General features: G+C 60.2%; 86 protein-coding genes and 16 pseudogenes (1 of these 102 running past the window's edge). 53 read left to right on the forward strand and 49 right to left on the reverse strand.

Going from position 1 to position 115,343, the window contains the following annotated elements:
* Positions 1 to 227: 227 nt before the first annotated feature.
* The 7 genes and pseudogenes from BZ163_RS25600 (at position 228) to BZ163_RS36565 (ending at position 9,631) form a co-directional block, all read left to right on the forward strand.
* Complete coding sequence (locus BZ163_RS25600; RefSeq protein ID WP_128873198.1) at positions 228 to 1,604, forward strand: cystathionine beta-synthase; 1,377 nt, start codon at positions 228 to 230, stop codon at positions 1,602 to 1,604.
* Positions 1,601 to 2,779, forward strand: a complete 1,179-nt coding sequence (locus tag BZ163_RS25605) for a cystathionine gamma-synthase (RefSeq protein ID WP_128873200.1) — start codon at positions 1,601 to 1,603, stop codon at positions 2,777 to 2,779. Before BZ163_RS25600 ends, BZ163_RS25605 begins: the two co-directional genes overlap by 4 nt.
* A 206-nt stretch (positions 2,780 to 2,985) precedes the next feature.
* Positions 2,986 to 4,029, forward strand: a complete 1,044-nt coding sequence (locus tag BZ163_RS25610; protein ID WP_128873201.1) for a TerC family protein — start codon at positions 2,986 to 2,988, stop codon at positions 4,027 to 4,029.
* A 212-nt stretch (positions 4,030 to 4,241) separates the two neighbouring features.
* Positions 4,242 to 5,540, forward strand: coding sequence for an exo-alpha-sialidase (locus BZ163_RS25615; protein WP_128873203.1), 1,299 nt, complete (start codon positions 4,242 to 4,244; stop codon positions 5,538 to 5,540).
* Positions 5,537 to 6,139, forward strand: coding sequence for a hypothetical protein (locus BZ163_RS25620; protein ID WP_128873205.1), 603 nt, complete (start codon positions 5,537 to 5,539; stop codon positions 6,137 to 6,139). The genes BZ163_RS25615 and BZ163_RS25620 overlap by 4 nt, the downstream gene beginning before the upstream one ends.
* 27 nt (positions 6,140 to 6,166) lie before the next feature.
* On the forward strand, positions 6,167 to 8,203 hold the full coding sequence (locus BZ163_RS25625) for an LTA synthase family protein (RefSeq protein WP_128873207.1): 2,037 nt from the start codon (positions 6,167 to 6,169) through the stop codon (positions 8,201 to 8,203).
* A 157-nt stretch (positions 8,204 to 8,360) separates the two neighbouring features.
* A pseudogene (locus BZ163_RS36565) lies at positions 8,361 to 9,631 on the forward strand (epoxide hydrolase family protein).
* A 384-nt stretch (positions 9,632 to 10,015) separates the two neighbouring features.
* On the opposite strand, the gene BZ163_RS25640 reads toward BZ163_RS36565, so the two are convergent.
* The 4 genes from BZ163_RS25640 to BZ163_RS25655 form a co-directional block, all read right to left on the reverse strand.
* Complete coding sequence (locus tag BZ163_RS25640; RefSeq protein ID WP_128873210.1) at positions 10,016 to 11,071, reverse strand: nitronate monooxygenase family protein; 1,056 nt, start codon at positions 11,069 to 11,071, stop codon at positions 10,016 to 10,018.
* Positions 11,072 to 11,123: 52 nt separating this feature from the next.
* Positions 11,124 to 11,513 carry a tautomerase family protein gene (locus BZ163_RS25645; protein ID WP_128873212.1) on the reverse strand — a complete coding sequence of 130 codons (390 nt, stop codon included), beginning with the start codon at positions 11,511 to 11,513 and terminating at the stop codon, positions 11,124 to 11,126.
* A gap of 113 nt (positions 11,514 to 11,626) precedes the next feature.
* Positions 11,627 to 13,144 (reverse strand): CoA-acylating methylmalonate-semialdehyde dehydrogenase, encoded by a 1,518-nt coding sequence (locus tag BZ163_RS25650; RefSeq protein WP_128873214.1) that lies wholly within the window; start codon positions 13,142 to 13,144, stop codon positions 11,627 to 11,629.
* Between the two features lie 435 nt (positions 13,145 to 13,579).
* A complete protein-coding gene (locus BZ163_RS25655) occupies positions 13,580 to 14,167 on the reverse strand; it encodes an MOSC domain-containing protein (protein ID WP_256579126.1) in 588 nt (195 codons plus the stop codon).
* A gap of 225 nt (positions 14,168 to 14,392) precedes the next feature.
* Between BZ163_RS25655 and BZ163_RS25660 the strand changes: the two genes are divergently transcribed.
* A complete protein-coding gene (locus BZ163_RS25660; protein ID WP_128873216.1) occupies positions 14,393 to 15,280 on the forward strand; it encodes a LysR family transcriptional regulator in 888 nt (295 codons plus the stop codon).
* A gap of 134 nt (positions 15,281 to 15,414) precedes the next feature.
* On the opposite strand, the gene BZ163_RS25665 is transcribed toward BZ163_RS25660, so the two are convergent.
* The 4 genes from BZ163_RS25665 to BZ163_RS25680 are packed head-to-tail and all read right to left on the reverse strand — an operon-like array spanning position 15,415 to position 18,965.
* Positions 15,415 to 16,368, reverse strand: a complete 954-nt coding sequence (locus BZ163_RS25665; protein ID WP_128873217.1) for a nitronate monooxygenase family protein — start codon at positions 16,366 to 16,368, stop codon at positions 15,415 to 15,417.
* A 3-nt stretch (positions 16,369 to 16,371) separates the two neighbouring features.
* Positions 16,372 to 16,926, reverse strand: coding sequence for a cytochrome b (locus BZ163_RS25670; RefSeq protein WP_128873218.1), 555 nt, complete (start codon positions 16,924 to 16,926; stop codon positions 16,372 to 16,374).
* 54 nt (positions 16,927 to 16,980) lie between these two features.
* Positions 16,981 to 18,654: a cation acetate symporter gene (locus BZ163_RS25675; protein WP_128873219.1), complete on the reverse strand. Its 1,674-nt coding sequence runs from the start codon at positions 18,652 to 18,654 to the stop codon at positions 16,981 to 16,983.
* Positions 18,651 to 18,965 (reverse strand): DUF485 domain-containing protein, encoded by a 315-nt coding sequence (locus BZ163_RS25680; RefSeq protein WP_128873220.1) that lies wholly within the window; start codon positions 18,963 to 18,965, stop codon positions 18,651 to 18,653. The genes BZ163_RS25675 and BZ163_RS25680 overlap by 4 nt, the downstream gene beginning before the upstream one ends.
* 272 nt (positions 18,966 to 19,237) lie before the next feature.
* Between BZ163_RS25680 and BZ163_RS25685 the strand changes: the two genes are divergently transcribed.
* Positions 19,238 to 20,134, forward strand: coding sequence for a LysR substrate-binding domain-containing protein (locus BZ163_RS25685; protein ID WP_128873221.1), 897 nt, complete (start codon positions 19,238 to 19,240; stop codon positions 20,132 to 20,134).
* A 5-nt stretch (positions 20,135 to 20,139) separates the two neighbouring features.
* Here the strand turns inward: BZ163_RS25685 and BZ163_RS25690 are convergent, their stop codons facing one another.
* The 3 genes from BZ163_RS25690 to BZ163_RS25700 form a co-directional block, all read right to left on the reverse strand.
* Positions 20,140 to 21,405, reverse strand: a complete 1,266-nt coding sequence (locus BZ163_RS25690) for an MFS transporter (RefSeq protein ID WP_128873222.1) — start codon at positions 21,403 to 21,405, stop codon at positions 20,140 to 20,142.
* A complete protein-coding gene (locus tag BZ163_RS25695; protein WP_128873223.1) occupies positions 21,395 to 22,603 on the reverse strand; it encodes a YbfB/YjiJ family MFS transporter in 1,209 nt (402 codons plus the stop codon). Before BZ163_RS25695 ends, BZ163_RS25690 begins: the two co-directional genes overlap by 11 nt.
* Before the next feature lie 132 nt (positions 22,604 to 22,735).
* Positions 22,736 to 23,251, reverse strand: a complete 516-nt coding sequence (locus BZ163_RS25700; protein ID WP_128873224.1) for a helix-turn-helix domain-containing protein — start codon at positions 23,249 to 23,251, stop codon at positions 22,736 to 22,738.
* 100 nt (positions 23,252 to 23,351) lie between these two features.
* On the opposite strand from BZ163_RS25700, the gene BZ163_RS25705 reads away from it, so the two are divergent.
* From BZ163_RS25705 to BZ163_RS25730, 7 genes and pseudogenes are all read left to right on the forward strand, one after another.
* Positions 23,352 to 23,981 (forward strand): isochorismatase family cysteine hydrolase, encoded by a 630-nt coding sequence (locus tag BZ163_RS25705; RefSeq protein WP_128873225.1) that lies wholly within the window; start codon positions 23,352 to 23,354, stop codon positions 23,979 to 23,981.
* 4 nt (positions 23,982 to 23,985) lie between these two features.
* Positions 23,986 to 25,554 (forward strand): annotated as a pseudogene (locus BZ163_RS25710) (aldehyde dehydrogenase (NADP(+))).
* Positions 25,505 to 26,395 (forward strand): M15 family metallopeptidase, encoded by an 891-nt coding sequence (locus BZ163_RS35970; RefSeq protein WP_256579127.1) that lies wholly within the window; start codon positions 25,505 to 25,507, stop codon positions 26,393 to 26,395. The pseudogene BZ163_RS25710 and the gene BZ163_RS35970 overlap by 50 nt, the downstream one beginning before the upstream one ends.
* Positions 26,367 to 27,242, forward strand: a complete 876-nt coding sequence (locus tag BZ163_RS35975) for a M15 family metallopeptidase (RefSeq protein ID WP_256579128.1) — start codon at positions 26,367 to 26,369, stop codon at positions 27,240 to 27,242. The genes BZ163_RS35970 and BZ163_RS35975 overlap by 29 nt, the downstream gene beginning before the upstream one ends.
* 165 nt (positions 27,243 to 27,407) lie before the next feature.
* Positions 27,408 to 27,860: an Ohr family peroxiredoxin gene (locus BZ163_RS25720; RefSeq protein WP_128873226.1), complete on the forward strand. Its 453-nt coding sequence runs from the start codon at positions 27,408 to 27,410 to the stop codon at positions 27,858 to 27,860.
* Positions 27,861 to 27,969: 109 nt separating this feature from the next.
* Positions 27,970 to 28,410 carry an Ohr family peroxiredoxin gene (locus BZ163_RS25725; RefSeq protein WP_128873227.1) on the forward strand — a complete coding sequence of 147 codons (441 nt, stop codon included), beginning with the start codon at positions 27,970 to 27,972 and terminating at the stop codon, positions 28,408 to 28,410.
* A 132-nt stretch (positions 28,411 to 28,542) separates the two neighbouring features.
* On the forward strand, positions 28,543 to 29,004 hold the full coding sequence (locus tag BZ163_RS25730) for a MarR family winged helix-turn-helix transcriptional regulator (protein WP_128873228.1): 462 nt from the start codon (positions 28,543 to 28,545) through the stop codon (positions 29,002 to 29,004).
* A 3-nt stretch (positions 29,005 to 29,007) separates the two neighbouring features.
* Here BZ163_RS25730 and BZ163_RS25735 read toward each other — a convergent pair whose 3' ends face one another.
* Both BZ163_RS25735 and BZ163_RS25740 read right to left on the reverse strand, forming a co-directional pair.
* Positions 29,008 to 29,952, reverse strand: coding sequence for an aldo/keto reductase (locus BZ163_RS25735; RefSeq protein WP_128873229.1), 945 nt, complete (start codon positions 29,950 to 29,952; stop codon positions 29,008 to 29,010).
* Positions 29,939 to 31,225, reverse strand: coding sequence for an NTP/NDP exchange transporter (locus BZ163_RS25740; protein ID WP_128873230.1), 1,287 nt, complete (start codon positions 31,223 to 31,225; stop codon positions 29,939 to 29,941). Before BZ163_RS25740 ends, BZ163_RS25735 begins: the two co-directional genes overlap by 14 nt.
* Positions 31,226 to 31,310: 85 nt before the next feature.
* Here BZ163_RS25740 and BZ163_RS25745 point away from each other — a divergent pair.
* From BZ163_RS25745 to BZ163_RS25780, 9 genes and pseudogenes are all read left to right on the forward strand, one after another.
* Positions 31,311 to 32,098 (forward strand): annotated as a pseudogene (locus BZ163_RS25745) (alpha/beta hydrolase).
* Positions 32,099 to 32,677: 579 nt separating this feature from the next.
* Entirely contained in the window at positions 32,678 to 33,808 is a 1,131-nt protein-coding gene (gene wecB, locus BZ163_RS25750) for a non-hydrolyzing UDP-N-acetylglucosamine 2-epimerase (protein WP_228761615.1), read from the forward strand.
* 68 nt (positions 33,809 to 33,876) lie between these two features.
* Complete coding sequence (locus tag BZ163_RS25755; RefSeq protein ID WP_128873232.1) at positions 33,877 to 36,090, forward strand: hypothetical protein; 2,214 nt, start codon at positions 33,877 to 33,879, stop codon at positions 36,088 to 36,090.
* A gap of 12 nt (positions 36,091 to 36,102) precedes the next feature.
* The gene (locus tag BZ163_RS25760; RefSeq protein ID WP_128873233.1) at positions 36,103 to 38,217 is read left to right on the forward strand and encodes a glycosyl transferase family protein; all 2,115 of its coding nucleotides are present in this window, start codon (positions 36,103 to 36,105) and stop codon (positions 38,215 to 38,217) included.
* Complete coding sequence (locus tag BZ163_RS36570) at positions 38,214 to 39,257, forward strand: hypothetical protein (protein ID WP_371916830.1); 1,044 nt, start codon at positions 38,214 to 38,216, stop codon at positions 39,255 to 39,257. The genes BZ163_RS25760 and BZ163_RS36570 overlap by 4 nt, the downstream gene beginning before the upstream one ends.
* A 50-nt stretch (positions 39,258 to 39,307) precedes the next feature.
* Positions 39,308 to 40,754: pseudogene (locus BZ163_RS36575) on the forward strand (bacteriophage N4 adsorption protein A); the annotation flags it as partial.
* 27 nt (positions 40,755 to 40,781) lie between these two features.
* Positions 40,782 to 41,417 carry an alginate O-acetyltransferase AlgF gene (locus BZ163_RS25770; protein ID WP_128873234.1) on the forward strand — a complete coding sequence of 212 codons (636 nt, stop codon included), beginning with the start codon at positions 40,782 to 40,784 and terminating at the stop codon, positions 41,415 to 41,417.
* Positions 41,414 to 42,403 carry a twin-arginine translocation pathway signal gene (locus BZ163_RS25775; protein ID WP_128873235.1) on the forward strand — a complete coding sequence of 330 codons (990 nt, stop codon included), beginning with the start codon at positions 41,414 to 41,416 and terminating at the stop codon, positions 42,401 to 42,403. Before BZ163_RS25770 ends, BZ163_RS25775 begins: the two co-directional genes overlap by 4 nt.
* Positions 42,400 to 43,262: pseudogene (locus tag BZ163_RS25780) on the forward strand (hypothetical protein). The gene BZ163_RS25775 and the pseudogene BZ163_RS25780 overlap by 4 nt, the downstream one beginning before the upstream one ends.
* 192 nt (positions 43,263 to 43,454) lie before the next feature.
* Here BZ163_RS25780 and BZ163_RS25785 read toward each other — a convergent pair.
* The 4 genes from BZ163_RS25785 to BZ163_RS25800 form a co-directional block, all read right to left on the reverse strand.
* Entirely contained in the window at positions 43,455 to 44,621 is a 1,167-nt protein-coding gene (locus tag BZ163_RS25785; protein WP_178110507.1) for a patatin-like phospholipase family protein, read from the reverse strand.
* A gap of 442 nt (positions 44,622 to 45,063) precedes the next feature.
* Positions 45,064 to 45,498, reverse strand: coding sequence for a cupin domain-containing protein (locus BZ163_RS25790; RefSeq protein WP_128873237.1), 435 nt, complete (start codon positions 45,496 to 45,498; stop codon positions 45,064 to 45,066).
* Between the two features lie 242 nt (positions 45,499 to 45,740).
* A complete protein-coding gene (locus tag BZ163_RS25795) occupies positions 45,741 to 46,157 on the reverse strand; it encodes an organic hydroperoxide resistance protein (RefSeq protein ID WP_128873238.1) in 417 nt (138 codons plus the stop codon).
* Positions 46,158 to 46,521: 364 nt separating this feature from the next.
* Positions 46,522 to 46,893, reverse strand: coding sequence for a hypothetical protein (locus BZ163_RS25800; RefSeq protein WP_128873239.1), 372 nt, complete (start codon positions 46,891 to 46,893; stop codon positions 46,522 to 46,524).
* A gap of 193 nt (positions 46,894 to 47,086) precedes the next feature.
* Here BZ163_RS25800 and BZ163_RS25805 point away from each other — a divergent pair.
* Positions 47,087 to 47,448 (forward strand): annotated as a pseudogene (locus BZ163_RS25805) (hypothetical protein).
* A gap of 439 nt (positions 47,449 to 47,887) precedes the next feature.
* Positions 47,888 to 48,190: a hypothetical protein gene (locus BZ163_RS25810; RefSeq protein WP_128873240.1), complete on the forward strand. Its 303-nt coding sequence runs from the start codon at positions 47,888 to 47,890 to the stop codon at positions 48,188 to 48,190.
* A gap of 240 nt (positions 48,191 to 48,430) precedes the next feature.
* Here BZ163_RS25810 and BZ163_RS25820 read toward each other — a convergent pair whose 3' ends face one another.
* Positions 48,431 to 49,327: a LysR family transcriptional regulator gene (locus BZ163_RS25820; RefSeq protein ID WP_128873242.1), complete on the reverse strand. Its 897-nt coding sequence runs from the start codon at positions 49,325 to 49,327 to the stop codon at positions 48,431 to 48,433.
* A gap of 91 nt (positions 49,328 to 49,418) precedes the next feature.
* Between BZ163_RS25820 and BZ163_RS25825 the strand changes: the two genes are divergently transcribed.
* The 7 genes and pseudogenes from BZ163_RS25825 (at position 49,419) to BZ163_RS25850 (ending at position 56,395) form a co-directional block, all read left to right on the forward strand.
* Positions 49,419 to 50,861 carry an aldehyde dehydrogenase family protein gene (locus BZ163_RS25825; RefSeq protein WP_128873243.1) on the forward strand — a complete coding sequence of 481 codons (1,443 nt, stop codon included), beginning with the start codon at positions 49,419 to 49,421 and terminating at the stop codon, positions 50,859 to 50,861.
* Positions 50,862 to 50,874: 13 nt separating this feature from the next.
* Positions 50,875 to 51,861 carry a dipeptidase gene (locus BZ163_RS25830; RefSeq protein WP_128873244.1) on the forward strand — a complete coding sequence of 329 codons (987 nt, stop codon included), beginning with the start codon at positions 50,875 to 50,877 and terminating at the stop codon, positions 51,859 to 51,861.
* Between the two features lie 103 nt (positions 51,862 to 51,964).
* The gene (locus tag BZ163_RS25835; protein WP_128873245.1) at positions 51,965 to 53,518 is read left to right on the forward strand and encodes a BCCT family transporter; all 1,554 of its coding nucleotides are present in this window, start codon (positions 51,965 to 51,967) and stop codon (positions 53,516 to 53,518) included.
* 26 nt (positions 53,519 to 53,544) lie between these two features.
* Positions 53,545 to 55,262 (forward strand): annotated as a pseudogene (locus BZ163_RS36580) (hypothetical protein).
* Between the two features lies 1 nt (position 55,263).
* Complete coding sequence (locus tag BZ163_RS35990) at positions 55,264 to 55,644, forward strand: DUF3726 domain-containing protein (RefSeq protein ID WP_256579132.1); 381 nt, start codon at positions 55,264 to 55,266, stop codon at positions 55,642 to 55,644.
* Positions 55,572 to 55,988 (forward strand): hypothetical protein, encoded by a 417-nt coding sequence (locus BZ163_RS35995; protein WP_256579133.1) that lies wholly within the window; start codon positions 55,572 to 55,574, stop codon positions 55,986 to 55,988. Before BZ163_RS35990 ends, BZ163_RS35995 begins: the two co-directional genes overlap by 73 nt.
* 32 nt (positions 55,989 to 56,020) lie before the next feature.
* Complete coding sequence (locus BZ163_RS25850; protein ID WP_128873246.1) at positions 56,021 to 56,395, forward strand: RidA family protein; 375 nt, start codon at positions 56,021 to 56,023, stop codon at positions 56,393 to 56,395.
* An 18-nt stretch (positions 56,396 to 56,413) separates the two neighbouring features.
* On the opposite strand, the gene BZ163_RS25855 is transcribed toward BZ163_RS25850, so the two are convergent.
* Both BZ163_RS25855 and BZ163_RS25860 read right to left on the reverse strand, forming a co-directional pair.
* Positions 56,414 to 57,046: a PQQ-binding-like beta-propeller repeat protein gene (locus BZ163_RS25855; protein ID WP_128873247.1), complete on the reverse strand. Its 633-nt coding sequence runs from the start codon at positions 57,044 to 57,046 to the stop codon at positions 56,414 to 56,416.
* Between the two features lie 36 nt (positions 57,047 to 57,082).
* Complete coding sequence (locus BZ163_RS25860; protein ID WP_128873297.1) at positions 57,083 to 58,303, reverse strand: helix-turn-helix domain-containing protein; 1,221 nt, start codon at positions 58,301 to 58,303, stop codon at positions 57,083 to 57,085.
* A gap of 614 nt (positions 58,304 to 58,917) precedes the next feature.
* Here BZ163_RS25860 and BZ163_RS25865 point away from each other — a divergent pair.
* From BZ163_RS25865 to BZ163_RS25875, 3 genes and pseudogenes are all read left to right on the forward strand, one after another.
* Positions 58,918 to 59,803 (forward strand): annotated as a pseudogene (locus tag BZ163_RS25865) (EamA family transporter).
* 462 nt (positions 59,804 to 60,265) lie between these two features.
* A pseudogene (gene katG / locus BZ163_RS25870) lies at positions 60,266 to 62,520 on the forward strand (catalase/peroxidase HPI).
* A gap of 339 nt (positions 62,521 to 62,859) precedes the next feature.
* Positions 62,860 to 63,561: an AbrB family transcriptional regulator gene (locus BZ163_RS25875; RefSeq protein WP_128873248.1), complete on the forward strand. Its 702-nt coding sequence runs from the start codon at positions 62,860 to 62,862 to the stop codon at positions 63,559 to 63,561.
* A gap of 445 nt (positions 63,562 to 64,006) precedes the next feature.
* On the opposite strand, the gene BZ163_RS25880 is transcribed toward BZ163_RS25875, so the two are convergent.
* The 6 genes from BZ163_RS25880 to BZ163_RS25905 all read right to left on the reverse strand — a co-directional run bounded on the left by BZ163_RS25880 (position 64,007) and on the right by BZ163_RS25905 (position 73,022).
* Entirely contained in the window at positions 64,007 to 64,318 is a 312-nt protein-coding gene (locus BZ163_RS25880; protein WP_168187405.1) for a DUF6124 family protein, read from the reverse strand.
* A gap of 524 nt (positions 64,319 to 64,842) precedes the next feature.
* Entirely contained in the window at positions 64,843 to 65,385 is a 543-nt protein-coding gene (locus BZ163_RS25885; protein WP_256579134.1) for a response regulator, read from the reverse strand.
* A gap of 11 nt (positions 65,386 to 65,396) precedes the next feature.
* Positions 65,397 to 69,572, reverse strand: coding sequence for a CHASE domain-containing protein (locus tag BZ163_RS25890; protein ID WP_371916831.1), 4,176 nt, complete (start codon positions 69,570 to 69,572; stop codon positions 65,397 to 65,399).
* 92 nt (positions 69,573 to 69,664) lie between these two features.
* Positions 69,665 to 70,789 carry a response regulator gene (locus BZ163_RS25895; protein WP_128873250.1) on the reverse strand — a complete coding sequence of 375 codons (1,125 nt, stop codon included), beginning with the start codon at positions 70,787 to 70,789 and terminating at the stop codon, positions 69,665 to 69,667.
* A 206-nt stretch (positions 70,790 to 70,995) separates the two neighbouring features.
* Complete coding sequence (locus BZ163_RS25900; protein WP_128873251.1) at positions 70,996 to 71,568, reverse strand: tyrosine-type recombinase/integrase; 573 nt, start codon at positions 71,566 to 71,568, stop codon at positions 70,996 to 70,998.
* Positions 71,569 to 71,711: 143 nt separating this feature from the next.
* Positions 71,712 to 73,022, reverse strand: coding sequence for a hypothetical protein (locus BZ163_RS25905; RefSeq protein ID WP_218190529.1), 1,311 nt, complete (start codon positions 73,020 to 73,022; stop codon positions 71,712 to 71,714).
* Positions 73,023 to 73,573: 551 nt separating this feature from the next.
* On the opposite strand from BZ163_RS25905, the pseudogene BZ163_RS25910 reads away from it, so the two are divergent.
* Both BZ163_RS25910 and BZ163_RS25915 read left to right on the forward strand, forming a co-directional pair.
* Positions 73,574 to 73,766: pseudogene (locus tag BZ163_RS25910) on the forward strand (transposase); the annotation flags it as partial.
* Positions 73,767 to 74,212: 446 nt separating this feature from the next.
* Positions 74,213 to 76,288, forward strand: coding sequence for a hypothetical protein (locus BZ163_RS25915; protein WP_128873252.1), 2,076 nt, complete (start codon positions 74,213 to 74,215; stop codon positions 76,286 to 76,288).
* A 327-nt stretch (positions 76,289 to 76,615) separates the two neighbouring features.
* Here BZ163_RS25915 and BZ163_RS25920 read toward each other — a convergent pair whose 3' ends face one another.
* Positions 76,616 to 77,197 (reverse strand): hypothetical protein, encoded by a 582-nt coding sequence (locus tag BZ163_RS25920; protein WP_128873253.1) that lies wholly within the window; start codon positions 77,195 to 77,197, stop codon positions 76,616 to 76,618.
* Positions 77,198 to 77,725: 528 nt separating this feature from the next.
* Between BZ163_RS25920 and BZ163_RS25925 the strand changes: the two genes are divergently transcribed.
* The 4 genes from BZ163_RS25925 to BZ163_RS25940 all read left to right on the forward strand — a co-directional run bounded on the left by BZ163_RS25925 (position 77,726) and on the right by BZ163_RS25940 (position 79,752).
* Positions 77,726 to 78,235: a hypothetical protein gene (locus tag BZ163_RS25925; protein ID WP_128873254.1), complete on the forward strand. Its 510-nt coding sequence runs from the start codon at positions 77,726 to 77,728 to the stop codon at positions 78,233 to 78,235.
* Between the two features lie 183 nt (positions 78,236 to 78,418).
* Entirely contained in the window at positions 78,419 to 79,216 is a 798-nt protein-coding gene (locus tag BZ163_RS25930) for a cold shock domain-containing protein (protein WP_128873255.1), read from the forward strand.
* The gene (locus BZ163_RS25935; RefSeq protein WP_128873256.1) at positions 79,206 to 79,490 is read left to right on the forward strand and encodes a hypothetical protein; all 285 of its coding nucleotides are present in this window, start codon (positions 79,206 to 79,208) and stop codon (positions 79,488 to 79,490) included. The genes BZ163_RS25930 and BZ163_RS25935 overlap by 11 nt, the downstream gene beginning before the upstream one ends.
* Positions 79,491 to 79,551: 61 nt before the next feature.
* The gene (locus BZ163_RS25940) at positions 79,552 to 79,752 is read left to right on the forward strand and encodes a hypothetical protein (RefSeq protein WP_128873257.1); all 201 of its coding nucleotides are present in this window, start codon (positions 79,552 to 79,554) and stop codon (positions 79,750 to 79,752) included.
* A gap of 578 nt (positions 79,753 to 80,330) precedes the next feature.
* Here BZ163_RS25940 and BZ163_RS25945 read toward each other — a convergent pair.
* Complete coding sequence (locus BZ163_RS25945) at positions 80,331 to 80,792, reverse strand: PDZ domain-containing protein (RefSeq protein ID WP_128873258.1); 462 nt, start codon at positions 80,790 to 80,792, stop codon at positions 80,331 to 80,333.
* 108 nt (positions 80,793 to 80,900) lie between these two features.
* Entirely contained in the window at positions 80,901 to 82,559 is a 1,659-nt protein-coding gene (gene mqo, locus BZ163_RS25950) for a malate dehydrogenase (quinone) (protein ID WP_128873259.1), read from the reverse strand.
* A gap of 383 nt (positions 82,560 to 82,942) precedes the next feature.
* On the opposite strand from mqo, the gene ilvD reads away from it, so the two are divergent.
* Positions 82,943 to 84,625, forward strand: a complete 1,683-nt coding sequence (gene ilvD / locus BZ163_RS25955) for a dihydroxy-acid dehydratase (RefSeq protein WP_128873260.1) — start codon at positions 82,943 to 82,945, stop codon at positions 84,623 to 84,625.
* Here the strand turns inward: ilvD and BZ163_RS25960 are convergent.
* The 4 genes and pseudogenes from BZ163_RS25960 to BZ163_RS25970 all read right to left on the reverse strand — a co-directional run bounded on the left by BZ163_RS25960 (position 84,622) and on the right by BZ163_RS25970 (position 88,898).
* A pseudogene (locus BZ163_RS25960) lies at positions 84,622 to 86,048 on the reverse strand (aldehyde dehydrogenase family protein). The gene ilvD and the pseudogene BZ163_RS25960 sit on opposite strands and share 4 nt — an antisense overlap.
* Positions 86,049 to 86,057: 9 nt before the next feature.
* Positions 86,058 to 87,369 (reverse strand): annotated as a pseudogene (locus tag BZ163_RS25965) (aminotransferase class III-fold pyridoxal phosphate-dependent enzyme).
* A 30-nt stretch (positions 87,370 to 87,399) separates the two neighbouring features.
* Positions 87,400 to 87,885: a hypothetical protein gene (locus tag BZ163_RS36000; protein ID WP_256579135.1), complete on the reverse strand. Its 486-nt coding sequence runs from the start codon at positions 87,883 to 87,885 to the stop codon at positions 87,400 to 87,402.
* The gene (locus tag BZ163_RS25970; RefSeq protein WP_256579136.1) at positions 87,810 to 88,898 is read right to left on the reverse strand and encodes a serine hydrolase; all 1,089 of its coding nucleotides are present in this window, start codon (positions 88,896 to 88,898) and stop codon (positions 87,810 to 87,812) included. The genes BZ163_RS36000 and BZ163_RS25970 overlap by 76 nt, the downstream gene beginning before the upstream one ends.
* Before the next feature lie 187 nt (positions 88,899 to 89,085).
* Here BZ163_RS25970 and BZ163_RS25975 point away from each other — a divergent pair, with 187 nt between their 5' ends.
* Positions 89,086 to 89,964: a GntR family transcriptional regulator gene (locus BZ163_RS25975; protein ID WP_128873261.1), complete on the forward strand. Its 879-nt coding sequence runs from the start codon at positions 89,086 to 89,088 to the stop codon at positions 89,962 to 89,964.
* A gap of 71 nt (positions 89,965 to 90,035) precedes the next feature.
* Here the strand turns inward: BZ163_RS25975 and BZ163_RS25980 are convergent, their stop codons facing one another.
* The 5 genes and pseudogenes from BZ163_RS25980 to BZ163_RS26000 form a co-directional block, all read right to left on the reverse strand.
* A complete protein-coding gene (locus BZ163_RS25980) occupies positions 90,036 to 91,322 on the reverse strand; it encodes an OprD family porin (RefSeq protein ID WP_128873262.1) in 1,287 nt (428 codons plus the stop codon).
* A gap of 116 nt (positions 91,323 to 91,438) precedes the next feature.
* Positions 91,439 to 93,074 (reverse strand): annotated as a pseudogene (locus BZ163_RS25985) (ABC transporter ATP-binding protein).
* Positions 93,071 to 93,946 carry an ABC transporter permease gene (locus BZ163_RS25990; protein ID WP_128873263.1) on the reverse strand — a complete coding sequence of 292 codons (876 nt, stop codon included), beginning with the start codon at positions 93,944 to 93,946 and terminating at the stop codon, positions 93,071 to 93,073. Before BZ163_RS25990 ends, BZ163_RS25985 begins: the two are co-directional and overlap by 4 nt.
* A complete protein-coding gene (locus BZ163_RS25995) occupies positions 93,943 to 94,884 on the reverse strand; it encodes an ABC transporter permease (protein ID WP_128873264.1) in 942 nt (313 codons plus the stop codon). The genes BZ163_RS25990 and BZ163_RS25995 overlap by 4 nt, the downstream gene beginning before the upstream one ends.
* 14 nt (positions 94,885 to 94,898) lie before the next feature.
* Entirely contained in the window at positions 94,899 to 96,479 is a 1,581-nt protein-coding gene (locus BZ163_RS26000; RefSeq protein WP_128873265.1) for an ABC transporter substrate-binding protein, read from the reverse strand.
* Positions 96,480 to 96,567: 88 nt separating this feature from the next.
* Between BZ163_RS26000 and BZ163_RS36585 the strand changes: the two genes are divergently transcribed.
* A complete protein-coding gene (locus BZ163_RS36585; RefSeq protein ID WP_371916832.1) occupies positions 96,568 to 97,050 on the forward strand; it encodes a hypothetical protein in 483 nt (160 codons plus the stop codon).
* A 15-nt stretch (positions 97,051 to 97,065) separates the two neighbouring features.
* On the opposite strand, the gene BZ163_RS36590 is transcribed toward BZ163_RS36585, so the two are convergent.
* The 7 genes and pseudogenes from BZ163_RS36590 to tcuA all read right to left on the reverse strand — a co-directional run bounded on the left by BZ163_RS36590 (position 97,066) and on the right by tcuA (position 104,641).
* Positions 97,066 to 97,725: a methyl-accepting chemotaxis protein gene (locus BZ163_RS36590; protein ID WP_371916833.1), complete on the reverse strand. Its 660-nt coding sequence runs from the start codon at positions 97,723 to 97,725 to the stop codon at positions 97,066 to 97,068.
* Positions 97,720 to 98,475 (reverse strand): annotated as a pseudogene (locus tag BZ163_RS36595) (MCP four helix bundle domain-containing protein); the annotation flags it as partial. The pseudogene BZ163_RS36595 and the gene BZ163_RS36590, both read right to left, overlap by 6 nt.
* A gap of 254 nt (positions 98,476 to 98,729) precedes the next feature.
* Positions 98,730 to 99,497 (reverse strand): DUF72 domain-containing protein, encoded by a 768-nt coding sequence (locus BZ163_RS26010; RefSeq protein ID WP_128873266.1) that lies wholly within the window; start codon positions 99,495 to 99,497, stop codon positions 98,730 to 98,732.
* On the reverse strand, positions 99,494 to 99,925 hold the full coding sequence (locus BZ163_RS26015; RefSeq protein WP_128873267.1) for a DNA methylase: 432 nt from the start codon (positions 99,923 to 99,925) through the stop codon (positions 99,494 to 99,496). The genes BZ163_RS26010 and BZ163_RS26015 overlap by 4 nt, the downstream gene beginning before the upstream one ends.
* Positions 99,926 to 100,380: 455 nt before the next feature.
* The gene (locus BZ163_RS26025) at positions 100,381 to 101,685 is read right to left on the reverse strand and encodes a CitMHS family transporter (protein ID WP_128873269.1); all 1,305 of its coding nucleotides are present in this window, start codon (positions 101,683 to 101,685) and stop codon (positions 100,381 to 100,383) included.
* A 352-nt stretch (positions 101,686 to 102,037) separates the two neighbouring features.
* Complete coding sequence (gene tcuB / locus BZ163_RS26030; protein ID WP_128873270.1) at positions 102,038 to 103,201, reverse strand: tricarballylate utilization 4Fe-4S protein TcuB; 1,164 nt, start codon at positions 103,199 to 103,201, stop codon at positions 102,038 to 102,040.
* Positions 103,188 to 104,641: pseudogene (gene tcuA, locus BZ163_RS26035) on the reverse strand (FAD-dependent tricarballylate dehydrogenase TcuA). Before tcuA ends, tcuB begins: the two are co-directional and overlap by 14 nt.
* 804 nt (positions 104,642 to 105,445) lie before the next feature.
* Here tcuA and msrA point away from each other — a divergent pair.
* The gene (msrA, locus tag BZ163_RS26045; protein ID WP_128873271.1) at positions 105,446 to 105,952 is read left to right on the forward strand and encodes a peptide-methionine (S)-S-oxide reductase MsrA; all 507 of its coding nucleotides are present in this window, start codon (positions 105,446 to 105,448) and stop codon (positions 105,950 to 105,952) included.
* 27 nt (positions 105,953 to 105,979) lie between these two features.
* Here msrA and BZ163_RS26050 read toward each other — a convergent pair whose 3' ends face one another.
* On the reverse strand, positions 105,980 to 106,978 hold the full coding sequence (locus BZ163_RS26050; RefSeq protein WP_128873272.1) for a bile acid:sodium symporter family protein: 999 nt from the start codon (positions 106,976 to 106,978) through the stop codon (positions 105,980 to 105,982).
* 356 nt (positions 106,979 to 107,334) lie between these two features.
* Between BZ163_RS26050 and BZ163_RS26055 the strand changes: the two genes are divergently transcribed.
* The 5 genes and pseudogenes from BZ163_RS26055 (at position 107,335) to phnE (ending at position 111,279) form a co-directional block, all read left to right on the forward strand.
* The gene (locus tag BZ163_RS26055; RefSeq protein WP_128873273.1) at positions 107,335 to 107,865 is read left to right on the forward strand and encodes a glyoxalase superfamily protein; all 531 of its coding nucleotides are present in this window, start codon (positions 107,335 to 107,337) and stop codon (positions 107,863 to 107,865) included.
* A 184-nt stretch (positions 107,866 to 108,049) separates the two neighbouring features.
* Positions 108,050 to 108,901, forward strand: a complete 852-nt coding sequence (locus BZ163_RS26060; RefSeq protein WP_128873274.1) for a putative selenate ABC transporter substrate-binding protein — start codon at positions 108,050 to 108,052, stop codon at positions 108,899 to 108,901.
* Positions 108,898 to 109,694, forward strand: a pseudogene (locus BZ163_RS26065) (phosphonate ABC transporter ATP-binding protein). Before BZ163_RS26060 ends, BZ163_RS26065 begins: the two are co-directional and overlap by 4 nt.
* Positions 109,688 to 110,515, forward strand: a complete 828-nt coding sequence (locus tag BZ163_RS26070; RefSeq protein WP_128873275.1) for an ABC transporter permease — start codon at positions 109,688 to 109,690, stop codon at positions 110,513 to 110,515. The pseudogene BZ163_RS26065 and the gene BZ163_RS26070 overlap by 7 nt, the downstream one beginning before the upstream one ends.
* Positions 110,512 to 111,279, forward strand: a complete 768-nt coding sequence (gene phnE, locus BZ163_RS26075; protein ID WP_128873276.1) for a phosphonate ABC transporter, permease protein PhnE — start codon at positions 110,512 to 110,514, stop codon at positions 111,277 to 111,279. Before BZ163_RS26070 ends, phnE begins: the two co-directional genes overlap by 4 nt.
* A gap of 16 nt (positions 111,280 to 111,295) precedes the next feature.
* Here the strand turns inward: phnE and BZ163_RS26080 are convergent, their stop codons facing one another.
* From BZ163_RS26080 to BZ163_RS26090, 3 genes are read right to left on the reverse strand one after another with little or no spacing between them, the layout of a single operon-like run.
* On the reverse strand, positions 111,296 to 112,804 hold the full coding sequence (locus BZ163_RS26080) for a tripartite tricarboxylate transporter permease (RefSeq protein ID WP_128873277.1): 1,509 nt from the start codon (positions 112,802 to 112,804) through the stop codon (positions 111,296 to 111,298).
* Between the two features lie 24 nt (positions 112,805 to 112,828).
* A complete protein-coding gene (locus tag BZ163_RS26085; protein WP_128873278.1) occupies positions 112,829 to 113,323 on the reverse strand; it encodes a tripartite tricarboxylate transporter TctB family protein in 495 nt (164 codons plus the stop codon).
* Positions 113,320 to 114,291, reverse strand: a complete 972-nt coding sequence (locus BZ163_RS26090; protein ID WP_128873279.1) for a tripartite tricarboxylate transporter substrate binding protein — start codon at positions 114,289 to 114,291, stop codon at positions 113,320 to 113,322. The genes BZ163_RS26085 and BZ163_RS26090 overlap by 4 nt, the downstream gene beginning before the upstream one ends.
* A 223-nt stretch (positions 114,292 to 114,514) precedes the next feature.
* Between BZ163_RS26090 and chrA the strand changes: the two genes are divergently transcribed.
* Positions 114,515 to 115,343 carry the 5' portion of a chromate efflux transporter gene (gene chrA / locus BZ163_RS26095; RefSeq protein ID WP_128873280.1) on the forward strand. The gene runs 368 nt beyond the window's last position, so 829 of the gene's 1,197 nt are visible here — the first part of the coding sequence; its start codon is at positions 114,515 to 114,517; its stop codon lies off the right edge, out of view.

Below are 115,343 nucleotides of genomic sequence, written 5' to 3' on the forward strand. Positions count from 1 at the left end.
GGCGAAGGCGTACTCACGGCCGCCTTCGCCAGCAAGCCGGCTCCTACAGGTGACTAACGGCAAGCTCCGTGATTTCAGCGAAGAGGTGACCAATTGGCCGTGCGCGGTTGCGAGTGGGGCAATCCCGGCCTATGTTCCAAACGACGCATTTGCTTGCGACCGGCGCGCGAGAACTCGCCGCGGGTTGCTGTCCCATCCAGTGCAGATTTTTGCAGCGAGGTGACAACATGCCGAACGACTCCCGCCCCGCCGTGCTCGAACTGATTGGCAATACGCCGTTAGTGCGTATCAGCCGCTTCGATACCGGCCCGTGCACCCTGTTTCTCAAGCTTGAATCACAAAACCCCGGCGGTTCGATCAAGGATCGCATCGGGCTGGCGATGATCGATGCCGCCGAACGCGATGGCCGTCTGCAACCGGGCGGCACCATAGTCGAAGCCACCGCCGGCAACACCGGCCTGGGCCTGGCCCTGGTCGGCCGCGCCAAGGGCTACCGGGTGGTGCTGGTGGTGCCGGACAAGATGTCCACCGAGAAGGTCCTGCACCTCAAGGCCATGGGGGCCGAAGTGCACATCACCCGCTCCGACGTCGGCAAGGGCCATCCCGAGTACTACCAGGACGTTGCCGCGCGGCTGGCGCAGGACATCCCCGATGCCTTCTTCGCCGATCAGTTCAACAACCCGGCCAACCCGCTGGCCCACGAGTGCAGCACCGCGCCGGAGATCTGGGCGCAGACCCAACATGATGTGGATGCCATCGTCGTCGGCGTCGGCTCCGCCGGCACACTGACCGGATTGACCCGATTCTTCAGCCGCGTGCAGCCGGACCTGGAGATGGTGCTGGCCGACCCGGTCGGCTCGGTCATGGCCGAGTACAGCCGCAGCGGCACCCTTGGCACGCCCGGCTCATGGGCGGTGGAAGGCATCGGTGAAGACTTCATTCCCTCGATTGCCGACCTGTCCAGTGTGCGCAAGGCCTATTCGATCAGCGACGAAGAAAGCTTCGATCACGCCCGCCAGTTGCTGCGCGCCGAAGGCATTCTCGGCGGCTCTTCGACCGGCACCCTGCTGGCCGCGGCGCTGCGTTACTGCCGCGAGCAAACCGAGCCGAAACGGGTGGTGAGCTTCGTCTGCGACACCGGCACCCGCTACCTGTCGAAGGTCTACAACGACCAGTGGATGAACGATCAGGGCCTGCTGCAGTACAAGCACTATGACGATCTGCGCGACCTGATCGCGCGGCGCTTCGAGGATGGCCGGGTGATCAGCGTCGGCCCGGACGACACCCTGCTCACCGCTTTCCAGCGCATGCGCCTGGCGGATGTGTCGCAACTGCCGGTGCTGGTGAACGGCCAACGGCTGGTCGGCGTGATCGACGAGTCCGACATCCTGTTCGGCATGCAGGAAGATCCCTCGCACTTTCGCATGAGCGTGGCCAGCGCGATGACGGACAAGGTGCAAACCCTGCCGCCCGGCGCCAGTCTGGCCCAGCTGCAAGCCGAGCTTGACCGCGGGCTGGTGGCGATCATCGCCGACGCGTCGGGCTTCCACGGCCTGATTACCCGGGTCGACCTGCTCAATCACTTACGGAGAGCCCTGACATGAGTCAACACGATGAACACGCTGCAACCCGCGCCTTCGCCACCCGCGTGATCCACGCCGGGCAGGTGCCGGACCCGACCACCGGGGCGCTGATGCCGCCGATCTACGCCAACTCCACCTACTTGCAACAAAGCCCCGGCGTACACAAGGGCTTCGACTACGGGCGCTCGCACAACCCGACGCGCTTTGCCCTGGAGCGCTGCGTCGCGAACCTTGAAGGCGGCAGCCAGGCCTTCGCCTTCGCCTCCGGGCTGGCGACGATTTCCACGGTGCTCGAATTGCTCGACACCGGCGCGCACATCGTCTCCGGCAACGATCTGTACGGCGGTACCTTCCGCCTGTTCGACAAGGTGCGCCGGCGCAGTGCCGGGCATCGTTTCAGCTTCGTCGACCTCTCGGACCTGGCGGCCTTCGAAGCGGCGCTGCAGGACGACACGCGCATGGTCATGGTCGAGACCCCGAGCAATCCCCTGCTGAGCCTCACTGACTTGTCGGCCATCGCGCGCATCTGCCGCGACCGCGACATCATCTGCGTGGCCGACAACACTTTTGCCAGCCCGTGGATCCAGCGCCCGCTGGAACTGGGCTTCGACATCGTGCTGCACTCGACCACCAAGTACCTGAACGGCCACTCCGACGTGATCGGCGGCATCGCCGTGGTCGGTCAGAACGCCGAACTGGCCGAGCGCCTGGGTTTCCTGCAGAACGCGGTGGGGGCTATCGCCGGGCCGTTCGATGCCTTTCTGACCCTGCGCGGGGTGAAAACCCTGGCACTGCGCATGGAGCGTCACTGCAGCAACGCACTGGAACTGGCGCAATGGCTGGAGCGGCAGCCCCAGGTGGCGCGGGTCTATTATCCGGGCCTGCCATCGCACCCGCAGCACGAACTGGCGCGGCAGCAGATGCGCGGTTTTGGCGGGATGATTTCCCTCGACCTGAACAGCGACCTGGCCGGTGCCCGGCGCTTCCTCGAAAGTGTGCAGATCTTTGCCTTGGCCGAAAGCCTGGGCGGCGTGGAAAGCCTGATCGAACACCCGGCGATCATGACCCACGCGACCATTCCTGCCGAGACCCGTGCGCAGCTGGGCATCGGCGATGCGCTGGTGCGTTTGTCGGTGGGGGTCGAGGATGTCGAAGACCTGCGGGCGGACCTGGCCCAGGCGCTGGCGCGGATTTGAGTACGACTGTCTGTTTGTCCATGACCATGAACCCGGGATGGGAATAGACGCCATGCAGGAGGCATGGCGTGCCATGACGGGCCAGTCGCCGAGGCCAACAACACTTCGAAAAAAACGAAGGGTCAGCAAAAAATAAACGATTTTTCCTGATGCAACCTGATCGATAGCATGAGCTGCACCTGCCTCGATCAGTCGGGAATAATCGCATGTCCCCCATGAACATCGGCGAACCCTGGATGTGGGCCAGCTTCATCGCCTTCATCGTCTGCATGCTGGCGCTGGACCTTTTCGTGTTCGGCGGACGCAAGGCGCATCGCGTGTCCGTCCGCGAGGCGTTGGCCTGGGTCATCGCCTGGAGCGGCCTGGCGCTGGCTTTCGCCGCCCTGCTCTGGTGGTACCTGAACGACACTTTTGGCGCGCAGGTCGCCCAGCGCAAGACCCTTGAATTCCTCACGGGCTACCTGATCGAGCAATCGCTGTCGATCGACAACATGTTCGTCTTCGTCATGATCTTCGGCTACTTCGCCGTGCCGCCGGAGTTACAGCGCCGAGTCCTGCTGTATGGCGTGCTGGGCGCCATCGTGATGCGCACCCTGATGATTTTCGCCGGGGTCTGGCTGGTGTCGCAATTCGCCTGGCTGCTGTATGTCTTCGGCGCGTTCCTGATGATCACCGGGGTCAAGATGCTGATCTTCGCCAACCAGCAGCCCGACCTGGCCAGGAACCCGTTACTGCGCTGGCTGCGACGTCATTTGCGCGTGACCGATGGCTTTCACGGCGAGCGGTTCTTCGTGCGGCTGGACGGCGTGCGCTGGGCGACGCCGATGTTTCTGGTGATGGTCCTGATCGAGGCCAGCGACCTGATATTCGCGGTCGACAGCATCCCGGCGATCCTCGCCATCACCACCGATCCCTTCATCGTGTTCACCTCCAACATCTTTGCGATCATGGGCTTGCGCGCCCTGTACTTCCTGCTCGCCGATATGGCGGAGCGCTTCCATCTGCTCAAATACGGGCTGGCGATCGTCCTGGTATTCATTGGCGGCAAGATGTTGCTCATGCCGTGGTTTCATGTGCCGATCCAATGGTCGCTGGGGCTGGTCGCCGGCATCATCCTGGCCTCGGTGCTGTTGAGCCTGTTGCGCAACGGGAAAAACCCCCAGGCGCTGGCGAAGATCAATGAACGAGATCCGGGAACGGCCAAAAGATGCAGCAACGGCAAGAAATGGACGAAACCCAGCGATGTTTAGTCTGCGCAAACGATGTTTCAGACTGACGGTCAAACACCGGTTAAACGCCGCAAACACTGGTCCTAGAAGGTGTCGCACGTACCGGTTTCGGCCGGAAAAAATCCTACAAATATTTGCTTACAATTCAACGGCTCGTTAAACACCGGGATGTCGACTACTAGTGATAGGTTACGGCGCTTGCCCGGGCCACGAGATGCTCTTCTGCCTTTATTATGCGCATCAAACTTCCCAATCTTCCCGCCTTCGGTGCCTACCTTGCCCTTGCCTGCCTGTTTGCGGGCGCATGGTTCACCCATCCGGCCCCCGTTCACTCTTCCTTTGCCCTGATGAAACCGGTCATGGCGGCGGCCGATAAAGTGGCCAAGCCCATCTATACCAGCCGGTTCGCCTCGTCCGGGCTGGTGGACTTCGTGCATTCCTCGGCGGTCACCGCCTTGCCTGACGGCAGCCTGATGGCGGTCTGGTTCGCCGGCAGTCGCGAAGGCGCCTCCGACGTGCAGGTGCGCTCCGCCCGCTTCGACGCCAACTCCGGTGAATGGGGTGCGGAACAGGTCCTGGCGACGCGTGACTCGACCCAGCAGGGCACCCGCAAATACATTCGCAAGCTGGGTAACCCGGTGGTCGCACTCGCGCCGGACAATCGCCTCTGGCTGTTCTACGTGTCTGTGTCCATGGGCGGCTGGGCCGGCAGTGCGGTCAATGTGATGGTCTCGGACGACTTTGGTCGGCAGTGGTCCGAACCGCGCCAATTGATCACTTCACCCTTCCTTAATATCAGCACCCTGGTCCGCTCGGCACCGGTGTTTCATGCCGACGGCTCGATCGGCCTGCCGGTCTATCACGAGTTTCTCGGCAAGTTTGCCGAGTACCTGTATTTGAGTGCAGACGGCGATGTGATCGATAAATACCGCATCAGCCACGGTAATAACTCCCTGCAACCCACGGTGGTTCCACTGGATGGGCAGCGCGGTGTGGCCTTGCTGCGCTACGCCGGCAACGTCCACCACCGGGTGCTGGCGACCCGCACTGAAGATGCCGGGCAAACCTGGAGCGAACCCTACCCGCTCGATCCATCGAATCCGAACTCCTCGTTGGCGGCGGTCGCGACCCCCGAACACGGGTTGCTGGTAGCGCTCAATGACCTGCAGGAGGGGCGCTTCAAGCTGAGCCTGTACGGTACCGACGCGGAGATGGACGATTGGCGCTCGCTTCGGGACCTGGACAAATCACCTGACCCCTTGGGTGCGCCGTTTTCACCCGAGGCCTACAAGGAAATCATCGGCCAGGAGTTTCGCGGTTCCAGTGGCGCGCTCCGCCAACCGCTGGAAGCCCAGTTCCTGAGCAACCTCGACACCCGTGTCTGCAAAAGCCAGGGCTGCGAATTCGAATATGAGTACCCCTACTTCATCCGCAGTCCCGACGGTCTGTATCACCTGGTGTATTCCTGGAACAACACCTTCATCAAACACGTGACTTTCAACGATGCCTGGCTGTCGGAGCGCGCCCCATGATCAACCTCTGGCAAGCCCATATCAGCTTCGCAATGATCCTCTTCCTGCTGTTGCCGTCTTTTGGCTTGAGCAAGGCCTGGCGCGTCGCGCTATTGCTCGCTTTGCTGGCTGTCAGCTTTATCCCGCTGGACGGCTTGACCCTGGCCGCGTACTTGCGCAGCCACATCGATGACCTTGCGGTCACGACCCTGGTGTTCATGGCCTGGGGTTGCTTGCGTCGAATGGACTTCCTGCCGCCCGCGCAGCACGGTCAAACCGGGGTATTGGTCCTCTTCGCGGTGATGGCCCTGGCGCTGTACCCGGCCACCCTGGGCTTGAGTGACCTGGACCCGTATCGGCTCGGCTTCAGCCCGCGCCCGATGCTGGTGTTCGTCGCCGTGCTGACGATGGCCCTGTTTTACCTGCGCAGCTATCTGGCCGTCGTGATGCTGGCCGGCGCGACCCTGGCGTTCATCGCCGGCATCAAGCCCTCGCACAATTATTGGGATTACCTGGTTGATCCGCTGCTGGGCCTGTATTGCTGCCTGGCACTGCTGGTGTTGGCCGTGCGCCGGACCTTTGGCTGGCTGAACTCGCTGCGCGGCTCAGTGCGAAACTAGATTCACGAATTTTTTAGGGGAACATGGATGGGTTGGCTGCAATCGAGACGTTTACATTACTGGCTGGGCGCAATAGCCATTGCGTTTGTGCTGTTTGCACTGCTGCGGGTGGTGTTCTTCTTCGGCTTTTCCGGCTTTGACGCCAACGCGTTGAGCGCTGAACCGGCCGTGCTGGAAACCCTGGGGATCGGCTTACGTTTCGACCTGCGCCTGGCCATCCTGGTGATGTTGCCAGTGGCGCTGCTGGCGTGGGTCCCGCGCTGGAACCTCACCACCAGCCGCCTGCTGCGCCGCATCGCACGGGTGTACCTGGCCGCGATCTTCAGCGTCATGCTGCTGATCTACATCGGCGATTTCGGCCATTACGCGTACCTGGGCGTCAGAATCAACGCCACCGTGCTGCGTTTTATCGAAGATGCGCAAATCTCCCGGGACATGGTCTGGCAGACCTACCCGGTGATCTGGATTTCACTGGGTTGGCTGGCGACCGTCGCCCTGGTGACCCTGGCTCTGGTGCGCCTGGAACGCGTGACCCTGGACCGCCCGCGCAAAGTCATTCACCCGCTCTCCGTCACCTGGGGCAGCGCGGTGATGGTGGTGGTGGTGTTGCTGGGCATTCTGGGCCGTGTCGAGAACATGAACCTGGAAAACCCGGTGCCGTTGCGCTGGAGCGACGCGTTCTTCTCGGGTAACAACCAGGTCGCCGCACTGGGCCTGAACCCGGTGATTTTCCTTTACGACACGGTCAAGGTCGGCCAGTCGCGCTACGACGAAGCGCAGGTGCGCCAACACTATCCCGTCATGGCCAAGTACCTGGGGGTCGCACAACCTGACCCGCAACGCCTTGATTTCGTCCGTCACCAGGCGCCGCAACCTTACAAAGTACCGGGCAACCGCCCACCGAACGTGATGTTCGTCATGCTCGAATCCCTGGGCACCAGCGCCGTCGGCGCCTATGGCAACCCGATCAATCCGACCCCGAACATCGATCGCCTGGCCACGCAGAGCTGGTTCTTCGAGCACTTCTACGTGCCGGTGACCGGGACCGCGAAAACCGTCTGGGCCAGCATCAGCGGAGTACCTGACGTCACTCGCCAGGAAACCGCGACCCGTAATCCGTTGATCACCAAACAGCACACCCTGATCAACGCCTTCACCGGTTACGAGAAGCTCTACACCATCGGCGGCAACTCCGGCTGGGCCAACATGAATGCCCTGATCCGACAGAGCATCGACGGCGTTCGCCTGTTCGAAGAGCGCGACTGGAAGTCCCCGGTGGTGGATGTCTGGGGCATTTCCGACCTCGACCTGTTCAAGGAAACCGACCAGATCCTGCAAGCGCTGCCCAAGGACAAACCGTTCTTCGCCTACGTGCAGACGGCCGGCAACCACCGCCCCTTCACCATTCCCAAGACCAATGACGGCTTCGAGGTCAAGCACCCTACCCTGGCCGAAGTCCAGGCTGCCGGATCGCGCAGTGTCGAACAGTACAACGCCGTGCGCCTGCTGGACTTCAACATCGGTCGCCTGATGGAAATCGCCAAGGCCGGCGGCTGGTACGACAACACCATTTTCGTGCTGTTTGGCGACCACAACACCCGCATCGCCCAGATCCCGTTCCTGGCCCCGGCCTACGAGCAACTGGGCCTGGAAAGCAACGCGGTGCCGATGATCATCCACGCACCGGGCCTGCTCGGCACGCGTAACGTCAAGGAAGCCGTGGGCCTGGTGGACTTGCTGCCCACCGTCGCCGGCATGGCCGGCCTCGAATTCCGCAACAGCGGCATGGGCCGCGACATCCAGCAACCTGCACCCGAGGGAGAGCGTGTGGTGCCGCTGGTATTGCGCGAAGGCACCTTCCCGTTGATTGCCGGCGTCACTCAGCACTATATGGTGCAGATGGAACACGACGGCAGCTCGCCGACGCTGCACGACCTGGCTTCGAAAACGCCGCTGGACAACGTGGCAGATAAAAACCCTGATGAGTTCAAGCGTCTGGTCGAGTTGACTCGGGGTATGCATGAGACTTCGCGGTTGATGCTGTACCAGAACGTGCGTGAGTGACTGAGAGTGGCGGCAGAACCCCGATGTGCGGTTCTGCCGATCCACTCCATCAAGCTAAAAAACGATGCGCCCTGTGCACGGGCTGAAAGACCCCTTCTTCACTGATGCTATGCTGATCACGAGTGAACTCATCCGCCCCTCAACCGAGGAAGTGAAGATGAAGCACCTGTTCGCGGTCGTTCTGGCTGTTCTTTCGCTGTCCATTTCGCCCCTCGCCAGTGCCGCGCCCACCGAGGACGCCAACGCCATCCGCCCTTTCCACGTCGCCATTGCGGAAAAGGACCTCACCGATCTGCGCGCCCGCCTCCTGGCGACCCGCTGGCCGGACAAGGAGACGGTTGCCGATCGCTCACAGGGGGCGCAGCTGGCGCAGTTGCAGGCGCTGGTTCGCTACTGGGGCACGGACTACGACTGGCGCAAGGCGGAGGCGCAGCTCAATGCGTTGCCGCAGTACATGACCACCCTCGACGGGGTCGATATCCATTTCATCTGGGTGCGCTCGCCCAGTCCGAACGCGCTGCCAATGATCATGACCCACGGTTGGCCAGGCTCGGTGTTCGAGTTCGTCGAGGTCGTCGGCCCACTGGCCGATCCAGCCACACATGGGGGCAATGCTGCCGATGCATTCGATCTGGTGATTCCGTCCATTCCGGGCTACGGCTTCTCTGGCAAGCCGGGTGGCACCGGTTGGGACCCGGACCACATCGCGCGGATCTGGGCGCAGCTGATGCAGCGCTGGGATACACCCACTACGTAGCCCAGGGGGGCGACTGGGGTGGCCCGATCACCAGCGCGATGGCGCGCCAGGCACCGGCGGGTTTGCGCGGCATTCATCTCAATCTGCCGGCGACGATTCCACCGGAAGCGGGCGCGGCTCTGGCTGTCGGCGGGCCGGCACCGGCGGGATTCTCCGAGGAAGAGCGCGCGACTTACGACGCCGTCGCCACTCTCGTCAAACAGGGCAACCTGGCCTACAGCACGATGATGGCGGCGCGGCCGCAGATGATGGGCTACGGCGCGACGGACTCGCCGGCCTTTCTCGCGGCGCTGATGCTGGTGCATCCAGGTTTTGCCAAATGGACGTACGGCGCCGACCCTCGGCAGTCGCCGACCAGGGATCAGGTGCTGGATGACATGACGTTGTACTGGCTGACGAACAGCGGCGCTTCGGCAGCGCGGCTCTACTGGGAGAACATGGGTCGCAGCCCGCTGTCTTCAAGCGCACAGAAGACCAGCGAGATCACGCTGCCGGTGGCCGTCACGGTGTTTCCGGATGACGTCTATTACCCGCCGGAAAGCTGGGCCAGGCGCGCCTATGGCCACCTGATCTACTTTAACCAGGCGAAAAAGGGTGGCCACTTCGCGGCATGGGAACAGCCGCAGTTGTTTACCGAGGAACTGCGCACGGCGTTCCGATCGTTGCGCTGAAGCGCGAGGTCGCCCGGAAATCGTCCTTGGACTGGGGGTGATGGATGTCAGTGAGCAGCCGGGTTCTGGGTTGAATCAGGCACATTGAGAAAGGCATTCCAGATCTCATAGGCATCGTGATGTCTCTTGGTCGCATCGTCCCACGCCGGCCCTGAAACGCATCTGGAGGAAACCAGCACCATCATGCCCATCGTGGCGGCGTCCAGTTCGATCAGTAGTGCGTGGGATTGGGTCCTGAAGTCTTCGACCGATATCATTGCGAGTGCCCCGGGCGGAAATCACCGCCATTGAAAAGCCATTGCTGATCGAACGGTCGAGTACGGCTGTCGCAGAAGATTCCGCCAACCCGACCGCCGGTACATGCAGCCCGCAGCTGAAAAGCCCTTATATCGAGTCAACTGTCATTTCCGCGGCCAGCAGTTTGACCAATGCCGCAGCCGGCATTTCACGGGCCAGTGGTGCCCCCTGCCCGGCCCACTGCACGGCAAAGTCGGTGTTGCCGCGGGCGCCGGCTGCCACGTTGAGCGCCTTGTTGGCGTCATAAGTGAACGGATAATCCGGCAGCGTGCCAGTCGCCTCCAGGCACGTGAAGTTGCGATTGACCATGCCCCGGGCGGGACGGCCGGAAATCACGCTGGTGACCTGGGTCTGGTGTGCTCGCGGACCTTTGAGGGCCTCACGATAAGCGCCGTTGGCGGAAGATTCCGGGCAGAGGATAAACGCTGTACCCAACTGTGCGGCACTGGCCCCCAGTTGCAGGACGGCCTTGATGCCTGCGCCGTCCATGATGCCCCCCGCCGCAATCACCGGCAGGCGGCATTCAGCGCTCAACATACGCACCAGCGCGAAAGTCCCCATTTCAGTGTCCTGCCCGGGCTCGAAGACCCCGCGATGCCCGCCGGCTTCGTAACCTTGAGCCACCAGGGCATGCACCCCGGCGTGCTCGGCCAACCGCGCTTCGGCCAGGTTGGTCACCGAACACAACAAGCGGATGCCAGCAGCCTTGAGGGCATCGATCGCCGGTTGCGGGGGCAAGCCAAAATGGAAGCTGACCACCGCCGGTTTTTCTTCCAACAGCATCTGCAGCATGTCGGGGTCTTCGACGAATGAGGTATAGATCTCACGCAGCGAGGCAGGCGCAACGGCGCCGAACTCGGCAAAAAAAGGAGTCAGGTCGTTCAGCCATTGAGAGGCCCGAACAGCGTCATGCACCGCAGGCTGGTGGCAAAACAGATTGACGTTGAAGGGCTTGTCCGTCAGCGCCGCCGTCTCTCGCAGCATGGCCCGCGCCTGTTCGACGCTGCTCGCACCGATGCCTATGGAACCCAGCGCACCGGCATTGGACACCGCAGCCGCCAGTCTTGGGGTGGAAACGCCAACCATGGGCGATTGAATGATCGCAAGTTCGATGTTCAACAGGGACAGCAGAGGATTGGACATGGCACCACCTGTAAGAAATGTGCGCGGTTGATCGCGAGCAGGCTGCGGGGGCCTAAAGCTCCCCGGTCAGGAATTGCGCCCTGCCACGGCCGAAGGACCAGTCCGCATCGGCGTTCTCCACCAGCGAAACGATCAGGTCGTCGGGCGACAGGTCACAGTCGGCTTGCAGCCTCTCGGCAAGCAACCGGTAGAACGTGGTTTTCTGTTGCTGTGGACGCGGTCGGGAAATCACCGTCAGCAAGACGACATTGGCCGAGCGCGTGTAGCCCAGTCCCGTGTCTTGCAGGACCAATTCCCCTGGACGATGTTGCGTGACGCATTGGTAGCGATCGCTGGCAGGCACTTCGAAAGCCTGAACCATGGCCTGATGGGCCACATCCAGCAGCGCCTTGAGTTGTTCGTCATTGCGACCCTGGATGATGTCGAACTTGAGCAGCGGCATCGCGATTCACCTTTGCGGAAAAAATCGGGAGCGAGAAATTCGCCCCCAGGGAAAAAGGATGGCGTGCAGCCCGTGCCTCCCGCCATCCAACCCGAAACTATAAAGAGCAATGCCTACTTGGCAGTCGGCATGGCAAATTCAGCACCTTTGGCAATGCTGTTCGGCCAGCGCTGCATGACTGATTTCTGCCTGGTGTAGAAGCGCACGCCCTCCTCGCCATAAGCGTGGGTGTCACCAAACAGCGAGCGTTTCCAGCCGCCGAAACCGTGCCACGCCATGGGTACCGGGATCGGCACGTTGATGCCGACCATGCCGACCTGGATCCGGCTGGCGAATTCACGCGCAATGTGGCCGTCGCGGGTATAGCAAGCGGTGCCATTGCCGAACTCGTGGGAGTTGACCAGATCGACCGCCTCGGCAAAGTCCTTCACCCGCATGCAGGCCAGCACCGGGCCAAAAATCTCTTCTTTATAGATCTTCATTTCGGCGGTGACATGGTCGAACACCGTGCCGCCGAGCCAGAAACCCTGCGCACAATCGGCACCGGCTTGCTGGCCGTCAAAGCCACGCCCATCGACCAGCAATTCGGCACCTTCGTTGATGCCTTGCTCGATGTAGCCGGTGATGCGTTGCAGCGCCGCGTGCGAGACGATCGGGCCCATTTCGGCCGCCAGGTTCATGCCCTCGAGCACCTTGAGGGTGCGGGTGCGCGCCACCAGTTTCGGCAGCACCTTATCGGCGACATCCCCGACGAACACCGCCACCGAGATCGCCATGCAACGTTCGCCGGCGGAACCGAAGGCCGCACCGATCAGCGCGTCGACCACCTGGTCGATGTCGGCGTCGGGCATCACCACCATGTGGTTCTTCGCCCCGCCCAATGCCTGCACGCGTTTGCCGTGGCGGGCGCCCGTCTCGTAGATGTGGTTGGCGATCGGTGTCGACCCGACAAAGCTCACGGCCTGGACGTCGGGGTGATCCAGCAGCGCATCCACCGCCTCCTTGTCGCCCTGTACCACGTTGAACACGCCGTCCGGCAGCCCGGCCTCCTTGAACAATTCGGCGATCAGCAGCGCGGGCGAAGGATCGATCGGGCTGGGCTTGAGCACAAAGGTGTTGCCGCAGGCGATGGCCACCGGGAACATCCACATCGGCACCATCACCGGGAAGTTGAACGGCGTGATGCCGGCCACCACGCCCAGCGGCTGGCGCATGGTCCAGTTATCGATATTGGTGGAGACCTGCTCGGTGTAGTCGCCCTTGAGCAGTTGCGGGATACCGCAGGCGAACTCGACGACCTCGATGCCCCGCGTCACTTCGCCCTGGGCATCGGTGAAGACTTTGCCGTGCTCGGCTGTGATCAGCCGCGCCAGGGTGTCGCGGTGCTCGTTGAGCAACGCCAGGAACTTGAACATGATGCGGGCGCGGCGCAGCGGCGGCAGCGCCGACCAGGCCGGGAAAGCAGCCGCGGCCGACTTCACCGCCGCGTCGACGTCATGGGCGTTGGCGAGCGTCACCTGGCCAATGACCGAACCGGTGGCGGGGTTGGTGACGTTCTGCGTGCGGATTGAAGTGCCTGGCGTTGCGCGGCCGTGAATGTAGTGGGCGATTGCTGCTGGCGGGTTGCTCATGGCGGGTGTCCCCTGGTGGTGGATAAGAACCATCTCTTGTTGTTGTCAGGAAAGCGGCAGGCGGTGTGCCTGTCAGGGCCAAAGTAGGTCAGCCGCCGAATCATGTAAAATGATGATTAATGATCTTATGGATCACAAATGATGAAACATCTTTCGCAACAGGCACGGCGGATGAGGCCGTAATGAGGCTTGCTCAGTGAGGATCGAGACGGTATCTACAGGTGATCGGGGCGCACACAAATCTGCGTCCGGCAACGACCCCTTGTAGGAGCAGGCTTGCCAGCGAAGGGGCCGGCACATTCACTATCATTGTTGCCTGTGACGCCGCCTTCGCTGGCAAGCCAGCTCCTACAAGTAATCGGGGTGTACACAAATCCCGGGGCTGACCAGGCCGGCTGTCAGGCCGCCAATGCGGACAAGCCGAATCGTCCTGGTTTAGCTCGCTCGGGGCTGTGCAGTAGTCTCGGTTCTGAGCAACTTTTGCAGCCACTGCGCCCGTTTGGATAAACGTTGCTTCCAGTCCTCGGCCAGGCCATGGGTTGCCGCCAGCGCCAGCAAGTCGTCGATCAAGGGCCGATGCGACAGCTGCACCTGCCAGAACTCGTCGATGGAAAAGCGCTCGGTGTGCCGATCCAGCAGTTCTATCCTGTCCCCCGCCTCGATGAATCCCGGCTGGATGACCCGGTAGTACCAACCGGTGATTCGCTCTTTGGCGACGTACATCGACATGTGCTCGGCGTCGAAGCGATGATTGATTTTCCAGCAAGGACTGCGCGGCTGAGAGACCTGCAGGACTGTACTGCCCATCTGGAACACGTCGCCGATATACACGTTTTGCTCAGAAAGCTGGCACGCTGAAATATTCTCACCAAGACTCCCGGGAATCAGCGCCGGGGCACTGTGCGCAAACGCCTGGGCCAATCGCTCATAGTTCTGCGCCGCATAGTGATGCACCGCCTTTTCCGGACCTCCGTGAACCCTGGTATCGCCGTGCTGGTCACCGACAATCCCGTTCAGCTCCACTCGAGCAGGGCCTGAAATTTTCCGTTTGAAGATGCCCGTCCGTTGCCCCTCGGGTTTTAGCACCCCCAGTCCGCCGGCAAAGACATGGTCAATGTGTGAAGTCGGTGTCATCGTCCCGCCACGCTTATCAGTGCTGTTTTGTTCACTTTACTAACCGCCGACAAAGCCAGTAAAATGATGGTTCGTGATGCAATCCATCACTTTTTATGATAGGTGACAATGATCATGGAAATGCGCCAGCTGAAGATTTTCTGCGCGGTGGCCGAGCTTGGCAGCTTCACCGCCGCCGCGGTCAACGTGAACACCGTGCAGTCCAATGTCACCATGCGGGTGAAGGAGCTGGAAGCCGAGCTCAATCGCGAGCTGTTCATCCGCAAGAAATCCGGAGTCGTACTGACGTCGGCGGGCGAAACCTTCCTCGGTTATGCGCGGCGTATCCTGCAACTCACCGAAGAGAGTCGCAGCGCCTTGATGGACACCGGCAGCCCGACCGGCCTGCTGCGGCTGGGATCGATGGAAACCACCGCCGCCATTCGATTGCCCCAGGTCCTGACCAAGTACCGCGAAAAATTCCCCGACGTGCAGCTGTCGCTCCTCACCGGTACCACGGTCGAGCTGATCAAGGCGATTGAAGCGCATCGCCTGGATGGCGCCTTCGTTGGCGGGTTCCACCAGAACTCGGCGCTGGCGCAGGAAGAGGTGTTCCAGGAAGAACTGGTGCTGGTCAGCAGCAGTCATTTCGAGTCACTGGCCGCGCTCATCGATAAAATGCCCCAGCAGACCGTGCTTGTGTTCCGCACGGGCTGCTTCTATCGCTCGACCCTGGAAAACTGGTTTTACCAGGTTGGGCTGGTGCCGAACCAGATCATGGAACTGGGCACGCTCGACGGGATCCTGTCTTGCGTTGCCGCGGGTATGGGCGTGACCTTGCTGCCCAAGGCCATCGCCGAGAATTGCAGTGTGCGCCACGGCATCCGCTGCCATACCTTGCCGCCCGAGTTTGCCAAGGTTTCAACGGTGTTCATTCGCAGGAACGACTCGATGCTTACCTCGGCGATGAGTGCGTTCGTCGGGATGGCGCAAGAGCAGATTGCCCGACCGGTGATTCTGTAAATCCGCGACCCAAGCGGTTCGGTGAACGCACGCGGTCCCTGTAGGAGCGAGCTTGCTCGCGAAGAACTCAATCGCGACGCGTTTATTCAGGTATCACGCGTTATCGTTAACGTCCATCGCGAGCAAGCTTGCTCCTACAGAACAACGTGGTTGGTCAGTGGCAGCCCCAACGCAAGCTCGGCCATGCGCTGCGCAGCAGGGACGACACTGTGGATTTTCCCCACGCCCTGACCCGCGTACAGCGACAGCTTGCGGGCCATGCGCGGCTTGTCGATCGCGCGGGCGCCGCCGCCGATGAAGCGCAGCAGGTTCCACTTGTCCCGATTGGGAATCACCCGGTGCGGCGTGCCATAGGTCCAGCCGAACGAATACCCCGTGCGGTATTCGGAGTCATCGGTAGTCGCCTCGACGATTTTCTGCTTGTACAGCGGGTGCGCATTCGACTCATCGGTGGCAATGAACGCGGTGCCCACCACAACCCCGGCCGCACCAAGCGACATCAGCGCCCGGACATCGTCGCGGGTGGTGATGCCGCCGGCCGCCAATACCGGACGCCCCTGGGCAACGGCAATGATGGAAGGCAACAACGGCATGATGCCGATCGTGCCGCGATTCAGGTGACCGCCACTCTCGCTGCCTTGCGCCACGATAATGTCAGCCCCCTGGGCGATGGCCTTTTTCGCCAGCGCTACCGAGCCCACTTGCACCATGACCACCAGCCCGGCGTCTTTCGCCCGGGGAATCATGTCGGCGGAATACGCTTCGGCATAAAACAGCGACAGCAGCCGCGGTTTTTCCTCAAGCACCATCTGAAATTGCGCTTCGAACACATCCGGGCCGCCAAACTGCGGCACCAGATTCACGCCAAAGGGCTGGTCGGTCAGGGCGCGGGTTTCCTGCAGCCATCGACGCAAGGCCAGCGGCGGCAGACGCAGCCCGCCAATGACACCCATCCCCCCGGCATTGGCGACTGCCGCCACCAGCGCCGGGCCGGAAATGGCCGCCATGCCGCCGAGAAAGATCGGGAACTTGACGCCACACAAACGAGTGATGGCATTACCGGCAAAATCGAATTTGACTTCGTTCATTGCTCACAACTCCACATGTTTGCCAAGCATCCGCTTGAGCGTGTTGTTCTTCAGGAGAAAGTGATTCTTGACTGCGCCGAAGAGATGCAGGGCCAGGCCGGCCAGGAACAACGAGGCGCCGATATCAAACAGCACGTCGACGACCTGTTTCAGCGCCTGGCTGGCTGGCAACAGCGCTGGAATCGCCAATCCCCAGGGCAGCGCCGTCACCTCCCCGGCCGCAGACCTCGACGCCCAGACCGCGATCGGCAGCAGCACCATCGCCAGGGCGAGCGCCACCGCCACGGAACGACTGATGATCACCTCTATGGGATTGGGGGTGCCCACGGGCAGCGGATGGTAAGCCGTGACCCTGGCCCAGAACCGATAGATCGATACCAGGAACAGCATCAGGCCGATCAGGTTTTGCAACCTGATGAACTCCATCCGCAGCGCCTGATCGGAGGCGTGGGCGATAAAACCCTGCAGGCAGAGGATCGACAGCAGCGAAAACGCGACGATCCAGTGCAGGACGACAGTGATGGGTGAGAATCTCAGGCCATTGTCTCGCAATTGCATGGCTGACTCCTTTTTCAGGACATGGAAAGGACTGCAGTACCCAAGGAGGCCGCTTTAATGGCTGACAGCCTGGGACGCGCCAAGCCCGGTTTGGGCACGGATCAGCTGATCATCGAAACGCGCTCGCTCAAGCGTTGCGGCGCTGCTGCGGTCGGTGATCGAACCCAGCCACGTGAACAGGAAGGCCACGTTCATCGAGATGATTGCCGGGTAGTCATAAGGGAAGATCGCGTCGGCGTGGCCCAGCACTTTGACCCACACCGCGGGCGAGAGAATGACCAGGCTGACGGCGCTGATCAGGCCGGCAACGCCACCGATCAACGCCCCTCGGGTGGTCAGCCCTTTCCAGTACATCGAAAGCACCAGTATCGGGAAGTTGACCGAGGCCGCCACGCCAAATGTCAGCGCCACCAGGAACGCGATGTTCTGGTCCTTGAACAAAATACCCAGCACCACCGCGACGATGCCGATGCCGACCGAAGCGATGCGCGACACCCGCCGCTCGTCCTTGGCATCGGCCCGGTTTTTCCTGAAGACCATCACATAGAGGTCATGGGAAATCGCCGAGGTACCGGCCATGGTCAGTCCGGACACCACCGCCAGGATCGTCGCAAACGCGACGGCGGAGATGAAGCCCAGGAGGAAGTCGCCACCCACGGCTTTGGCCAGGTGCATCACCGGCATGTTGCCGCCGCCAATGAGCTTGCCACCCACAATGCCGGACTCGTAGAAGGCCGGGTCCTGCCCGACGATCACGATCGCAGCCAGGCCCAGCACGCCAACGATCAGGTAGAAAAAGCCGATGAAACCAGTGGCGACGAACACCGACTTACGCGCCTGTTTGGCGTCCGCCACGGTAAAGAAGCGCATCAGGATATGCGGCAACCCCGCCGTGCCAAACACCAGGCCCAGTGCCAGTGAGATCAGCGACAGCGGGTCGGCCACCAGCTTGCTGGGCAGCAATATCCGCTCGCCGTCATGGTGCGCGGCCACCGCTTTTTCGAACAACAACTCGAAGGAAAAGCCGAACTTGCTCATCGCCAGAAACGCCAGCAAGGTGCCGCCCACCAGCAGCAGCCCGGCCTTGATGATCTGCACCCAGGTGGTGGCGACCATGCCGCCAAAGGTGACGTAGACCGCCATCAGCAGACCGACCGCAATCACCGCATAGTTGTAGGGCAGACCGAACAGCAATTGAATCAACTGCCCCGCCCCCACCATCTGCACCACCAGGTAAAAGCAGACCACGGTCAGTGAGCCGAAGGCGGTCAGGGTGCGGATGCGGTTTTGATCGAGGCGAAACGAGGCGATATCGGAGATGGTGATGCGCCCCAGATTCCGGATGCGCTCGGCAAACAGGAACAGCAGCAGGGGCCAGGCGACAAAGAAGCTGATCGAGTACAGCACGCCATCGAAGCCGTTGAAGAAAATCATGCTGGTGACACCCAGCAAAGCCGCGGCCGACATGTAGTCGCCGGCCAGTGCCAGGCCATTCTGGAAGCCGGTGATGCCGCCGCCGGCGGTGTAGAAATCCTCCATCGATTTGGTCTTGGACGCGGCCCACCAGGTAATGCCCAGGGTCGTCACCACAAAAATCAGAAACATTGAAATCGCGGTGATATTCAGTGGCTGTTTTTCGACGTGTTGCAACACGTCGGCGGCTGGGGCGCCAGTGGCGACCGCGCCCAGGAGTGCAGGAACAATGAGGTATTGAAATACAGGTTTCATGCGACTGCCCCCGCGCGGATTTCCGCGGTCAGTTCATCGAACTCGCCATTGGCACGCAGGATGTACACGCCGGTAAACAACCAGGCGCCGATAATGAACGCGACACCCAGCGGCCAACCGATAGTGATCATGCTCGTGGTGGAAAGCTTCGTCGCCAGAAGCTGGGGTGTAAACGCGGCAACGAGGATGAACGTGAAGTACGGCACAAGGGTTGCAGTGGTCAGACAAGCGACGAATCTTCGCTGCCGTGAGACCAAATCCTTGTACCGGGGATGGTTGCGAATTCTGGCTGATTCAGATGGATGATTCACGTTGACTCCGTGGTGCAGTGGGAAATTATTGTTGTTCCACAACCTCGGATTCGAAGACTCGATCCGCCACTGGCTGCGGTTTGTTTGCCTGATCAACCTATGCCTGGCAAAAGATCATGTAAAACGATGATTAATGATGCATATGATCTGTTTTGATGAACCTGACGCCCCTCGATTCGCCTTGATTGCTTGCCTTCATCGCCCTGGAAAACTAATCTCTCGAAAGCATCTTTTTGATGATTGGTTATTTGTTTTTGTGATAGGTGAAGTTGATGGATGTGACGGATCTCAAGGTGGTGGAGGCGGTGGCCCGCCATGGCAGCATGAACAAGGCGGCCAGCGAGCTGAATACCGTGCAGTCCAACGTGTCCGCGAGGATTCGTTCACTGGAAGTCGAGCTGGGTGTGGCGCTGTTTCAGCGCAGCGCCAGGGGCGTCCAGGTCACGCCCGCGGGACGCCGCCTGCTGCCCTTCGCCGCACGGCTTTCGAAGCTGTTGCTGGATGCATCCTGCGCCGCGCGCGACGATGGACAGCCCAACGGTGTGCTTGAGATCGGTACGCTTGAGACCACCCTGGCGCTGCGTCTGCCGCAGCTGATTGCACAATTTGCCAAGGCTTACCCCGAGGTCCGGCCGGTGGTTCGCACAGGCACCACCTGCAGCCTGATTCAAGCGGTCATCGACTCCAGGCTGGAAGGCGCGTTCGTCGCGGGCCCGGTCAACCATCCGCACCTGCACAGCGAACTGGCGTTCCGCGAAGAGCTGGTGCTGGTCACTTCCCCGGCGATTCACAGCCTGGAGGCTGTCGCTGGCATCGACACCTTGAAGACCGTGGTTTTTCGCGTCGGCTGCTCTTATCGCCAGCGCCTGGATGCCCTGCTGGCCAGCCTGGGTATCCAGGCCCCCGAACCGCTGGAATTTGGCTCGATCGACGCCATCATCGCCTGCGTGTCCGCCGGAGTCGGGGTCACGCTGTTGCCCCGGGGCGTGGTAGCGAACGCCGTGCGCGAGGGCTTGGTTGCCGCGCACGAGATTGCGCCAGAACTCGCCGCCGTGGAGACGGTGTTTGTCAGGCGCCTCGACGGTTATTGTTCCAGTGCGTTAAGCACGTTTCTGCAGAGCGTGCGCCTGGACGGTGCCACCGCTGCGCCAATGCCCCTGGCGTCCTAGCCCGATCAGGTGCTGCTGGCAGTGCCTAGGGTTTGCGCGATGAAGCGACGTTTCACCCAGGCGTTCATTCCGGCACACAGCACCAACAGCGCGCCGGTGACCAGGAATACCGCGTTCAACCCCACATGGGCACCGATCTGGCCACCGATCAGTGGCCCGATCACCTGCCCGGAAAACTGCGCCGATTGCAGATAGCCCAACACTTTGCCGGTGTTGTGCTCTTCGACCGAATGCCGTATCAGCCTGGCAATCGCCGGCAGCAGCCCGGCCAGGGTCATGCCCATGACCCCGCGCAGCACCGCCAACTGCCACCATTGCGTGACAAACGCCTGGGGCACCATGACGATGCCCGTCAACACCAGACAACCAACGATGACGTTCCAACTGCCGATGCGGTCGGCCAGCGCACCCAGCCTGGCTGCGGTCAGGATACTGCCCAGCGCCGAACAGGCCATCACTACGCCCGCCATCCGCGCCTGGTCATCGAAGGCCACACCCAAGTGGCCGATGTAGACGGTGATAATGGGCTCGATCGACATGTTGGCCAGGAGCACCATCATAGCGGTCATCAGCAGGGCGCCAATGATCGGCCAGTTGGACGTGGCGCCTTCGGGGCGGGTTCTGTTGATCCGTCGCCTGCCGTCCGAGACGCGATCGAAATCCTCCCGAATGAACAGGACGGTCGTCAGCGCTGCCAGGGCGATCATCCCTCCCCCCACGAAGAACGTGCCGCGGATCCCGACCAGCTCCGGCAGGAATCCGCCCACCAACGGCCCGATCAAGTTGCCGGACAAGGCGCCCGTGGACAGCACACCCAGGGCCCAACCGGCCTTTTCCCGTGGCACCTGCGACCCGATCATGACGATCGAGGCCGAGGCGTAGCCGCCGATGAGGCCGGCGATCAGGCGCAGTACCACCAGATCGGTCACAGTGCGGGCCAGGCCGATCATCGACATGACAATGGCCATGCCGATCGCCGCTCTGACCAGCATCGGCTTGCGGCCATAACGATCGGCCAGGCGTCCCCACATCGGTGCGGTAATCGCCGTGCCAAAAAAAGTTGCGCCGAATGCCACCGCCGACCATTGCACCACGTCAGCCTGGTGCGTGACGCCAAGTTGTTGGACGTAAAGCGGCAGGAACGGCAACAACATGCTCAGGCTGACCAGCGTGGTAAACGAGCCGAACACGCAAACCGTCAGGTTCCGCCGCCAATAGGGAAGATTTCGCTCGGCATAATTCCCAGGGAGAGGAGCACCGTTATTGGCCATCGGTTGCCCTGCCCACTGCTACATCGATGACAAAAGCCAGCAGCATCGCCGAAGTGCCAATGATGAACAGCACGCTGTAATTGCCCCCGCTGTAGGAGAACAGAAACGACAAGCCATAGGCCGCCACCGCCTGGAACAAGGCGAAACCGACCGTGGCCGTTTGCCAGGCCGAATGCTGTTGGGCGGGATGCCTGGCCAGTAGTTCGTGCACCCGACCCAACATCAGTGGCACGGTCCCGGTGACGAACGCGCCGACGACGACGCTGGAGATCATCAGCCAGACGCTGCCGAGGCCGAGGGCCGGTACGGCGACGCTGATGGCTTCGATGATGAAAGACACGCGCAAGGCGCGGCCGAAGCCGACCCGGTCGGCCGCTACGCCCGCCAGCAGTGGACCGACCGTGGCGCCGAGGCCAAACAGCACCCAGTACTGGGCGCCGACCTGCAGGCCCTGGCCCATGCCCCGGGCCACGAAATCCACCAGAAAAATCATGTGCGGCACCCAACCCGCTGCGTTGAGTGCGTATCGACATACAGCTGCCTTGAGGGTGCCGTTGGCCGCCGGTCGACGGTGCGGCGTGGGGGTGGCCGCCGGCGCGTGCGCCCTTGGCCATCCGCGCCAGGCAATGGCCGTCAACACCAGAGCAATCACCCCAAGGCCGAGCCAGGTTTGCCGCAACCCCTGTTCCAGCAACAGCGGGACCAGGGTGCCAGAGGCCGCGATGCCAACACCGACGCCCATGAAGATGATTCCGCCTGCCAGTCCACGCCGGGACGCCGGTACATGCGCCAGCACGGTCGGCGCGGCCAGCACCATCAGCGCACCGCCGGACGTTCCGGAAAGGAAGCGCCAGGCAAAGAACCACACGAAGGACACAGGCCAGGCACAGGCCAAAAACGCCAGGCTTGCCAGCAACATCATCGCCCTGAGGGTAAACACCGTGGATGTTTTCGCCGCCATGGAACGACCGAAAATCGCCCCGACCAGGTAGCCGGCCAGGTTGGCGGCCCCCAGGTAAGCGGCCTTGGAAGGCTCAAACCATTGCGCGCCGATAATGGCCGGCAGCAGCGGCGTATAGGCAAATCGCGCCAGGCCGATGCCCACCAGGCTGGCAGAAAAACCGGCCAGGATGCCCCAGCCCGCGGAGGCTGGCCGCAACGTGGGCGCGCTGGCGATCGATCGCTTCACACTGTTCATATCGGCCCTTCTTTTCTTCAGATGGGCAGACAGTACGCGCGACGCAGCAATCTTCAGAAGCGAATTAAAACGATCAGGGTTATCTCATCAAAAGATACCTGGACCGACCCGATCCCTCTGACAGCGGGACATTCAGACCGAATCCGAGCCACGATTGCCCTTGAAGGCTTCGCGCCGTGATTGTCGTTCGACGGCATAAGCTTCGCTGTGCTCGCTGATCAGCTCGCCACGGCGCAAAGGCTCGCCGCAGTGTTCGCACAGCGGCCCGAGGCCAGCAGGTTTGCCGCAGGTTTGATGGGTGTAGCGCACTGCCAGCCCCTCCTCCGGCAACTTGCACCAGGTTTCGCCCCAGGCGCGTAGCGCCAGGACTACCGAGTAGAAGGCCTCGCCTTTTGCGGTGAGGTGGTATTCGTAGCGCAGTGGCCGCTCGTTGTAAGGGCGCCGCGTGACGAGGCCGTCGGCCTCCATGTTTTTCAGGCGTGTGGCGACCATTTGCGGGGTGCCTGCGGTCTGCGCCTGGATCTCGTCGAAGCGATGACTGCCCATGAACAACTCGCGCAGGACCAGCACGGTCCAGCGGTCGCCCACGATGTCCTCGGCCCTCGAAATCGGGCACAAGGTCTGGGAAGTGCCTGGGTTTGCCGACATAAGGACTTGCCTCTTTCACAGTTACTATGATTATCATATTTACAACGTGCCACGGCAACTCCACGGCACAGGCCACCGAAAATCCCTGGAGAACATCGCCATGTCGAAACCCCTCTACCCCCTCGACAGAACCGCCTACCTGCTGGTCGATCCCTACAACGATTTCCTGTCGGAAGGCGGCAAGGTCTATCCGTTGATCGAGCCGATCGCCACGCAAGTCGGTCTGCTCGACAACCTGCGCGCCCTCGATCGAGCGGTCCGTGCCCTGGACATTCCGGTGGTCATCGTACCGCACCGCCGCTGGGAACAAGGCGACTACGAAGGCTGGGACCACCCGAGCCCGACCCAGTGCAAGGTCATGCACATGCACCACTTCGCACGCGGCGAATGGGGTGGCGACTGGCACCCCGATTTCGCGCCCAGGGACGGCGATATCGTGGTGAAGGAGCATTGGGGTTCCAGTGGTTTTGCCAACACCGACCTGGATTTTCGCCTCAAGCAAAAAGGCATCACCCACGTGATCATCGTGGGCCTGCTGGCCAATACCTGCATCGAGGCAACGGCACGTTATGCGTCCGAGCTCGGCTACCACGTCACCCTGGTACGTGATGCCACCGCTGCGTTCAAACCGGAAATGATGCAGGCCGCCCATGAGCTCAATGGCCCGACATTCGCCCATTCCATTGTGGCCACCGACGAACTCATCGCCGCCCTGGCACAGCAGGAGTGATCCGATGAAATTGACAGGAGCCCTGATTATCGGCGCCAACGATGTCCCGGCCACCGAGGGGACGATGAAAGCGCTCAATCCCGCCACCCACCAATTGATCAAGCCGGATTTCGCCTTGGGTGGCGTGGCCGAGGTTGACCAGGCTGCAACACTCGCCGACGAGGCCTTTGACTTTTACAGCCATACCTCTCTCGCCCGCCGTGCGACCTTCCTCGACAGCATCGCCGACAATCTCGACGCCGTTCGCCAGGAGCTTGCGGCGCGGGCCGCGCTGGAAACGGGTCTGCCCCGCCGCGCAGCTTGAGGCCGAGGCGGCAAAAGCCGCGACCCAGTTCCGCCAGTTCGCCGAGGTCGTGCGCCAGGGCCGCTTCCTGCAACTGGCCATCGATCCGCCGCAACCTGAGCGCCAGCCACGCCCGCGCATGGACCATCGACTGCAGAAGATCGCGATTGGCCCGGTGGCCGTGTTCGGTGCGAGCAACTTTCCCATTTCCTATTCGGTCGCCGGGGGCGATACCGCATCGGCCCTGGCGGCCGCGCGACCGTCATCGTCAAGGCGCATAACGCTCACCCTGGCGCTTCGGAAATCCAGGCGCGAGCCATCCGCAAGGCCGTGCAGGACAACGGACTGCCCGAAGGCGTGTTCTCGATGGTGCGTGGCGGCGGCAATGCGATCGGCGAAGCCCTGGTCGATCACCCCCTGATCAAGGCGGTGACCTTCACCGGCTCCGAGCAAGGCGGCATGGCGCTGTATCGTCGGGCGCAGCAACGCCCCGAGCCGATTCCGGTGTTTACCGAAATGACCAGCGTCAACCCCACGTTCATCCTCCCGGATGCGCTGGCCGAACGTGGCGAGCGCATCGGTGATGGTTTTATCGAACGCATGCTGGTCATGTCGGGCAAGCCTGCCTCAAGCCCGCCCTGCTGATCGCGATCGAAGGGCCCGGCTTTGCGGCGTTGCGCGCCGCCACGGTCCATCGCGTGAGCGCAGCAGCAGGCGCGGCCCATGCTGACGCAGGGAATTCATGCGGCCTATGTCAGCGGGCTCAGCGCCATGGAAAACGCCGGGGCCCGTCGCGTCGCCGAAGGCTACGCAGTGAATGCGCGGCTTGACGGCCGAACGGCCTTGCTCGAGGTCGACGGCGCGATTTTCCTGCGCGACCCCGCGCTGGCCCAGGAAGTGTTCGGCCCCTGTGCGCTGCTGGTGAAGGTCCGGGACGCGGAGGAAATGCTGGCTGTCGCGCGCTCGCTGCGTGGCCAGCTCAGCGCCGCCATGCACCTCGAGGACAGCGACCTGCAACTGGCCCGGCGCTTGCTGCCGGTGCTGGAGCGGCGTACCGGACGCATCGTCGTCAACGCCTTTGCGCATCCGCAGGAGGTCACCTTTGCCACCGTTCACGGCGGACCGTTTCCGGCCTCATCGGACAGTCGCTTCACCTCGGTGGGCATGACGTCCCTTGAGCGTTTCCTGCGCCCGGTGTGTTACCAGGGGTTTCCTGATGCTTTACTGCCTGAGGCGCTGCGTGAAAGCAACCTGTTGCGGTTGCCTCGCAGCGTGGACGGCGGGTTGTAGGAGCGAGCTTGCTCGCGACGGTCTCAACGATGACGCGTTTATTCAGGAAAAACGCGTTATCGTTTACGTCCATCGCGAGCAAGCTTGCTCCTACAGCAACAGCAACAGCAACAGCAACAGCAACAGCAACAGCAACAGCAACAGCAACAGCAACAGCAACAGCAACAGCAGCCCGCATCATCGGAGGCATTGCATGCGCCCTGTGTGCCGAGTCAAATCCGCGACGTTGTCGAGGCCATTTCCGCATCGTCCGGGGAACCTGCGCGCAGGCGCATGGCTGCGCTGGATCCTGTGCCTCAGCGTCTTCGCATCCGCCATGGCCGCGGCGCAATCACGGCCCGAGGACATGGTGTATCTGCGCTCGATCGATCCGGGCATCGAGCAGGACATCCGCTATGCCAGCGCGCATAACTTCACCGGGCACCCGCTCGACGGCTACGCCGCGGCGCAGTGCCTGTTGACGCTGGACGCGGCCCTTGCCCTCGCCCGGGTACAAAAGGCACTGAGCGCCCAGGGCTACGGCTTGAAGGTATTCGACTGTTATCGACCCAGCCGTGCGGTTGCCGACATGGGGCATTTCGCGACGGTACCGGGTGACCCACGCAAGGCCGAATTCTATCCACGCGTGGACAAGCAGGACTTCTGGCGCCTGGGTTATGTGGCACGTGTGTCCAATCACTCCAGGGGCTCGACCGTAGACCTGACCCTGACCGGTCCGCAGGCACTGCCCGCCGACACCTGGACGCCCGCGGCCGCGCAAGTCGATTGCACGGCGCCTTACGGCCAGCGCTGGCTCGGACGGCGCACTCGACATGGGCACCGGCTACGACTGCTTCGATGAGCGCGCGCACACCGACACGCCGTTGATCGACGCCGACGCCCGGAAAAATCGCCAGCTACTCAGCCGGGCCATGGAACAGGCAGGGTTTTCCGGGTACGACAAGGAATGGTGGCACTTCACCTACAGTGGCGCGGGTCCGCGCAAGGACGTCATGGATTTCCCCATCACGCCGCTGCAGGCCAGCAACCTTCTCGATACGAGCCACCAGCTGATCGTGGTTACCAGCAAAAACTGGACTGACGTTCAAGGCACAGCCCAGCGCTATGTCCGCCGAGGGTCCACCTTTGAGAAATACGCGGAGCCCTTTGCGGTGGTGTTGGGCAAGAGCGGGCTGGCCTGGGGCAAGGGTATTGCCGAGAACGTCGAGCAACGGCAAGGCCCGGTCAAACGCGAAGGCGACGGAAAAGCCCCTGCCGGGCTGTTCAAGCTGGGAACGGCGTTCGGCTACGACAGCAGCGCCAGCACCGAACTGCCTTACCTGGCGCTGACATCGACCAGCGAATGCGTGGACGACAGCCACTCCAGACATTACAACGAGCTGGTCGACGGGGCGACAACCACCAGGGACTGGAACAGTTCGGAACGCATGCGGCGTGACGATGACATGTATCGCCAAGGCATTGTCATCGAGCACAACACGCCGGCATCCCCCGCCCTGGGCTCGTGCATTTTCTTCCATATCTGGCGCGGCCCTTCCTCGCCGACGCAGGGCTGCACCGCCATGGATCAAGCGGATATTTCCCGATTGTTCGGCTGGCTGGATCCACGCCAGTCGCCGCTGCTGGTCCAGTTGCCGGAGACGGAATACGAGCACTTTCGTGCCGACTGGAAACTGCCCGAACGCTGATATCGCGCTCCCACAGAGGATAGCCAGGCTCAACCACTCGTCGGGCAGTCCACCTTCAAGCTGTTGACATCGATGGGCGTCTGCGCGATTATTATTTCCATCGCATACGATGCAAACGCACACGATACATAATCGAAACTTTCCAGACCCTGAGGATTCACCCCCATGAACAAGATCGCAAAAGTCCTGGCCACCGGCAAAACCCACACCACCGTCAGCGAAGCCGGCATCACCCCTCGCGGCCATAACGGCAGCCTCGACATCACTCTGTCGACCCCCGGCCACGCCAAACCGGCCCACGTGTTCGCCGCCACCCAGCCACACCCGACCGCCGAGCAACTGTTCGCCGGCGCCTGGTCCGCCTGCTACACCGCCGCCGTCGGGCTGGTAGCCGGTGAGATGAACGTAGTGCTGCCCTCCGACCTGTCCGTCGACATCGAAGTGGATCTGGGCCAGACCGGCGCGGCCTACTTCCTCCAGGCGCGGTTGACCCTGCGCGTGCCGGGGTTGGCGCACGATATCGCGACGACGCTGGCACACACCGCCGACCAGATTTGCCCGTACTCCAAGGCGACGCGGGGTAACATTGACGTGGCCCTGAACGTCCTCACGGCATGACGCACCGCGCGGCGTTGATATCGATCGGCAGCATCGACACAGCATATATATCGCATACGCTTTAAGCGTATGCGAACAACAAACCCAGCAACACAATGAGGACTCATCCATGAACAAGATTGAAAAAGTACTGGCGACCGGCAAAACCCACACGACGTTCAGCGACGCTGGCAACTCCGCCCATGGCCTCGACATCCAGCTCTCGTCACCGGGTAACGCGAAACTGGCTCACGAGTTCACCGCCATCGTGCCGCACCCGACCGCCGAGCAGCTGTTCGCCGGGGCATGGTCGGCCTGCTACACCGCCGCCGTCGAGCTGGCGGCGAAAAACATGAAGGTGACGCTCCCGTCCAACCTGGCCGTCATCATCGAGGTCGACCTGGGCCAGACCGGTGCGGCCTACTTCCTCCAGGCGCGTTTGACCCTGCGCGTGCCGGGCCTGACGCAGGACGTCGCGACGGAACTGGCGCACGCCGCCGACCAGATCTGTCCGTACTCGAAGGCGACCCGAGGCAATATCAATGTGGTCATTAACGCCCTGACGGCGTGATCCATCCTGTGACCGGTTTGCCTTCACCGGCGAACCGGTCGCAACCCGCAAGCGGGTACCATTCCGATAGAATCGCATACGAGGTATATTCAGGTTTTTGCCAGCCACGTGTCGCGGCCACAGAGGATGCACATGAAAACCACCGACAAGTCGGCCAGCGCCGACCCGAAGCTCTCCGACTTCCTGTGTTTTGCGGTCTATTCCACCAACCTGGCGTTCGGCAAGGCCTACAAGCCGATACTCGAGCAGCTTGGGCTGACCTACACGCAATACATCACTATCGTCGCGCTATGGGAGCAAGACGACCAGACCGTGGGCAGCCTGGGCGAAAAGCTGTTTCTGGAATCGAACACCCTGACACCGATCCTGAAGAAACTCGAAGCGATGGGCTATCTGCAGCGCCAGCGCGACCCCGAGGACGAGCGCCAGGTGCGGATCAGCCTGACCAAGGCCGGTCGACAACTGCGCGACGGTCGCCCGGAATCGGGCCTCGCCGAGGCCACCGGGCTGACGCCGGAGGAGTTCATGGACATGCAGAAAGCGGTCGTGACGCTGCGCAACAATCTCATCAAATGGACCAAGGCCGGGGCATGACCCCTACCCCACCAGATCGATCAACTGCTCGCGCTGCGCCCCCGTCAGCATCGGGCCGAACCCGGCACCGGCGTTTTCCGCCATGTAGCGCGGGTTGCCCGTCCCGGGAATGACACAGGTCACCGCCGGATGCGCCAGCAGGAATTTCAGCGCCAGTTGCGGCCAGCTGCTGACCTCCACTTGGGCGGCCCATCCCGGTAGCGGCTTGCCCTTCAAACGCGCGATCAAGCCACCGCCACCGAAGGGTCGATTGCAGATCACCGCCACGCCGCGCTCGCGACACAGCGGCAGCAGGCGTTTCTCCACGCCGCGATCATCCATGGCGTAGTTGATCTGCAGGAAATCCAGCGGTTCGGCCTTGAGCACCGCTTCCACCTCGTCGTACGCCGACGCCGTGTAATGGGTGATGCCGATGTAGCGAATGCGCCCTTCTTCCTTCCATTTGCGCAAGGTCGGCAGGTGGGTTTTCCAGTCCAGCAGGTTGTGGATCTGCATCAGATCGATGCGGTCGGTCTGTAACAATTTGAAAGACTGTTCCATCTGCGCGATGCCTTCTTCGCGGCCGCGGGTCCACACCTTGGTGGCCAGGAAGGCCGGCGAGCGCGGCCGGTGAATCGACAGCAATTCACCGGTGGTCTGTTCGGCGCGCCCGTACATCGGCGAGCTGTCGACTACAGTGCCGCCCTTCTGGAACAACGCACTGAGCACCGCGGGCAGATCCTTGTAGGCAGGGTCCCCGGGCGCGACATCGAAGCCGCGATAAGTGCCCAGCCCGACGACGGGCAACGGCTCGGTGCTGGAAGGGATGGCTCGGGTCAGCATGTTCTTGCCTCCTGTTTCCTTCGATGGCGGGGACATTGCGAAGGCCGGATCGAAGGTGAGGACCACCGAAGCACCGGCGGCCAGCGTGAGTAATTGGCGACGCGTGTATCCATCAGTGTGGCTCATGAAATGGCCCTTCCCCATCTTTGCTGTCAGCCCTTTGCTGTTGTCGCCTGGCCAACCACAGGCATAACCAGCCCCACAGCCCGGCAAACGGCACGATCACCAGCGCCACCAGACCGAACCCGGCGCCCAGCGCCGTCAAGCCGGCGGACAGCCAGCCACTGGCGGCATCGCCACCGCGATAGACCAGGGTTTCGATGACATTCTTCGCCTTGTACTTTTCCTCCCGGCTGACCACGGTCCACAGCACTTCGCGGGCAGGCCGGACGATGGCGAACTCGACCGCACGGCGCAACCCTTGTGCCAGGGCGACAGTGGTCGGCACGGGCGCCAGGGCCATGGCGGTGAACGCCACGATCGTTGCCACCGGCAAGGCTGCCAGCGCCCCGCCGACGCCAATCAGACGGATCAACGGCGCTGTCAGCACCAGCTGAAAGATCAGGGTCAATGCCGACACAATCAAATCGACCACGGCGAAAAATTGCGTCCTGCTGGCCACATCAGCATAGTGGCCGGCGACGATCCGGGCCTGCTCGAAATACAGCAGGGTCGCGGCGCTGGTGTGCAACAGCATGAACAGTACCAGCCCCAGCAGATAGCGCGAGCGCACAATCAGCGTAATGCCGGCGAGCATGCTGCCACCCAGCCGCCGATCATCCAGTGAACGACTGCCGGATTGCGATTGCGTGCGGGACAACAACGCCCGATAGCAGCGCACCGCGGCTTCCAGCAGCAGCGCCGCCGCGACGGTCAACGCCACCGGGCCCAGGCGCGTGGCCATGGTCGCGGCCAGCAAGGGCCCGATGAAGGTGCCCAGGGTGCCGCCCGCCGCAATGAAGCCGAACAGGCGCCGCCCCTGTTCACTGGAAAAGCGGTCCACCAGCACGCTCCAGAAGATGCTGACAATGAACAGGTTATAAATACTGATCCAGACGAAAAACACCCGCCCGACGCCGACCGGCGCGACGTGATTGGCGATCAATCCGCCAAACGCCAGCATCGACAACGCGATCAGGCGATAGATCAGCGGCACGAAGCGAATGGCCGGCAGCCGCGACACCAGCGCACCGAACAGCGGCACCATCAACAGCATCACCACGAACGTGGCGGTGAACAGCCACTGCAGTTTGTCGGCGCCGCCCTCCAGCCCCAGGGCATCGCGCAACGGGCGTACCAGGTAGTAGCTGGCGAGCACGCAGAAATGGAAGGCAAAACCCAGCATCAGCGCCGTTCTTTCGGCTGGCCGTACCTCGAGCCACTTCAGAACGATGGGCATGGTAGCCCTCCCGGTGCGTCCACTGTCGATCGACTACACTCTGAGCGCTATCAGGCGATAGCCACCTTCAGGCCCCGAGCAGTCAATGCCGCCCACTAACGTTAGCCGAATGTCGCGCATCCTGGTGTCTCTCGTCGTCATCGTCGCAGCGCTGTACCTGGTGCTCTGTGTGGCGCTGTTCGTGTTCCAGCGTGCGCTCATCTACTACCCGCAACCACGCGCGCTCGACGCCTCGGCCGCGCTGCTGACCCTGGCGGTCGACGATGCGCAGTGCTGGTTTCGGTGCGCCCGCGCGACGGCGCCAAGGCGTTGATCTATTTCGGCGGCAATGCCGAAGACGTGTCCCGCAGCCTGCCCGGATTCGCCAAGGCCTTCCCGGAGCATGCGCTCTACCTGATGCACTACCGGGGCTACGGCGGCAGTTCCGGGTCGCCCTCCGAAGAGGAGATCCAGCGCGATGCCGAGGCCTTGTTCGACCAGGTCTACGCCACGCATCGCCATATCGCCGTGGTCGGTCGCAGCCTGGGCTCGGGGGTCGCCGTGCGCCTCGCCAGCCAGCGGCCGGCGGCGCGCCTGGTGCTGATCACGCCTTACAACAGCCTCGCAGAACTCGGTGCCCGGCTGTACCCGATGTTCCCGGTGAAGTGGCTGCTCAAGGACAGCTTCGACTCCTGGAAATACGCCGCTCGCATCCAGGTGCCGACGCTATTGATCGCGGCCGGGCACGACGAAGTGATACCGCGTTCCAGCACCGAGCAACTCTACCGACACTTCGCCGATGGCGTGGCAACGATACGGGTCATACCAGGTGTTGGGCATAATTCAATTTCCGAAAGTCCCGACTATCTCAAACTGCTAAACAGCGGATTGTGAACACACCCATCTTTAGATGGAACTTTTTATCACCATCCAAACAACTACTAAAATCTCCATCACATAACATGACAATATACAGGCGCCATTATCATGACCTATTGGCACTGCCTGACAAACTCCGAACGACAAGATTAAACCTGACAAATTCATATAAATCGATGAATGGAATACAAATAAAATATCTTTATAAATCATAAACTAACACTACTAACCTGCAGTAATATCTAGAAACCAAAAACAATTACTCGCGACTCGCATTATCTCGAAAAGTTTCAGTTATTAAATTAATAAAAAAACTTCATATAACCTTTGCCCTTATCGCCATTGATGTTAATAATCGCGCCGCTCTCGGACAGTCACGCAACTTGCCCTCTAACTTTGCGTGGTCGGCAAGTCTCTCTCGTATCACTCCGACCCTTACTACTCTCAACTATCGCAAGTTGATCCAGGACCCAATCATGCCTGGCTCGACTGATATGCGGCGCACTAGAACTGCGCAAGGAAGGCATCATCGTTCGCCATCATTCACCGATCAGGATCCTCTCGATTTTCGGCACTCGTCCGGAAGCCATCAAGATGGCCCCCCTGGTCAAGGCTCTCGCTGCCGAGCCCGGCATTCATTCGCAGATCTGCATCACTGGCCAACACCAAAGCATGCTTAAACAGGTGCTGGATCTGTTCGACTTGAAGGCCGATTACACCCTCGATGTCATGACCCCCAAGCAGACCCTGAACTCGCTGACCGCGGCGTTATACGCAGCGATCGACCCGGTGCTGGAAATGACCCGGCCGGACCGGGTGCTGGTGCATGGCGATACGACCTCGGCCATGGTCGCGGCGATGGCGTCCTTTCACCGACGCATTCCCGTGGGCCACGTCGAAGCCGGCTTGCGTACCGGTGATATCTACAGCCCGTGGCCGGAGGAAATGAACCGGCGCTGCATCGACCTGGGGGCGGATCTGCTGTTTGCACCGACCTGTGAATCCCGCGACAACCTGTTGGGTGAACGCCTGCAAGGGAAGACGCTGGTGACCGGCAATACCGTGATCGACGCCTTGCAAACGACGGCAAGACGCATCGAACAGAACCCGGCGCTGCGAGACAGCCTGGACCGGCAGTTCGCGTTCCTGCAGCCCGGGCGCAAGGTGTTGCTGGTGACCGGCCATCGTCGGGAAAACTTCGGCGAAGGCTTCCTCGATATCTGCAAGGCCCTGCGCCACCTGGCGCGGCGCACGGATATCCAGATCGTCTACCCGGTGCATCTGAACCCCAATGTGCTGGGCCCGGTAACCGAACAACTGGGCGATTTGCCCAACGTGCACTTGATAGAACCCCTCGATTACCTGGCGTTCGTGCGCCTGATGCAGCGTGCCCACGTGATTCTCACCGACTCCGGTGGCGTGCAGGAAGAAGCGCCGTCCCTGGGCAAACCGGTGCTGGTGATGCGTGACGTCACCGAACGCCCGGAAGCCGTGGCCGCGGGCACCGTGCGGCTGGTCGGGACGGCACCGGCTTCGATCATCCAGGGGGTCAACGCCTTGTTCGATGACGATCTGTTATGGCGCCGAACGGCCCAGGCGGCCAACCCTTACGGCGATGGCAAGGCCAGTGCCCGCATCGTCGACGCCCTGTTGGGCCGCCCGGTCGATGAGTTTGCCGTGAATCGTCCGCCCGGACAGCGGCAACACGCCCGTGCCGTACCGTAATAAAAATCACTCGGTGTTCACCTCTTTGTAACCCGCTCGCCCCTCTTACCTGCTCGAGATCTGCCTGAATGAAGTCTTCCGTTGCCCTCCATACGGGTGCGCTCAGCGCCCTTGCCTGTGGCGTGAGCCTGCTAGCGCTCATGCCCGCCTTTGCCCTGGCGGCGGACAGCCCGCTCACCCAGGCGATCAACCGGCTCAACGCCGATACCCGGCAGGAGCGCGAAATCCGCCTGAGCGACCTGGGGATCGACGCACCGATCATCCGCGGCTCCACCGACGCCCGACGCGAACTGTACCTGCCGGTGCCCGCCGGTGTGCCGCTGACGGATGCCACGCTGAATTTCGACGCCAGCTACCTCAATGGCGAGGGCGGCCGCAATACGTTGCTGCTGTCGCTGGACGGCTATCCGGTTCGCGCCGAAGGTCTCAGCGAACCCCAGGGCGATGCCAGCGCCACTTTGGGCGTGGACAAGAAAGCGCGGGACAGCGGCTCGCTGCGCCTGGGCATTGCCTGGTCGTCGATTGTGTCCAGGGTGCTGTGCGAAGACGAACGCGCCATTGGCAACGTTCTACGTATCGAGCCCGCCACCCGCCTCAATTACAGCTACGACGCCAGCCAGCTACAGGACGTCGGCGCCGCCTGGACAGCGTTGCCGGGCAAGCCGGGGATCATGGTCGCACCGGGCACCCTGTCCGCCGACAGCTATGACGCGGCCTGGCGCCTGGGTGTGGCTCTGGAGCGCATTGGCAAGCACAGTCGCATCCTGCCCTTTCCTGCCCTGCAAGACAGCGTTGACCTCAGCGGCCTGCGCATTCCCGCTGAACTGCTGGCGGTTCCGGCGTTCGCCGGTCTCAACGGCAAAGGCACGCACGTTCTGGCGGACCCGGCGCAAATCGGCGCGCTATTGATGCTGGGGCAGACACCAAACGTCCAGGCGGACCTGGCCGTCAACGATCCGCAACTGCTCAAGGCCGTCAATGAGTCACTGGACGCGCTGCAGCGCCAGATCCAGGGCCTCGACGCCACGGCAGCCAACGCCTTCACGCAATGGCGTGAGCGGCATATCAATGCAGGTCTGGCCGCCACAGGAACGGACAATGTGCGCCTGGCATTGCTCGGTACACGCCCGGTGCTGATGATCGCGCCCCAGGCAACCGGCAAGGCGCTGGCCCTGTTCAGTTCAGCCTGGAACACCTTGGCCCGCAGCCGCCAATTGACGGTCAGCGAAGCACAGCTGCCGTTGAGCGCCGACGGTCGCGTGGCCTTGTCGCGCCTGGGCGGCAATCCCGGCGCCATCGACGTATTGGCCAAGTCCGACTGGAGCACCTCGTTCCCCTTGGGCAGTGTGGCCTATGACGGTCGCTTGCCGGTCAAGGCGGTGATCGATGTGTCTGCCGCACCCGGCGCCTCGGACACCGCGCCGGTGGCCTCGCTGTTCCTCAACGACTACCTGATTGGCGCGCAACAGCTGGTGGCCAATGGGGAAAAGCAGCGCATCGAAGCGTCTGTCCCGCGCTACGCCCTGGGCTCGAAGAACGTGTTGCGGGTGTCGTTCCAGCGCCAGCCGGTCAGCGACCGCTGCCTGGAAACACCCCAGGCCTTCCCGGTCTCGGTGCTGCCCACCAGTCACATCGTGCTGGAAAAAACCGCGCTGGATAACGACTTCTCCGGCATGGCCGCGCGCTTTGCCATGGACGCGCAGATCCTCGTGCCACAAGCCTATCTCGAGCATCCGGCGAGCAGCTTGCCACAAGTGATCTCGGTGGCCGATGCCGCCGGCGTTTCGCCGCTGCGGGCACAGCTGAACGTCAGTGCCGACCCCAAGGCTTCGGTCACGCCGGACAAGGCCTTCCTTGCCTTCGAGCTGCCGATCAAGGACAGCAAGGAATCGGTGCAGGTCGATGAGCAGGGTCGCCTGCGCATCAATCACAAGGATCAGGTGCTGCTGGACGTGCATCCCCTCAACCACCTGGCCTCGTTGCAAGTGGTGGCTGCCGGCAGCCAGCACGGCCTGGTCTACCGCGCCCTGGGCGCCGACGCACCGCGTTTCGCCCGGCAGATTCTGCTGACCCGCGGCGACGTGGCCATCCTCGGTGACAAGGGTGCACTGACCACCTTCAACACTCAGGACCCGAGCGGCAGCCAACTGATCGACAACGAAGAACCCAAGGGGCTGGACGCCTGGCGCAAACCGTCGTGGCTGTGGCTGATTCCCGGCGGCATCCTGTTGGTCCTCATCCTGTTGCTGGCCGGCCGTAACGCCCGTCGCAATCGCCAGTAACGGAAACCTTCGATGACCTCGCTTTATTGGCCCTATTGGCTGGCCCACTACTACAGCTTCCTGGAGATCTCGACCATTGTGGTCGCGGTGCTGATCCTGATCTCCGGCCTGGATGATCTGTTCATCGACCTGTGGTACTGGTCGCGCCGCCTGTTCCGCAAACTCACCGCGGAGCGCAAATACCGGCCGCTGACGGCCGAGCAGTTGCTGGCGCGGGATGAACAGCCCCTGGCGATCATGGTCCCGGCCTGGCTGGAATATGACGTGATCGCACCGATGATCGAGAACATGGTGTCGACCCTGGATTACCAGAACTATGTGGTCTTCGTCGGCACCTACATCAACGACCAGCGCACCATCGATGAAGTGGAACGCATGCGCCGGCGCTACAAACAGCTGCACCGGGTGGAAGTGCCGCACGCAGGCCCGACCTGCAAGGCCGACTGCCTGAATTGGGTGATCCAGGCCATCTTCCTCCATGAGCAAACCCATGGCATGACCTTCGCCGGCGTGGTGATGCACGACAGCGAAGACGTGCTGCACCCGATGGAACTGCGCCTGTTCAACTATTTGCTGCCACGCAAGGACATGATCCAGCTGCCGGTGGTGTCACTGGAACGCAACTGGTACGAGTGGGTGGCCGGCACTTACATGGACGAATTCGCCGAATGGCACGGCAAGGATCTGGTGGTGCGTGAAAGCATGACCGATACCGTGCCATCGGCCGGTGTCGGCACCTGTTTCTCCCATCGAGCCCTGCGCGTGCTGGCCGGGAAAAACCGGAACCAGCCGTTCAACACCGACAGCCTGACCGAGGACTACGACGTCGGCGCGCGCCTGGCCAAGGTCGGCATGAATGCGATCTTCGTGCAGTTCCCGGTGCAGTTTCGGGTGTTGCGCAAATCATGGTTCCGCAAGCCTTACGAATCGACCCTGAAAATGCCGTTGTGCGTGCGCGAATTGTTCCCGGACACCTTCCGCACCGCGTTCCGCCAGAAAGCGCGCTGGACCCTGGGCATCGGGTTGCAAGGTTGGGAGCAAATGGGCTGGAGCGGCTCGCTGGCCAACCGGTATCTGCTGTTTCGTGACCGCAAAGGCCTGGTGACGGCGTTCGTCAGCATCATCGCCTATATCATCCTGGCGCAGTTGCTGGGCCTGATCATCCTGCGCCAGAGCGGCCTGTGGGACGTGAGTTTCCCGACGCCCTTCGAAAGCAATGGTTTTATCGCGTATTTGCTGCTCGCCAACGGTATCGCCCTGGCCTGGCGGATGGCGCACCGCTGCTATTTCACCACCGTGCTGTACGGCTGGCAGCATGGCTTGCTGTCCATCCCGCGGATGGTCGTGGGCAATTTCGTCAACTTCATGGCAGCGTCCCGTGCCTGGCGCATGTTCCTGGTCGGCAAGGTGCTCAACCGCAAGCTGGTCTGGGACAAGACCATGCACGACTTCCCGTCCACCGATCTGGTCGCAGCCGCACCGCGCAAGCTGGGCAGCGTGTTGCTGTCCTGGCAGGCGATCAACGAAACCGACCTGCAAAGCGCCCTGGCGGAACAGAAAACCCGGCACATGCCGTTGGGGCGGATTCTGCTCAGCAACGGTTGGCTGGATGACGAAACCCTGGCCGAAGCCATCGCCTTCCAGAACGACTTGCCGCGGGTGTTCGACGTAGCGGCCAAGGCACGGGACTCGACGCTGAAGCTGGACGATGAATTTGCCCTGCGCTGGCGCGTGGTGCCGCTGGGCTTGAATGCCCAGGGCCGTGCGCAAGTGGCCGTGGCCAACCCGTTGCCGGCCGAAGGTCTGCAACAGGTCAGCGATGAGTTGGGCAGCGTACCGGTGCAGCTGATTGCCCGGGAAAGCGAAATCGTCGCGCGATTGCGTCATCTGAAGGTGCGTGAAGGCCAGTCGGTTCCCGACGCCGGAGCACCACTGCTGGGCGACCTGCTGATCGAAATGGGCCTGATGGATCGCGACGTGTTCAGCCGCACCATGCTGCAGTACCGCCCGCAATATCACGGCCGCATCGGCGACTACCTGGTCGACAGCGGCGTGCTGCCTCGCGCCACCATCGAAAAGGCCGTCGCGCGTCAGCACAGCCACTATCCCGAGGAGCTTCCGGCATGAACCGCCCTTTCCTGACCCTCATGGCCACGGGGCTGAGCCTGATGCCCGGGTGGGTTCATGGCGAAACGCTGCCGTTGCCGTTGACCGGGCCGGCCTATGTGGCCGCCAACGAAGCGTACAGCGCCTACGAGCGCAAAGATTACGACTTGGCCATCGCCAAGGCCCGCGAAGCATTGCGCCAGCGGGCAGATATCACCCGCTTGAACACGCTGATCGGGCTGGCACAGCGTGACAAGGATCTGCGTGATCATCCCAAACGCTATCCGCAGTCCCGCCAGGCCCCGGGCTTCGGTGCCGCGGCCCGGGCCTTCAAGGCCTATGATCGCGATGACTTTGGCCTCGCTGCCCAGGCAGCCCGCCAAGCCATCGCACAGGCACCCGGGCGCATGGATTACCGGTTGCTGTTGATCGAGTCCTTGCAGCGCCAACCCGATCTGCTGGCAGCGGATCAAGCCACCACCCAGGCCCTGGCCGTGTTCCCGGACGACGATACGTTGTTGATGCGCCGCGAGGCGATCCGTCGTCAATTGGCGGCACCGCTGGCCGTTCAGGGCTATCGCGCCCTGGAGCAGGGCCAGGTGCCACTGGCCGTGGACCAGGCCAGGAAAGCCGTGGCCTGGGCACCGGAAATCGGCGCCAATCAGCAACTGCTGATCAGTGCCCTGCTCGCCGCCAGGGATTATCCCGGGGCCGAACAAGCCGCATCGGGCGCATTGGCCGAGGACGATGGCGAAATCGCGCCGTGGATTCTGCGCAGCTATGCCCTTGATCGCCAGGGCCAAACCGTCGCAGCCGAAGCGGATCTGAAGCATGCCCTGGCCATCGATGGCCTGCTGGAGGCCGAAGTCCGTGACCTGCGTTTCTTCGCCGCCGACGCCGCACTGGCCCATGGCGAGCCACAGCAGGCGCTCGAGCATCTGCAGCCATTGGCTGACGACGACAGCGGCGAAGTGGCCCGTCGGCGAACCGCCGCGCGATGGCGCTGCGACAGAAAAACCATGGCGTGGACACTGTCGCCGATTTTCCGGCACCCGCCTTGAATTGTCAGGAAACCGCCTTCGGCCTGGTGTGTGATATCTGGCCGGGCAACCAGCGCGACGGCGGCACCGACATGGCCGGCCAGGCCTACGCGTCCCTGGCCCGCAAGGACGCTGCGACCGCGGTGGCCCTGGCGAACGACGCCATCGCCCGCGCGCCGCGCAATCCTGCGTACCGGCGTCTGCTGGTCAGCGCCCTGAGCGAGCAGAAACGCGTGCCTGAAGCCATTGCGGCGGCCAGCGAAGGCCTCAGGATCACCGGCGACGACGCCCGGCTGCTGGCCCAGCGCGGCGCTGCGTCAGCAATCCGGTGACGATGCCGGGGCACGCCAGGACTTCACCCGGGCCTTGGCCTTGGGCAGCCTGCCCGCTTACGAAGAAGCCAGTCTGTACGCCGCCATCGGCCAACGCCGCACCGCGCGCGAACGGCTGCAACAGGCGCGGGACACGGGCGAACTGGAGTCGATGAGCCCGCTGCAGATCGCTTATCTGTCGGTCCAGGCCGGCGACGATGACGCGGCCCACGGGTCGTTTCGCAAGGCCGACGCCGATACCCGGCTCACGCCCACGGCAACCCAGGACGCCGCCTACACCGCCATGCGGGTCAATGACGACGAGCAAGCCGTCAGCTACTTCAAGCGCGTGATCGACGCACAAGGTTCCGGTAACCTCGACATGCCCGCACAGCAGCTGTTCGACACCCGTCGCGCAGTGGCCGATGTGTCGCGCACCTGGGGCCTGACCAGCACCACCAGTTATCGGGGCAACAGTTCCAGCAGTGGCCTGAGTGCCGCCCCGACCAGCGGCAGCACCAGCAATGACAACCTGCAGAACAGCACCGAATTGTCCTGGCGTCCCCTGGGTTATCGCAACGCACGTTTTGTCGAACTCTACGGACGCGTCACCGACACCCTGTGGAGCAAGAACAGCGATTCGGACACCGGTTTCGATGCCCTGCAAGGCGCCGTGGGTGTCCGGGTCAAACCCTTCACGGCGCTGAACGTGATGGCCGCCGTCGAGCGCACATTCCCCCTGGGATCGTCGGACGTCGATGGCGACTGGCTGGTGCGCCTGGGCTATGGCTCCAGCGTCGGCACCGACCTGCGGGTGGATACCTCCAGCTGGTGGACTTCGCAGTTGTTTGCCGAGGCCGGTCATTACATCAATGACTCGCGCGATTACTTCAACAGCGAATGGCAGGTGGGCCGCAGTTACGCCATCGGCGGCACGGGTTCGCGCTGGGTGAGCTTCCCCCATGTCGTGGCCGCGTTCGACTACGACTCCAAAATGCACAGCGAAACGGCGGCCGACGGCAGCACGGACTCATCATCCGGCAAAGCGGGAGGCCTCGGTGTCGGTAACAATGTGCGCTACTGGTTCCGCGAAGACACCTACAACGCCCCCCGTTCCTATGTGGACTTTTCCCTGCAGTACCGCGTGAAAGTGCTGGGCGATGAGCGCGCCGAAGGCGTGTTCGCGCGCCTGACTTATTCCTATTGAGGACTGACATGAACGTTCGAGTTTTTTTTGTGGCTGGGTCTTGGCCTGGTCTCGACAGGGGTACAAGCCGCCCCTGAAATCGCCCGTCTTTACGCGCCCACACTGCCCGAAGGTTCCGCCTGGGTACGGGTGGTCAATCCCGCCGATACTTCCATGCAGGTCCGGGTAGGCCAAGGCGCGACGCTGGCCCTTTCCGCCCAGGCCGAGGTGGCCAGCCCGTTCCAGGTCGTGGACTCGCAACAGCCGATTGACGTGACCGTCAATGGTCGCGAGATCAAAGGCCTGACCGCACCGAAAGGCGCCTGGGTCACGCTGGTTCTCGACAGCAACCCGGCACGGGCCCCACGCCTGATCATCGATCCGCCACAACGCGGAAAAGACCTGCGCGCCGAACTCAACTTTTATAACCTGAGCCGCGGCTGTGAACAGGCCGAGATCCAGCTGGCCAATGGCGCCCCGGTATTCAAGCAGGTGCCGTTCAACGGACAAGCCCAGCGCACGATCAACCCGGTGCAAGCGACGTTGGTTGCCAGCTGCAACCAGAACCGCAGCCTGCCGATGAAACTGGCGCCCTTCAAGGCCGGTGATCGCTATAGCCTGTTCCTGATGGGTTCCCCTCAGGCGCCACGTTTGCTTGGCCTTGTCGACCAGGCTGCACCATGATCCTTACCTTCAACCCCCAGCGTTTTATCCAGCGCTTGTCGATTCCCGGCATGGTCGCCGGTCTGCTGCTGGGCGTGTCGGGCACTGGCGCGCAAGCGGCGTCGGCAGTGATCACCGGCGATGGCGGCTGGTTGTTCCCGGCCTGGGAAAGCCTGAGCAAGGTCGATAACCCTGGCACGGCCCGCAACATTGCACGGGTGGAACACCTCCAGCGCCGACTTGCACGCCAGCACATCGGGTTGGTTGTGCTGGTGGTGCCGATGAAAGCGCCGTTTTATGCCCAGCGCCTGCCCGCCGATCAGCCCTTGAGCGCCGCCGTCATGCAACGCTATGACCACTTGCAGGGCGACCTGACCCGAGCGGGCCTGACCACGCTGGACGTCAAGCCGATCCTGCACCGGACCGAGCAAGGCCGGCAGACCGCGTTTTATCGCGCCGATTACCACTGGACAGCCTGGAGCGCCGAAAACACCGCCGACGCCACGGCGCAACTGATCTCCAAGCGATATTCCCTGTCGGGTGAATCTGGCGGCGCCGCGACGCTGGGCCAGTGGTTCGACCGACGCGCGTTCGGCGACCTGGCCAGCAACTTCCTGCCAGCGGTCAAGCGCAAGGCCATTGGCCGCGACATCTACACCGTGCGCCATCAGGCAGAGAAAGACCTGCTGATCGATGACGCGCCGGCAGCGGTCCAGGTGATCGGCAACAGCTTTGTCCAGCCGTACCTGGGTTTTACCCAGAAGCTGTCCAATGCCCTGGACCGTCCGGTCGCGCTGACCTGGAACCCCGGCGATGTCGGCCCTTGGGCTACGCTGCTGCAATACCTGGAGTCGCCGGATTTTGCGCAACACAAGCCGCAAGTCATCGTCTGGCAATTCAATGAAGGCCAGTTCCACCTCGGCCCTGATGCCGCCGCGAACTGGAATGTAAAAGGCGTCGCCCCGCCGGGCCAATGGCATCAGCGCATCGAGAAGGCACTGCAGTGAGGATTTTCGGCTACACCGCCAGTCGCGCAGCCGTTGCGGCCCTGTTGCTCGCCGTCCTCCTCGGCGCGGGTGTCGGCATGCTCTACGTGACGAGTACCAAGGCCCTGGCACCGGGATCGTCGGCATCGTCTGGCAGCCGGACAACAAGACCGTCGGCATCAATGGCAACTGGGAAAAACTGGGCGCTCGGGAACTGTTGGTGCAATGGACGGTGGTCGACGACCAGGCTTTCGTTCCCGACAGCGGCTTGCCCAGCGTCCCTGTCCTGCCCGATTGGGCGCGCATCGCCAAGGCACCCTGGGCCCAGGATGTCATCCTCGGGCTGGCCGGTTACTTCAGCGAGAACCGCTCACGGGACAACATCGAGCAACTGGCGGCGGTCTCGGAACGCATCGCCAGGTTGCCGACGCCACTGCACGTCACCGGCTGGTATTTCCCGGCCGAAGTCGACCCCAGCTGGACCCGCGCCAAGGAACTGCCGGCGCTGCTGGCCAAGCTGCCGCGCCCGCTGTGGATCAGTGTCTACGACGGCGCCAACATCGGCCCTGCGGCCACGGCCGACTGGCTCAAGCAATGGCTGCCGGATGACATCGGCGTGTTCTTTCAGGATGGCGTCGGCGTTTATGCGCGCACGGCACCGGTGGCCCGAACCTATGCCGACGCCTTGGCCGACCGTCTGGGCAAGGATCGTGTGCGCATCATCGTCGAAGCCTTCCGCCCCAACTTCGGCGGCGGGTTCCGCTCCGCGACTGCGGCCGAACTCAAGACGCAGTTAGCCGCGTATGACGGCTATCCGCTGTACCTGTTTGACGGCCCGCACTACGTGACACTCGAACTGGTGGAGCAATTGCAGCCCTGACGGGCCTGTAGGAGCGAGCTCGCTCGCGATGGTCGTTAACGATAACGCGTGTTTGCTGGTTAAACGCGGCGCTCTTGAGTCCATCGTCGGAACGCCGCCCGGAGCGAGCTCGCTCCTACAAAAGCCGCATTAGCCCTGACGGCACGCTTCAGCTTGCCGGAACCAGCCTGAGCCAAACCGGCGGCGCCGGTATTACTCGTAAGGGAGCCAGAGCACCGGGCCCGGCGGCAACTTGTGCCACGGATAGCCCTTCGCGCCGAGTGCAAAGGCGTACTCGAACAAGCGCTTCATGTACTCGCCATCGAATCGATGATTGCGCGAAAAGACGAAGTCGGTGCCGATATAGGCAAGATTGAAGTCGGCCCCATCCTGCTTCGCCATCCGGTAGATTCGATCGAGGTCGCTGATGCCCTGGGTTTGAATCAAGGCACTGATGGCTCGACCGCCAATGCTCAAGGTACGGCGCTTCGTACCGGACCACTGCGGTTCCAGCTTGCCGTTACGAATGACATAAAAGTGACGGTCATGGCGCATGGGGGCGCCCGGCACTTTGTTCATCGCCATCACGGTGCCAGGCGGGTAGAGGAACATCTGGGTGATGACGCCGCCATCCACGTGCATTTCCTGGAACAGTTTGCCGTCGACTTCCACATCGATCATGACCGGGGAAACGGCGCCGGGAATGCTCATCGAGGCGACCATGATGTTGCGAAACAGCTCGAGCGCCCCCGGCGCCTGGCTGGCGGCGATAGTGCCCATGTTCCAGGTGACCGGCCGCGCGCAATCAAGGTCGGTGGTGCCGATCATCAGGATTCGTCCCTTGGCATATTCCGCCGCGATCTGCGCCAGCACCTCGGGCGTGATGTACTTCGCGATGAGCCGCGCCAGTGGTTTGCTGTCGGCTACTCCGTCGCTGGCAAGCCGCGTCAGGACATTACGCGACCGGAAAATGTCCTTCGGCCCGACGGCGTTGCAGATATGCTGGATGACTGCATCGTACTGCGGCCCCAGGAACGCAAACGGGGCGACCAGGGCTCCGGCGCTGATGCCCGTGACAATCTTGAACACCGGACGGGTGCCATGCAGGGTCCACCCCGCAATGAGCCCCGCGGCAAAGGTGCCGGCGTCGCCGCCACCGGAAATGGCCAGCATGCTTGCCAGCGGCAGGATGGTGTCCGGCCTGCCGGTTGCCATGAGCGCCTCATGCTCTCTCTTGTTGGATGCAATGGCATCCTGAATGAACGGGCTCAGGTCCTGGTCCATCCAGTAGCGCGCATTGGGAATACCCGGTATCACCGCTTTTTCCGTTAAAGTCGGTGGCACGGCATCACGGCGTTGCAGGCATGCTTGAAGCAACATGTTCAGGGTTGAGGCACCGGGTCTGAGCTGGAACGGGTTCAAAACGCCTCCTCCGGCCCCTGCATTCGACAGAGAACGCGCTCATCCTGTTATTCGTTGAGATGTCCTTGCCGGTGGTGCCCGAGATGGCTATTTGCAAGCTCACTGCGACACCTTGGTCAATCGTCCAGTCACTTATCTTGCGCCCCTTTACGAGAGAAACAAACACGTTGGCCGCGTCCCGGGATGTCCGGGCAAAACCCTTGCAATGCAGGTCACCGTGTCTGCCGGCTTCGCAGCAATAGTGATCTTCGACACCTGTCTACCCTGCTCGATGCGCTGGAACAGTGACAGGCGCCGACGATCGGCAAGTGGATCTCCGCGCCTCAAAGCGTCACTTGAAATGCTGCCCCCCTGTGGGAGCGCGTTTTGCCAACTGACATTGGTGGCCAATCTTCGCCGCTTATTTGGACAACTCCACAGCCGGCACGCCTTTCTTCACGATATAGGTCGCCAGCTCCGACGCCTTGCCTGTACCGACGTTCTTCGCGACATGCGCAGTGCCAGCGGGGATATACAGAGATTCACCGGCCTTGAGCGTTACCGGCGGCTGTCCCTCGAGCTGATACTCGAACGTGCCCTCCAGGACGTAGGCAACTTCCACACCGGGGTGAGAATGCTTGGGCGATGACACACCCGGATCGATATCGACAAGAACCTGGATCACCTCACGCCCGGAAACATCCAGGTCGCGTTTCAACAGGTCCGTGCGGTGGATCCCGGCCTGCCAGCTTTTGGCCGGCTCCTGTGCTTGGGAAACGCCTGCGAAGGCAGTGAGCGCCACGCTGGCGGCAATGGCCAGCAGGCCGGTGGTGTTGCGCAAGTTGATACGGGACATCGCATTTCTCCAGGGATTACACGGCAAGGCCGCGCCAGGTTTGCCGCGAGATGCGGTGGCTCTATTGGGAGGCCGCCGTGTATCGCGCAAGTGTCGCCAGACCCATGGTTTTGTATGCGAAGGTAGCTGTCGGGGCGGTGGATACGTACCGATACAAATCGCAGCAGCGTATCGACTTGCCTGTCCATCAATTCATCGCGAGGGTGAAGCGTCGGCTTCACCCTCGCGATGCCAGTTCAAGTTCAGGCCAGGTTGATCTCGACCTCGATATTGCCCCGCGTGGCCTTGGAGTACGGACACAACTGATGGCCTTTATCCACCAGCTTGCGGGCCGTTTCCGGGTCCAGGCCGGGCAGTTTGATGTTGAGGCGAGCCTGAAGCAGGTACCCGCCCGCATTGGTGCCCAGGTCAACTTCAGCATCGATGCTCAGGTCAGGCGGCAGCTTGACCTGCATTTCACGCGCCGCCACCTGCATCGCACCAATGAAGCAGGCGGACCAACCGGCGGCGAACAACTGCTCCGGGTTGGTGCCGTCGCCCGGGCCGCCAGGGGACGAATGCTTGACGTCGAGACGCCCATCATCGCTGCGTGACGCGCCGTCCCGCCCACCGGTGGTGTGGACTTTGGCGGTGTAGAGTACTTTTTCGAGCTGGGACATGATGATCTCCTGATTGAAAATGTAAAAAAATCGCCTTTGACGCACCTCCGATCGAATCGCCGCTATCGGAGAGGGTTAAAAGACGTCGTTTACGCGTACTCAGGTGAATCGCAAAGCTCGCCTGGTCATCGGATCAGGCTTGGATTTACCTCCTTTGTGAGAGAACAGCCAGCACGCCTTGCATCACGGATTTGCCGCCCGATCGGGCTTGCCCATAAACCGCAACGCGCCGGATCTCTCACTATAGTTCGTGTCAGTGTGCCTATCGGGTTGCCGGTCGCCTGCAGGGCTCGATCCAAGCACTCTCCTACAGGCGACTACTGCGCTCCGTCGGTCGACTTTGCGCAAGGTCCAACCGACTCATTCACCGGCGCAGCGGGCGTTTGCCCTTCAGCCGCAGCGGCCAGTTCCCGCCGTTGGCACGCTGACATTCCTCTTCGGAATCGAACTGCACATGGGCCGAGACCGGGTTGAGCGAAACCTGAGCCGTATTCAACGCCTCGGCTGTCAGTTCAATCATGCGTCCACCCTGCCCGCTCGCCAATGCCTGATCCTTTTGCCCCTGAGTATCGAAGACCCAGACGACCCTCAGGCTGGAAGGAAATTCGGCGTAATCGACCTCGTGGGTCAACCAGGCGAACCCGACCAATTCCGCCTTGGCCGTCTCGCATGCCTCGGTCAGCGTGGCGACCAGCAGCCGTTCGATTTGCGCTTGCTCGCGTTTGCTTAATCCCATGGCTGAATCCTGTTACCGACAAAAAAAACCATCATACGATACCAGTGTGCGCTCTTCGGACTACATCAACAGGAAGCACAGGTCATCCATTGCCGACGTCGATAGTCACCATCAACCCAATGAAGTTCTCTTAAAAACTGCGGGGCGTAACATCGCCTCCATACCAGACAACTACACCCCGGAGCACACAATCATGAAACGCCAACTCTTCCTCAGCATCGCTTTCTCGGTTTTTGCAGTTAACGCTTTCGCCGCTACCTCTGCTCACCCGGTTGTCGCTGAAGGCGGCTCGGATCGCCTGATTGAAAGTCGTGTGGCTGAGGGTGGTTCGGATCGGTTGATCGAAAACCGCGTGGCTGCCGATGGTTCGGATCGTCTGATCGAAAACCGCGTGGCGGCCGATGGCTCGGATCGCCTGATTGAAACCGTGTGGCGGCCGATGGCTCGGATCGTCTGATCGAGAATCGCGTGGCTGCCGATGGTTCGGATCGTCTGATCGAGAATCGCGTGGCTGAGGGTGGTTCGGATCGCCTGATCGAAAGCCGTGCGGCATAAATGAATGGTTTTACCGCGACACTCAACGAAAAACCCGGCCTCGTCTGCCGGGTTTTTTATACCTGCAATAACCCGCAATTCAAGGGTTGCCCGGGCAATCGCCAAAATCGCCGCCTTCGGTATCGACACAATCACCTGCATACAACCAGATTGTGGAAAACGCAAAACCCTGTAGGAGCTGGCTTGCCAGCGAAGGCGGCCTCAAGCCTTGCAGTGCCCATGAAGACGCCTTCGCCAGCAAGCCGGCTCCTACAAGGAATCGCGAAGACCTGCTGAACTCAGGGTTGAACGCGGTCGGTGTGGGAGCTGCCGAAGGCTGCGATCTTTTGATTTTCACGTGATGGCAACAACAACGCGTTCATTCAGGAAAAACGCGTTATCGTTTACGACCATCGCGAGCAAGCTTGCTCCTACAGTCCCCCACCCGACGGAGACACCTGTGACACCTCTTACTGCCCGCGAGGTTTACCAGTCATTGCGCGACGCCGCCCTGGGCATTCGCCCTTTGCAACGCCTCGGCGAACAGTCCGGGCCTGGCCTGGTGCAGGTCGATATCGAGGGCTGGCGGATGACCCTCGACGTCGACGGCAACCACCTGCGTCACTGCCAACGCTGCCAGAGTCCGGACGGCCGCGAGGGCGTGTTCGACAGTTGGCAACGCACCGACCCCGTCAGTTTGCTCAGCGCCTGGGAGCTGGCGCAGATCGAGCGCCTGTTGGCTGAACTCAAAACCGCGGTTTGACCGCCTTCCACTCCGGCTTGTAACGCTGCATCTGCTTCACGTCATCGAGAACAACGACAACCCGGCTTTTGCGATGCTGCTGGAAGGCATTCGCCGGGCGGTGAGAGAAGGTTGGGGGACATGACCCCTGTAGGAGCCGGCTTGCCGGCGAAGGCGTCTTCATGGTCGCTGCAAGGCTCGAGACCGTCTTCGCCGGCAAGCCGGCTCCTACAGGGGTTTGGCGTTTTCCACAATTGCGCGTCAGCTTTGCATGGCCGTCATGCGCATATTCTCCTTCAAAAAACCCATCAACTCGGCCGCCGCGGGTGACAGGCTGTGGCCTTTGCGGCAAAGGATACCGATCTGCCGTTCCACTTTCGGCTCTGAAAGCGGCAGAAACACCAGCTGTTCATTGCCCTGGGGAAACGCCAGGGACGGCAGTGTGGTGATGCCAATGCCTTGTTCGAGCATGGCGATCAGCGAAATCATGTTGGAGACGAACAACAGACTGCTCTCCAGCAGCCCCGCCGCCGCGGTGCCTTCAAGCAAGCGCGAGGTGCCATTGCGCACCAGCGGATACGCCAGCAGGCTGGACCAGTGCAAGGCCGCGCCGCCCATCGCGGCCAGCGGGTGATCATGGCGACAGACCACCCCGACCTGGTCACTCAGGATCGGCAGGAACTCAATGCTCTCATCGGGCAGCCAGACGCTGCTGATCGCGAAGTCCACCTGCCCCTGGAGCAACAACTGCCGCACGCTGTCGGCGTTACCGTCCTGAATGCTGATCTGCAGCTTCGGATGCTCACTGACAAATCCCGCAAGCAAGTGCGGCAGCAACCGGCTGGCCACCGACGGCACCGTGGCGATGCTGACCTGACCGATTTCATGCTGCGCCAGCAAGCTGACTTCCCGGGCAATCCGGTCGTGGTGCGCCAGGAGGTCCTGGAACAGCGGCAAACAATGCTCGCCAAAAGGCGTCAGTTCGGTTTTGCCGCCTTTTTCGAACAGTGCCTGGCCCAGCTTCTGCTCCAGCTCACGCACCGCCAACGACAGCGCCGGTTGCGTGCGATAGGCCAATTTAGCCGCGCCGTGAAAGCTTTTCAGCTGCGCGACCAGCACGAAATAGCGTAATTGGGTGATCTTCAGCTCGGGCAACACGGTAAGTTTTCCTTATCAATTCATTTTTATTATTAATTTTTATTTGCAGATTAATACTCTCATGATGGGAACCACGCAATCGGAGGTTCCCATGGCACTGCAACCCTGCAAGAACTACATCGCTGGACACTGGTGTGATGGCCAGGCCGTTATCGCCAACCACAGCCCATCGGATGTCGAAGACATCGTCGGCCACTATCACCAGGCCAGCGCCGAACAAACCCTGGACGCCATCGCGGCAGCCCGTGAGGCTCAGCCACTGTGGGCCGCCACTGGCCTGGAACAGCGCCAACAGGTGTTGATGGCCATCGGCAACGAGCTGATGGCGCGCAAGGACGAGCTGGGTGAGCTGCTCTCCCGCGAAGAAGGCAAACCGCTTGCCGAGGGGATCGGCGAAGTCAATCGCTCTGCCCAGTTCTTCCATTACTACGCCGCCGAAGTGCTGCGGCAGATGGGCGAGACGGCCGCGTCGGTGCGCCCTGGCATCGAGATTGAAGTGCAGCGCGAACCGGTCGGTGTGGTCGGCATCATCACCCCGTGGAATTTCCCGATGGCGACCGCGGCCTGGAAGATTGCCCCGGCCCTGGCCTTCGGCAACGCCGTGGTGTTCAAACCGGCCAACCTGGTGCCGGCCAGCGCCTGGGCCCTGAGTGAAATCATCAGTCGCCAGGCCCTGCCGCCCGGCACCTTCAACCTGGTCATGGGCACTGGCGGTGTGGTGGGCGAAAGCCTGATCCAGTCGCCGGATATCGACGCGCTGACCTTCACCGGCTCACTGGCCACCGGACGCCGGGTGGCGGTTGCCACGGCCGGCAACCTGGTGCGCTGCCAGCTGGAAATGGGCAGCAAGAATGCGCTGGTGGTGCTCGATGACGCTGATCTGGAAATCGCCGTGGAATGCGCGTTGAACGGTGCCTTCTTCGGTACCGGACAAAAATGCACCGCCTCTTCGCGGCTGATTGTCTGCGATGGTATCCACGACCGTTTTGTCGAGGCACTGATTGCACGCATGCGTCAGCTGAAGGTCGGCCACGCCCTCGAACAAGGGGTGCAGATCGGTCCGGTGGCCGAAGCCCGCCAACTGGAGCAGAACCTGCAATACCTGCAGCTGGCGGCGGAAGAAGGCGCCACCCTGGTCGAAGGCGGCGAGCTGCTGGCGCTGGAGCCGGCCGGGCACTACATGCGCCCGGCACTGTTCATCAACAGCCATAACGGCATGCGCATCAACCGCGAAGAAGTCTTCGGTCCGATTGCCTGCGTGATCCGGGTCAGCGACTACGAGCAAGCCCTGGCGGTATTGAACGACACCGAGTACGGCCTCACCGCCGGGATCATCACCCAGTCGCTGCGCCATGCCAGCGATTTCAAACGCCGCGCCCGCACCGGCTGCGTGATGGTCAACCTGCCCACCGCCGGCACCGATTACCACGTGCCGTTTGGCGGGCGCAAAAACTCGAGCTTCGGTCCGCGCGAGCAAGGGCAATACGCCCGCGACTTCTACACCGTGGTCAAGACCACTTACGTGCGTCCCTGAATCGGAGAGCACCATGCACGACTTATTGATGATCGATGGCCTGCAATACTCCAACTGGGACGAAGAGATCTTTCGCCAGATGCAGTCCGGCGGCCTGAGCGCGGTACACGCCACCATCGCCTACCACGAAAACGCCCGGGAAACCCTGTCGCGAATCGGCGAATGGAACCGGCGTTTCGAGACCTGGCCCGAACTGATTCGTCCGGTGCGCGAGGCGGCGGATATTCGTCTGGCCCATCAGGAAGGCCGCGTCGGGATCTTCTTCGGCTTCCAGAATTGCTCGCCCATCGAAGACGACATCAGCCTGGTGGAAATCTTCCGCCAGCTGGGCGTGCTGATCATGCAGCTGACCTATAACAACCAGAGCCTGCTGGCCAGCGGCTGCTACGAATCCGAAGACAACGGCATCAGCCGCTTCGGCCGCCAGGTGATCCGCGAAATGAACCGCGTCGGGATGCTGATCGACATGTCCCACAGTGCCGAGCGCAGCACCCTGCAAGCCATCGAGCTGTCGAGCCGGCCGGTGATCGTGTCCCATGCCAACCCGTCGAGCTTCCACGCCGCCAAACGCAACAAATCCAACGCGGTTCTGCGCGGCATCGCCGAGTCCGGCGGCCTGCTCGGTTTCAGCACTTACCCCTTCCACCTCAAGGGCGCGTCGGGCTGCACCCTCGAGGCGTTCTGCGACATGGTCGCCAATACCGCGGACTTGATGGGTGTGGAGCACATCGGCATCGGCACCGACCTGTGCCAGCAGCAACCACTGGGGGTACTCGAGTGGATGCGCAACGGTCGCTGGAGCAAGGACAAGGACTACGGCGAAGGCTCGAAGGACAACGCCAGCTGGCCGTCACCCCTGCAATGGTTCCGCGACAGCCGCGACTTCCCGGTCATTGCCCGGGGCCTGCAAGCCCGCGGCTTCGCCGACGACGAGGTGCGCAACGTCATGGGACTCAACTGGCTACGCCTGCTGGAAAGCGCCACCACCGCCCAACACTGACGCCTGATATCAACCGTGAGGACAGCATGAAAAACAACAACAGCGTCCCGTTCATCTCCCCACTCGGCGATGGACAGCCTCAAGCGCGTATTTTGGAGGCATCATGAAAACCACCAGCACCTTGCAAGTCGACAGCCAGCCGCTGAACCTTGCGCCGCCGAAAAAAGACATCGACTGGCCGCTGTTTCTGATCAGTGGCGGCTTCCTCGGCGCGTTCCTGATCGCGGCGCTGATCGACATCGATGGCGTGTCGCTGCTGGTGAACACGCTGTTCGCCTGGTCGACCCGGTTCTTCGGGCTGTACTGGCAGATCCTGATGCTGTTGACCTTCGCCGTGAGCCTGTTCATCTGCTTCAGCAAATGCGGACGGGTCCGGCTCGGCGGCGTCGACCAACGCCCCGACACCAGCACCTTCAACTGGATTGCGGTGATCATGTGCGCCCTGCTCGCCGGCGGTGGCGCCTTCTGGGCCGCGGCCGAACCGATGATGCACTTCGCCAGCCCGCCACCGCTGTTCGCCGGGGTGCAAGCGCACACCGAAGCGGCGGCCCATGCGGCGCTCGCGCAGTCCTTCGTGCACTGGGGCTTTCTCGCCTGGGCGGTGCTGGGCAGCCTGTTGTCCATCGTGTTGATGCACTTGCATTACGACAAGGGCCTGCCGCTGGCACCGCGTACGCTCCTGTATCCATTGCTCGGCGAGCGCGCGCTCAAAGGCCCGATCGGCACCCTGGCGGACGCCACTTCCATCATCGCCGTGGTCGCCGGCACCATCGGCCCGATCGGCTTCCTCGGCCTGCAAATCAGCAGTGCGTTGCATTCGGTCTGGGGCATTCCCAATGACCTGATGGTGCAGTCGATCACCATCATCCTGGTCACGGTGATGTACACCACGTCCTGCCTGGTCGGGCTCAAGGGCATCCGCTTCGTCAGCGAAATCAATGTGTGGCTGATGATCGGCCTGGCGATCTTCATGGTCGCGTTCGGGCCGACGATGTTTATCCTCGGCGGCTTCCCGTCGGCGTTCGCCCTGCACCTGGAACAGTTCATCCCGATGACGCTGTTTCGCGCCGACCCGAAATGGCTCGACTGGTGGACGGTGTTCTACTGGGGCTGGTTCATCGGCTATGCACCGATGGTCGCGCTCTACGTCGCCAAAATCTCCCGTGGCCGGACCATCCGCGAAGTGATCATGACCCTGTCGATCATCGCCCCCATCGTGACCATGTTCTGGTTCACCGTGGTCGGCGGCACCGGCATCGGCCTGGAACTGCAAACCCCTGGCATCGTCACGGCCAATGGCGCACAACCCGAAGCCCTGTTGTTGGGGGTGACGCAAAACCTGCCCCTGGGTGGCCTGGTCTCCGCGCTGTTCCTGTTCCTGAGCTTCATCTCGGTCGCCACCAACGGCGATGCCATGGCGTTCACCGTGGCGATGGCGATGTCGAGCAATGACAAGCCGAAAAAATGGCTGAGAGCCTTCTGGGCCATCGGCATGGGGCTGGCCGCAGTCGTGCTGATCACCATCGGTTCCGGCGGGGTCACGGCCCTGCAATCCTTTATCGTGATTACCGCGGTGCCGGTGTCGCTGTTGATCTTGCCGTCGCTCTGGGATGCGCTGCGAATCGCGCGGCACATGGCTCGCGAACAGGCTGTCTGATGATGAATAGTTCAGGAATCGCAATGATGTCACCCTCCCGTCCCGATGCTGCCGAACAACCGACCCTGCGCCCCGCGGCGCAGGTCATGGACCTGGATCGGCTGGGCAGCCACTTTCAAAGCCGGCTGAGTTTCGTGCGCAGCAGCATGCGGCGCATGATGAATGAGCAGTGGCGCATCCAGCGCACCTGCTTCGACCTGGATGCCGAAGGGTTTGGCACCGCCATCTACCGCATCGACACCGCCAATGCGCACTATCACTGCGTGATTTTCTCGAATGACCTGCCGCCGGAAAAACGCAGCGACCGGGTGATCGCCGATCAGTGGGACGTCAGCTTCGTCCTGCTCGCCGGTGATGTCGATGAGCATCAGCTGGCCGATCTGCGGCGCAACGTGCCCTTGCAGGAAGCCGGGCGCTTCGATGCCCGGGTGCTGGTGCTGTCGCGCGCCAACCGCAGCCTGCGCAACTTCGAGCGTTTTCTCGGGGCGCTGGCCGAAGGCTGTCAGCCAGACCCGCGGCAACTCGCCGAGGTGGGCTACCTGTATCGCACCACCGCCGTGTATGGCAACGGCAAGTTCGGCATCGCCGACTTCAGTTGCCTGCAAGGCAATGCCGACTTCACGCAACCCTTCAGCGCGCAGATGTTTACCGTGTACCTGCTGCGGCATTTCAGCATCGAGCAAATCGAACACATGGCCCGGGCACGCAATCCGCAACGGGCGGTCGGGCTGGACATCGCCCTGCAACGCTACCTCGGGGTCGGCAACTCCACGGGATTGGGCATGGCGCCGTTCCTGATCAATCACCCGCAACTGGTCAATCAATGGTTGTGGGCCAGGGAAGCTGCCCTGGCACGGGTCATGGCACAAACTGCCGACCTGCCCCGGGTGCAGCACTTCCAGCGCTGATGCAGCGCGCTCGCCAGCACCTGGAGCAAACCACCACCGACGACCCGCGCCAAAGCGCTATCGACCGGCAGACCCTGGCCGATCTTGGGCAATTGGCGCAGTGGTTCGACGGGCAACCCGTCAGTAGCGACCTGTGGCCGCGGGTGCAGGCCTGGGTCGAGCGGCACGGCAGCAACGGTTGCCAGGAATTGCTGGTGAGCCTGCTGCTGGAGCTGTACCCCGAACAGGTCGATCCGCTGGCCGAACAGATGTCGGTCAAGGAAGGCTTTCGACTCAATGCCGAGATGCCGCTGGATGAGTTGTGCGAACTGATAGAAAGCCGCTACCGCTGGGCACTCGACTATGACCTGAGCGCGGCCGAGGCCAACCACTTCTTCTGGTATCGCTCGGCGGAAAAGGAAGAACCGCGTCTGGGCGAGCGCGCCATGGAACCGGGTGCCGAGAAAGAAATGCAGCTGGGCATCGCGCACAACATTCAACGCTGCCACCGCGCCCTGTTGGTTTACCGGGAGCAGCATCCGCAGCAACTGACCGCGCATTTCCTGCTGGCCCAGCCACAGTTCAAGGGCACTGTCTGCCGCTTGCAGGGCATGGACCGCTGCGCCTATGGGGAAATCCGCGCCAACCTGATGGACCGCGGCATGCTGCCGATCCACCTGCTGCGCTGCAAGCTGGCGTTCTTCGGGGCCGGCAAATTCGACCCCAAGTCCAGTCGCTGGGTACGCATCACCCTGTTCCAGGGCGCGCCACTGGTCAGCGAAATTGGCCAACCCTTCGACGATGACTGGAATTTCGCCGTCATGCCCCCACTGGCAATCGCTGCCGGAGAACTTTGATATGCGTGTCTCGCTCAATGAAATCCAGGTGGTCTGCCGCAAGGCCTTCGAAGGCATCGGCTTTGCCCCGGGTGATTGCGACGACGCCGCCGAGATGATCGCCTGGCTGCAATTGCAGGGGCTCGACGGTATCGGCGCGCTGAAAAAAGCCCTGGCCTTTCTCCACGATGAAGTCGATCGGCCGTTCGACACCTGTTACGAAGATGCCGCCCAACTGACCCTCGATGCCCACGGCCAAAGCGTCCTGCGCTGCGCCGCCCAGGCCATCGAACTGGGCGTGAGCAAGGCCCTGCGCGCGGCAGTGCTCAGGTGCGGATCCGCCACTGCCACAACCGCATCCTGCTGCTTGGCTACCTGGCGCGCTGCGCCGATCAGGGGCTGAACTTCTGCGTCTACTGGCGCGACGCCCGCCAGGAACTGGTCGCCACCCTGGCCGCCGGGCAAAGCACGCCGTCCTTGCGGGTGTACGCGTTGCCTCCCTCCGCCCGCAGCGACGAGCAAAGCATCAATGTGTTGATCTCGCGCCACTTCACCCTGCTGCCACGGCTCAGCGCCGAGGACACGGATCCCGGCGACCCGCCGCTGCCCACCCGCCAGCTCGCCGCCGGCCTGGAGGTCGACGACGAGGTCTGGGTCATGTTGAAAAAACTGGGCGAACAGGTGCTGGTGGAAAGCACCGAAGAATCCCGACGCCGCGGTGCCGGCGAAAGCAGCGACGCCCGCTGAACATCATTAAGCCTGCTGACAGGAAACCATCGATGAAATACGCCATCAAGACTGACCTCTTCGCCTCGCGCGCCCCCATGGAATGGGCGGTGGTCGGCAACGGCACGCTGTACACCGCGCAGATCCCCATCGACCGCCAGGGCCAGGTGGTCAACGGTGGCATCGAAGCGCAGACCCGGCAGACCCTGGACAACTTGCGCCATACCCTGGAGGCCGCCGGCAGCTCGCTCGATGCCGTGACCCAGGTGCTGATCTACGTTACCGACCGCAGCTACCTGGCCACGGTGAACGGGCTCTACAGCGAGTACTTCCAGGCGCCCTACCCCAACCGCGCGGCCGTGGTGGTCGCCGGGCTGGCCAGGGAGGAGATGCTGGTGGAACTGGTGGTGTACGCGTGCATGGATTGAGCCCGTGCGGGCGGCGCCTCATTGGGGGCGCCGAACCGCCCTGACCTTGCCACTGTTGCCACCGCCGCAGAAAAACCGCTCGCCGCCATCGGACTCAAGTCCCGACACCCCGACGCCCTCCGGCAGTTTGAGGCTTTCCAGCACTTCGCCGTTTTGCGGATCGACGCGGCGCAATTCACTCTCGTCCCCTTCCCACGTGCCATGCCACAGCTGCCCCTCGACCCAGGTCACCCCGGTGACGAAGCGGTTGGACTCGATCGTGCGCAAAATCGTCCCGGTTTCGGCATCGATCTGGTGAATTTTGCGATCGCGATAGCGACCGACCCACAGCGTGCCTTCGGCCCAGGTGAGCCCCGAATCGTTACCGCCCCCCGGTGCCGGGATGGTGTTGAGCACCCGCCCGGTCTGCGGGTCGATCTTCTGGATGCGATCGGCGGCGATCTGGAACAGGTACTGGCCGTCGAAGGCCGTGCCCGCATCGGCGGTGACATCGATCGAACGCAGGGTCTTGCCGCTTTCCGGGTCCAGGGCATTGAGTTTTTCGCCGCTGGCGAACCACACCTGGCGGCCGTCCCAGGTCAGGCCATGGATGGTGTCGACACCGGGAAACGGGCCATATTCACGGAGTATTTCAGCGGTTGAGCTTTTCATGCTGGCTTCCTCGTTTGCGGGTTGATGACGCTCATCCTAGTCACTCGGCAGTGGCGCCGGGAGTAACAAGGTCGTCGCGAAACCCGGGATCGGCGGGGTCATCCAGCGCCGCGCACGCCCACGCCCGAACGACTGCACCCTGCCCGCCGCCGCCAGCGCCTCGAGGGTGCGCTGCACGGAACGCTGGCTGGTGCCGAGGGCCAGCGCCAGGGCGGAACTCGACCATGACTCGCCGTCGGCGAGAAAGGCGAACACTGCGGCACACTTCTCGTCGACCGGTGGCGCCAGCACCTCCACGTCGGCGGATATCAAAGGCACCAGGGCAAATCCGCGCGGGGTCGCCATCACACCGGCCAAGGGTTTGAGCGCCGCCCGCAGCCGGCCGATTTCGACGCGCAACCGGGCGCGATGGGATTCGTCCGTCAGCTTCAAGCGAAAGGCCCCGGCGATCAGCGCTTCGCGCGAGACGTCACCGGGCCAGGTCTCGGCCATCATTCTGGCCAGGGTGAACAGCACGGGACGGGTGGCGAGGGACACCGACATGCCGGCACCGCGTACGCTGTAACGACATGCATCCACCACCAGTGATGTCGAGCCGAGCAGCGCTTCAACCTCATCGAGCAACAGGGGCCGCTCTTCACCCTGGACGATCAGGCGCGCGGCGGGCGTGTCGAGCATGAGCGCGGCGTTTTCAACCTCGGCGGTCAGCGCCGGGATAGCGGCCAATTCGGCCGCATGCCTGGCTCGCGCCAGGGCGTTGTGCGCCGACTGCGACTGCAGGCGGCGAATGGCAATCCCCGCCACCACCAGTTCATGGGCGGCGCGCAAAACCGGGGGTAGCGGTGCCGGATCGAGCGCGGCGAGCAAGACTTCAGCTTCATCGAGCCGGCCGAGCAACAGCAAGCGCCGGATCTGCAGGTAGCGCGCATGGGCTGCGTTGACCCGATCGCCGAGCGCCTCGAGCGTCACCCGCGCCGCATCGAGGGCCTTCACCGGCCAGCCCAGGTCCCGCGAAGCCAGCGCGATCTCGGCCTCGGCGACCACACACCGCGCCCGGGCCACCGCCTCTTTCGGCCCAAAGGCCCGCGCCGCGCTTTTCACCAGCGCCCTGGCCCGCACCAGATCGCCGAGCTGCGCCATCGCGATGCCCCGAAGGGCGAGCGCCGGCGCGTCGTCACGCAACGCCACCCGGTCCAGCGCCCCAAGCGGATCACCCGCCGCCAGCGCACGCGCCGCCGCGGCGATCAAGGAATCCATGTGTTGTGCGCCATAGCTGTCACTCCTGACGAGCGATACCCGGGTTTCGGTTTGATTCACGGAGTAAAGCATTCGCCGGTCCGGGCTACGCGGTTTTTATTGTCACGCTATCAACCCGTACACAAAATCCGTGCACGACAGCGATCAACTGTAGGAGCTGGCTTGCCAGCGAAAGCGGTGGGTCAGCTTGCATCAATGTTGAATGTGCTGCCGCCTTCGCTGGCAAGCCAGCTCCTACAGGGGGCCTGCGGCGCACACAGAATCCGCGCATGACAGCGATCAACTGTAGGAGCTGGCTTGCCAGCGAAGGGGCCGATACAGTCACCACACAACCCATAGTCATACGACCTCTTGTGAAATACCCGATCCCCCCTAGCAAGCAATCATCCCCACACAACCCCCAGCCCACAACAATTCAACAAACGCCCCACCCTTGCCCCTCCATTCCAAATACGGTACAAACCCACCAGGTTGTACGACAACACAATAAAAACACCCGTCCATCCCCGACGATGGCAAACACCCTTCGAGACCCTGCCATGACCCGCCTCGCCACCGCACAAACCGTCCCGCCGCCCTTCCCCCGCCACCTCGCCGTGCTCATCCTGCTATGCATGGGCTGCGCCTTCGCCGGCAACCATGTGGCCGCGCGGGTAGCGTTCGACGACGGCGCTGGCGTATTGCTGGCGATCCTGATGCGTTCGGGGCGCCACCGTGCTGGTGCTGGCCGCACTGGTGCTCTGGCAACGCCAGAGTCTGCGCCTGCCTGCGGGCGCCTGGCGCTGGCAGCTGCTGTTGGGCTTGCTGATCACTGCGCAAAGCCTGTGCCTGTACTCCGCCGTGGCGCGGGTGCCGGTGGCGCTGGCGCTGCTGGTGGCCAACGTCTTCCCCATCCTGCTGGCACTGCTGACCTGGGCACTGGGCGGGCCACGACCGACCGCGCGCACCGCCTCGTTGATGGGCCTGATTCTGCTGGGCCTGGTGTTTGTACTCGACGTGCCGGGACGCCTCTCCGCCAACAGCAGCGCCGGCCCGCAATGGCTGCTCGGCGTCGGCCTCGCCTTCTGCGCCGCCAGCGTGTTCGCCTGCGCGCTATGGATCACCGATCACAAACTGTCCCAGGTGCGCGGCTCGGTGCGCAGCCTGCTGACCATCTTCATCGTCTTCAGCAGCGTCAACCTCGCCGGCCTGACCGGCGCCCTCCCCGGCGGCCTGAACCTGCCGGCCACCACCACCGGCTGGCTGGCCCTCGCCACGCTGGTGGTGCTCTATGGCACGGGGTTTATCGTGCTGTTCATCTCGGTCCCCCGCCTGGACATGCCGCGCAATGCACCGGTGATGAACATCGAGCCGCTGGCGACCTTGCTGATGGGCTGGATCGTGCTGGATCAGATGCTCAGTGCGGGCCAGGTGATGGGTGGGGTGATCGTGGTCACGGGTATTGTGTTGCTGACGTATCGCAAGGCGGTCAGCAAGGTTGTCGAGAAAGCGCCGGCTTGAGGGTTGTATCGATAATGGGGACGCCTTCGCCGGCAAGCCGGCTCCTACAGGTTTGCAGTGTTCAACCCGACGCCGCAACCCTGTAGGAGCTGGCTTGCCAGCGAAGAGGCCATCAGCTTCACCCAAAGCCCAAGCTGAAAGATTCTGCCTATCACCCCCGAATACTCCACCTATTAGCTGACTCCCGCACTCGGGTCTAACCTTATTCCAGCGCTGGCACTACAAGCTGGCCGGTTTAGCGCTGATCAGGAAACACCGAATGAGTCCGAAGCTTGACTAGGGCACCCGTGGGCCACCGCGCAGGCAACTCGATTGCCGCTGTTCAGAATTCCCGTGTGGTCAAGACAATCAGTTGATAAAACTGCTGGCCCTTCCGCCTAAGTCATTGATTTTGCTCGTCGCTATTGCGCGCCCATACCGGGCCGGATAGCCGGATGAACACGACCTAAAGGTAGCTCACACATGGCAAACGAATCGAAATGCCCGTTCAACCACGCCGCTGGCGGTGGCACGACGAACCGCGACTGGTGGCCGAACCAACTGAATCTGAAGATCCTGCACCAGCACTCGTCCCTGACCGACCCCCTGGACGAGGGCTTCAACTACGCCGAAGCCTTCAAAAGCCTGGACTTTGCGGCGCTCAAGCAAGACCTGAACGCACTGATGACCGATTCACAAGAATGGTGGCCGGCGGATTTCGGTCACTACGGGCCCCTCTTCATTCGCATGTCCTGGCACGCCGCCGGTACCTATCGCACCGGTGATGGCCGCGGCGGTGCGGGTTCCGGTCAACAGCGCTTCGCACCGCTCAACAGCTGGCCGGACAACGTCAGCCTGGACAAGGCGCGCCGGCTGCTGTGGCCGATCAAGCAAAAATATGGCAACAAGATTTCCTGGGCTGACCTGATCGTCCTGACCGGTAACGTCGCGCTGGAGTCCATGGGCTTCAAGACCTTCGGTTTTTCCGGCGGTCGCAAGGACGTCTGGGAACCGGACGAAGACGTCTACTGGGGTTCGGAAAACAAATGGCTGGGCGGCGACAACCGCTACGGCAAGGAAAACGAGCCGATGCAAGAGCCCGGTGAAGGCCCGCTGGTGGCCGAGCCTGGGGAAAACGAGGAGAGCCGTACCGAGCAAGGGCGCAACCTGGAAAACCCGCTCGCTGCGGTGCAGATGGGTCTGATCTACGTCAACCCGGAAGGCCCCGAGGGCAACCCGGATCCGCTCGCCGCGGCGAAGGACATCCGCGAAACCTTCGCCCGCATGGCCATGAATGATGAAGAAACCGTGGCGCTGATCGCTGGCGGCCACGCCTTTGGTAAAACCCACGGTGCCGGGCCTGCCGACAATGTCGGCGCCGAACCCGAAGCCGCCGGCCTCGAACAACAGGGCCTGGGCTGGAAGAGCACCTTCGGCACCGGCAAAGGCGGCGACACCATCACCAGCGGCCTGGAAGTGACCTGGACCACCACGCCCACCCGCTGGAGCAACAACTACCTGGAGAACCTGTTCGGTTTCGAGTGGGAACTGAGCAAAAGCCCGGCCGGGGCCAACCAGTGGGTCGCGAAAGACGCGCCGGCGCCGGCATCATTCCCGATGCCCACGACCCGTCGAAACGGCGTAATCCAACCATGCTGACCACCGACCTGTCGCTGCGCTTCGACCCCATCTACGAACCGATCTCGCGGCGCTACCTGGAGAATCCGGATCAACTGGCCGACGCGTTCGCCCGCGCCTGGTTCAAACTGATCCACCGTGACATGGGTCCACTGTCGCGCTACCTCGGCCCGGAACTGCCCAACGAAGAACTGCTGTGGCAAGACCCGATTCCAGCGGTCGACCATCCCCTGGTCAACGACAGCGACGTGGCCGCACTCAAGAGCAAACTCCTGGCGTCGGGCCTGACGGTTTCGCAGCTGGTAGCAACCGCCTGGGCGGCGGCTTCCACCTTCCGCGGCTCCGACAAACGTGGCGGCGCCAATGGTGGCCGCCTGCGTCTGGCCCCGCAGAAATTCTGGCAGGCCAACCAGCCTGAGCAACTGGCGAACGTGCTGGCGAAACTCGAGGGGATCCAGAGCGAGTTCAACAGCGGCGGCAAGAAAATCTCGCTGGCGGACCTGATAGTCCTGGGCGGCAGCGCCGGTATCGAACAGGCGGCGAAAAATGCCGGCCACACTGTCACGGTGCCATTCACACCCGGACGGATGGACGCCTCGCAAGAGCAGACGGACGTGGAATCCTTCGGTTTCCTCGAACCCATTGCCGATGGTTTCCGCAACTACCTCAAGTCCCGCTACCGCGTACCCGCCGAGGCATTGCTGATCGACAAGGCACAACAGCTGACACTCACCGCGCCAGAAATGACCGCGCTGCTGGGCGGCCTGCGCGTGTTGAACATCAACGCCGGACAAACCCAACACGGCGTGTTCACCCAGCAGCCGGAGGCGTTGACCAACGACTTCTTCAAGAACCTGCTGGATATGGGCGTGGAATGGAAGCCGGTCTCGGAGGCTAATGAGGAGTTTGAAGCAAGGGATCGTAAAACCGGTGAAGTGAAGTGGACCGGGACCCGTGTCGATCTGGTCTTCGGTTCGAATTCGCAGCTGCGAGCATTGGCCGAATTCTATGCAAGCAGCGATTCGAAGGAGAAGTTCGTCAAAGACTTCGTTGCGGCCTGGACCAAGGTGATGAACCTGGATCGCTTCGATCTCAAGTAACCCAACAGTACTGCTGAAAACCCGCAACGCCTCCCACTGTGGAGGCGTTGTGCTGTTTGGCTCGCGAGGTCTTGCTCTCATCGAGCCCGGCGCACTTGACGCTTCAAGCCGTTAAGTGGGAAACGTGCGTGCCCGGATAGAAAACTCGATGCAAGCGTTGGACATTGTAGGAGCGAGCTTGCTCGCGATGGACTCAAGAGCACCGCGTGTTATCCAGCAAACACGCGTTATCGTTAGCGACCATCGCGAGCAAGCTCGCTCCTACAATGTCCTTAACTGAACAACATTACGATGCAAGCATTGGGTTATTTCAAGAATTAAGGAAGATTCGTCAGCCCCATGAAAACCCTACTCTGCTTGCTGATCGCCATCAGCGTCGGTATCGCGCTGCAATACGCCGGCATCCCCCATGGCCTGTTGCTGGGCTCGATACTCGCCACCGCATTGTTCGCCAGCAACCTGCGCTTTTCGCCCACGCTGCCCCTCAGCCTTGGCTACGTGCAAATCGTCCTGGGGATCGCCACCGGCCTGATGTTCAAGTCATGGGACAGCCAAACGGCGGCGGCCATGCTGCCCAGCCTGGGGTTCATGCTGCTGGCCCTGGCAGTCCAGAGCGCCGTGGCCGGTTTCTGGCTGCTCAGGGTCTCGGGATGGAACCGCAAGGACAGCCTGCTGGCCGTCTACCCCGGCGCCCTCGCCGCCGTCTTCGACTTGCTCGAGTCCGAACGCGCGTCCGGCAAAGTGATCGTCGTGCACCTGGTCCGCCTGCTGACGATCACCGTGCTGGTCAGTTTTTGCATTCCCGCACAGACCGCCGCGCTGGTCGCCGAGAGCAGTCCGCTGGGCACGGATACGGCACTGACCCTGCTGTCGCTGATCGCCTTGAGCATGGTGCTCGGCCGTTTGTTGCTGCGTATCGGCGTTCCCGCACCCTTCATGCTCACCGCGATTGTCGTCACTGGCGCCTACATCAAGATGGTCATGCTGCACTTCGCGCCGGCCTTGCTGATTCAGGCGCGGCGCTGGCGGGCAGAGGTGTGATCGGCAGCGGGCACTGCGGGAAGGACTAAACGGGAGAGATGGTGGCAAGGGCGCCGATCAAAATGGTCAACACCAGAAATCCACCGAGGAAAAATGCCATCTTGCCCATGGAGCCTCCTACGTTATGAGTTTGCGGTGCAGTAGCTGATGGAACTGCGGACCGTGCTGTCATTGTGAGCCGTGGACGTTGTGCATTACAGCGGCAGATGGCGCAGGAAAATACGGATCAGATTCCTCCAAGCTCGATGACACCCTAAACATCGCTGCCGCACCCGGCCCCTGTGGAAGCGTGGCTTGCCCGCGATGGCGTCCTGATTGCTGGCCTGGCTCTCCAGTCCGCACGCAACCCAACTGTAGGAGCTGGCTTGCCAGCGAAGGCGTCCTGGCAGCCAACCTATCCATTTCGACCGTACTCTTCCCCTGTAGATACAGTCTTGAACCTCACCTACTCCTGCGGATCAACCTGATCCAACACCCGATTCACCGACAACTCCGCCAACGAAATCATCTGCTGAATCGCCAACGCCAAATTACATTTCGGACCTTCAAGGATAAACGCCAACTCACTGGCCATGACACTGGCTGAGGCAAGGGTTTCGCAGGCGTGAACCAGGAGGGTCTCGCTATTTACGGTGGGGACAATGGTGAAGATGGGATTGGGACGACGCTCGGCCATGGCTGGCTTGGGGGATGGAGACACGGGATCGGTTTCGGTGTAGCCGTCCGCATCCGGCGGATTCGGGGTTACTTTGAACATTGTGAAGCTCCTATGAAAGTGAGCCCCTCCCTATCCGCTACCACGCAAAATAAGGAGACGGCTGTACACGGGGTGGTAGACCGGTCATAGGAACCCGGCAGGCCGAAGCCTCCCATGCACAGCCGCCACAAAGCAGCCAGCACAAAAAAACGCCCTGAGGCGTTCTGGGTCTATGAAGTAACCGGGCTACCACACCCGATCGCTGAATTGGCAGCGACAGGAGAAGATTAGCGAGGTGGCTCCCGAAGCGCAAGCCCGGTGGATTTTGCTAGCTGTTTGAGATTTAATTTTCAGCGTAATGGAGCGCGACCGATGTCGAGCTGGCTTTGCAGCCGGCCGAGATCGCTGGAGTAAGAACACGAGCGCCGGGAGTTCAAGTCATGTTCTCCTTGATGAACTGAATATGGTACTTTTTGAAGGGATTTTTTTTATTGTGTTATCAAGCCCAAAAAAACAAAATGCGCGCTCAGACGGACCTTCTATGCGCCTGTCGTGTCGCGGCCAGGTGGCGGGTAACTATGAAGTCACCGTTCTGAACATACCCTCCCCCTCCCAGTTCTCTTCGCTTCGTAAAGTTGCTTATCCGCTGCTTCTATCAAGGTTTGGAATTTAAGATCGCCAACGGGCGTCGCTGTTGCGACACCTAGAGAAATAGTCACCACTCGATCTACATCAGAAGCAGAGTGTTCAATATTCACACGCGCTCTGACAATGATTGGATTGATGGGTTTGCTGATGAAGTCAACCGCACCAAGTTCCAAACCTAGTACCTCATCCGACTCCTGCTGCTGTGCGGTAATGAATATAATGGGGATGTCCTGGGTCGCAGGGTCAGCCTTGAGTCGACGGCACACTTCATGCCCGTCCATGCCCTCCATGACCACGTCCAGCAGAATCAGATCGGGTAGACGGGTCTGGCATATCGTGATCGCCTGCTCACCCCTGGTGGCCATGAACACATCACAGTCCTTACGAAACAACTCATGGAGTACCCGGATATTAATCGGTTGGTCGTCGACTATGAGGAGTTTTGGACGGTTATGGAAATGTGGCAACCAGGTTTCCATCGATTGATCCATCAGGCAGATCTCAACAGTTCACGACCAATCGGCATCGCAGAGGAAAAGTCTAGTGACTGCACCATGACAACCAGTTCGTCGAACTGTGGGCGCAGGAATGGCGGCGTTTTTGACGCCAAAGCGTCTGTCAGCTCTATGGCTTGAAGGTTGCCCGCTTCCAGCAACAGCAAAATCTCTTTGAGGGATTCTCGCCATTGCGTAAGCGCCATCATTTCTGAATCAACACTCACCTTTGCGCTATGGCTCTGACCAAAGTCGACATTCATCTGCTCAATACTCTGTTGCAGTAACCGGCTCAGTTCATCAAACCATGTTGCGTCAGTAAGGAGGCTTGCTACAGACTTTTCATCTCCCTTTTTCAGTTCGTGCTCCAATTTTCCGGCCAGCAGCGACACCGCCTTGGCCCCCATGGTGCCGCAGCTACCACAAATGGTATGGAGCACGAAAGCTGCCCCCGATGCATCTTGGCGCTGGATCGCATCGAGCAAGCTGACACGCTGCTTTTCCAGTTCCGGGCCAAAGGTACGCAGCACGTTGCGGATCAAATCGATGTCACCGCCAAAGCGCTCTACGATCGATGCACGAGGCTCGGTGAGACTGTCTCCTGTATTGGCTTGCGCCAAGGATAGAGATACCTGGCTATTCTCACGACCCGCTTGAACGAGCAGCGTTGCGACGAGTTGTTCCAGATCTATGGGCTTGCCGACATGCTCATTCATCCCCGCAGCAAGACAGGCGTCAAGATCAGTACTGGAGACATTTGCGGTCATCGCCACAATCGGCAGCGCGGCAAAGCGTGGATTCGATCGAATGCGACGGGTCGCCTCCAAGCCATCAATATCCGGCATCTGGATATCCATCAATACGACGTCGAAGGGCACTTTCCCAGTCACCACCCTGCTCACCCCTTCCAGCCCTCCTTCAGCCAGCGTCACCTGAGCGCCTTCCCCCGTCAGTAACTCATCGGCAACCTGCCGATTGAGCTTGTTGTCTTCCACCACCAATAACCGCAACCCGGCCAGACGCTGCGGCCTGCCAACAGTCGAACTGGACGGGAGAGACTGTGGAAGGCCTCTGCCGTTGAGTGCTTGCCGAACGGCGTCGGCTACTTGCTTGGGGGTGACAGGCTTGGTGAGAAACCCCACGAAGGGCGCGTCTCCCGTCTGGAGGGCATCGGCCAGCACTTCGCGGCCGTAAGCAGTGATCATAATGATCATTGGCGGTGGCACGCCGTTGCCCTGCTGGTGGATCAATTGCGCAGCGCTCAGCCCATCCATATCAGACATCCGCCAGTCCATCAGCACCACGTCATAGGTCTCGCCTCGCACCTGGGCGTTCTTCACCCATTCAACTGCTTGCGTGCCACCACTCACGTGGTCGGCCTTCCATCCCAATGCATGGACGGTTCGCACCAGCAATTCACCCGCCATGGCGTTGTCGTCGACTACCAGTATCCGTATGGACACATCGACTTCAGGACAGGCAGATCTCAGCAGGGAAGTTGGCGCAATCTCCAGGGTGATATCGAACCAGAAGCGGCTTCCGACGCCCTGCCGGCTTTCCACCTGAAGCTCACCGCCCATCAGGCTGACCAGCCGCTTGCAGATCACCAAGCCCAGACCGGTGCCACCAAAACGGCGGCTGGTTGAAGCCTCGGCCTGAGTAAAACCTTCAAAAATGCGTTGAAGTTGCTCGGGGCTGATTCCAATGCCGGTATCAGAAACGGCGATACGCAAGCTCACAGTGGTATCCGTGCGCAGCAGTTGCTCGACGCTGACCACGATCTGGCCTTCCATGGTGAATTTGAGGGCATTGCCTGCCAGGTTGATCAGCACCTGTTGCAGCCGCAGGCTATCACCTATCAGGTCGTTGGGCAGATTGGAGTCCAGGTCAAACAAGACCTCGACCTCTTTCTGCCCCTGGTTGCCGGTCAGCACAACGGCGAGGTCACGCATGAGCAGTTCGAGTTCAAATGGGTGCACATCGAGTTGCAATTTGCCGGCCTCAATCTTGGAGTAGTCGAGGATGTCATTGAGCAAACCCAGCAGTGATTTCGCAGCGGTCTGCGCTTTGCTCACATAATCGAGCTGGCGACCGTTCAGGTCAGTGTTCTGCACCAACTGCAACATACCCAACACGGCGTTCATCGGCGTGCGAATTTCGTGGCTCATGTTGGCCAGGAAGGCAGACTTGGCCGCATTCGCGGTATCGGCCTGTTCCTTGGCGTACAACAGATGTGACTCCAGTTTGCGCTGGGAGGTGATGTCCCGATTGATACCCGTCACACGCAAAGCCGCACCGCTCGGACTGCGTTCGATCTGCGCGCCGGCCTGGATGAAGCGGATCTGGCCGTCGGGGAGCACGACGCGAAATGTGGGGTTGTATACCGCAAGCCCCTTGACTGCTGCATCCAGATTTTCAGCCGCAGCCACCGCATCCTCAGGGTGAACACGAGAGTACCAGTGCTTATAACTCAGACCATTATTGCGCAACGACAGTGACTGACCGTAGAACTCGAACATACGGTCATTCCACTGCAATGAATTGTCCGCCAATGTCCAGGACCAGACGCCCAGCTCGGCTACTTCAGCGGCCATTAATAACTGCTCGTGCACCGTCATCAGTTCGCTTCGTTGCTTCTGCGTTGTCTCCAAACTCGCGGCCAGTTCCTTTTCTGCCGCTTTACGTTCGGTGATGTCGACCGCGATTCCCAGGTAACCGCTCAACTTCCCTTCGTCATCGCGCATGGCTGTGACTACCAACGTGACGGGTAATCGTGAGCCGTCCTTACGTACGTAAGTCCACTCCCGGGTTTCTGCGCCTTCAAACTCAGGTTTATGGGTCAATACACGGAAACCATCGATAGCCTGAGCGTACTCCTTGGTCAGCTCAACGCCACGATCAGCGACTTCCTCTGGTACATGGATCAGCGTTGGGGTGTTTTTACCCAGTAACTCTTCGGCGTCATACCCCAACAAGCGTTCGGCGCCTTTGTTGAACACCCGGATAACACCATTGAGATCTGTCGCAATGATCGAGACCTCGGTGGCCGAGCGCAACACAGTACCCAACAACAGATTGAGATGCCGCAACTCGGAAGTTCGTTGCGCAACCTGCTCCTCCAGGCTGGAGTTGAGTTGCCGCCGGCGTTGACGGCTGACACGCACGACACCCGCCAGAGTAGCCAGTAGAAGAGTGAGCAAACCACCCATCAACAGGACGACTGCTGGTGAAACCTGATGCAGGCGCTGGACGAACAACGGATGCGCGCCAAGTTCGATTTGCCATCGCCTCCCGTATACCTCGCGCTCCACCTGATGGGTCATCAGCGTTTCACGACTGGCCGAGTCGTTGGTGCTTTCATAAAACAGCGTCTCTTGCCCAGGGACAGTGATATCCCTCAATCGCAGATGCACCGTCTCGTTTTCTATGCGCAGGCCTCTGAGTACCTGCTCTGTCTGCAACACGGCATAGATCCAGCCAAACGCTGCTGTCTCTCGCTCAACGGCGGTCGCCGGAGTCTCTCCACCGCGAAAGATGGGCATCAGAACCAGGAAAGACTGCTGCGGTTTCGCTGTGTTCTGTACCAGAGTGATGGGCCCGGTTAACCGTGCCACACCGCTCTGTATCGAGGATTGGGCAGCCTCTCGCCGCGCTGTTTCCGAAGCTATGTCCAAGCCGATTGCAGCCTGGTTACCCTCAACCGGTTCGGCATACTGGACAATGTAACGCTCGCCGGAATGGGGTGAGAGTTGACGAATGGAGAAATCGGCTTTGCCATCCGCCCGAGCGGACTTGAGGAACTCGCCTTCCTCGCGCTGCGGTACACGCCTGATAAAGCCCAGGGAGCTCGCGCCGGGGAACTCAGAAACAAGGTCACGGGTTTTGTGATATTGGTCAAAAACTTCGCGGCTGATGCCATGCTCACCCGCTGTCAGCACCGTTCCACGAGCGCCTCGCAATCCGTATTGGTAAAGATTAAGACGCGTCAAAACCAACTCTGCGGCCTCCTCGGTCGCCGCTACGATCGCTTCTTGAGCATGCTGTTCGTTGATCCGTTCAAGGATCCACCACCCCAGAAAGCTTGCCCCCAGGCCCACCGCCAGAGTTGTCGCTACTTCCCGGTTCAATGCAAAAAACTGATGCTTTCTCATCCTCATTGTCTTGTCACGCATTCCATTGCCCCTCGCGAACCCCTTGCATTCCATGACAAAAAATCCTCGACCTGCTTTTCTACGGCGGGCCTAGGCTGCGTTCCCGAGTGCGCTCAGGGCAGGCCCGACAATCGTTGCAGTCTTTCAAGGTCTGCCTCAGGCTCGCCATTGTTAATGGCCGCAGCAAGTCGCATAACCACTTGTTCACGGCGTACCTGCATGGGAGGCAACACATAGATCGCGCCTATTAACTCACGCAGAGCCAATGGGAGTCCCCAGCAGGCTTTCAAGCTGATGGCAAAAGGGCCTGCGAAATCAAGCAGGGCCTGGGAGAGCGCTTCTTCGTCCAGGCTTTTTCCTTGGCCCTCCCACTTCTGGATTTGGTAAAGCACACAAAGCTCGCCTATCCGGTGCAGCAACGCAGCACTCTGCAGTGGCGCCGGATCCAGCTTGCATCGCCGAGCCAGGGAAACAACCTGTTCAGCCAGTCGCTCGGAATTATCCAACTCGGATTGCATTCGGGTCAGCAGCAGCCCATTGGTTTGGGTATTGGCCTGTCGCAGGGCCTGGCTCAACGCCAGATTGACACTGGTAAGCCGTCCCAATCGTTTAATGGCATCGATCAAACTGGTGCAGGGTTGGCCGACCCCATGATAAGCAGCGCTATTGGCTGCCGCGATCAGATGAGCGCAAAGCGCCGGGTCATGCTGCCAGTCCTGGACAAGCTCGCGAACGTCCAGCTGTTCTCCCCCGTATCCACGCTGAAGTCTTTCCTTGACCTGAGCGAGTAAAGGCAGGTCTAACTCATCTGCGGATAATTTACCGAGATAACTGATCAAGCTCTCATCAATGACAGGGATTGTCTGGATAGACGAATCTGGAGGAAGGAGCATCTTGAGAAGCTCAACGACGCGCGACACCTGAAACGGCTTGGTAATAAAAGCGCTAATCCCCAGAGGCCGCACCTCCAGGACACTGTCCCGATCGGAACGCCCGGTGATCATAATCAGCGGTGTTTCCTGATCATGCTCACGAATCGTCTGCAGCAGACTCACACCGCTGGCATCCGGTAGATTCCAGTCAGCCATGACCATCTGATAGGCATTCTGTTGCCAGGCATGCAAAGCGCTGGCAACATCGCCAAAGCTATCAACTATCGCCAGCGGGCGCAGGCTCAAAACCAATTGTTTCAACAGCTCGGCTATCCAGGGATCATCATCCAAAATCATCACGCGCATTCGGTCACCGCACTAGCTTAATGCACCATTTGGCAAGGCCTTGCGGCCGGTATTGTTCGACAACAATGTAGAGGTCGTTGGCGTCAGGAGGTGGGGTGATGGGGCTTGAGCCACAGCGATATCCATTTAAATTTTACGTGTAAAAAGGCTCATAACCGAATCTATGCCTCACCGGCGAACTATACAAGCAAGCAGATAGCTCGCGGCTAAAAAGGCAGGCAACGGTTAATTCGTGAACACCGGGATAGCAAGAGTTGAACTGCTCTCAGATTCGTTGTCCTGCGATAGATCAACGATGCCTTGGTTCGCCGTAGCGTGTGAGTACCGTACATGGTTGGGTCAAGCCCAATGGCGGTCACCCACGCTTTGACTATTCGAGCGTACTGCCTGGTGGAGAGATGGTCTGAGTCGTGCAACCGGCTCGGGAACAAGAAATCCTCGCTGTGGAGGTGAGCTTGATGCATCCAAGCCTCCAGAACCGTTCGGGTTTGCTCAGTGATTTCAAATTGCACTGGGTGGCGGGTTTTCTGCTGCATCACGATGGCCCGTGACGACACATGTTCCCCATGGGCTATGTCTCGGACTCGCAGCTTGGTTAAGTCACAGGCACGCAGTTTGCTGTCGATAGCCAAGTTGAAGAGCGCCAGATCCCGTGTCTTCTCCGCGAGCTGGAGTCTTACGCGGATGGCCCAGATATCTCTGACTCGGAGCGGCGCCTTTTGCCCGACGAGCTTTCCCTTGTTCCAAGGCTGATGGCGATATGTAGTAATTGAGTTCATGGCTTGTCCTCCAGGTTGAGGGAGGACAAGGGTGGTTCAGTCACAGTGTGTCGTGGTCGCTATGTTCCACTTATAGAAGTTGGGGTGCGGCAGAAAAAATTTCGTTAATGACAGAAACTTACCCTTCCGCCTTGGCGCAACCATCATCGGCACAGGTCGGATCGATCGGGTTGCACCGCATTGCGCAAATCAAAATCAGTTTCCTCGACTCCATTCTTTGTCAGCGATATCCAATGAATTGAAGAGGGATTTCGCATCAATCCGAGGCTCCCGATATAGGACCAAGTCAGCGGCGAGCGCTGCACAGCTTTCAACTTGATTGAAGAGGGTGTGAGCTCCAGATGCAGAAGGCGGTTGTCCTGCGAAGGCGTATAGGCGATATTCCCGCTGGCGACAACATCGGCTCCCCTCACAGTTGCCGGCATGCATTCCAACGTCGCGCTGACTTTGCCGTCGTTGTTGATCAAGTACGCAAAACCTTTACCGTTCACCGTTGTACCGGTCACGAGAAAACGATCGATCAATGGGATATATTTGGCTTTGTAGGTGTAGTAATTCAAGCCGGATCTCAGGATCTTATGGGCGGAGAGTTTCCCGGTCTCGGGATCGAGTACCGTTATCTTCAAATTTGCAGAGGTTTGATCAGGTACGAATTGTTGCCAGACCAGTAGCGCGCGATTGCTGGAACCAGCAATCATCGGCCACCATTCACGCCGCTGGGGTGCGACATCGAACGTACTGAGCAGGTGGCCGTGACTATCGAAGACCTTTGCATATACACCATTGCCGGTACCGAGATCATCGACACCGCCACCGTTGACCCAGTCCTCGGAATACAACACGACGAAATGCTTTCCTGCCGCGGCAACATGGCCGGAATGTCCGCCGGTCGCAACGACGCGCGGATACGGCGCGATCGGTCGCAGCTTCGCATCGTAAACGCCATAACGTTGATTGACTTCGTTCGAGGTATTCCAGCCATCTTCAAACGAAAGCATGACATTGCCGTCAGTTGTTTGGGCGACCGACACCGGTTCTTGCGCTTCCGGCTTTTGGATGAATAGTGTGGGCGGACTGATCCGCGCATCATTGATTCCCCATTTCGAAAGGTAGATGTCGTGCGGCCAGTTGCCGTTTTCGTCCTTGCCTTTGGGTGGAATTCCGGAACTGCTAATGAAAATCAAAAAACGGCCGTCGGCCCCTTTGACCGCTTCGATGCCATGCATATAGGAGCGCAAATCTTCCTGGTCGTGCGGCCGTGCTTGCGCATTTTCCGCGCTTAAGCAGAGCGCACCAGCGCATAACGCGGCGCGAGCCAAAGAGTGAGCGAACCGCTGATGTGGGTTACTGTTCATGTGTGTGTTTTCCCATCCCACAATATCCCTCACCAGCGTTACACCGTGGACCTTGTCGAGTGTCGCAATGCTGTGCGGTATCGACTTCTCGCCAGCCAATAAAATCCTCATTTGTTGAACTTAGCAATAGGATTTCCTAAGGAGGATGCATAGGCATGTTTTCTCCGCTGTGTACCAGGGACGGAATGGTGCACAGAGGATGATCCAAATCTTAGGATCAACACCCATGTGGATAAGATTGTAAAAGCTTTAACAGATCTAAAAGTACTGGTAGGCACACCACCCCACCATTGCGCCCGTTTCGCAGCCGCGAACGCTCCCCTTGAGCCGCAGGCGAATGGGCAAGGTGTGAAGGGGACCGGTAGGCCCACTTCACCTGTCTGCCCGCTTATTCAGCCGACTTAACCCGTTGCGCCTGCCGTTCTTTGCCCGTTCGTAGCGTTCTTTTACCGTGCTTCTGCCGGTGTTTTTCGCGCGTTCAACCGTTGTTTAAGGCGTAGGTCCTCTGCTGCTGCAGCAGAGCCGCGGCCAACAGCCGCTTGCGCGCCTCCTGAGCGCGACGGGTCTTGTCATCCACCTGCCGGCTGACGTAGAGCGGCAGTGCCAGGCCCTCGTCCTGGTCGTCGCCCGGCTCAATAAAGCGCGGTACCGAATACGTGTGCTCACGCCACGAACGGAAGAAGGTCGAAATGTTGTTCGCTCACTCAAGCGAATACTGAGATTGGATCGTTTGCGACTACGAGGATAAGCGGTGCGAACGATGAATTTACATTGGCGGCAGCGGTACAGAATCTGCGGAGACTGGCCAAACTCACCTCTCAAGGGCCGCCAACTACGGGATAGGTGCGCCCGGTGTAAGCAAAAAACCTCAAATTAACCCACTGACCAAGCTGCAATGATCAACGCAGAACCGAAAAGCCATCCAACGTGGTGAACGGGTTCTGAAGTGACAGCCGAACTCGAAGCCTTTCAGCCTGAAATTCCGACTTTTTCAACAGAATCGGCCAAAAACTGCCGCTTGCCCCCGATTTATGCCGCCATCAGCCGACTTAGCGATCTGGAAGCGACTGCTAGAGTGCTTAAGTGGCTTTTTCCCAGAGTTTCCGACAACTCTCGACTTCGTCGACACCACAGAGCTTGCACGTTGCGGCACCGCTACGCCGGATCGCGGTTCGGTACAACTAGGACTGTGAAATGACGGTAATTGCAAAGTGACATCAACCGCTTCTGACAGTAAAGTTACCCCGGCGAACTGCACAATGTAGTCTTCTTTAAAAGGATTTTCCAGAATGTACCTTTGTTCAAAATTCAATGAGTTCATGGGGCTAGTTGATGAGTGCCTAGCTTTCGGCTTCGACTATTCGGACAAAAGCTATATCGAATCATTTCTGAATTCCGAACTTGAAATTTCAAAAGAAAGAACTATAGAAATACTATACGCAAAAATTAAAGATGCAATTGTAGCTGACAAAAAGTCAAAGACAACAAACCTCCGACAAATTGAGTCATCCCTATATAGAATTTACCACTATAATGGTGGGGGATACGCCTATCATGAAATACCTGCAAAAATCCTATTTAGTATAAATGAAAATTTATTCACTACGCTTGATGACAGAGAATCTTGGATTAACGCAATCCACGCCACACTGATCATAATGACGTTGGACAGCTATGATACGTGGGGGCAAAAATATACTGCAGACATCCCAATTGCAAATGCAGCTCTGAGAATCAAGGCTCGTGGCTTCACGCCGCTATTTAATGGCAGGTATTTCTACTTAAATGAAAATGAATCAGAAACATATTGCACGCTACTTGACAATAAAATGCGAGACATTGGTGGCGCAAGATTTACAAGCTTGCTCTTGCGCAACTTTCAAAGAATAAACAAATATTTTGAAGGGCGATATCTACTTGGACGGCCTGAATACCCCATTGTGGCTAAGAGCGATTTCATGCCCGGCCTCCCCTATGGATATCTTATTCATCTAGCGCTTCGTCATATGGAAAAGAAAACGACATATTGCAATGAGGCAAATTTTGATTCTGTGCTTGCCATGGCGCAAGATTTGGTTGGAATGTTGGACATTCAGGACTACTCTCAATTTGGCTCCATGTTTGTTGTTGTTCAAAGCCTGCCCGCCTATATTGCTAGGACGATGCTGGCAGACTCATGCTTAAGTTTTAGGCAGCTCTCATCTGATGCAGCGATCCTATTTATGGAAGAGCTGTTTGTCTGGGTAGATAATGACAAGATGAAATTGGAGCTTGGCTGGGACGTAAAGGATGCGCTCAAGATCGCAACAACTATTGCAAAAAAAGTACCCGATGTCTCGATAAACTGCCTGATCCCTATAGAAGAGCTCAGAGAGAATTGCGGATTAGAGTCTCATTGCATGAATAAGCTACTCCCTTATTTCACCCATAAAACTACCGAAATAAACAAAGAACTCAAACAGGCAACAGACTGGGAGAAAGTTAACTTCCATGAAAAACCTTTTATCTGGCAGCCGGGAAATAAAGTCCTCATGGTGGCAAAATCATTAACATTCTTAGCTTTTTATGAAGCGCTAGTTCTTGCGATAAAAACCTTTGAAAAGAATTGCGACAACGAAATTGGCAACCACATCGAACCTATGACTGGTAAATTATTTGAGCGATCCGGCATATCCCCAACTGCAATAGCCAGGAAATTCATTGCTGAAGGGATCGAATATGAATCCGATCTGATAATTGAGAGTGATAACGTAATAATTCTTGGTGAAATTAAGAAGAAAGGGCTGACAAGGCCATCTATGGCAGGCGACGCTGTAGATGGCATAATTGACTTGGTACTTACCTTCATCAAAGCTCAAACTCAGCTAGCCATTCAGGAAATTCAGCTTCTAAAAGAGGGCTTCATACAGTTCTCGGATGGAAAAAAGCTTTTCCATAATGGACGACGTATTGAACGCATAGCAATCACACTACACGATCTCGGCAGTGTGCAGGATCGCACGATTGCTGGAAATATAATTAAGACATTGATAAATTCGGTGACCACTGCAGAGCACGCCACACCCTATCAGAAGCGTCGCCTCGCTGAGTGCAACGATCTGACTGTATTATTGAACGATCAAACCAGACAAATAATTGCCTTAAATAAGAGCGATAGCGACCCTTTATTCGACTGCACATTTCTCGGGATCCCGCAGATACAATTCTTGTTAAATGGCGTTAAATCTGTTGACGAATTTCACTACAATCTTAGAACTGTCAAAACTTCTGTGCGAGCAAGCTTTGATATGTACGATACATTCGTAAGTACTCAAAGGATAAGAAAACAGGCGAAACTAGAGAAAGAAACAAAAATATCAGTGTAGTGACGCTAATCGTTTTATCCGCATTTAGCCGTCTTACGGGGCGGCTTATTATTTCTACAAAGCTTCGTGAGGCTGCGATCTGCAGAACTGCATTGTTAACTAATCTAAGTGGCTGCGATGGGTCGCGCGCTGCCCTTCGCGACGGGCGGAGATCGGCCAATTTCAGCCATTGATGACCGGCAGCTAAAGGGCCGATTGTCGCCCCGTAAAAACAGGGCACAATCTTCCAAAAGCGGGCTTTTAACATCTATCAAAACGTCACATCACGAATCCCATTGGACTCAACTGTTACGTGACCAACCTTCAGGTAATAGCGTCATTGATAGTTTATAGCTCAGGCATTTTCGGCAAAATCTTTGTTAATTTACCTACTTGCTTGTTCAAAAGAGGCTTGCTCAATCTCAAAATCAGCGACTCCACGTGACGGGGGTAATCGGAGTGATCCATTCCGCCCACGTCATAGGCCGAGATGTAACGAACCACAGATTTTCTATTATCAGGCACAACAGCTGTCTTTGGGAAAGGCAGGTCCACTTCTCGGGCTATCGCGCTTGTGATCTCTTTCTTCAGAGAGGAGTTTGCCTTCCCAATGTAAATCAAGTTGCAAAAATTATCATAAAAAGCATACACCCCCGGGTGATCCGCATGCCCGTTGAGCATTGCATTGAGCTGAGGAGACAAGCTTTCATTGCAATCGTACTGGGCGTGCTCACAAACAACCTGAAACTCTGGTATCAGCGCCACTGCCATCACGTACCTCGCAGTGGAGACCCTCGCAACGACCACGTCTTCTACCCAACTCTTTATCTGCGCGTGAGTGTAGCCGGTAGCGATTGCAGCTTTTGGCATTTTCCCCTCAAAATAATTTTGAACAGCAAAACGAATCACAGCATTGCTATCAGTTTTCATGTGAACCTATGGTTGAAGGAGAATATTTGAAGGTTTGAAAAATAATGAAAAATGGGACGGATTTATTTTCTAAAAATGCCCCATCCTAAATAAGGTTTACACCTGCTTCAGGACTATACAATAAATCGGAAAGTAAATCCGCCCCATTTTTGGTCGGTAACAATCCCTCGATACGGAGTCTTTGTCTTTGATGCGTTACGCAGTCGCATGAAAATTATGAGGAGGTGAATTTCTAGTCAAAGAACGGGAAAAGTATGTGTCACTCATCATCATGAAGAGCGACAAAAAAAAACTGATAAAAAACTAAGGCAACTAAAGCAAAGTCTCGAGAAAAGGGGGGGGAGCCGATTATTTCCCGTCCCTTTTGAAAAATGAATCCGCCCCCTTTTTAGTCTAATTCCATTCAACATAGTTTGCACGCTACGATTCTAATCTGCTGAAAAAGGTGAGACTATTCGAAAAATGGAGGCGTTGTGCTATCATGGCAAGTGTTAATCATGTGTTTTTATTATGGGGGGGGGCATATTTATGATTGACTTCTTGAACATTGTAGTAAAGACATTGATTGAATGTTTCTTTGTAGCAGCAATCTTTTTCATTCCTGTTTTTATTGTTATTTGGATATTTGGTGATTTCCAAGTTGCTGTACGCTACTCCTTGATTGTATCTCTTATTTTCTCGCTGACAGGATCATATCTCGACACCTCTTCAAAAGCAGATGCTACAAAAAATTCATTGCAAGACTATCGCAAAAATCTCAAAAATAAAAGATTATCCGGCATATTTGTTCTTGTATCGATATCTTGTTTGGTTGCATATAGGATTCTTAACCCTACACCACCAGTAAAATATACTATCTCTCCAGTTGTCAAAGCAGATACACAAAAACCTATCGCTACATCAGCATATACTACAAGCTACGAGTCTTCCTGTGGAGTGATACGCGCTAGGTATCATAGGGCCGCTCAGAAAGCACTTAGGGGAGAGTATGTTTCTCCTTCTGAAGACGTTGAGCTCCCTGCACGCTGCCGATATTGAGTTAAATTTTATGTGCATCCATATTGTTTCAGAAGGTTGATTGAGGATAAGGACGACCTGTCACTGAGGTTGCACGTATTTTTGATGTATATCGAACAACCCTTGTATCTTCGCATGGCGCGAGCCTCCGCTTAAGCGCTTCAACACAACGCCGCCTGCCATACAATAGGAGAAGGCTTTATCATGGGGCATATGGTGAAAATTGATTTCGGAAAAGTTGAAAGATACATTGAAGACAGAGGCTTCGGGTTTGTCTCTCATACCTTCGCGGGGTCGTTTTCTAAAGAGGTGTTTTTTCACATAAAGAGTGCAAAGCGAACCCATCCAAAGTTGGCTCAGGCACTAAACACCTATAATTCGCTTGAGCCTTTGTATTTCTGGTATGAATTTGAAATATCAGAGAAAGGCCAACAAGTTCTCGCGATTCTAGACCCAACAAAAATTTGCCAAAATTACCCTGATAACACTTCAATATTTATAGAAGCTATCGAAAAATCCTGGGTAAATGCGGAGTTATCGCTACCAGAGTCGATCAGAATAGCAACTATTGATCTATTATCGCTAGATGAGACTCGTAAATTAGAAGCAAGAAGGAATATTTTAGAAGAAGAGAAAAAGAAAAAGAATGAAGAGCTACGAAGAGCTGAAGCTTCTAGGCTTCAGGAGATAATAGATCAGATGAAGGCCATAGAAAAAGCGGAAGAAAAAGAGTTTCGTCAGCTTGTTGCAGAGTTGTCAGTACTAGGATTCACACAGAGCAAACAGGTTTCCGCATATATTGTCCGCCAAAAGCTTGGAAGCAAGTACCAACATATTTCCGGAGTCTTACAGATGAAGATGGAGGGGGATGTGTGGAATTTCAAGGGTGGTTTTCCGCCAAGAATCTATGCAAGGTTGTGCCACGAGTTAGGGTTAGGAAACCAAGGCTCTCGGGCAAGGCCGCTTTCATTCACAGCGTACAAAGACATCAATGGGCATTAATCACCGTGGGCAAAAAATCCAAGCGCCACAACGATCAGGCATTAAGATCGCAGCTCGACAGCGCTGTATGAATGATCAAGAGGAGAAAAGGGGACGGATTTATTTTTCCGCGCTTTTTGCAAATAAATCCGCTCCTTTTTTAATCATTCCACCTTGCCTTTTTCGTTTTTTTGAAAATAAATCCGCCATTTTGCTTCTGATTTCGGCAGGTGTTTTTTCTGGCCGGGGAGTAGCTAAGATGATATATCTATTTGGACACAGAATAGCTGGTTAATCACGCTCAACGATGGTAATTTTCCGCGCGACAAACCATGTAAATTAAACAAGGAATTTTGATGAATCGTTTTTTCGGACTAATTTTGTGCACGTTAGTGCTGACCATGGGCGGCTGCGTGCAAGGGACTTACACCAAATCCGTTCAAGTTACCAAGGACGAGGCTGGTCGCGTTGTGCAGACCATCGAAACTGAAAGCGTTACACAAGTTGGGCAAGGCAATGCTATGCGGTTAGAAAAAATTAAAGGGGTGCAAAACTAAATAGTCGGGAAATCTTTTATTAGTTAACCCATCTACCCATCTACCCATCTCCATAGGCTTGCCTCCTTCCCAGATGATGGCAAGCCCATGTCTATGTGCGCTGAGTGTCTTCAAACCATTACCCACGATACCGCGTTATCCCGCCAACCAAAGTTACCAGCTACTTCATATACATCCCACAGGGTCCAAAATAGGTCGGCAACGTTATCATTTGTATCACCCAGCGACCAATCGAATGAGCTAGCAGCGCATTTACAGTATGTGCGGATAATACCAACAGATGGAATAAGGGACGGTCGACATAGAAAGAAAAAAGGGTGGATTATTTTCCGTCCATTTTTGGAAAATAAATCCGCCCCCTTTTGTTAGATAAGTATGATCGACCGGTTGAATCCACAACCCAAAGCGGACACTAATGCCACTTTAGCAGGCGCGAGCTTACGCAAGGCTAGCCTCAGAGTGAGTCGTTCACAATTATTGTTCCACCGATCTATCGCAGACTGACTGCTATTGGCCGTTTGCAGCCCTTATGACAAGCAGCAATCGACCAAGAGCAGACGGTTATTCTCGGAGCTCTTTTAGCTGCCCGCCTGCAGGTTTTTTTCGATGGAGCGTCCTTGTCGAATCAAAGACAGTTGAATGGATCGCCCCGTCCTTGCAGATGCCATGCGGGTGAACCCCTCTTGATTGGAGACCCGTTCCCCATCCATCGCTATGATCATATCGCCAGGTAAGACATCCGCTTTATAAGCCGGACTGTCATCAACGATAGTTAGGACTACTACACCTTGGTTCGTTTGTAGTAGCTGAGGTTCGAGGTCGTTCAAATTGCGAACGAATGCGCCAATTTGAAACCGACCTTTTACGAAGTAAATTGTCCCGTAATCAGATCGGTCAACTGTAACAGGGATATACGTCGTGTTGCTCCCATAGGTCGTTGTTGTTGCGTTTCCGTAAGCCGAGACCGGACCACCTGGCCCATACGCGGTGGCACTTGCGGTTGTGTAAGAGGTGTTTGTCGTTGGGGTCGTGATTGGCACGCTTGAGGTAACCGACCCCGTGTACTGAGGTAGACCCCAAGATTTTCCTACCCAAAAAAAAGCCCACTGACCGGTACCGGTTCAGTGGGCTTCTGATCAGGCTTCTAGTTACAGAGCCATATCACTAGCAGCATTCTCTTTCACAGCCTTCGGCTGTTCAGCGGCAGCAGGAACTGCAGGAACTGCAGGAACTGCAGCCTGACCGATCACCGGCGGCGGAGTCAGCTCCAACACCTTCGCGGTGTAAGCCCACTCTTCAGCCACCTTCTCCGGGCTGCCATTCAACTGCGTGCCATAACTCGGCACGATCTGGTGCAGCTTCTCCTGCCAGGCCGGGGAAGCCACCTTGTCCTTGAACACCTTCTGCAGCACGGTCAGCATGATCGGCGCGGCAGTCGATGCGCCTGGCGATGCGCCCAGCAGACCGGCAATGCTGCCGTCTTGCGAAGCGACGATCTCGGTGCCCAGCTTCAGCACGCCACCGGCGGCTTCGTCACGCTTGATGATCTGCACGCGCTGGCCGGCTTGCCACAGGCGCCAGTCTTCGGCCTTGGCGTTCGGGAAGTATTCCTTCAGGGCGTCGAGGCGGTCTTCGTCCGACAGCATCAGTTGGCCGGCCAGGTACTCGACCAGCGGGTATTCCTTGATGCCGACCTTGGTCATTGGCCACACGTTGTGGGTGGTGGTGGTGCTCAGCAGGTCCAGGTACGAGCCTTCCTTGAGGAACTTGGTGCTGAAGGTCGCGAATGGGCCAAACAGGATGACGCGCTTGCCGTCCAGGACACGGGTGTCCAGGTGCGGCACCGACATCGGCGGTGCGCCGACGGAGGCTTTGCCGTAGGCCTTGGCCAGGTGTTGTTCGGCGAGGGTCGGGTTTTCGGTGACGAGGAACGAGCCGCCTACCGGGAAGCCTGCGTATTCCTTGGCTTCAGGAATGCCAGACTTCTGCAGCAGGTGCAGGGCACCGCCGCCGGCGCCGATGAACACGAACTTGGCGTCGGTTTCGGATTTTTTGCCGTCCTTGAGGTTTTTGTAGCTGACGCGCCAGCTGCCGTCTTCGTTGCGGGTGATGTCCTGCACTTCGCTGGACAGTTTCAAGTCGAATTTCGGTGTGGTCTGCAGGTGCGCGACGAACTGGCGGGTGATTTCGCCGAAGTTGACGTCGGTGCCGATCGGGGACCAGGTGGCGGCGATTTTCTGGTTCGGGTCACGCCCTTCCATCATCAGCGGCACCCATTTCCTGATCACGGCCGGGTCTTCGGAGTACTGCATGCCGGCGAACAGCGGGCTCGCTTGCAGGGCTTCGTAGCGCTTTTTCAGGAACTTGATGTTGTCATCGCCCCACACAAAGCTCATGTGCGGCGTGGAGTTGATGAACGAACGCGGGTTTTTCAGCACGCCTTGCTGAACCTGCCAGGCCCAGAATTGACGGGAGATCTGGAAGGCTTCGTTGATTTCAACGGCTTTCGGGATCTGCACGTTGCCCTTGTCGTCTTCCGGGGTGTAGTTCAACTCGGCCAGGGCGGAGTGACCGGTACCGGCGTTGTTCCAGCCGTTGGAGCTTTCCTGGGCGACGCCGTCGAGGCGCTCGATCATTTCCATCGAGGTGCCGGGTTCCAGCTCATTGAGCCACACACCCAGGGTCGCGCTCATGATGCCGCCGCCGATGAGCAGTACATCGACTTTCTTTGCCTCTTCCGCCTGAACGGAAGTGATCCCCATCGACAAAGCCAGCCCCAGCAGGGCTGTGTTCATTTTCTTAAACATCTGTAGCACCTATGATAAAACGCCATCCGCCCTTCCATCTTCACTCGCAAGCCCCTTGTTTCACGGCATACAGGCAGATGTCGTGGGTGCTCGCACATGACGATTGGAGGGTGGGCACACAAGGCCGACGTGTTCCATCGACCTCAGTTTATATGTCCCTGCTGAACTGACTTCTTATCATTATTGGCCTCAGCTGCTTGAGCGACAGTGATTCTGTTGGCGCGTCTCGTGGACACGCAAACTGAATAGGTCAAAGCAAGTTGCTGCCAAGAATATCACGACCTGGCGAACCCGCGCGTCTGTTCCCCACTCGATGGCCCGGCCACGGGCGCCGGGCGCCACTATACTGATGCTGATTTTTCTGCGAGCGGTGAGGAACAGTCATGAGCGATAAAGTCGATTTGCGCAAATACTCCTCTCAAGTGGTCGACGGCATAGAGCGCGCGCCCGGCCGCTCGATGCTGCGCGCCGTGGGTTTCACCGACGAGGATTTCAAGAAGCCGCAGATCGGCATCGCCTCGACCTGGGCGATGGTCACGCCGTGCAACATGCACATCGACAAGCTGGCGATCGAAGCGGAAAAAGGCGCGAACGCCGCCGGCGCCAAGGGCGTGATCTTCAACACCATCACCATTTCCGACGGCATCGCCAACGGCACCGAAGGCATGAAGTATTCGCTGGTGTCGCGGGAGGTGATTGCCGATTCCATTGAAGTGGTCGCCGGTTGCGAGGGCTTTGACGGGCTGGTAACCGTGGGCGGCTGCGACAAGAACATGCCGGGCTGCCTGATCGGCATGGCGCGGCTGAATCGCCCCTCCATCTTCGTCTATGGCGGCACCATCCGCCCCGGTGCCGGCCACACCGACATCATTTCCGTGTTCGAAGCCGTGGGCCAGAATGCCCGGGGTGATATCAACGAGATCCAGGTCAAGCAGATCGAGGAAGTGGCAATCCCCGGCCCCGGTTCCTGCGGCGGCATGTACACGGCCAACACCATGGCCTCGGCCATCGAGGCGTTGGGCATGAGCCTGCCGGGTTCCAGCTCCCAGGACGCGGTCGGCAGCGACAAGACCTCGGACAGTTTCCGCGCTGGCCAGCAGGTGATGGAGCTGCTCAAGCTGGACCTCAAGCCGCGGGACATCATGACCCGCAAGGCGTTTGAAAACGCGATTCGGGTGGTGATCGCCCTCGCCGGCTCGACCAATGCGGTGCTGCACCTGTTGGCCATGGCCCATGCGGTGGATGTCGAGCTGACCCTGGACGATTTCGTCGAGCTGGGCAAGGTGTCGCCGGTGGTGGCCGACCTGCGCCCCAGCGGCAAGTACATGATGAGCGAACTGGTGGCCATCGGCGGCATCCAGCCGTTGATGAAGCGCATGCTGGCGGCCGGCATGCTGCACGGCGATGTGCTGACGGTTACCGGCAAGACCCTGGCGGAGAACCTGGAAAACGTGCCTGACTACCCCGAAGGCCAGGACGTGATCCTGCCCTTCGACCAGCCGGTGAAGAAGGACTCGCACCTGGTGGTGCTGCGCGGCAACCTCTCGCCCACGGGCGCGGTGGCGAAGATCACCGGCAAGGAGGGTTTGCGCTTTGAAGGCACGGCTCGGGTGTATCACGGTGAGGAAGGCGCGCTGGCCGGCATTCTCAACGGCGAAGTCAAGGCCGGCGATGTGATCGTGATCCGCTACGAAGGCCCCAGGGGCGGCCCCGGCATGCGCGAAATGCTCTCGCCGACGTCGGCGGTGATGGGCAAGGGCTTGGGCAAGGATGTGGCGCTGATTACCGACGGACGCTTCTCCGGTGGTTCCCACGGTTTCGTGGTGGGGCACATCACGCCGGAAGCCTTCGAGGGCGGGCCGATCGCGCTGATCGAAGATGGCGACAGGATCACGATCGACGCGGAAACCCGGCAGATCAGCGTCGACGTGTCCGACGCCGAGCTGGCCGAGCGCAAGACCCGCTGGGTGCGGCCGGAATCGAAGTACAAGCGCGGGGTGTTGGCCAAGTATGCGAAGACCGTGTCCAGCGCCTCTGAAGGTGCTGTGACGGATAAGTACCTCTAGGCGCCCGGCTGGTAACCGAACATCGACTTCAGTTCCAGGTACTCCTCCAGCCCGTGCACGCCCCACTCGCGGCCGTTGCCCGACTGTTTGTAGCCGCCGAAGGGTGCGCCGTTGTCGGCCTTACTGCCGTTGAGATGGACCATGCCGGTGCGCAAGCGTCGCGCCACGGACCGGGCGCGCTCCAGGGTGCCGGCGGTGACATAAGCCGAGAGGCCGTAGGGGCTGTCGTTGGCGATGGCCATGGCCTGGTCTTCGCTGTCGTAGGGGATGATCACCAGCACCGGGCCGAACACTTCTTCCCGGGCGATCGGCATGTCCGGGGTGACATCGGCGAACACCGTCGGTTTGACGTAAAAACCCTGCTTCACACCCTCGGGACGCCCCACGCCACCGCATACCAGCCGCGCGCCTTGGGTCATGGCGGCGCCGATCAATTGCCGGACTCGCTCGAACTGCGCCAGATTGGCCAGCGGTCCCATGGCGCTGGACGGGTTGCTATCGTCAAAGCAGATATCCGCGGCGACGGCCCTGGCAATCCCGATGGCCTGTTCTTGATGGGCCCGCGGGATCAGCATTCGGGTCGGCGCGTTGCAGGACTGGCCGCTGTTGCGAAAACAACTGCTGACGCCATGGCGCACAGCGGTTTCGATGTCGGCATCGGTGAGGATCAGGTTGGCCGACTTGCCGCCCAATTCCTGCGAGACCCGTTTGACCGTGTCCGCCGCGGCCTTGGCGACGGCGATGCCGGCAGCCGTTGAACCGGTGAACGAAACCATATCAATGTCCGGATGCCGGGCGATGCCGTCACCGATGGTCGGGCCATCGCCATTGACCAGGTTGAACACGCCCTTGGGCACCCCTGCCTGGTGAAGGATGTCGGCCAGCAACATTGCCGACAACGGCGCCTTCTCGCTGGGCTTGAGCACCATCGTACAGCCGGCGGCCAGCGCCGGTGCCAGTTTGCAGGTCAGCTGGTTGAGCGGCCAGTTCCAGGGTGTGATCAGGCCGCAGACGCCGATCGGCTCGCGGCTGATCAGGTGCTGCCGTGGGGCCTGTCGAAGTCATAACTGCGCAGCACATCGAAGGCCCGTTGCAGATGCCCCAGACCCGCCGGAACATGGGCGCTGCGGGCCAGTGACAGCGGCGCGCCCATCTCCCGGTGCACCAGTTCGACCAGCGCTTCGCTGTGGTGTCGATAGCCCTCGATAATGGCCGCCAGCAGGTCCAGGCGCTGCTCGCGGGACCCTTGTCCATACTGCTCGAATGCACGCGTTGCCGCGGCCACCGCCCGATCAAGGTCGGCGCGGGTGCCCAGGCTGATGGTGCCGATGGAGCGCTCGGTGGACGGGTTGATCACCTCCAGGGTTTCAACGCCCAGGGGTTTGACCCACTCGCCATCGATGTAGAAGTCCAGGTAGTTCATCGGGCCTCCTCAGGCGATCTGGTCGAGCGCGAGCTGCAAGGTTTCGAAGATCAGGGCGATCTGTTCTTCGCTGATGATCAGCGGTGGCGACAGCACAATGTTCTCGCCCGAAGCACGGACCAGTACGCCCGCATCGAAACAGCGCTGGGCAGCCTCGGCGGCGCGAGCACCCGGTGCTCCCTCGCGGGGCTTGAGCTCTACCGCGCAGAGCAAACCGATGGCGCGCACGTCCAGCACCAGAGCCTGCTCTCGCAATGCCAGGGCTGCGCTCCGCCAGACCGGGGCAACCTGTTGAACGTGAGCGTTGATGCCCAGTTCGTCATGCACCGCCAAGGTTGCCAGCCCCGCCGCGCACGCCAGCGGATGTGCTGAATAGGTGTAGCCGTGCATCAACTCGATGGCCTGCTCGGGGCCGTTCATGAAGGCCTGGTATACCGCACCGCTGACCAGCACGCCGCCCATGGGCACCGCACCATTGGTCAGGCCCTTGGCCAACGTTATCAAGTCGGGAGTCACGCCGAACACCTGCGCACCGAACGAGTCGCCCAGGCGACCGAAGCCGGTGATGACTTCGTCGAAAATCAGCAGCACGCCATGGCGATCGCAAATCTCGCGCAGCTTCTGCAAATAACCCAGGGGCGGCGCATAGACTCCGCCAGAACCCGTCACCGGTTCGACGATCACCGCCGCCACCGTCGCCGGGTCGTGGATCTCCAACAACTGCAACAGCGCGTCCGCGTAATGCGCGCCCTGCCCGGGTTGGCCGACGCTGAAGCGCAGGCTGGCGTCATACGGCAACGGCAGGTGGCGCGACATCACCGAGCAACGGCCCGAAGTCGCGTTTCTGGCGGCCGATCCCGGACACCGACAACCCGCCAAAACCCATGCCGTGATAACCCTTGGCGCGGCCGATAAGCTTGGTCCGGCGACTGTCGCCCCGCGCCTGATGGTAGGCACGGGCAATTTTCAGCGCGGTGTCCACCGCTTCGGAACCGGAGTTGGTGAAGAACACCTTGTCCAGCCCCACCGGGGCTCGCGCCACCAGCTGGTCGGCCAGGGTCAGCGCCGCCGGATGGCTCATCTTGAACGAAGACACGAAGTCCAGGCGCCCCGCCGCTTCGCGAATCGCTTCAACGATCCGCGCCTGGCCGTGGCCGGCGTTGACGCACCAGTGCCCGGCCATGGCGTCGAGCACCCGGCGGCCGTCGGTGGTGGTGGTGTAATGCATGCCCTCGGCGCTGTCGAACAGCAGCGGCTGCCGATTGAATTGGCGCATCGGGGTAAAGGGCGCCCATAGCGCCGACGTCGAGGTCTGGTTCATCTGCAGTGCTCCGTAAATAGAGTGAAGGGGTCAGATCCGGGTGCCGATCAGCGTCGGGCGCTGCAGGGATCCGGCATTGGTGTTGACCCCTCGATCGAAATGCAACCGGCCTTGTTCCAGGCGGCAACTGACGTGATCGCCAAAGGCGGTTTCGACAAAACGCCAGTCCATCCGCAACTCGCCGTCTGCGGTCCAGCGGCCTTGGGCGATGACCGGGGTCTGCTCCGGTTGATATTGGTGATGCAGGTAATTGCCGGTGAGGCTGGTGACCGATTCGACCGGCTGCTGCAAACCGACACGCAGGCTGTGGGCGCCACGGTGATCGATCAGGCTGAAGTCGCAGTAGTCGCTGCGAAAATCGAACGCCAGTTCGGTGACCCCGTCTTCGTTGGGCTCAATGGCAAAACGGCCTTGCAGCGCGGCGGCGTGCGGCGACTCGCTCAGGCCTTGCAGCGTGGGCGGCGCAGGCCGTCGATCAGCGTCTCGAGCTGTGCCTGACTGGCCTGCGAGTTGCATGCTTCACGTCCCAGCGCCGGAAACAAATGCTCCCAGATGGCCGCCTGCAAACGACGCTCGCCCAGTTGCAGGCCGCAGGTAAAGGCGATCACGCTGTCCTGGTCCGGCAGCACCATGCAGTACTGGCCAAAGACGCCCGAGGCGTAGTAACCGCCGTGTCGGGTCATCCACCACTGGTAGCCGTAACCCTCGCGCTGCGCTTCGTTGACGGCGTCCTTGTTGCGCGGCAGGTATTGCTTGCCATCGAACTCGCCCATCCATACGTCTTCGACCTGATTGCGCGTGGCGTCGGCGATCCATTGGGGCGATAGCAGCTGGCGGCCCTGCCACCGGCCCTGGTTCAGGTGCAACACGCCGAACTTCAATGAGTCTTCGGTGGTGCAACTCAGGCCGTTGCCGCCGGAGTTGAAACCACCGGGCGCCAGGTCCCACTCCAGGTTGTCCAGGCCGAGGAAACCCAGGACCCGCTCCTGCAACAGGGCGTGCATGGTTTGCCCGGATACGCGGGTGACAATCGCCGAGAGCATGAAGCTGGAGGCGCTGCTGTAGATGAACGATTGGCCTGGCGGTTCATCCACCGGCTCTTGCAGAAAAGCTTCGACCCAGCTGCTTTGCAAGTTGCGCCAGGCGCCGCCGGAAATGCCGCGCCGATGGCCGGTGCGCATGGTCAGCAGGTCTTCGACGGTCATGGCCGCGAGGTTCGCACTGACCTGCACCGGGCACAGTTCGGGAAAGAAGCTGACCACTTTGTCATCGAGCTTCAGGCGCCCATCGTCAACCAGCAAGCCGACAGCGGTGGCGGTCCAGCTCTTGGTTGCCGAATGCTGTACGTGGGGGCGGCGGGCCGAGTACGGCCGCCAGAACGCTTCCGCTACCACCGCGCCTTGGCGATAGAGCATGAAGCTGTGCAGTTCGAGTCCGGCGTCGTTGACCGCCGACACGAAATCGACGATACCGCCAGCGTCGACACCCCGCTCGTGGGGCAAGGCTCTGGGCAGGGGGACATAGGTCATGAGCAAGCTTCCTCAAAATTGCCATTCATGCTCGGCAATGTTTTTATATTTAAAATAATACACATAAAGATTTATCGTTCACTGCGTAGTTGTATTTGCACAGCCTATAATTCAGTTTCCGGGTGATCGAAGCTTTCCGGAGTTTTCGGGTATCCTTCCCTCCCCTGTACAGGAACGACAACGCGCCATGTCTCAACTCACCTCGCTGCAGACCAAAGTCGCCGGCCAGATTCTTTCCGCCATCCAGTCGGGCGACCTGCAACCCGGGACCCATCTCAAGGAAGTCGAACTGACCCAGCGCCTGGGGGTGTCGCGTTCGCCGATCCGCAGTGCCCTGTCGTATCTGGCGCAGCAGCAGCTGATCGAGCCGTTGCCGCAACAGGGCTTTCGTGTGCCGTTGCAAACCACGGGCGGCCTGGCGGAGCAGTTCAGCGAGCTGCACAACGAGGAAGACGAGCTTTACACCCGGCTGATCGACGACCGGCTGAACCAGGTGTTGCCCGATCAGATCTCCGAAAGCGATCTGCTGCGGCGTTATGGCGTCGGTAAAAGCGTGTTGCGCCGTTGCCTGCTGCGGCTGTCCGATGAAGGGGTGATGCAGCGCAGGCACGGACACGGGTGGTTGTTCTTGCCGACCTTGAGCAGTCCGCAGACCCGTTTCGAGAGTTATCGTTTCCGCATGCTGCTCGAACCTTCGGGGTTGCTGGAGCCGACGTTCAAGATCAATCCCGAGCAGTTCCGTCGCTGCCGTGAGCGCCAGCTTGAACTGCTCGAGGGGCAGGTCGACGGGCAGCGGTTTTTCGAATGCAACGCCGAGTTTCATGAGCTGTTGGCGGCGGCTTCCGGCAATACCTATATCCTGCAGGCGATCCAGCAGCAGAACCGGTTGCGACGTCTGACCGAGTTTCATTCGGCGAGTAATGTCGAGCGGGTCAAGGTGTCTTGCCGTGAGCACCTGGCGATTCTCGATGCGCTGGAGCAAGGGGATAATGAATGGGCGTCGACCTTGCTTCACCGCCATCTGGAGGTTGCCAGCAAGATGGGGGTCGCACGCAACAAGGCTTGATGCGCACGGTGGTTGGCCTGGTGGCCCTGTAGGAGCGAGCCCGACAACAAACCCTGCGCCTTCGCTGTTCATCACCAGAGCGCCACGGTGTAACCGAGGATCACCCGGTTTTCGTTCATGTCCCGCAGGTAATTGGCCTTGCTCAGGCCATTACGCCAGCGCAGGGAAACGCCTTTGAGCGCCCCCGACTGGAACACATAACCGAGGTCGATATCGCGCTCCCACTCACGCCCCTCCCCTGCAAAACCCAGGACTTGCGCCTGATCCCCTTTGGCCCAGCGCGTCGAAAACGTCAACCCGGGAAAGCCCAACGCCGCAAAATCAAAATCGTAACGCGCATGCCATACCCGCTCATTGGTCTGCGAAAAGTTACTCAACTGATACTCGGAAAACAGATAGGTATTGGTGCCATCGACATAGGTAAACGGTGTATCGCCGAACTGCTCCTGATATCCCCCGCCCAGACTGTGGCCCTTGTAGCTGTAGGCCATGCGCGTGCTCAGCGCCCGATTGTCGACCTTGCCCGCCAGCCCCGCACCGGCCTTGTCCGCATCGAAATAACGGATATCGGTCTTTAATGTACCGCCGCCCAGAGCGAAGCTGTTTTTCAGTCCCACATAATGCTGCTGGTAGATGTCTTCCAGCTGCGCGAAGTGGTAGGTCAGGGTCAGGTTCGGATTGACCTTGTAATCGCCGCCCATGAACCGGAACTGATCACTTTTCGCCGAGCTTTTGTAAGCGCCGCTCTGACTGGTCAGCCCCATGTCTTCGTAGTAGGTCGATTCCCGCTGCTTTGTCCGGTCAATCTGCCCGCCGGTCAGGTTCAGGCCCGTGATATCCGCAGACGTCACCTGTGTCCCACGGAATGTCTGCGGGAACAGCCGGCTGGTGTTGGGTTGCAAGGTCGGCAAATCCGGTACCAGGTAACCGCTGCGCAATTCGCTTTTGGCAAAACGTACCTTCCCGGTCACGCCCAACTTGGAATATTCATCGTGGGCGCGTTTGACGTAACTCGGTTGACCCGGTTCGGCCTCATTGTCTCGCGATAGCAGGCCAGAGCCCGAGCGATCGGGGCTGGAGTCGAGTTTCAGGCCGAGCATGCCGACCGCGTCGACCCCGAAGCCGACGGTGCCTTCGGTGAACCCCGACTTCATATTCAAGATGAAACCCTGGGCCCATTCTTCGCGCTTGGATTGTCCGGCGTCTTCACGGTAGTCACGATTAAAGTAGTAGTTCTTCAGTTCCAGGTCAGCCTTGCTGTCCTTGATGAAGTCGGCCTGGGCCGGGGCGGTGCACAGAAGGCCGCCGCCCATCAGGCCGACGCCCTTCAGGATCAGGTTCAGGTTGTTGTTATGCATTCAATTGGCTCCTGGCAGTCGTGATGAGTAAGTAGGTCTTATTGTTTTTTCGGACATGACTTCCCCCTTCGCGCCAGTTTCGGCACGGGCGCGCGGGGTACGATCAGGGGGTTAAATCAAAAACTGGCGGGTCGTATTCGGTAACCGCCGTCGACCAGTTTTTCCAGCGGGCTGGCGGCTGCCAGCAACTGGCGTGTGTAGGGATGCTGCGGATGATCGAAAATCTGCTCGCGCCCCCCCTACTTCCACCACTTCGCCCTGGTGCATCACCGCCACCCGGTGCGCGATGCGCTCGACCGCTGCCAGATCATGGGAGATGAACAGGCAGGCAAAACCGTATTGCGCCTGCAAGCGCTCGAACAGTTCGAGGATCTGTTTCTGGATAGTCATGTCCAGGGCGGATATCGGCTCGTCGGCGATCACCAGTTGTGGATGGCGCACCAAGGCCCGGCCGATGGCGACACGTTGGCGTTGGCCACCGGACAGTTGATGGGGAAACCGGTCGACGAATTGGTCGGCCAGGCCGACATCACGCAAGGTTTGCGCCACGCGTTCGCGTCGCTGTTCTGCGTTCAGGCCCGGCTCGTGGCGTAACGGCTCGGCCAGGATCTCGCCGATTTTCATCCGCGGGTTGAGCGACGAATAAGGGTCCTGAAAGATCATCTGGCATTGCAGCCGATGCGTACGGTTGGCCGCCTTGAGGATGTCCACGCCCTTGAAGCGGATCGCGCCGGCACAGGGTTTGATCAAGCCCACCAGCGAGCGGCCGAGGGTGGTTTTTCCCGAACCGCTGCCACCCACCCGCGCCAGGGTTTCACCCGGTGCAATCGCCAGGCTGGCCGAGTGCACCACGCGTTTGTAGTGGCGTTTGCCCCAGAACGAGGTCGGCCCGGGATGCTCGATACAGACCTGATCGACTTCCACCAGCGGCCCGTCGCTGGCCGGCAGCGGTGCCAATTCACCGCGCCGCGGCAAGGCTTCGAGCAACTGGCGGGTGTACTCGGCCTTGGGCGCCAGCAGGATGTCCTGGATGGTGCCCTGCTCCACCGATTGGCCATGACGCATCACCACCACTTTGTGGGCATACCGCGCCACCAGCGACAGGTCGTGGCTGATGAACAGAATCGCCGTGCCCTGCTCGCGGGTCAGCTCGAGCATCAGCTCGATCACGTCAAGCTGTGCCAGGCAGTCCAGCGCAGTGGTCGGCTCGTCGGCGATCAACAGCGCCGGGCGCAACAGCATCACCGAGGCCAGCATGATCCGTTGGCGCATGCCGCCGGAAAACTGGTGCGGCCAGGACTCCAGGCAGCGTTCGGCATCCTTGATGCCGATGCGTTGCAACATCGTCACGCAACGCTCGCGGATCTGCGCGGCATTCAAATCAGTGTGCAGTTGCAGGGCTTCGCTCATCTGCTGGCCGATCTTCAAGGCCGGGTTGAGCGACACCATCGGTTCCTGGAACTCCATGCCGATGCTCGCGCCACGAATGGCCCGCAGTTGCGCAGTGTCGAGGTTCACCAGATCACGCCCCTGGAAATTCAGGCGTCCGCCACACACCTGCATCGGCGCCGGCAACAGCCCGATCGCCGCACGGGCGGCCATGGTCTTGCCGCTGCCCGACTCGCCGACCAGGGCAACGATCTCGCCAGGCGCGACGCTGAAGCTCAGGTCGTCGACCGCCAGCGCCCCGTGCTCGCCCACGCGAATCTTCAGGTTTTCCACGCTCAGCAGAATGTCAGTTGACATGCTCATTTCCTCATCCGGGGGTCGAGACGATCGCGCAATGCATCGCCGAACAGATTGATCGCCAACAGCGCCAGGCAGATGAACAGGCCCGGGAAGATCCCCAGCCAACTGGCCGAAGCGATATAAGGCCGGCTGCTGGCAAGCATGTTGCCCCAGGTCGCCGCGGGTGGCGGCACGCCCAGGCCGAGGAAGCTCAAGGCGCTTTCAGAGAGCAGTGCCCAGCCGAACATGCTGGTGGCCAGGACACACAGGGGTGCCAGGCAGTTGGGCGCGATATGCCGCAGCATGGTGTACAGCTCGGAGTTACCGATCACCCGCGACGCCTCGATGTATTCCAGTTCACGCAGTGACAGCACGGTGCCGCGAACCACCCGCACCACCGATGGCGTGTAGGCGATGCCCAGCGCGAGGACGATGCCGTACTTGCTGGCACCGATGATCGCCATGATGCCCAGGGCCATGAGGATCCCCGGGAACGCCAGCAACGCATCGTTGAACATCATCAGTAAACGATCGGTCCAGCCGCGCAGGTAGCCGGCGAGCATGCCGATCAGGGTTCCGGCAATCACCGCGACGCTGACCGTCAGCAAGCTGATCCACAGGCTGGTACGAGCTCCGATCAACAGCCGGCTGAACACATCGCGACCGAACTCGTCGGTTCCCAGCCAGTGGCTGGCCGAGGGAGCCTGCAGGCGCGACAACAGGTCGATACGCAGCGGATCGAACGGGGTCCAGACCAGGCCCAGAAGCGCCAGGACAATCAGGATCAGCAACAGGCTGCCACCGATCAGCGCATTGGCCGCCGGCCAGGCACGGGGCCGCTTGCCCGGCGTGTTCGCGGCGCCGGCCAGCGGTGCCACAGGAGTATTCGAACTCATAACTTCACCCTTGGATCGAACAGTGGGTAGAGCAGATCCACACAAAGGTTGACCAGCACGTAGATGAAGGTGATCAGCAGCAGGCACCCCTGCAGCACCGGATAGTCGCGGGCAAAGATCGCGTCCACCATCAGCCGGCCGATGCCCGGCAGGGTGAACACGGTTTCAAGTACCGCGATCCCGCCCAGCAGGTTGCCGAGGATCAGCCCGACCAGGGTCCAGGTCGGTGCAAAGGCGTTGGGCAAGGCATGCCGCCACAGCACCGCACGCTCGGACAGGCCCTTGGCACGGGCATGGGCGATGTATTCCAGGCGCAACACTTCGATGGTACTGGCCCGGGCCATGCGGGTGATTGCGCCCAGTTCCACCAGGGTCAAGGTGACAATGGGCAGCACCAGGTAACTCATGGCTTGCCAGGGCGCTTCGGCGAAGCTCACGTAACCCACCACGGGCAGCCAGCCGAGCTTGATGCCGAAGGCATGAAGCAACAGCAACCCGAGCCAGAAGCTGGGAATCGACAGCAGCAGCGTGGCCGTGGTCACCAGCCCCAGGTCCAGGGCACTGTTCTGTTTCCAGGCGGCGATCAGCCCGACCGGCACCGCAATCAGCGTGGCCAGCAACACCGCCACCAGCACGATGGTCGCGCTGACGCTGAAGCGCTCCAGGATCAGCGGCAACACCGCCTGTTTGGTGCTGATGGAGAATCCCAGGTCGCCGCTGAGGACCGCTTTGATCCAGATCAGGAACTGGGTCAACAGGGGGTGATCCAGGCCCAGGTTGCGACGCATGTCGGCCAGGCTCTGCGGGTCGGCCATATCGCCGAGCATCAGCAGCGCCGGATCGCCCGGGATCAGGCGAATCAAGGCGAACACCATCACCGAAATCAGTAACAGGGTGGGTATCGCCATCCCGAGTTTTTGCAGGATAAAACGCAACATGATCAGACTCCGCCTTACTTCGTCGCGAGGCTGACGCCCCACAGTCGTGGCTTGGCCACCGGCCAGGAGTGATAGCCGCGGACGCTGTCGCGCAACGCACCGATGATGGTGCCGTTGTAGATGATCACCAGCGGGGTGTCGTGGATCATCATCCGGTGCAGTTGGTCGAACAGTTCCTGACGTTTGCCGGTGTCGCTCTGGCGCACGGCATCACGCAGCAACACCTGGGCTTGGGGGTTGTCCCAGACCTTGCGCGGCTCCTTGCTCTTGTCGCCCATCAGCGAATCGAAGCCCAGTGCCGGGTCGAGCCGCGACGAATAGGAGAACGCCATCATCTGGTAGTTGCCACTCTGGTAACGCTCCAGTTGTGTGCCCCACTCCAGGGTTTCCATTTCGATATTGAGGCCGCTGCCTTGAGCCATGGCTTGGCTCAACACACCCATGTCGAACATCTGCTGGTAGCGCTTGTTGACGATCATCTTGATCGGCTGGCCGTGGTAACCGGCTTCCTTCAGCAGGCGCTGGGCCTCCTGTGGATCATAGCGGTAACCCTGCTTCGCCGTGGCGTCGTAGAAGGCGCTAGTCTGGGGAATCGCCGAGTTGTTCGGCTCTGACAGCCCATTGGACAGGGCGGTGACCATCTGTCCGTAGTCCAGCGAACGGGCAATAGCCTGACGGATGCGTACATCCTTGAGCAACGGATCGTTGGTCTGGAATAGCAGGCCGCAGATCGCCATGATCGGACTGACCGAGACCTGGATCCCCGGCAGTGCCTTGAGTTCCTGGGCATCGCTGGCGGTCACGTCCGGCAGCAGGTCGATATTGTTCGACAACAAGGCGGCCTTGGCCGACGACGCATCGGGAATGATCATGAAACGCAGCACATCGACCAGCGCCTGTTTCTTGCCGGTGAAACCATCCGGCCCGGCGTCGTCACGGGCGCTGTAATCGTTGAAGCGTGCCAGCTCCACGGACTGCCCGGGTTTCCAGTCCGCCAGGGTGAATGGACCGGTGCCGATCGGCGCCTTCCAGCGCCCGTCCGCCGCTACCGAATCCGGATGCAAGATGCCGCCGCCACCGCAATCCGGACGGGCCATGGAGGCCAGGAACAGCCCGCTCGGCTGATCGAGCTGGAACACTACCGTGAGCGGGTCCGGGGTGGAAATGCCGGTGATTTTCGCCCCGCCACGGCCATCGAACTCTGCCAGGCAGCGCCACTGTGTCTTAGGGTTGAGGTAGTGCTCCCAGGTCCACTTGACGTCGGCCGCGCTCATCGTCGCGCCGTTATGGAAGTGCACCCCGTCACGCAGCTTGAAGGTGTAGGTCTGGCCGTCTTCGGAGACGTTAACCTCTTTGGCCAGCAGCGGACCGACGGAGGCGTCCTCGCGATGGGCAACCAGCCCCTCGACGATATGCAGCATCACGGTGTCGGTGTTGTCGTCACGGTTGACGCCCGGTTCGGTGCTGCGAATGTCGGCATTGAGGCCGACGCGCAACGTGCTGGAGGCCTGGGCCTGGGCAACAGCGGCACCGAGCGCGACCACGCCGAGGGCTTGCAGAGTGACGCACAGAGATCTGTTCAATAAGCGATGCACGGGAGAGGTTCTCCTTCGCTGAAAAGTCCGGCCAGGGGCAGAGCCGGCTTCAAGCCTGTGTTTATGTCGTTTTTGTTATGGCCTGATCGTGATCAGCGCCGCATGCGATTTTGTTTTTTTAAATTCTCACGAACATATTCACAGCATGACGATCGCTTGTAAATGTTTTTTTCATCATTTAAAAACATTGAAAGGTATTTCAGACGAACTGGGATCTTCCGGGCCAGGAGCACTCTTTGAGGCATGGGGTGTCAGAGCTGACGCCTTCGCGAGCAAGCCCGCTCCCACATTGAATCTCCTGCGTACACAAAAGCTGTGTACGCCAAAGATCCAATGTGGGAGCGGGCCTGCTCGCGAAGGGGCCCTTATAGACTGCGGCGGTTCAAAGCCGAAACCGATCCACCGATTGCGACAGCCTGCCCGCCAGGGTGGACAGTTCATCGGTGGTCGAGGCGGTGCGGCCGATGACTTGGCTGTTGCCCTCGGACATGCCGGCGATCATTTCCACCTGATGCGCGATTTCATTGCTCGCCAGGCTCTGTTCGCCGATGGTGCGGGTGCATGTCGTTGACCAGTTGCGTGGTGTTCAGCGTGGCGTCGAGAATCTCGCGAATGGCACGTTCGACGTCGGCGTCACCGCCATGCCCTTGTCGACCTGGGCCACGCCGGCTTCCATGCTGGTTACCGCCTCCCGGGTGCTGAGCTGGATACGCGCGACCATGGCGGCAATTTCCTGGGTGGAGGCGCTGGTGCGCCCCGCCAGGTTGCGCACTTCGTCGGCCACCACGGCAAAACCACGGCCCTGCTCCCCGGCGCGAGCGGCCTCGATGGCGGCGTTCAGCGCCAGCAGGTTGGTTTGATCGGCAATGCCCTTGATCACCTGGATGATGCTGAAGATCCCTTCGGACTCCTTGTCCAGCGTGCGGATCACCTGGGCCGATTGCTGTGCCGAACGGGCGATGCCGTCCATGTCGTTGACCACCTGATGGATCACCCGCCCGCCATCCTTGGCCAGGGTCTCCGCCTGGTTGGCCATGTTCAGCGCCCGCTCGGCATGCCGGGTGATTTCCTCGATGCTGGCGGTCATCTCGCTGGCGGCCGCTGCCATGGTGCTGGCCGCTGCGCTTTGCTGCTGGCTGCTGCCGGCGACCTCGTGACAGCCGTCGCTCAACTGCTGGCTCATGCCGCTCACGCCATGGGCGTTGCTGCGAACCGCCTCGATCATGCCGCGCAGGTCGCGCTGCATGGTCGCCAGGCTACGAATCAGCGCACTGGCTTCGTCCTTGCGGGTAGGCTCGACAATAGGTTCGCTCAGGTTGCCATGGGCGATGCTGTCGGCAATGCGGCTGGCAGTCTGCAACGGCCCCATGATGCTCAAAATCACCCAGCGGCCTTGGAGGAGGAGCAATAGCAGGCTGGCGACGAGCATGCCGCCAATGGCGAACCTGGCGTTGCCGATGGCTTGCCCGGTACCGGCGCCGGTCTGTCGGGTGTCGGTTTCGATCAACTCACTCAGAGCGGCCAACTGGTCTTCAAGCTGGCTGAAAGCAGTATTGAAGCTACCCAGCTCCTGTTGCGCGGCCTCCGGGTTGGTTAGTGCCAGGCCGACGATGCGTTCGGCAGCGTTGATGTAGGTATCCAGGCTCGGCTTGACCTTGTCCAGGCCGGCCTTGACGGTGGCATTGACCGGCAGCTTGAGGTTTTCACCGAGCACTTCACGAAAGCGCGCCGCATGTTCCTCGATGGAACTGCGCACCTCGGCCGCGCTGCTGGTGCTTTTGCCCAACCCGACCAGCATCGCCGCCAGCACGTCGGCGCGTAACGCGTCGTGCATCATGTCGGCTTCGAGGTGATTGCGCAGCGCGGTCATGCTGACCTCGTTGTCATTCACCGCCTGCGCCATCTGCGTGTTTCCCAGGTAACTGACCAGGCTCATGATCAAGGCGGTGAGCAGGCCGGTGCCAATCAACAACAGCAAACGTAATTTTATCGACACTTGTAGGTCCCCTGTCAGTTGGGTAAAGCCCTGCGTGGAAGGCTTTTCTGAACAGGTTATCGACTGTGCCGGGCGCTAATTGAAGGCTATTTGCATACGCTCGTTTCTTTTACGACATGCGGTCGTCCTTGACTGTTTTTGCGCGTGTCCCCCCAGGGAAACCGTCAGGACGCATCGCGGATGTGGCATCGGCTGCATGTTGTGCGCTACCTGTAGGAGCCTGGCTTGCCACCGATGAGGCCACACGCCCCAGCCTAATGCCCGGCTTGCCACAGAATAGCCTCGCGACCAAGAAGTGCTTGCAGGGTCAGCGCGTTGGCCAGCGCAAACCCGCTGGCGGTGTTATCGAAGATGCACCAGCTGGCAATGCCTGCCTGCGCCGAATTTTGCACCTGCCGAGCCAGCGCCTCCAATCGGCTCAGGTCGTAGTTACTGTGATAAATGCGCGGCGAGCCGTGCCAGCGCCAGTAATGAATCCCCGACCACCCGCCCGGGGTATCGCCGCCGGTAATGGGCGATGGGTCGGCAGCGACCCGCCCTACTCGCTGCGCGATCAATAAAGCGTCTGCGTCCAGCCAGCTTGCATGCCGCGGCTCAAGCACCACCGCCCCGGTGTAACGTTGCCGCAGTGCCTGGAAAAACGCCGCGGCAACGCGTTCCTCGTAAGCCAGCGACGGCGGCAACTGCACCAGCAGGCAGCCCAGGGCATCACCCAGCGCCGTGCATTGGGATAGAAATTCGTCCAGCAACAGCTCGCAGCCCTGCAAGCGCTGAACATGGGTGATGAGTTTGGGCACTTTGACCGAAAACCGAAACGCCGCCGGCACCGACTGCGCCCAGCGCCAATAGGTCTGCGAGCGATGCGGGCGATAAAAAGAGCTGTTGATTTCAACGGCAGCGAGTTGCGAGGCATACCGCTGCAGATGGGTGCCGTGCTCAGGAAACGTCGGCCAGTGTTCTCGGGGCAGGCTCCAGCCGGCACAGCCGACGTGCACCGACGGGACTTGATTGGCCTGGTTCAATAGAGCACCGCCGCGGCATCGCGCATGAAAATCTCCAGGGTCTTGGGCCCTACCCCGTCGAACTCGCGCAAGCGCTTTTCGAAGGTTTGGCGATCGGCGCTGGCCGCCTGAATCTGGCCGATCTTGCCGGCGTATTCATCGCTGAGTTTTTTACACAGGTTCAACAGGCGCGTCGCGGTGGTCTCGTCGTAGCGTACGTAATGGGCTTCACCCAGCATCGCAACCAGTTGCCGATGGCTACAGCCACCCAGTTTGCGCGGGGTATCGCGACCGTGTTTTTCAACGATGACGCGGTAGGCCTGGGCGGCGATCTCTGCCTGGATACGCTTGCCCATCAGGAAGCTGGCGATAAACCATTTGAACAAGCCGCCTTCGTCTGCATTTTTCAGATGAATACCGAGATCGCTGGCACTGATCGATTTGTTCATTTCAGGCGTTCTTCTCCCCAGTCAGAAACCCACCACTGGCTCCTTAACTTCGAGAAAAGCTCGCCCTGCAAGTTCGTTTTTTTCGTAACCCGTGCCATGTTGTACGATGACCGATGAGTCACCCTGTATGACCATCGCTCCGATCAACCACATAGAGCGGAGCGGCAGAGACCTCCGCCGAGCGGGCAATAGAAACTGGGCATATTTGATATTGTGTTTCCGTCCAGGAAGGCGGGACGTCTAGCCGGGGCATAAGGCCCGAAGGTGCGACTACAACAACAGTTGAGCTCCCCTCTGCACGATGGAGCGCCTGATGAATCTCAAACAATCACTCCCCTCCCTCGACCGATAAGATCGAGGACAGCGTACGTTTCCGCCCTCGGCCCCAACATTTCCAGTGGACGCTTCGATCCAAGCCCACGAACCGGCGAGGTCATCTTGGTGAGACTGAGCTATCAGACGAAAAGTGTCAGGGCACCGGTCAACAAGGCCAGAGCCGTGACCACAAGGGATGTCAGTACAGCCCACTTAACGGCGCCTTTCTGGAAGTCACCGATGTCGCGGTCGATCATGCCCACTAGCAGTAGAGTGGAAGCTACTAAAGGACTCATCAGATGCACTGGCTGGCCCATAACCGAAGCCCGTGCAATTTCCAGAGGACTGATACCGTAAGCCGCTGCGGCATTGGCAAGGATGGGGACAACGCCAAAGTAATAGGCATCGTTGGACAACACAAAGGTCAATGGCATGCTGGTGATGGCAACGACCAGTGGGAACAGATGTCCCCACCCGGGTGGAATCCAGTCCACTAACGTTTGCGCCAACGCGTCAACCATCTTGGTGCCGGAGAAGATTCCGGCAAAAATCCCGGCAGCAAACACCAGCAGCACCACGGTCATGGCGTTGCCAGAATGAGCGAGTATCCGTTCTTTCTGAATATCAAGTTGCGGGTAATTGATCATCAGCGCCAGCACAAAGCCGATCAGAAACAGAATCGCCGAGTGCATCATGCCCATTACCAGCGCAAGCATCACTGCGCTCACCAGCAGCAAGTTGACGTAGGCCAGCCTTGGCCGTTTATGCGGAGAATCGCTTAGGATTGCCTTGATGTAGCAATCACCGCCACCGCTCTGCAGAAGGACATTACCAATACGCTTGCGCTCGGCTCGGCCCAGCACAAAAGCGGTAAATACCACCCAGGCCGCCCCCCCGATCATTGTGGGCAGTAACGGAATAAAGTATTCCCCGGCATCTAGCCCCAGCGCTGCAATGGCCCGTGTCGCTGGCCCCCCCCAAGGAGTCATGCCACTCATCACGCTCAAAGACAGCATCGCCACAATGCCGAGGATCATCGGGTTCATGCCAATACGTTTGTACAGCGGCAACATCGCCGCGCAGGTGATCATGTAAGTGGTGGTGCCGTCACCATCCAGAGCAACGGTCAATGACAGCAGCGCCGTGCCAACAGCAATCTTCATCGGGTCGCCATTGACCCGCTTTAGAATTTTGCGGATCAGCGGATCGAATAGGCCGGAGTCGATCATCAGGCCGAAAAATAAAATCGCGAACAACAATAACGCGGCAGAGGGAGCGACCATCTTAAGGCCGTCGAGCATCATTACACCGGTAGTGCCGCCGAAACCGCCAATTATGGCGAATACGATCGGCACCACTGTCAGAGCAACAATTGGCGACAAACGTTTGGTCATTATCAGAAAGGTGAAGACCATGACCATGGCCAAGCCAAGGAAAGCGAGCATAAGTCTATTCTCTTGTTGTTGTAAGTATGATGGCTCGAACTCGGGCAAATGCCCCCCCACCCGCCAAGTGGTGCGCTCCACGATGCCGGGCGGGGATACAGTGATAGATTGTGCGTGGAGTCCTAGTCGGCAGTGGCTTCGAAGGTTTTATGCAACTTCGATAGTAATTAAGTAGAAGTTTTTTGTTAAAAATCGCGCAACTCAAAACCGAAACGCATTACCACTCTTCCTGAAATTTTCCACTGATCGCTCGCAAAAATCTTGCCGTATGTTGACCGTCTGTGCTGCGATTGCTCAAAACATTTGCCTTCAACACCACGTTCATTTCTACTTTCAACAAAGAGTTCTCACCTTAATCGTCACCTAGCTTCAGCGTGCCAGGTTGCCGTTTTTCGATGGAAAATTTAAGCAAAGCGGCACTTCTGAAAATACCGTGGGCGAATTTGCTGTAAGGCATAGTTAAAAAGAACGCCATCACCAGTCCAAGATGGATACTTAACATGAGGGCCATCGCACTGGTTTCACGCACCGCAAGCAAGGCCAGGCCGCTCAGGCTCACCAAGAACAATAGCGCGATGAATCCACGATCCATTGGCTTTTGGTTATCATCACCATGATCGCGGTGCCGGCGGAAATTCAACCAAAAAAGCCCGGCTGGCCCGATCAGCAAACCGATACCACCAGCTATTCCTAACAACACCGGTAGGCTGAGCACGGGATAAGGTGCCGACCATCCAGCAAAGTAGTGATACAGCGTCGCAACACTTGTTGCGGCAAGGCACAGCAAGAACCCATAGAACGTAAGGTGGTGAAAGCGCCGACGCCAAAGCGTGAACTCGTCGTCAGTATTATTGCAGCCTTGAGTATGACCACCGTCCAGGTACTTGAGCGTTAGAACGTTTTTAGTAGCTTCCAGCCCGGCAGCTGTTTTCAGCTTGGCGGGCGATTCGGGGGGAGAGACCTCACGCCAGAACCTCCTGACGCCCAGCGTGAGCGCTAATACAGCAAACCCGAATACCGTACCAAACATCCACACCAGAGTGTTGTGGGAAAAAATCGCGTAGAAATTTCCTCCCGTGACAGGTGTAAACAAATTGCCCGCGACAACAAGCGTCAAGATCAAAAACAGCGCCAGCCCTGCGCCCGAGGCAATCGCCAGGGTTAATCCATTACGCTGATAGAGTTTGCCAAAGGCCGCTGGCCATGCATATTCGGCGTAGGTCTCCAGGCGCACTTTTGCCATGGCCTGAGGCACGTTGATGGCGAACTCATGGGGCGAGGCGTACTGGCACGAATGCAGGCATGCGCCACAGTTGTGGCAAAGATTAGCCAGGTAATGAATGTCAGCTTGAGCGAAATCCAAGCGACGCGTCATTGCCGGAAATACAGCACAGAAGCCTTCGCAGTAACGACATGAGTTACAGATGGTCATCTGCCGCTCTACTTCGCTTTCATTCAGATTAAGAACCGGAATCAGGCCACTGGGAGCCTGTGCCTGTGGGTCAAACAGTTCCATGGTCATTTCCTGTCGATGCCGAGGGGTGTTGTAAGCCAAGAGCGGCAGCAGCTTGCACGCCAGCGATGCGGCCAAAAGCAGTGCCAATCGCCATACCTATTCCAGCGGTGTAGCCTTTACCCAGAACATTGCCAGCCATCATTTCTCCCGCAACAAAAAGGTTGGGAGAAGGTCTACCCGCAAAATGGACGGCGCAGTCTCGTCGGTCTTGAGACCCAGATAGGTGAATGTCACTCCAGGTCGGAGGGGATAAGCGTGAAAAGGCGGGGTGCTAATTGGGCGGGCCCAATGGCTTTTTATCGGCATAACACCTTCGGTGTAGCAGTCGTCTAGCGCGGTGTGATCGAACGTCCCCACGCGGCAGGCACGGTTGTAATCTTCGATGGTTTTTACAAACGCCTCGCGCGGTAACTGGAGCTTGCCCGCCAACTCGTCCAGTGTGTTGGCCTTCGTCCCAGGAAATACCGGCGGCATGAACCTCCCGATCGACGTCTGATCAATGATCGAGAACCCCACTTGGCCAGGTTGCTGGGCAACCAGTCGACCCCAAATGGCATATCGCTTGGGCCAGAAATCTTCACCTTCGTCGTAGAAGCGCTGGCCGTCTCGATTAACTACGACGCCAAGTGAAACGCAATCGATGCGTGTACAGATACCACCGTCGTAAAGCGGAGCACGTGCATCGATGGCCACCATATGGGCCTGAGTAGGGTCGCCAATTACATCGACACCTTTGTCGATCATTTGACGCAGCAATACGCCTTGATTAAACCGCGTCCCACGGATCAGGAAATTGTCCGATGGCCACTCGCCGTTCTCGTTCTGCCCCCAAGCTTCGCGCAACCATTCACGGTTGGATTCAAACCCCCCGGCGGCAAGCACGCAGGCACGTGCTTCAATGCGCTCGACAGGCCCTGGCCGTCCCTCGACCTTTGGGCCTGCGACTTGAGCAGCCACGAAACGTCCATTATCCAGCTCGATGTCTGTGACTTCGGCGTTGTAACGCACCTGAATACCCAGGCGCTCGGCGCTTCGGAAATAGGCATTCACCAATGCCTTGCCGCCACCCATAAAGAACGCATTAGTACGGGCTACATGCAGAGCGCCTGAAAGCGACGGTTGAAAGTGCACGCCATGTTTGCGCATCCAGTCACGGCAGGATGACGAAGCACGGATGGTGATACGTGCGAGCTTCTCGTCGGTCATCCCCCCGGTAACCTTGAGCAAGTCTTGCCAGTATTCGTCTTCAGGATACGACTCGATGAGTACATCCTGCGGGACGTCATGCATACAGCGCAAATTCCGCGTGTGCTGCGAGTTTCCCCCACGCCACTCTTTTGGGGAGGCCTCTAACAACATAACGCTGGCACCCGCTTCGCGGGCCATCAGAGCTGCGCATAGTGCAGCATTACCCCCGCCGATGACTAAAACGTCGATCATATTCTCTCCTCAGTAGTGAGGAGCCTTGACCACAGCCGCTCCTCACGAATGAGCGGACAATAAATTAGAGAGTTAGGACTCGAAAGGCGGGTTTCGACATGGGGTGTTTAGTTCTACTAAAGGCGATGGCATGGTATTAGTAAGTTTTCGTTGCCTCCTCCAAAAGCCTTGCTCCAGGCCAGCGCCTCCGAGCAACCAGTTCGCGAGCTACATCGACGATCACCGCCCGCGCGGCTAGGGCTGTCTGAAGGGGTTGCGCGTGTTATTCCACAACATCTTCGGTAGACGCAGTCCAGATAGGAGCTGCCGCAGGCTGCGATCTTTTGGTTTTTAAGCACGCCCATCGGACGCACCCACGAAAAAGCCCGCACAAGGCGGGCTTAGTTGGTGAAAGTTGAGTAGGTGGCCAGCGCTGGTCTCTGGCTTACAAGGTTTATCAGGACTCTGACAGAAGAGTTTTGCGCTCTTCTGCTTCACACGGCATAAGGGCTGGATCTCAGCGCGGAGATCTTTCTAACCGTGTACCCTTCGGAACGCGCCCCACGTTTCCTCGCTATCCGCTTTGCGCATCAGTCTGCGTCTTCACCTACAACTTCAGAGTAGCAAAGAAGCTCTAGGCGTTGAACTCGATTTTTAGACCGATTTCCTTCATGAAAAACGGCGGCTGGAAGCAAAAATACTATGGCTGGTCCCAAGGATGAAATTGACCCTCACACAGGCCTGGTAAATACTCGACGGTCCCGGCAAGAACATGCCCAGTGGCTATGTTCAATGGGCACATTGACTGATGGGAAGGACCGCAAAATGACGACGCGAACCGAAAAGGCCGTTCTGGCCGGCGGTTGTTTCTGGGGCATGCAGGATCTGATCAGGCGCCAACCCGGCGTATTGTCCACGCGGGTGGGCTACACCGGCGGCGATGTGGACAACGCCACCTATCGCAACCATGGCACCCACGCCGAAGCGATCGAAATCGAGTTCGATCCGGCCCAGATCAGCTATCGCCAGATCCTCGAGTTTTTCTTCCAGATCCACGACCCGACGACCAGGAACCGCCAGGGTAACGATATCGGTACAAGCTACCGCTCTGCCCTGTTCTACCTCGACGAAGAGCAGAAGCGCGTAGCCGAAGACACGGTGGCCGACGCCGACGCCTCCGGTCTCTGGCCCGACAAGGTGGTCACCGAGATCGTGCCCGCCGGCCCGTTCTGGGAAGCCGAGCCGGAACACCAGGACTATCTCGAACACTATCCCAACGGCTACACCTGCCATTTCATCCGGCCGAACTGGAAGCTGCCCAAGCGCGGGTGATGGTGTGGGAGGCTCAAGTCCTGGCCATCAGGGATCGACCTGACCCATCAGTTCGGCGACCGTTTCCGAGCGATTGGCATAGCGTTGCGCCAACACCGCACACACCATCAGCTGAATCTGGTGGAACAGCATCAGCGGCAAAATCAACACACCCAGGGTGCTGCCGGCGAACAGCACCTGGGCCATCGGCACACCGGTCGCCAGGCTTTTCTTCGAACCGCAGAACAGGATGGTGATGCGGTCTTCCTGATTGAAGCCCAAGGCTTTGCCCGACACGGTGGCGATCAGCAACACCAGCGCCAACAGGATGCAGCACACCACCACCAGCCCGGCCAGCGCCCAGAGCGGAATCTGATGCCAGATGCCTTCGACCACCGCCGCGCTGAAAGCACCGTAGACCACCAGCAGGATCGAGCCCTGATCGACGAACTTCAGCCAGTGCTTATTGCGCGCTACCCAGGCGCCGATCCAGCGCCGGGCAATCTGTCCGGCAATGAACGGCAGCAACAGCTGCACACTGATTTTCAGAATCGCATCAAGGGTCGAACCGCCCTCGCCGTGCACATCCAACAGCAAGGTCACCAGCAACGGCGTGAGGAAGATCCCGAACAGGCTGGACGCCGCCGCACTGCATATCGCCGCCGGAATGTTGCCACGGGCCAGAGAGGTGAATGCAATCGCCGACTGTACCGTGGCGGGCAGCGCGCAGAGGTAGAGCATGCCCATGTACAGATCGTTGCCGATCAGCGGCGACAACAAGGGTTTGAGCGCCAGGCCGAGCAGCGGGAACAGGACAAAGGTCAGGCCGAACACCAGCAGATGCAAGCGCCAATGCCCCGCACCGGCAATGATCGACTCGCGCGACAGCTTGGCGCCATGCAGGAAAAACAGCAGGCCGATGGCAAAGTTGGTCAGCCAGCCGAAAGCGACCCCGACCTGACCGCTGGCGGGTAGCACACTGGCGAGAATCACCACGCCGATCAGGGTCAGGGTGAAGTTGTCGGGCAAGAAGCGAGGGCGGGTCATTAGCATCATCCGGGGCGCCAGGAACGTGGTAACGACTGTAACCTGCCTGCCGATGGCCGACTAACGCCAATAAGCCAGCAGATGCCGCCAAAAGGACAACAGCAGCTGTGTTCTCGATTCGCAAGCATCCTGGCCATTGAATGACTTCACCAGGGTTTCCTGTGACCGTGATGATCAGCCAGGAAAACCTTCCGCACTCGGCAGCGTCTATGTATCATCAGCCCGGGCCGCTGCTGCCCGCCGCTCGCTCACGTCGGGAAAGGTGAAAGCATCTGTTTTTCCAAATCATGTCGTATCTCTTGACGGTCGGGATTTGGTAACGCGAGCTCCAAAAAGCCTCGACTACAGGAGCACCGATGTTTTCGATCGAGCAAGCCAAGCAGATGGCCAAGCGGCTGCGTGCCTCGCTTCAGACGCGCAATCAAGCGGTGCCTCACGCCACCGCGCTTGAACTGGTTGCGCAGCAACTGGGCTACAAGGACTGGAACACCGCGTCGGCGCTGCTGCCCCAGGAAAACACCCCGCCAACGATTTCTTTCGACAAACCCATCCCGATATTGCGGATGTTCGACGAAACCAAGGCACGGGAGTTTTATCTGGATTTCCTGGGTTTCAGCGTCGAATTCGAGCACCGTTTCGAAGCCCATCTACCGCTGTACCTGGGGATCGCCCGAGACGGCCTGCAACTGCATCTGTCCGAACATCATGGCGATGCGAGCCCCGGGTCCACGGTGTTTGTGCCCATGCACAATATCGAACGGCTGCGGGATGAATTGCTAGCCAAACGCTATGGCTATGGACGTCCGGATATTGTCCAGCAGGGCTGGGGCCAAGTTCTGGAAGTCCATGACCCTTTCGGTAACCGGATCCGGTTCTGTCAAAGCTGACCGGCCTTGCGGATCGGGCAGGCCCGGTCCGCCTCGGTTTGATTGCCACCCTTGACGATGGATGGCAAATGGACCCGAGGCGGTCATTATCGCTCCAATTCGTCTACCCTCACCAAGCGCCGAGCAGCAAGCAGCTTGTGCCCGGCGCATCGACCTTCTTGCGTTAATGTACCGGAGAATTTTCATGTTCAAACGCCCCCTGGCATTGGCCGTTGGCTTGACCCTGTCGTTTTGCACCCTGCTGGCGCAGGCCGCCGACACCCTGAAAGTCAGCGCCATTCCCGATGAAGCGCCCACCGAACTGTTGCGCAAGTTCAAGCCCCTGGGTGCTTATCTGGAACAGCAATTGGGCATGAAGGTCGAGTTCGTACCCGTGAGCGACTATCCGGCCGTGGTCGAGGCGCTCGCGACCGACCGGATCGACATGGCCTGGCTGGGCGGCTTCACGTTCGTGCAGGCCCGCCTGAAAACCGGCAATGCGATACCGCTGGTACAGCGCGAACAGGACGCTCAGTTCACCAGCAAATTCATCACCGCCGACCCGGCCGTCAAGTCGCTGGCCGATCTCAAGGGCAAGACCTTTGCCTTCGGCTCGGTGTCCTCCACGTCAGGCAGCCTCATGCCGCGCTTTTTCATGCTCAAGGACGGCATCAAGCCGGAAACCTTTTTCAGTCGAGTGGGCTACTCCGGTGCCCATGACGCCACCGTCGCCTGGGTCCAGGCCGGCAAGGTAGACGCCGGCGTGCTGAACGCCAGCGTCTGGGAAAAACTGGTCGCCGCCGGCAAGGTCGACACCAACAAGGTCAGAGTGTTTGCCACCACCCCGGCCTACTTCGACTACAACTGGACGGTGCGCGGGACCCTCGACCCGGCGCTGGCGGCGAAGATCAAGGCGGCCTTCCTGGCGCTCGATCCGGCGAAGCCCAAAGACAAGGAGATCCTCGATCTGCAGGCCGCCAGCCGGTTCATCGAAACCAACCCGGAAAACTATAAGGGCATCGAAGAAGCCGCTCGCGCCGCCGACCTGCTCAAATGACCTTGCACCTGACCCAGGTCAGTCTTACCCACGCCAATGGCGTCCAGGCGCTGCAGGGCGTGGACCTGCACATCGCAGCACGGGAACAGGTCGCCATCATCGGCCCGTCCGGGGCGGGCAAGTCGAGCCTGCTCAACCTGCTGGCCACCGCCCTGCGCCCTGGCAGCGGCGAGTTACAGGTACTTGGCGAGCGCGCCTGGCAGTTGTCTGCCCGTCAGCGCCAGCGTTTACGCGCGCGCATCGGACTGATCCATCAAGCGCCACCGCTGCCGCCGCGCCAGCGCGTGGTCACCGCGGTCCTGGCCGGCAAGCTGGGCCAGTGGGGCCTGGGCAAGAGCCTGCTGAACTGCTGCATCCACTGGACATTCCGGGCGCACGCGCAGCATTGGCCAGGCTCGACCTGGGCGACAAGCTGTTCGCGCAATGCCAGCAACTGTCCGGTGGCCAGCTGCAGCGCGTGGGCATCGCCCGGGTGCTGTATCAAGCGCCCGAGGTGTTGCTGGCCGATGAGCCGGTATCGGCCATGGACCCGGTGTTGGCCGAGCACACGCTGTCGGTGCTGTGCCGCCACGCCCGGGAACACAATGTCACCCTGGTCGCCAGCCTGCATGCGGTAGAGCTGGCGCTGGCGCACTTTTCGCGGATCATCGGCTTGCGTGACGGACAGATCCTGTTCGACCTGCCCGCCGGCGCCGTCGACCGCGAGCTGCTCGACAAGCTCTACGCCAATGAGCAGCTGCAGTCCTCACCAGTTCCGACCGCACCCTTGGTTGTGCAGATTCCCCGATGCTGACACGCGATACCCGAGATCCCGCCACCCGCCCCCGCTTGCTGTTCACGCTGCTGGCCCTGCTCCTACTGTGGCCGGGCATCCACTTCAGCGAGTTGGACCTGAGCGTACTGGTAGCCAGTGACAGCCAGAGCGAGATCGGCAAGTTCGTGTCAGCCTTCTGGCCTCCCGCCCATGACGAGGCGTTCATCGAGCTGTTGTTGCAAGCCACCCTGCAGACCCTGGCCATCGCCACGGCCGGCATGGCTTTGGCGTTGCTGTTGGCCATCCCCGCCAGCCTGCTGGCCAGTCGCGCCCTGTCGCTGTCCGCTGCCTCCCGTGCCGGCCATCCGGGTTTCTGGGGCCGACTGCTGCGCTGGCCGGTTCGCGGCTTGCTGATCTTCCTGCGCAGCGTGCCGGAAATCGTCTGGGCCCTGCTGTTCGTGCGTGCCGTCGGCCTCGGTCCGACGGCCGGGGTGCTGGCCATTGCCATTACCTACAGCGGCATGTTGGGCAAGGTCTATGCGGAGATTTTCGAGTCGGTCGACCAGCGCCCGGCCCACGCGCTGCTGCAGGCCGGCAGCGGTCGGCTGGCGGCCTTTAGCTACGGGATCCTGCCCAATGTCGCCGCAGAGCTGCTGTCATACACGGTGTACCGCTGGGAATGCGCCATCCGCGCTTCGGTGGTGATGGGCTTTGTCGGCGCCGGCGGCCTGGGCCAGCAAATGGACCTGTCGTTGCGCATGTTCGCCGGCGGTGAAGTGGCCAGTCTGTTGCTGACGTTCCTCGTGCTGGTGCTGCTCGCCGATCAACTCAGCCGCCTGCTGCGCTGGAGGCTGGCATGAATCGCCTGTTGAACCTGATCCTGCTGCTGTGCATCGGTGCAGCGGTCGTCGCTTCGTTCATCTACCTGGGCATTGACCTCGGCGAGCTCGGCGGCAGCGGCAACCTGAACCGGATGGGTGCTTATGCCCAGCGTTTTCTCAGCCCCGACCTGAGCGCGGGCCATCTGCAAGCCATCGGTCACGGCGCCCTGGAAACCATTGCCATGTCCGCCCTGGGCACCCTGCTCGCGGCGGTACTCGGCCTGCTGCTGGCGTTGCCCGCGGCCGGGCGCTTTGGCTGGCCCTTGCAGAGCGCGTCGCGCCTGGTGCTCAACGCCTTGCGCGCGGTGCCGGAACTGGTGTGGGCCGCGCTGATGGTGCTTGCCGCCGGCCTCGGGCCCAATGCCGGCACCCTCGCATTAGCCCTGCACACCACCGGCGTGCTCGGCCGACTGTTCGCCGAAGCGCTGGAAAATACCCCGCCGCAACCCGCCGAAGCCATCCGCCTGCAGGGCGGCAATGCCGTTTGGGCGTTCTGTTACGGGACCCTGCCCAACCTGTTGCCACAGCTGTTGGCCTACATCCTGTACCGCTGGGAGAACAATATCCGCATGGCCAGTGTGCTTGGCTTCGTCGGCGCCGGGGGCTTGGGACAAATGCTCTATGTCAGCCTCAGCCTGTTCCAGGAAGCTCAAGCCAGCACGGTGATTCTGGCCATGCTGATCCTGGTATTCGCCGTCGACTCCTTGAGCAGCTGGAGCCGTCAACGCTGGGTCAAGGCCTGACCGGGCCCCAAGCGTCTCAATCATCCTCATGCAACTTGATACCCCGCGCATGCAGCAGATGAGGCACCAACAGCACCAGTAATGTCAGCGCCAGGAATGCCGCCGAGATCGGTTGCGTCAAAAACACCGTCCAGTCCCCCTCGCTGATGGACAAGGCGTTACGCAGTTGCTTTTCAGCCATCGGCCCCAGCAGCATGCCGACGATCACGGGGGCGACGGGGAAGTCGAAGCGCCGCATCAGGACCCCGCCCCAACCGATCGCCAGCATCAGCAACAGATCGAAGGAAGAGTGGCGCATGCCGTACACGCCGATGGTGGCGAACACCAGAATGCCGGCGTTCAGGTACGGCCGCGGGATCTGCAGCAGCTTCACCCAGAGGCCCACCAACGGCAGGTTCAACACCAGCAGGATGACGTTACCGATGTACAGCGAGGCCACCAGGGTCCAGACCAGCTCCCCCGAGGTCTCGAAGAGCATCGGTCCCGGTTGCAGGTTGTAGTTCTGGAACGCGGCCAACAGGATCGCCGCGGTGGCGGAGGTGGGAATGCCCAGTGTCAGCAGCGGCACCAGAGAACCGGTGGCGCTCGCGTTGTTGGCGGCTTCGGGGCCGGCGACGCCTTCAATGGCGCCCTCGCCTTTGCTGGCGGCAAATTCTTTCGGGTACTTGCTCAGTTTGCGCTCGGTCGAATAGGACAGAAAGGTTGGAATCTCGGCACCTCCGGCCGGGATCGAACCAAAGGGAAAACCGATCAGCGTGCCCCGCAGCCAGGCGGGCACCGAGCGCTTCCAGTCGGCGCGGGTCATCCACAACGAGGTCAAGCGGTGCCGGCCGGTCTCTGCTTCTTTCTGATAAAGCAGGCTGTACAAGGCCTCCCCCACGGCAAACAAACCGACCGCCACGAGTACCACCTCGATGCCATCCACCAGCTCGGGCACCCCCAAGGTGTAGCGGGCTATACCCGACGTCGAGTCCAGGCCGATCAAGCCCACGGTCAGACCGATCCCCAATGACGCGAAACCTCGCAGCATCGACGCCCCCAATACCGCAGACACGGTCGTGAAGGACAGCACCAGAATCGCGAAATACTCTGCGGGACCAAAGTTGAGCGCGAGTTTGGCCACGATGGGCGCAAACAGGGTCAGCAGAATCGTCGCGATGGTACCCGCCACGAATGAGCCGATCGCCGCCGTGGCCAGGGCCGGCCCCGCACGACCGTTGCGCGCCATGAGATTGCCCTCCAGCGCCGTGACCATGGACGACGACTCACCCGGGGTATTGAGCAAAATGGACGTGGTCGAGCCGCCGAATTGAGCGCCGTAATAGATACCGGCAAACATGATCAAGGCCCCGGTAGGATCGACCTTGGCGGTGATCGGCAGCAGCAAGGCCACCGTCAGCGCCGGCCCGATCCCCGGCAGGACACCAATCGCAGTGCCCAACAGACAGCCGATAAACCCATACATCAAATTGATCGGCGTCAGTGCCGAGGAAAACCCCATCGCCAGGCTTGCGAGAATGTCCACCGTTTCGATCTCCTTCGGCCCGGTTCAAATCCAGGCGTTGACCAGGGGCGGCAGGGAAACCCCCAGGCCGGCGTTGAACAACCAGTAAATCGGCAGCGTCAGGGCCATGCCGATGGCGAGATCGCGCACCGGACGGCGGCTGCCGAAACCCCGTGCCGAACAGGCAAACAACAACGCGGCCGCCAACACGAACCCGATGAAGTTGATGAGCAAGGCCACCCCTAGCAGGCCCACCGTGACCCAGGCCGCACCGGCTTTTCCGTCGGGTACGACGCCAGCCGTCCCGTCGGTGTCGTCGGCCAGTTCGCGAAAGCCGCCCGAGACCGCTTGATAGCTCAGCAACAAGCCCACGGCGCCAAGGAATGCCGCCACAGCGAAGGGGTAGACGTGCGCACCGAGGATGACGAACCCCATCTCGGGGGGAAACCGATACGCGCCGAACGCCAGCACGGCGCTGATGGCAATCACGCCGATGCCAATCGCCAGTTGCGTGGGCACAATCGTGCGAGGCGGAGTCATTTCGCAACCAGCCCGACCTCGACCAGCATCGCCCGCAGCCGCACGTGCTCGTCGTCGACGAATTTGCCGAACTCATCGCCGGTCAGGACGTTGGGTGACCACTTGTTGGTGTCGATATTTTCTTTCCAGACGTTGCTTTTAGTCGCGGCCACGACCGCGTCGGTCACTTCCTTGCGTTGCTCCGGCGTGAGGCCTGCGGCACCGTAAACGCCCCGCCAGTTGCCGATCGTCATGTCGTAACCACTCTCCTTGAGCGTCGGCGCATCGATGCCGGCCACACGCTCGGGCGCACCGATGGCCAGCACACGGAACTGGCCGTTGCGGATGTACTGGCCAAGCTCGGCATAACCACCGGTGATCACCTTGATCTGGCCGCCCAAGGCCTGGGCAACGACTTCCCCGCCACCGGCGAAGGCCACGTAATTGACCTTGTTGACCGGCACCCCCATTTTGCCCGCCAGCTCGGCAATCCCGATGTGATCGATCGAGCCCTTGGAGCCACCGCCCCAGGCGATGCTGGTCGGCTTGTCTTTAAAGACTTTGAGCAAGTCCTCCAGGGTTTTGAATTCAGACTCCTTGCGTACGGCGAGCACGTTGTACTCGGTGAACAGCCGGGCGATCGGCGTCACGTCCTTCAAGCTGATTTGCGGCTTGTTCTGTTCAATGGCGGTGACCATGATCGCGCCAACGACCAGCAGTGCATTCGGGTCGCCCTTGGTGCTGTTGGCGAATTGCGCCAGCCCCAGGGTGCCTCCTGCGCCGCCCTTGTTCTCGAAGGTGGTGGATTTTGCCGCTTTGGCCTCGACCAGGGCTTTGCCCAGCACCCGTGCGGTCTGGTCATAACCGCCACCCACGGAGCCCGGGGCCATGAACTTGACGGTGTCCAGCGCCAAGGCCGGCGTCGCGAGCGCGGCAGCGGTAATCCCTGCGGCTAGGTAGCGATTGAATCGATGGAACAAAGCGGACATGAGTCGTCTCCCGATTGCATTGTTTTTATAGTTGCCGGGTGCACGTCGATCAGGGCGCAATCCCTGTTCAACGCACCTTGGCCTGCGAATAAGCGTAGGCCATGCTCGGGACGACGGCATACAACGATGCGTCGCGTCGAAAGGGAGCGCCGTTTACAGTCATCTAACCTCGCTATTGTCGTTCGATGATTCAACCGGACCCGTTTATCAGGAAGGCGAATACATGCTCAACGCTCATGGCGATGACCGCAGCAGTGCGTGGTCGGTGTTTCTGATCTTCCTGCGCCTCGGGCTGACCTCGTTCGGCGGCCCGATTGCGCACCTGGGCTACTTTCGCGATGAGTTCGTCACGCGACGGCGCTGGCTGAGCGAAGGCAGCTACGCGGATCTGGTTGCACTGTGCCAATTCCTGCCGGGGCCGGCGAGCAGCCAGGTCGGCATCGCGCTGGGGTTGTCCCGGGCCGGATACCCTGGCGCGCTGGCGGCCTGGGCTGGCTTTACGCTGCCTTCGGCGATTGCCCTGATCCTGTTTGCCCTGGGCATTTCCCGATATGGCACGGCCATTTCCCCCGGCGCGCTGCATGGCCTCAAGGTGGTGGCCGTGGCGGTGGTTGCGCAAGCGGTATGGGGCATGGCGCGAAACCTGTGCACGGACGTGCCGCGAGTCACCCTTATGGCGATTGCGGCGTGCGTCGCCCTGCTCGAACCGTCCGCCTGGGGCCAGGTCAGCGTGATTGCCGCCGCGGCCGTGGCGGGCCTGCTGCTGTTCAAGCCGGGGCAGAGTGCCGGCCACGACCCGCTGCCGATTACGATCAGACGCCGGACCGGGGCGATCTGGCTGGCACTGTTCCTGGCATTGCTGGTGGGCCTGCCCCTCCTGGCCCAGGCGCTGCCCAATCAAACCGTGGCGATGGTGGATGCCTTCTACCGGGCCGGATCACTGGTATTCGGGGGTGGTCACGTCGTGCTGCCCCTGCTGCAAGCCGAGGTGGTACCCAGCGGCTGGGTCGGCAATGATGCTTTTCTCGCCGGGTATGGTGCCGCCCAGGCGG

Source organism: Pseudomonas sp. VI4.1 (assembly GCF_002029345.1).
Taxonomy (GTDB): Bacteria; Pseudomonadota; Gammaproteobacteria; order Pseudomonadales; family Pseudomonadaceae; genus Aquipseudomonas.

What these genes read in the sequence shown, in the direction of transcription:
- BZ163_RS25720 (WP_128873226.1), top strand. Translation starts at nt 27,408, where the DNA reads ATGAACAAGATCGCAAAAGTCCTGGCCACCGGCAAAACCCACACCACC.
- BZ163_RS25740 (WP_128873230.1), bottom strand. Translation starts at nt 31,225, where the DNA reads ATGCCCATCGTTCTGAAGTGGCTCGAGGTACGGCCAGCCGAAAGAACG.
- BZ163_RS36570 (WP_371916830.1), top strand. Translation starts at nt 38,214, where the DNA reads ATGAACCGCCCTTTCCTGACCCTCATGGCCACGGGGCTGAGCCTGATG.
- BZ163_RS25915 (WP_128873252.1), top strand. Translation starts at nt 74,213, where the DNA reads ATGTACCTTTGTTCAAAATTCAATGAGTTCATGGGGCTAGTTGATGAG.
- BZ163_RS26055 (WP_128873273.1), top strand. Translation starts at nt 107,335, where the DNA reads ATGTTTTCGATCGAGCAAGCCAAGCAGATGGCCAAGCGGCTGCGTGCC.
- BZ163_RS26070 (WP_128873275.1), top strand. Translation starts at nt 109,688, where the DNA reads ATGCTGACACGCGATACCCGAGATCCCGCCACCCGCCCCCGCTTGCTG.
- BZ163_RS25730 (WP_128873228.1), top strand. Translation starts at nt 28,543, where the DNA reads ATGAAAACCACCGACAAGTCGGCCAGCGCCGACCCGAAGCTCTCCGAC.
- BZ163_RS25920 (WP_128873253.1), bottom strand. Translation starts at nt 77,197, where the DNA reads ATGAAAACTGATAGCAATGCTGTGATTCGTTTTGCTGTTCAAAATTAT.
- BZ163_RS25925 (WP_128873254.1), top strand. Translation starts at nt 77,726, where the DNA reads ATGATTGACTTCTTGAACATTGTAGTAAAGACATTGATTGAATGTTTC.
- BZ163_RS25670 (WP_128873218.1), bottom strand. Translation starts at nt 16,926, where the DNA reads ATGCAATTGCGAGACAATGGCCTGAGATTCTCACCCATCACTGTCGTC.
- BZ163_RS25935 (WP_128873256.1), top strand. Translation starts at nt 79,206, where the DNA reads ATGGGCATTAATCACCGTGGGCAAAAAATCCAAGCGCCACAACGATCA.
- msrA (WP_128873271.1), top strand. Translation starts at nt 105,446, where the DNA reads ATGACGACGCGAACCGAAAAGGCCGTTCTGGCCGGCGGTTGTTTCTGG.
- BZ163_RS25790 (WP_128873237.1), bottom strand. Translation starts at nt 45,498, where the DNA reads ATGTCCCGTATCAACTTGCGCAACACCACCGGCCTGCTGGCCATTGCC.
- BZ163_RS25695 (WP_128873223.1), bottom strand. Translation starts at nt 22,603, where the DNA reads ATGAACAGTGTGAAGCGATCGATCGCCAGCGCGCCCACGTTGCGGCCA.
- BZ163_RS25705 (WP_128873225.1), top strand. Translation starts at nt 23,352, where the DNA reads ATGTCGAAACCCCTCTACCCCCTCGACAGAACCGCCTACCTGCTGGTC.
- BZ163_RS35975 (WP_256579128.1), top strand. Translation starts at nt 26,367, where the DNA reads ATGGGCACCGGCTACGACTGCTTCGATGAGCGCGCGCACACCGACACG.
- BZ163_RS25725 (WP_128873227.1), top strand. Translation starts at nt 27,970, where the DNA reads ATGAACAAGATTGAAAAAGTACTGGCGACCGGCAAAACCCACACGACG.
- BZ163_RS25685 (WP_128873221.1), top strand. Translation starts at nt 19,238, where the DNA reads ATGGATGTGACGGATCTCAAGGTGGTGGAGGCGGTGGCCCGCCATGGC.
- BZ163_RS25785 (WP_178110507.1), bottom strand. Translation starts at nt 44,621, where the DNA reads ATGTTGCTTCAAGCATGCCTGCAACGCCGTGATGCCGTGCCACCGACT.
- BZ163_RS26015 (WP_128873267.1), bottom strand. Translation starts at nt 99,925, where the DNA reads ATGAACAAATCGATCAGTGCCAGCGATCTCGGTATTCATCTGAAAAAT.
- BZ163_RS26090 (WP_128873279.1), bottom strand. Translation starts at nt 114,291, where the DNA reads ATGTCCGCTTTGTTCCATCGATTCAATCGCTACCTAGCCGCAGGGATT.
- BZ163_RS25620 (WP_128873205.1), top strand. Translation starts at nt 5,537, where the DNA reads ATGATCAACCTCTGGCAAGCCCATATCAGCTTCGCAATGATCCTCTTC.
- BZ163_RS25885 (WP_256579134.1), bottom strand. Translation starts at nt 65,385, where the DNA reads ATGGAAACCTGGTTGCCACATTTCCATAACCGTCCAAAACTCCTCATA.
- BZ163_RS25825 (WP_128873243.1), top strand. Translation starts at nt 49,419, where the DNA reads ATGGCACTGCAACCCTGCAAGAACTACATCGCTGGACACTGGTGTGAT.
- BZ163_RS25795 (WP_128873238.1), bottom strand. Translation starts at nt 46,157, where the DNA reads ATGTCCCAGCTCGAAAAAGTACTCTACACCGCCAAAGTCCACACCACC.
- BZ163_RS25880 (WP_168187405.1), bottom strand. Translation starts at nt 64,318, where the DNA reads ATGTTCAAAGTAACCCCGAATCCGCCGGATGCGGACGGCTACACCGAA.
- BZ163_RS26025 (WP_128873269.1), bottom strand. Translation starts at nt 101,685, where the DNA reads ATGCTCGCTTTCCTTGGCTTGGCCATGGTCATGGTCTTCACCTTTCTG.
- BZ163_RS25690 (WP_128873222.1), bottom strand. Translation starts at nt 21,405, where the DNA reads ATGGCCAATAACGGTGCTCCTCTCCCTGGGAATTATGCCGAGCGAAAT.
- BZ163_RS25650 (WP_128873214.1), bottom strand. Translation starts at nt 13,144, where the DNA reads ATGAGCAACCCGCCAGCAGCAATCGCCCACTACATTCACGGCCGCGCA.
- BZ163_RS26085 (WP_128873278.1), bottom strand. Translation starts at nt 113,323, where the DNA reads ATGACTCCGCCTCGCACGATTGTGCCCACGCAACTGGCGATTGGCATC.
- BZ163_RS25980 (WP_128873262.1), bottom strand. Translation starts at nt 91,322, where the DNA reads ATGCATAACAACAACCTGAACCTGATCCTGAAGGGCGTCGGCCTGATG.
- BZ163_RS25625 (WP_128873207.1), top strand. Translation starts at nt 6,167, where the DNA reads ATGGGTTGGCTGCAATCGAGACGTTTACATTACTGGCTGGGCGCAATA.
- BZ163_RS36000 (WP_256579135.1), bottom strand. Translation starts at nt 87,885, where the DNA reads ATGCAACTCGCAGGCCAGTCAGGCACAGCTCGAGACGCTGATCGACGG.
- BZ163_RS25735 (WP_128873229.1), bottom strand. Translation starts at nt 29,952, where the DNA reads ATGAGCCACACTGATGGATACACGCGTCGCCAATTACTCACGCTGGCC.
- BZ163_RS25610 (WP_128873201.1), top strand. Translation starts at nt 2,986, where the DNA reads ATGTCCCCCATGAACATCGGCGAACCCTGGATGTGGGCCAGCTTCATC.
- BZ163_RS25760 (WP_128873233.1), top strand. Translation starts at nt 36,103, where the DNA reads ATGACCTCGCTTTATTGGCCCTATTGGCTGGCCCACTACTACAGCTTC.
- BZ163_RS25860 (WP_128873297.1), bottom strand. Translation starts at nt 58,303, where the DNA reads ATGGATTCCTTGATCGCCGCGGCGGCGCGTGCGCTGGCGGCGGGTGAT.
- BZ163_RS25830 (WP_128873244.1), top strand. Translation starts at nt 50,875, where the DNA reads ATGCACGACTTATTGATGATCGATGGCCTGCAATACTCCAACTGGGAC.
- BZ163_RS26050 (WP_128873272.1), bottom strand. Translation starts at nt 106,978, where the DNA reads ATGACCCGCCCTCGCTTCTTGCCCGACAACTTCACCCTGACCCTGATC.
- mqo (WP_128873259.1), bottom strand. Translation starts at nt 82,559, where the DNA reads ATGTTTAAGAAAATGAACACAGCCCTGCTGGGGCTGGCTTTGTCGATG.
- BZ163_RS25940 (WP_128873257.1), top strand. Translation starts at nt 79,552, where the DNA reads ATGAATCGTTTTTTCGGACTAATTTTGTGCACGTTAGTGCTGACCATG.
- BZ163_RS25775 (WP_128873235.1), top strand. Translation starts at nt 41,414, where the DNA reads ATGATCCTTACCTTCAACCCCCAGCGTTTTATCCAGCGCTTGTCGATT.
- BZ163_RS25660 (WP_128873216.1), top strand. Translation starts at nt 14,393, where the DNA reads ATGGAAATGCGCCAGCTGAAGATTTTCTGCGCGGTGGCCGAGCTTGGC.
- BZ163_RS26060 (WP_128873274.1), top strand. Translation starts at nt 108,050, where the DNA reads ATGTTCAAACGCCCCCTGGCATTGGCCGTTGGCTTGACCCTGTCGTTT.
- BZ163_RS25895 (WP_128873250.1), bottom strand. Translation starts at nt 70,789, where the DNA reads ATGCGCGTGATGATTTTGGATGATGATCCCTGGATAGCCGAGCTGTTG.
- BZ163_RS25890 (WP_371916831.1), bottom strand. Translation starts at nt 69,572, where the DNA reads ATGCGTGACAAGACAATGAGGATGAGAAAGCATCAGTTTTTTGCATTG.
- BZ163_RS25645 (WP_128873212.1), bottom strand. Translation starts at nt 11,513, where the DNA reads ATGCCGCTGCTCAAGTTCGACATCATCCAGGGTCGCAATGACGAACAA.
- wecB (WP_228761615.1), top strand. Translation starts at nt 32,678, where the DNA reads ATGGCCCCCCTGGTCAAGGCTCTCGCTGCCGAGCCCGGCATTCATTCG.
- BZ163_RS25970 (WP_256579136.1), bottom strand. Translation starts at nt 88,898, where the DNA reads ATGACCTATGTCCCCCTGCCCAGAGCCTTGCCCCACGAGCGGGGTGTC.
- BZ163_RS25855 (WP_128873247.1), bottom strand. Translation starts at nt 57,046, where the DNA reads ATGAAAAGCTCAACCGCTGAAATACTCCGTGAATATGGCCCGTTTCCC.
- BZ163_RS25640 (WP_128873210.1), bottom strand. Translation starts at nt 11,071, where the DNA reads ATGTCCAATCCTCTGCTGTCCCTGTTGAACATCGAACTTGCGATCATT.
- BZ163_RS25605 (WP_128873200.1), top strand. Translation starts at nt 1,601, where the DNA reads ATGAGTCAACACGATGAACACGCTGCAACCCGCGCCTTCGCCACCCGC.
- BZ163_RS25665 (WP_128873217.1), bottom strand. Translation starts at nt 16,368, where the DNA reads ATGAACGAAGTCAAATTCGATTTTGCCGGTAATGCCATCACTCGTTTG.
- BZ163_RS25675 (WP_128873219.1), bottom strand. Translation starts at nt 18,654, where the DNA reads ATGAAACCTGTATTTCAATACCTCATTGTTCCTGCACTCCTGGGCGCG.
- BZ163_RS25995 (WP_128873264.1), bottom strand. Translation starts at nt 94,884, where the DNA reads ATGTTGCGTTTTATCCTGCAAAAACTCGGGATGGCGATACCCACCCTG.
- BZ163_RS35990 (WP_256579132.1), top strand. Translation starts at nt 55,264, where the DNA reads ATGCGTGTCTCGCTCAATGAAATCCAGGTGGTCTGCCGCAAGGCCTTC.
- BZ163_RS25600 (WP_128873198.1), top strand. Translation starts at nt 228, where the DNA reads ATGCCGAACGACTCCCGCCCCGCCGTGCTCGAACTGATTGGCAATACG.
- BZ163_RS25990 (WP_128873263.1), bottom strand. Translation starts at nt 93,946, where the DNA reads ATGAGTTCGAATACTCCTGTGGCACCGCTGGCCGGCGCCGCGAACACG.
- BZ163_RS25930 (WP_128873255.1), top strand. Translation starts at nt 78,419, where the DNA reads ATGGGGCATATGGTGAAAATTGATTTCGGAAAAGTTGAAAGATACATT.
- BZ163_RS25900 (WP_128873251.1), bottom strand. Translation starts at nt 71,568, where the DNA reads ATGAACTCAATTACTACATATCGCCATCAGCCTTGGAACAAGGGAAAG.
- BZ163_RS25835 (WP_128873245.1), top strand. Translation starts at nt 51,965, where the DNA reads ATGAAAACCACCAGCACCTTGCAAGTCGACAGCCAGCCGCTGAACCTT.
- BZ163_RS25755 (WP_128873232.1), top strand. Translation starts at nt 33,877, where the DNA reads ATGAAGTCTTCCGTTGCCCTCCATACGGGTGCGCTCAGCGCCCTTGCC.
- phnE (WP_128873276.1), top strand. Translation starts at nt 110,512, where the DNA reads ATGAATCGCCTGTTGAACCTGATCCTGCTGCTGTGCATCGGTGCAGCG.
- BZ163_RS25850 (WP_128873246.1), top strand. Translation starts at nt 56,021, where the DNA reads ATGAAATACGCCATCAAGACTGACCTCTTCGCCTCGCGCGCCCCCATG.
- BZ163_RS36590 (WP_371916833.1), bottom strand. Translation starts at nt 97,725, where the DNA reads ATGCAGCGCGACCTGCGCGGCATGATCGAGGCGGTTCGCAGCAACGCC.
- BZ163_RS25700 (WP_128873224.1), bottom strand. Translation starts at nt 23,251, where the DNA reads ATGTCGGCAAACCCAGGCACTTCCCAGACCTTGTGCCCGATTTCGAGG.
- BZ163_RS25800 (WP_128873239.1), bottom strand. Translation starts at nt 46,893, where the DNA reads ATGGGATTAAGCAAACGCGAGCAAGCGCAAATCGAACGGCTGCTGGTC.
- tcuB (WP_128873270.1), bottom strand. Translation starts at nt 103,201, where the DNA reads ATGGAACTGTTTGACCCACAGGCACAGGCTCCCAGTGGCCTGATTCCG.
- BZ163_RS25875 (WP_128873248.1), top strand. Translation starts at nt 62,860, where the DNA reads ATGAAAACCCTACTCTGCTTGCTGATCGCCATCAGCGTCGGTATCGCG.
- BZ163_RS25615 (WP_128873203.1), top strand. Translation starts at nt 4,242, where the DNA reads ATGCGCATCAAACTTCCCAATCTTCCCGCCTTCGGTGCCTACCTTGCC.
- ilvD (WP_128873260.1), top strand. Translation starts at nt 82,943, where the DNA reads ATGAGCGATAAAGTCGATTTGCGCAAATACTCCTCTCAAGTGGTCGAC.
- BZ163_RS25975 (WP_128873261.1), top strand. Translation starts at nt 89,086, where the DNA reads ATGTCTCAACTCACCTCGCTGCAGACCAAAGTCGCCGGCCAGATTCTT.